This is a genomic window from Rummeliibacillus sp. NPDC094406 (assembly GCF_044763875.1).
Classification (GTDB): Bacteria; Bacillota; Bacilli; order Bacillales_A; family Planococcaceae; genus Rummeliibacillus.
This window is the reverse complement of the sequence record NZ_JBIWGZ010000005.1, coordinates 1-115,343: the sequence shown is the minus strand read 5'-3', so window position 1 is coordinate 115,343 and position 115,343 is coordinate 1. Positions and strand designations below refer to the sequence as shown.

General features: G+C 36.5%; 98 protein-coding genes, 1 rRNA gene and 1 riboswitch (1 of these 100 running past the window's edge). Of the genes, 90 read left to right on the top strand and 9 right to left on the bottom strand.

Translation table 11 applies throughout. The annotated features are described in order from the left end of the window. The 3 genes from icmF to ACIQ4I_RS14325 form a co-directional block, all read left to right on the top strand. Nucleotides 1–2,145, top strand: partial view of a fused isobutyryl-CoA mutase/GTPase IcmF gene (gene icmF, locus ACIQ4I_RS14335; protein ID WP_403097056.1) — the 3' portion only. Its footprint begins 1,104 nt before the window's first position; the window shows 2,145 of its 3,249 coding nt (coding positions 1,105–3,249); the start codon falls outside the window, past its left edge; the stop codon is at nucleotides 2,143–2,145. 754 nt (nucleotides 2,146–2,899) lie between these two features. Continuing rightward, nucleotides 2,900–3,460 carry a DNA-directed RNA polymerase subunit delta gene (gene rpoE, locus ACIQ4I_RS14330; RefSeq protein ID WP_403097054.1) on the top strand — a complete coding sequence of 187 codons (561 nt, stop codon included), beginning with the start codon at nucleotides 2,900–2,902 and terminating at the stop codon, nucleotides 3,458–3,460. Nucleotides 3,461–3,627: 167 nt separating this feature from the next. Further along, entirely contained in the window at nucleotides 3,628–5,220 is a 1,593-nt protein-coding gene (locus tag ACIQ4I_RS14325) for a CTP synthase (RefSeq protein WP_403097052.1), read from the top strand. Between the two features lie 255 nt (nucleotides 5,221–5,475). On the opposite strand, the gene ACIQ4I_RS14320 is transcribed toward ACIQ4I_RS14325, so the two are convergent. After that, on the bottom strand, nucleotides 5,476–5,994 hold the full coding sequence (locus ACIQ4I_RS14320) for a DUF2529 family protein (protein WP_403097049.1): 519 nt from the start codon (nucleotides 5,992–5,994) through the stop codon (nucleotides 5,476–5,478). Between the two features lie 144 nt (nucleotides 5,995–6,138). On the opposite strand from ACIQ4I_RS14320, the gene ACIQ4I_RS14315 reads away from it, so the two are divergent. The 40 genes from ACIQ4I_RS14315 to ACIQ4I_RS14120 all read left to right on the top strand — a co-directional run bounded on the left by ACIQ4I_RS14315 (nucleotide 6,139) and on the right by ACIQ4I_RS14120 (nucleotide 42,292). Next, nucleotides 6,139–6,498 carry a response regulator gene (locus tag ACIQ4I_RS14315; protein ID WP_403097046.1) on the top strand — a complete coding sequence of 120 codons (360 nt, stop codon included), beginning with the start codon at nucleotides 6,139–6,141 and terminating at the stop codon, nucleotides 6,496–6,498. A gap of 97 nt (nucleotides 6,499–6,595) precedes the next feature. After that, complete coding sequence (locus tag ACIQ4I_RS14310) at nucleotides 6,596–7,450, top strand: class II fructose-bisphosphate aldolase (protein ID WP_403097044.1); 855 nt, start codon at nucleotides 6,596–6,598, stop codon at nucleotides 7,448–7,450. A gap of 89 nt (nucleotides 7,451–7,539) precedes the next feature. Continuing rightward, nucleotides 7,540–8,187, top strand: coding sequence for a fructose-6-phosphate aldolase (fsa, locus tag ACIQ4I_RS14305; RefSeq protein WP_403097042.1), 648 nt, complete (start codon nucleotides 7,540–7,542; stop codon nucleotides 8,185–8,187). Between the two features lie 14 nt (nucleotides 8,188–8,201). Further along, nucleotides 8,202–9,494 carry a UDP-N-acetylglucosamine 1-carboxyvinyltransferase gene (locus ACIQ4I_RS14300; RefSeq protein WP_403097039.1) on the top strand — a complete coding sequence of 431 codons (1,293 nt, stop codon included), beginning with the start codon at nucleotides 8,202–8,204 and terminating at the stop codon, nucleotides 9,492–9,494. Nucleotides 9,495–9,588: 94 nt separating this feature from the next. Continuing rightward, complete coding sequence (glpX, locus tag ACIQ4I_RS14295) at nucleotides 9,589–10,557, top strand: class II fructose-bisphosphatase (RefSeq protein WP_403097037.1); 969 nt, start codon at nucleotides 9,589–9,591, stop codon at nucleotides 10,555–10,557. 135 nt (nucleotides 10,558–10,692) lie between these two features. Then, nucleotides 10,693–11,976, top strand: coding sequence for a transcription termination factor Rho (gene rho / locus ACIQ4I_RS14290; protein ID WP_403097034.1), 1,284 nt, complete (start codon nucleotides 10,693–10,695; stop codon nucleotides 11,974–11,976). A gap of 226 nt (nucleotides 11,977–12,202) precedes the next feature. Next, nucleotides 12,203–12,403: a 50S ribosomal protein L31 gene (gene rpmE / locus ACIQ4I_RS14285; RefSeq protein WP_403097031.1), complete on the top strand. Its 201-nt coding sequence runs from the start codon at nucleotides 12,203–12,205 to the stop codon at nucleotides 12,401–12,403. 211 nt (nucleotides 12,404–12,614) lie between these two features. Next, on the top strand, nucleotides 12,615–13,211 hold the full coding sequence (locus tag ACIQ4I_RS14280) for a thymidine kinase (protein ID WP_397537037.1): 597 nt from the start codon (nucleotides 12,615–12,617) through the stop codon (nucleotides 13,209–13,211). A 591-nt stretch (nucleotides 13,212–13,802) separates the two neighbouring features. Then, a complete protein-coding gene (gene prfA, locus ACIQ4I_RS14275; protein ID WP_397537038.1) occupies nucleotides 13,803–14,882 on the top strand; it encodes a peptide chain release factor 1 in 1,080 nt (359 codons plus the stop codon). Next, nucleotides 14,866–15,732: a peptide chain release factor N(5)-glutamine methyltransferase gene (prmC, locus tag ACIQ4I_RS14270; protein ID WP_403097028.1), complete on the top strand. Its 867-nt coding sequence runs from the start codon at nucleotides 14,866–14,868 to the stop codon at nucleotides 15,730–15,732. Before prfA ends, prmC begins: the two co-directional genes overlap by 17 nt. 45 nt (nucleotides 15,733–15,777) lie before the next feature. Beyond that, nucleotides 15,778–16,395: a stage II sporulation protein R gene (locus ACIQ4I_RS14265; protein ID WP_403097025.1), complete on the top strand. Its 618-nt coding sequence runs from the start codon at nucleotides 15,778–15,780 to the stop codon at nucleotides 16,393–16,395. Nucleotides 16,396–16,496: 101 nt separating this feature from the next. Next, nucleotides 16,497–17,537 carry an L-threonylcarbamoyladenylate synthase gene (locus ACIQ4I_RS14260; RefSeq protein WP_403097022.1) on the top strand — a complete coding sequence of 347 codons (1,041 nt, stop codon included), beginning with the start codon at nucleotides 16,497–16,499 and terminating at the stop codon, nucleotides 17,535–17,537. A 154-nt stretch (nucleotides 17,538–17,691) separates the two neighbouring features. After that, on the top strand, nucleotides 17,692–18,189 hold the full coding sequence (locus ACIQ4I_RS14255) for a manganese efflux pump (RefSeq protein ID WP_403097020.1): 498 nt from the start codon (nucleotides 17,692–17,694) through the stop codon (nucleotides 18,187–18,189). A gap of 55 nt (nucleotides 18,190–18,244) precedes the next feature. Next, entirely contained in the window at nucleotides 18,245–18,685 is a 441-nt protein-coding gene (locus ACIQ4I_RS14250; RefSeq protein WP_403097017.1) for a low molecular weight protein arginine phosphatase, read from the top strand. A gap of 2 nt (nucleotides 18,686–18,687) precedes the next feature. After that, a complete protein-coding gene (locus ACIQ4I_RS14245; protein ID WP_403097015.1) occupies nucleotides 18,688–19,980 on the top strand; it encodes a methyl-accepting chemotaxis protein in 1,293 nt (430 codons plus the stop codon). A 308-nt stretch (nucleotides 19,981–20,288) separates the two neighbouring features. Then, nucleotides 20,289–20,732, top strand: coding sequence for a ribose 5-phosphate isomerase B (gene rpiB, locus ACIQ4I_RS14240; RefSeq protein ID WP_397537046.1), 444 nt, complete (start codon nucleotides 20,289–20,291; stop codon nucleotides 20,730–20,732). Between the two features lie 24 nt (nucleotides 20,733–20,756). Next, nucleotides 20,757–21,305, top strand: coding sequence for a TIGR01440 family protein (locus tag ACIQ4I_RS14235; RefSeq protein ID WP_403097013.1), 549 nt, complete (start codon nucleotides 20,757–20,759; stop codon nucleotides 21,303–21,305). A gap of 20 nt (nucleotides 21,306–21,325) precedes the next feature. Beyond that, nucleotides 21,326–22,588, top strand: coding sequence for a serine hydroxymethyltransferase (glyA, locus tag ACIQ4I_RS14230; protein WP_403097010.1), 1,263 nt, complete (start codon nucleotides 21,326–21,328; stop codon nucleotides 22,586–22,588). Between the two features lie 938 nt (nucleotides 22,589–23,526). Next, nucleotides 23,527–24,156, top strand: a complete 630-nt coding sequence (gene upp, locus ACIQ4I_RS14225) for a uracil phosphoribosyltransferase (RefSeq protein WP_403097007.1) — start codon at nucleotides 23,527–23,529, stop codon at nucleotides 24,154–24,156. Nucleotides 24,157–24,181: 25 nt separating this feature from the next. Next, complete coding sequence (gene wecB / locus ACIQ4I_RS14220; protein WP_403097004.1) at nucleotides 24,182–25,300, top strand: non-hydrolyzing UDP-N-acetylglucosamine 2-epimerase; 1,119 nt, start codon at nucleotides 24,182–24,184, stop codon at nucleotides 25,298–25,300. Between the two features lie 654 nt (nucleotides 25,301–25,954). Beyond that, nucleotides 25,955–26,326, top strand: coding sequence for an ATP synthase subunit I (locus ACIQ4I_RS14215; protein WP_403097002.1), 372 nt, complete (start codon nucleotides 25,955–25,957; stop codon nucleotides 26,324–26,326). Between the two features lie 28 nt (nucleotides 26,327–26,354). Further along, a complete protein-coding gene (gene atpB / locus ACIQ4I_RS14210) occupies nucleotides 26,355–27,068 on the top strand; it encodes a F0F1 ATP synthase subunit A (RefSeq protein WP_403097000.1) in 714 nt (237 codons plus the stop codon). 78 nt (nucleotides 27,069–27,146) lie between these two features. Next, complete coding sequence (atpE, locus tag ACIQ4I_RS14205) at nucleotides 27,147–27,359, top strand: F0F1 ATP synthase subunit C (RefSeq protein ID WP_397537053.1); 213 nt, start codon at nucleotides 27,147–27,149, stop codon at nucleotides 27,357–27,359. Between the two features lie 171 nt (nucleotides 27,360–27,530). Then, complete coding sequence (gene atpF / locus ACIQ4I_RS14200; RefSeq protein ID WP_403096998.1) at nucleotides 27,531–28,055, top strand: F0F1 ATP synthase subunit B; 525 nt, start codon at nucleotides 27,531–27,533, stop codon at nucleotides 28,053–28,055. Further along, on the top strand, nucleotides 28,052–28,588 hold the full coding sequence (locus tag ACIQ4I_RS14195; protein ID WP_403096996.1) for a F0F1 ATP synthase subunit delta: 537 nt from the start codon (nucleotides 28,052–28,054) through the stop codon (nucleotides 28,586–28,588). The genes atpF and ACIQ4I_RS14195 overlap by 4 nt, the downstream gene beginning before the upstream one ends. A gap of 28 nt (nucleotides 28,589–28,616) precedes the next feature. Beyond that, nucleotides 28,617–30,137, top strand: coding sequence for a F0F1 ATP synthase subunit alpha (gene atpA / locus ACIQ4I_RS14190; RefSeq protein ID WP_403096994.1), 1,521 nt, complete (start codon nucleotides 28,617–28,619; stop codon nucleotides 30,135–30,137). 53 nt (nucleotides 30,138–30,190) lie between these two features. Then, nucleotides 30,191–31,051: an ATP synthase F1 subunit gamma gene (gene atpG / locus ACIQ4I_RS14185; protein ID WP_403096993.1), complete on the top strand. Its 861-nt coding sequence runs from the start codon at nucleotides 30,191–30,193 to the stop codon at nucleotides 31,049–31,051. A 50-nt stretch (nucleotides 31,052–31,101) separates the two neighbouring features. Beyond that, complete coding sequence (gene atpD / locus ACIQ4I_RS14180; protein WP_403096990.1) at nucleotides 31,102–32,517, top strand: F0F1 ATP synthase subunit beta; 1,416 nt, start codon at nucleotides 31,102–31,104, stop codon at nucleotides 32,515–32,517. Nucleotides 32,518–32,541: 24 nt separating this feature from the next. After that, nucleotides 32,542–32,949 carry a F0F1 ATP synthase subunit epsilon gene (locus ACIQ4I_RS14175; RefSeq protein ID WP_403096988.1) on the top strand — a complete coding sequence of 136 codons (408 nt, stop codon included), beginning with the start codon at nucleotides 32,542–32,544 and terminating at the stop codon, nucleotides 32,947–32,949. Between the two features lie 74 nt (nucleotides 32,950–33,023). Continuing rightward, nucleotides 33,024–33,269, top strand: coding sequence for a DUF1146 family protein (locus tag ACIQ4I_RS14170; RefSeq protein ID WP_403096986.1), 246 nt, complete (start codon nucleotides 33,024–33,026; stop codon nucleotides 33,267–33,269). A 472-nt stretch (nucleotides 33,270–33,741) separates the two neighbouring features. Continuing rightward, nucleotides 33,742–35,043 carry a UDP-N-acetylglucosamine 1-carboxyvinyltransferase gene (gene murA / locus ACIQ4I_RS14165; RefSeq protein ID WP_403096984.1) on the top strand — a complete coding sequence of 434 codons (1,302 nt, stop codon included), beginning with the start codon at nucleotides 33,742–33,744 and terminating at the stop codon, nucleotides 35,041–35,043. Nucleotides 35,044–35,192: 149 nt separating this feature from the next. Beyond that, nucleotides 35,193–36,200 carry a stage II sporulation protein D gene (gene spoIID / locus ACIQ4I_RS14160; protein ID WP_403096982.1) on the top strand — a complete coding sequence of 336 codons (1,008 nt, stop codon included), beginning with the start codon at nucleotides 35,193–35,195 and terminating at the stop codon, nucleotides 36,198–36,200. A 10-nt stretch (nucleotides 36,201–36,210) separates the two neighbouring features. Then, nucleotides 36,211–36,873 carry a peptidoglycan DD-metalloendopeptidase family protein gene (locus ACIQ4I_RS14155; RefSeq protein WP_403096979.1) on the top strand — a complete coding sequence of 221 codons (663 nt, stop codon included), beginning with the start codon at nucleotides 36,211–36,213 and terminating at the stop codon, nucleotides 36,871–36,873. Between the two features lie 83 nt (nucleotides 36,874–36,956). Beyond that, complete coding sequence (locus ACIQ4I_RS14150) at nucleotides 36,957–37,238, top strand: sporulation transcriptional regulator SpoIIID (protein WP_403096976.1); 282 nt, start codon at nucleotides 36,957–36,959, stop codon at nucleotides 37,236–37,238. Between the two features lie 257 nt (nucleotides 37,239–37,495). Continuing rightward, nucleotides 37,496–38,494 (top strand): rod shape-determining protein, encoded by a 999-nt coding sequence (gene mreB / locus ACIQ4I_RS14145; protein WP_403096974.1) that lies wholly within the window; start codon nucleotides 37,496–37,498, stop codon nucleotides 38,492–38,494. Nucleotides 38,495–38,947: 453 nt separating this feature from the next. After that, a complete protein-coding gene (locus ACIQ4I_RS14140; RefSeq protein WP_403096972.1) occupies nucleotides 38,948–39,787 on the top strand; it encodes a flagellar hook-basal body protein in 840 nt (279 codons plus the stop codon). A gap of 265 nt (nucleotides 39,788–40,052) precedes the next feature. After that, nucleotides 40,053–40,892, top strand: a complete 840-nt coding sequence (locus tag ACIQ4I_RS14135; protein WP_403096970.1) for a flagellar hook-basal body protein — start codon at nucleotides 40,053–40,055, stop codon at nucleotides 40,890–40,892. Nucleotides 40,893–40,919: 27 nt separating this feature from the next. Further along, the gene (locus ACIQ4I_RS14130; RefSeq protein WP_403096968.1) at nucleotides 40,920–41,219 is read left to right on the top strand and encodes a DNA-directed RNA polymerase subunit beta; all 300 of its coding nucleotides are present in this window, start codon (nucleotides 40,920–40,922) and stop codon (nucleotides 41,217–41,219) included. A gap of 33 nt (nucleotides 41,220–41,252) precedes the next feature. After that, nucleotides 41,253–41,699: a 3-hydroxyacyl-ACP dehydratase FabZ gene (gene fabZ, locus ACIQ4I_RS14125; protein ID WP_403096967.1), complete on the top strand. Its 447-nt coding sequence runs from the start codon at nucleotides 41,253–41,255 to the stop codon at nucleotides 41,697–41,699. Nucleotides 41,700–41,908: 209 nt separating this feature from the next. Then, on the top strand, nucleotides 41,909–42,292 hold the full coding sequence (locus tag ACIQ4I_RS14120; RefSeq protein WP_403096965.1) for a hypothetical protein: 384 nt from the start codon (nucleotides 41,909–41,911) through the stop codon (nucleotides 42,290–42,292). Nucleotides 42,293–42,346: 54 nt separating this feature from the next. On the opposite strand, the gene ACIQ4I_RS14115 is transcribed toward ACIQ4I_RS14120, so the two are convergent. Beyond that, nucleotides 42,347–42,799: a YwpF family protein gene (locus ACIQ4I_RS14115; protein WP_403096963.1), complete on the bottom strand. Its 453-nt coding sequence runs from the start codon at nucleotides 42,797–42,799 to the stop codon at nucleotides 42,347–42,349. Between the two features lie 250 nt (nucleotides 42,800–43,049). On the opposite strand from ACIQ4I_RS14115, the gene ACIQ4I_RS14110 reads away from it, so the two are divergent. After that, the gene (locus ACIQ4I_RS14110; protein ID WP_403096961.1) at nucleotides 43,050–43,514 is read left to right on the top strand and encodes a single-stranded DNA-binding protein; all 465 of its coding nucleotides are present in this window, start codon (nucleotides 43,050–43,052) and stop codon (nucleotides 43,512–43,514) included. A gap of 840 nt (nucleotides 43,515–44,354) precedes the next feature. On the opposite strand, the gene ACIQ4I_RS14105 is transcribed toward ACIQ4I_RS14110, so the two are convergent. Then, nucleotides 44,355–47,129 (bottom strand): DEAD/DEAH box helicase, encoded by a 2,775-nt coding sequence (locus ACIQ4I_RS14105; RefSeq protein ID WP_403096959.1) that lies wholly within the window; start codon nucleotides 47,127–47,129, stop codon nucleotides 44,355–44,357. Continuing rightward, on the bottom strand, nucleotides 47,126–48,697 hold the full coding sequence (locus ACIQ4I_RS14100) for a hypothetical protein (protein ID WP_403096957.1): 1,572 nt from the start codon (nucleotides 48,695–48,697) through the stop codon (nucleotides 47,126–47,128). The genes ACIQ4I_RS14105 and ACIQ4I_RS14100 overlap by 4 nt, the downstream gene beginning before the upstream one ends. A gap of 229 nt (nucleotides 48,698–48,926) precedes the next feature. On the opposite strand from ACIQ4I_RS14100, the gene ACIQ4I_RS14095 reads away from it, so the two are divergent. The 9 genes from ACIQ4I_RS14095 to ACIQ4I_RS14055 all read left to right on the top strand — a co-directional run bounded on the left by ACIQ4I_RS14095 (nucleotide 48,927) and on the right by ACIQ4I_RS14055 (nucleotide 61,188). Beyond that, nucleotides 48,927–49,394, top strand: a complete 468-nt coding sequence (locus ACIQ4I_RS14095; protein ID WP_403096956.1) for an IDEAL domain-containing protein — start codon at nucleotides 48,927–48,929, stop codon at nucleotides 49,392–49,394. 1,348 nt (nucleotides 49,395–50,742) lie between these two features. Next, entirely contained in the window at nucleotides 50,743–55,164 is a 4,422-nt protein-coding gene (locus ACIQ4I_RS14090) for a S8 family serine peptidase (protein ID WP_403096953.1), read from the top strand. Nucleotides 55,165–55,354: 190 nt separating this feature from the next. Continuing rightward, nucleotides 55,355–56,110 (top strand): hypothetical protein, encoded by a 756-nt coding sequence (locus ACIQ4I_RS14085; RefSeq protein ID WP_403096950.1) that lies wholly within the window; start codon nucleotides 55,355–55,357, stop codon nucleotides 56,108–56,110. A gap of 346 nt (nucleotides 56,111–56,456) precedes the next feature. Beyond that, nucleotides 56,457–56,566, top strand: a riboswitch (TPP riboswitch). A gap of 127 nt (nucleotides 56,567–56,693) precedes the next feature. Further along, entirely contained in the window at nucleotides 56,694–57,689 is a 996-nt protein-coding gene (locus ACIQ4I_RS14080) for an ABC transporter substrate-binding protein (protein WP_403096947.1), read from the top strand. 12 nt (nucleotides 57,690–57,701) lie between these two features. Further along, complete coding sequence (locus tag ACIQ4I_RS14075; RefSeq protein WP_403096944.1) at nucleotides 57,702–57,992, top strand: thiamine-binding protein; 291 nt, start codon at nucleotides 57,702–57,704, stop codon at nucleotides 57,990–57,992. Next, entirely contained in the window at nucleotides 57,993–58,745 is a 753-nt protein-coding gene (locus tag ACIQ4I_RS14070; protein WP_403096942.1) for an ABC transporter permease, read from the top strand. A 7-nt stretch (nucleotides 58,746–58,752) separates the two neighbouring features. Further along, nucleotides 58,753–59,499, top strand: a complete 747-nt coding sequence (locus ACIQ4I_RS14065; RefSeq protein ID WP_403096939.1) for an ABC transporter ATP-binding protein — start codon at nucleotides 58,753–58,755, stop codon at nucleotides 59,497–59,499. 2 nt (nucleotides 59,500–59,501) lie between these two features. Continuing rightward, nucleotides 59,502–60,269, top strand: coding sequence for a TatD family hydrolase (locus tag ACIQ4I_RS14060; RefSeq protein ID WP_403096936.1), 768 nt, complete (start codon nucleotides 59,502–59,504; stop codon nucleotides 60,267–60,269). Between the two features lie 223 nt (nucleotides 60,270–60,492). Next, nucleotides 60,493–61,188, top strand: a complete 696-nt coding sequence (locus ACIQ4I_RS14055; protein WP_403096935.1) for a YqjF family protein — start codon at nucleotides 60,493–60,495, stop codon at nucleotides 61,186–61,188. Between the two features lie 51 nt (nucleotides 61,189–61,239). Here the strand turns inward: ACIQ4I_RS14055 and ACIQ4I_RS14050 are convergent, their stop codons facing one another. Continuing rightward, a complete protein-coding gene (locus ACIQ4I_RS14050; protein ID WP_403097419.1) occupies nucleotides 61,240–61,875 on the bottom strand; it encodes a hypothetical protein in 636 nt (211 codons plus the stop codon). Nucleotides 61,876–62,206: 331 nt separating this feature from the next. Next, nucleotides 62,207–62,419 (bottom strand): sporulation histidine kinase inhibitor Sda, encoded by a 213-nt coding sequence (gene sda, locus ACIQ4I_RS14045; protein WP_403096932.1) that lies wholly within the window; start codon nucleotides 62,417–62,419, stop codon nucleotides 62,207–62,209. A 958-nt stretch (nucleotides 62,420–63,377) separates the two neighbouring features. Here sda and ACIQ4I_RS14040 point away from each other — a divergent pair. The 7 genes from ACIQ4I_RS14040 (at nucleotide 63,378) to ACIQ4I_RS14010 (ending at nucleotide 72,285) form a co-directional block, all read left to right on the top strand. Beyond that, nucleotides 63,378–64,091, top strand: coding sequence for an IspD/TarI family cytidylyltransferase (locus ACIQ4I_RS14040; protein ID WP_403096929.1), 714 nt, complete (start codon nucleotides 63,378–63,380; stop codon nucleotides 64,089–64,091). Further along, nucleotides 64,088–65,113 carry a ribitol-5-phosphate dehydrogenase gene (locus ACIQ4I_RS14035; protein WP_403096926.1) on the top strand — a complete coding sequence of 342 codons (1,026 nt, stop codon included), beginning with the start codon at nucleotides 64,088–64,090 and terminating at the stop codon, nucleotides 65,111–65,113. Before ACIQ4I_RS14040 ends, ACIQ4I_RS14035 begins: the two co-directional genes overlap by 4 nt. Nucleotides 65,114–65,115: 2 nt before the next feature. Further along, a complete protein-coding gene (locus tag ACIQ4I_RS14030; protein WP_403096925.1) occupies nucleotides 65,116–66,264 on the top strand; it encodes a CDP-glycerol glycerophosphotransferase family protein in 1,149 nt (382 codons plus the stop codon). Between the two features lie 655 nt (nucleotides 66,265–66,919). After that, nucleotides 66,920–68,080 (top strand): aminotransferase class I/II-fold pyridoxal phosphate-dependent enzyme, encoded by a 1,161-nt coding sequence (locus tag ACIQ4I_RS14025; protein ID WP_403096922.1) that lies wholly within the window; start codon nucleotides 66,920–66,922, stop codon nucleotides 68,078–68,080. Nucleotides 68,081–68,308: 228 nt separating this feature from the next. Next, nucleotides 68,309–69,379 (top strand): glycosyltransferase family 2 protein, encoded by a 1,071-nt coding sequence (locus ACIQ4I_RS14020; protein ID WP_403096920.1) that lies wholly within the window; start codon nucleotides 68,309–68,311, stop codon nucleotides 69,377–69,379. A 314-nt stretch (nucleotides 69,380–69,693) separates the two neighbouring features. Then, complete coding sequence (locus ACIQ4I_RS14015; protein ID WP_403096917.1) at nucleotides 69,694–70,872, top strand: CDP-glycerol glycerophosphotransferase family protein; 1,179 nt, start codon at nucleotides 69,694–69,696, stop codon at nucleotides 70,870–70,872. 18 nt (nucleotides 70,873–70,890) lie between these two features. Next, a complete protein-coding gene (locus tag ACIQ4I_RS14010) occupies nucleotides 70,891–72,285 on the top strand; it encodes a polysaccharide pyruvyl transferase family protein (RefSeq protein ID WP_403096914.1) in 1,395 nt (464 codons plus the stop codon). 82 nt (nucleotides 72,286–72,367) lie between these two features. On the opposite strand, the gene tagD is transcribed toward ACIQ4I_RS14010, so the two are convergent. Continuing rightward, nucleotides 72,368–72,757 carry a glycerol-3-phosphate cytidylyltransferase gene (gene tagD / locus ACIQ4I_RS14005; RefSeq protein WP_403096911.1) on the bottom strand — a complete coding sequence of 130 codons (390 nt, stop codon included), beginning with the start codon at nucleotides 72,755–72,757 and terminating at the stop codon, nucleotides 72,368–72,370. A gap of 82 nt (nucleotides 72,758–72,839) precedes the next feature. Then, complete coding sequence (locus ACIQ4I_RS14000; RefSeq protein WP_403096908.1) at nucleotides 72,840–73,997, bottom strand: CDP-glycerol glycerophosphotransferase family protein; 1,158 nt, start codon at nucleotides 73,995–73,997, stop codon at nucleotides 72,840–72,842. 1,030 nt (nucleotides 73,998–75,027) lie between these two features. On the opposite strand from ACIQ4I_RS14000, the gene ACIQ4I_RS13995 reads away from it, so the two are divergent. The 4 genes from ACIQ4I_RS13995 to ACIQ4I_RS13980 all read left to right on the top strand — a co-directional run bounded on the left by ACIQ4I_RS13995 (nucleotide 75,028) and on the right by ACIQ4I_RS13980 (nucleotide 80,705). After that, nucleotides 75,028–75,837 (top strand): ABC transporter permease, encoded by an 810-nt coding sequence (locus tag ACIQ4I_RS13995; protein ID WP_403096905.1) that lies wholly within the window; start codon nucleotides 75,028–75,030, stop codon nucleotides 75,835–75,837. A 23-nt stretch (nucleotides 75,838–75,860) separates the two neighbouring features. Beyond that, entirely contained in the window at nucleotides 75,861–76,658 is a 798-nt protein-coding gene (gene tagH, locus ACIQ4I_RS13990; protein ID WP_403096902.1) for a teichoic acids export ABC transporter ATP-binding subunit TagH, read from the top strand. A gap of 173 nt (nucleotides 76,659–76,831) precedes the next feature. Then, on the top strand, nucleotides 76,832–78,379 hold the full coding sequence (locus tag ACIQ4I_RS13985) for a glycosyltransferase (protein ID WP_403096899.1): 1,548 nt from the start codon (nucleotides 76,832–76,834) through the stop codon (nucleotides 78,377–78,379). Nucleotides 78,380–79,127: 748 nt separating this feature from the next. Continuing rightward, entirely contained in the window at nucleotides 79,128–80,705 is a 1,578-nt protein-coding gene (locus ACIQ4I_RS13980; RefSeq protein ID WP_403096896.1) for a glucosaminidase domain-containing protein, read from the top strand. Between the two features lie 160 nt (nucleotides 80,706–80,865). On the opposite strand, the gene ACIQ4I_RS13975 is transcribed toward ACIQ4I_RS13980, so the two are convergent. Next, nucleotides 80,866–81,237, bottom strand: a complete 372-nt coding sequence (locus ACIQ4I_RS13975; RefSeq protein ID WP_403096893.1) for a winged helix-turn-helix transcriptional regulator — start codon at nucleotides 81,235–81,237, stop codon at nucleotides 80,866–80,868. Nucleotides 81,238–81,457: 220 nt separating this feature from the next. Here ACIQ4I_RS13975 and ACIQ4I_RS13970 point away from each other — a divergent pair, with 220 nt between their 5' ends. The 26 genes from ACIQ4I_RS13970 to ACIQ4I_RS13845 all read left to right on the top strand — a co-directional run. Then, entirely contained in the window at nucleotides 81,458–82,291 is an 834-nt protein-coding gene (locus tag ACIQ4I_RS13970; protein WP_403096890.1) for an aldo/keto reductase, read from the top strand. 10 nt (nucleotides 82,292–82,301) lie between these two features. After that, complete coding sequence (locus ACIQ4I_RS13965) at nucleotides 82,302–83,489, top strand: MFS transporter (RefSeq protein ID WP_403096887.1); 1,188 nt, start codon at nucleotides 82,302–82,304, stop codon at nucleotides 83,487–83,489. Nucleotides 83,490–83,826: 337 nt separating this feature from the next. Next, a complete protein-coding gene (locus tag ACIQ4I_RS13960) occupies nucleotides 83,827–84,240 on the top strand; it encodes a BlaI/MecI/CopY family transcriptional regulator (protein WP_397537103.1) in 414 nt (137 codons plus the stop codon). Nucleotides 84,241–84,243: 3 nt separating this feature from the next. Beyond that, nucleotides 84,244–85,092 carry a M56 family metallopeptidase gene (locus tag ACIQ4I_RS13955; protein WP_403096884.1) on the top strand — a complete coding sequence of 283 codons (849 nt, stop codon included), beginning with the start codon at nucleotides 84,244–84,246 and terminating at the stop codon, nucleotides 85,090–85,092. A gap of 50 nt (nucleotides 85,093–85,142) precedes the next feature. Continuing rightward, nucleotides 85,143–85,787, top strand: a complete 645-nt coding sequence (locus tag ACIQ4I_RS13950; RefSeq protein WP_403096881.1) for a DsbA family protein — start codon at nucleotides 85,143–85,145, stop codon at nucleotides 85,785–85,787. Then, on the top strand, nucleotides 85,780–86,181 hold the full coding sequence (locus ACIQ4I_RS13945; protein WP_403097417.1) for a disulfide oxidoreductase: 402 nt from the start codon (nucleotides 85,780–85,782) through the stop codon (nucleotides 86,179–86,181). The genes ACIQ4I_RS13950 and ACIQ4I_RS13945 overlap by 8 nt, the downstream gene beginning before the upstream one ends. A gap of 34 nt (nucleotides 86,182–86,215) precedes the next feature. After that, on the top strand, nucleotides 86,216–86,752 hold the full coding sequence (gene resA, locus ACIQ4I_RS13940) for a thiol-disulfide oxidoreductase ResA (RefSeq protein WP_403096878.1): 537 nt from the start codon (nucleotides 86,216–86,218) through the stop codon (nucleotides 86,750–86,752). A 706-nt stretch (nucleotides 86,753–87,458) separates the two neighbouring features. Then, nucleotides 87,459–90,155: a glucosaminidase domain-containing protein gene (locus ACIQ4I_RS13935; protein ID WP_403096875.1), complete on the top strand. Its 2,697-nt coding sequence runs from the start codon at nucleotides 87,459–87,461 to the stop codon at nucleotides 90,153–90,155. A gap of 763 nt (nucleotides 90,156–90,918) precedes the next feature. Further along, nucleotides 90,919–91,347: a VanZ family protein gene (locus ACIQ4I_RS13930; RefSeq protein WP_403096872.1), complete on the top strand. Its 429-nt coding sequence runs from the start codon at nucleotides 90,919–90,921 to the stop codon at nucleotides 91,345–91,347. A 422-nt stretch (nucleotides 91,348–91,769) separates the two neighbouring features. Continuing rightward, on the top strand, nucleotides 91,770–93,599 hold the full coding sequence (locus ACIQ4I_RS13925; RefSeq protein ID WP_403096869.1) for a polysaccharide biosynthesis protein: 1,830 nt from the start codon (nucleotides 91,770–91,772) through the stop codon (nucleotides 93,597–93,599). Between the two features lie 213 nt (nucleotides 93,600–93,812). After that, a complete protein-coding gene (locus ACIQ4I_RS13920) occupies nucleotides 93,813–94,013 on the top strand; it encodes a YwzD family small protein (RefSeq protein WP_403096866.1) in 201 nt (66 codons plus the stop codon). A 499-nt stretch (nucleotides 94,014–94,512) separates the two neighbouring features. Then, the gene (locus ACIQ4I_RS13915; RefSeq protein ID WP_403096863.1) at nucleotides 94,513–94,935 is read left to right on the top strand and encodes a hypothetical protein; all 423 of its coding nucleotides are present in this window, start codon (nucleotides 94,513–94,515) and stop codon (nucleotides 94,933–94,935) included. Nucleotides 94,936–95,034: 99 nt separating this feature from the next. Further along, on the top strand, nucleotides 95,035–96,069 hold the full coding sequence (gene galE, locus ACIQ4I_RS13910; protein ID WP_403096860.1) for a UDP-glucose 4-epimerase GalE: 1,035 nt from the start codon (nucleotides 95,035–95,037) through the stop codon (nucleotides 96,067–96,069). A 908-nt stretch (nucleotides 96,070–96,977) separates the two neighbouring features. After that, nucleotides 96,978–100,319 (top strand): S-layer homology domain-containing protein, encoded by a 3,342-nt coding sequence (locus ACIQ4I_RS13905; RefSeq protein WP_403096858.1) that lies wholly within the window; start codon nucleotides 96,978–96,980, stop codon nucleotides 100,317–100,319. A gap of 201 nt (nucleotides 100,320–100,520) precedes the next feature. Beyond that, a complete protein-coding gene (locus ACIQ4I_RS13900) occupies nucleotides 100,521–100,979 on the top strand; it encodes a JAB domain-containing protein (protein WP_403096855.1) in 459 nt (152 codons plus the stop codon). Between the two features lie 32 nt (nucleotides 100,980–101,011). Further along, nucleotides 101,012–101,308, top strand: coding sequence for a hypothetical protein (locus ACIQ4I_RS13895; protein ID WP_403096853.1), 297 nt, complete (start codon nucleotides 101,012–101,014; stop codon nucleotides 101,306–101,308). 400 nt (nucleotides 101,309–101,708) lie between these two features. Beyond that, nucleotides 101,709–102,587, top strand: a complete 879-nt coding sequence (locus tag ACIQ4I_RS13890; protein WP_403096851.1) for a tyrosine-type recombinase/integrase — start codon at nucleotides 101,709–101,711, stop codon at nucleotides 102,585–102,587. 216 nt (nucleotides 102,588–102,803) lie between these two features. Next, entirely contained in the window at nucleotides 102,804–103,001 is a 198-nt protein-coding gene (locus tag ACIQ4I_RS13885) for a hypothetical protein (RefSeq protein WP_403096848.1), read from the top strand. Between the two features lie 273 nt (nucleotides 103,002–103,274). Further along, a complete protein-coding gene (locus tag ACIQ4I_RS13880) occupies nucleotides 103,275–104,306 on the top strand; it encodes a hypothetical protein (protein WP_403096845.1) in 1,032 nt (343 codons plus the stop codon). Between the two features lie 232 nt (nucleotides 104,307–104,538). Next, nucleotides 104,539–105,042, top strand: a complete 504-nt coding sequence (locus ACIQ4I_RS13875) for a hypothetical protein (RefSeq protein WP_403096843.1) — start codon at nucleotides 104,539–104,541, stop codon at nucleotides 105,040–105,042. A 262-nt stretch (nucleotides 105,043–105,304) separates the two neighbouring features. After that, nucleotides 105,305–105,937 (top strand): hypothetical protein, encoded by a 633-nt coding sequence (locus ACIQ4I_RS13870; protein WP_403096840.1) that lies wholly within the window; start codon nucleotides 105,305–105,307, stop codon nucleotides 105,935–105,937. 89 nt (nucleotides 105,938–106,026) lie between these two features. Next, on the top strand, nucleotides 106,027–108,582 hold the full coding sequence (locus ACIQ4I_RS13865) for a hypothetical protein (RefSeq protein WP_403096838.1): 2,556 nt from the start codon (nucleotides 106,027–106,029) through the stop codon (nucleotides 108,580–108,582). Between the two features lie 184 nt (nucleotides 108,583–108,766). Beyond that, nucleotides 108,767–109,639: a tyrosine-type recombinase/integrase gene (locus ACIQ4I_RS13860; RefSeq protein ID WP_403096835.1), complete on the top strand. Its 873-nt coding sequence runs from the start codon at nucleotides 108,767–108,769 to the stop codon at nucleotides 109,637–109,639. A gap of 18 nt (nucleotides 109,640–109,657) precedes the next feature. Next, nucleotides 109,658–110,431: a hypothetical protein gene (locus tag ACIQ4I_RS13855; RefSeq protein WP_403096832.1), complete on the top strand. Its 774-nt coding sequence runs from the start codon at nucleotides 109,658–109,660 to the stop codon at nucleotides 110,429–110,431. Nucleotides 110,432–110,677: 246 nt separating this feature from the next. Further along, nucleotides 110,678–113,719, top strand: a complete 3,042-nt coding sequence (locus tag ACIQ4I_RS13850; RefSeq protein ID WP_403096829.1) for an S-layer homology domain-containing protein — start codon at nucleotides 110,678–110,680, stop codon at nucleotides 113,717–113,719. 1,329 nt (nucleotides 113,720–115,048) lie between these two features. Then, nucleotides 115,049–115,343: ribosomal RNA gene (locus ACIQ4I_RS13845) — 16S ribosomal RNA — on the top strand; the annotation flags it as partial.

Sequence of the window (115,343 nt, the reverse complement as noted above, 5' to 3'; positions counted from 1 at the left end):
CATCAGGACCTTGATACTATGCCTGTTTTTGGAACAATCGCGAGCCAATTCAATGACAAAGGAACGAACTCCTTATTCGCAGCATTAATTAAAACAATTAACGAAAAATGTGACTATGATTGGCAAACATCCTACGAGCAATTTGTTAAAACACAAAAGCAAAATGTCATTATACCAAATGAACGTCGCTACTATTTACGAGAAATTTCAGAAACAGTTCGTGGATATCATAAAAAATCTGATCAACAAGTGGAACTAGCAAGAAAACTATTCCAATTAGAAGGTTCACTTAAGTTGGTACAAGAGAAATCACCAGAAGATGCACTTGTACAATCATTACAGCAACTAATTGATGGCGTAAAAGATCAACTAACAAAACAATCAAAACAGATTTTAGAGAATTGGCAGACGCTAAAAGAAAGTTACAGTGGCGACGAACTCATAACAAAAGTACGAGATAAAGAAATTCGTACATTATTAACAACTACAAGCTTATCTGGATTGAAGATTCCAAAGGTTGTATTACCGAAATTTGTGGATTACGGAGAAATTCTTCGTTGGGTTTATGCAGAAAATGTGCCGGGCTCATTCCCTTATACGGCAGGTGTGTTCCCGTTCAAACGACAAGGTGAAGATCCAAAACGTCAATTTGCTGGCGAAGGTACGCCGGAACGTACAAATCGTCGCTTCCACTATTTATCAAAAGATGACGATGCAAAACGTTTATCAACGGCATTTGACTCCGTGACATTATATGGAGAAGATCCCGATGAGCGACCGGATATCTACGGTAAAGTAGGTGAATCTGGTGTTAGTATTTGCACACTAGAAGATATGAAGAAACTCTATGCAGGATTTGATTTATGTGCAGCATCCACATCTGTTTCGATGACAATCAATGGACCTGCTCCAATTATTTTAGCTATGTTTATGAATACGGCAATTGATCAACAAGTGCAGTTACGTGAACAAGAGCTTGGTCGTAATTTAACAATAGAAGAATTTACTGAAACAAGATCGCAAACATTAAACGTAGTCCGTGGTACAGTGCAAGCAGATATTTTAAAAGAGGACCAAGGACAAAATACATGTATCTTCTCAACTGAATTTGCACTTCGTATGATGGGAGATATCCAGCAATATTTTATAGATGAAAAAGTTCGCAATTATTATTCTGTTTCAATCTCTGGCTATCATATTGCAGAAGCAGGAGCTAACCCGATTTCACAACTCGCTTTCACATTAGCAAATGGCTTTACGTATGTTGAATATTATTTGAGTCGTGGTATGAATATCGATGACTTTGCACCAAATCTTTCATTTTTCTTCTCAAATGGACTTGATCCGGAATATAGCGTAATTGGTAGAGTGGCACGCCGTATTTGGGCAGTGGCAATGCGTGATTTATATGGAGCAAATGACCGTAGCCAAAAATTAAAATATCATATCCAAACATCAGGAAGAAGTTTACACGCACAAGAAATCGACTTCAATGATATCCGCACAACATTGCAAGCATTGATGGCATTACATGATAACTGTAACTCGTTGCATACAAACGCTTATGATGAAGCAATTACAACACCAACTGAAGAATCTGTTCGTCGCGCAATGGCCATTCAAATGATTATTACGAAAGAACATGGTTTAACCAAAAATGAAAACCCATTACAAGGCTCATTTATCATTGAAGAATTAACAGAACTTGTGGAAAAAGCGGTACTTGCTGAGTTTGATCGAATGAATGACAGAGGTGGCGTATTAGGGGCAATGGAAACTCAGTATCAACGAGGTAAAATCCAAGAAGAGTCCATGTATTATGAATCATTGAAGCATTCAGGTGAACTACCGATTATTGGGGTGAATACTTACTTGAATCCAAATCCACCATCAGAAGAGGCAATCAACAGTATGGAGATCGCACGGGCATCAAAAGAAGAGAAAGATGCACAAATTCAAAATTTGCGTAACTTCCAACAACAACACGGGGGAGAAGCAGCAATCGCACTACAAAGCCTAAGAGAAACGGCCAAACAAGGTGGCAATATCTTTGAAGAACTCATGCAAACTGTAAAAGTAGCAAGTCTCGGCCAAATCACTAATGCACTGTACGAAGTTGGCGGACAATATAGAAGGAATATGTAACGAGTTTAGCTACAACAAGAACTTCCTTGCTTAGTTGAAGGCATCAAGTTTTCAACTAAGCGAGGCTTGCAGATGATTCCATGAGTGGTGCCAATCATCGGTTAAGTGAACCAAAAAAGTGAGTGGAGCTAACCAACTTCCAAGTAGTGCCAATAAAATATAACATCTCCTTAGTAGTACAAGACAGGAGTCAAGTAGTATCAATGAAACAATAAATAGCAACAATCAATACCAAATCCTTGAGTAGATTAAGTAAAATTAGTCCATACTAAGATATAATATGTATAAAAGAATCAACCTTCAATATCAAAAAGCTAAAAAATCCATTCCTTCAATAGTCATTATTTAGTTTTCATGTGCTCCCACTTTACGAATAAGCAATTGAGGAGTATGCTTATTCAACAGAGTAAATAAGAAAATATGAGTTTTCAATTTAATTGATATAATTATGAAGTGTCTAGTCAATAGATTAGACCTTCTTTTTCGCTTTTAAAGTAATACTGATTAGACTATTTTGAAGGAGTGAAGGTACAGTGAAAATCGTGATCCACTTCATGATTATTATATTGTGCTTAGTACTGACTTATTATATATATGATAAACAATTAGGAGCGATTTCATTCCTTCTTCTTGCAATATATTTGTTTGTATACGGGTTTTATCGTTTGCAAATCGAAAAAAAGAAGAATTGATTGTAGCGAAAATTAAGTATAATTGTTTATAATGGATATTATGTTTATGAAGAAGAAAGGACGTGCACGAATTGAACCTTCGTGAGTTAAATCAAGAACAGTTAATAGAGGAATCATTAATCAACTTAGCATACGCTATCTTAGAAGAAAAACACCAACCATTGGCATTTGCTGAAATTATGCAAGCTATTCAAGACCTAGGTGCTCGTACAGATGAAGAAATGAAAGCTGCAGCTATCCAATTCTATACAGACATCAATATTGATGGTCGTTTTATCGTATTAGGAGAAAATCGCTGGGGAATCCGCGAATGGTATGCGATCGATCAAGTTGAAGAAGAAACTGCACCAACTGTTAAAGTACGTAAGAAGAAAGCAAAAGCTGCACTTGTTGATGAAGATCTTGAAGAAGATGATGAAATCGAATTTGAAGAAGACTTCGATGAATTTGTCGATGATGACGAAGAAATTGATGGCGAAGAAGACTTCGATTCTGCTGATATCGATGAAATTGATGATGATGATTTAGATGAAGAAATCGAAATCGAAGATGAAGAATTTGAAATCGATGACGATGATGAAGAACTAGATGATGAAGAATTAGAAGACAAAGAAAAAGAATAACATCTTGACAACTTAGGTAATATCATATACCCTTTTACTTGGGCTCCTTAAATAAGGAGAATGGCCGTATAAGTAATACGCTCCCCCTGCAATTTATTTGCGGGAGGAGCGTTTTTTGTATTTTTTATAAGTGTTTTAGAAACACTACCATCAAGGAGGAATTTGCATTGACCAAATATATTTTTGTAACTGGCGGCGTAGTTTCATCACTCGGCAAAGGTATTACAGCAGCATCACTAGGACGTTTATTAAAGAATCGTGGATTAGAAGTAACAATCCAAAAATTCGATCCATATATCAACATTGACCCAGGAACAATGAGCCCATATCAACATGGCGAAGTATTCGTAACGGATGATGGTGCAGAAACAGACTTAGACCTTGGACACTATGAACGTTTTATCGATATCAACCTAGGCAAACATTCAACAGTTACTTCAGGTAAAGTGTACTCGACTGTATTGAAAAAAGAACGTCGTGGTGACTACAATGGGGGAACAGTGCAAGTAATTCCACACATCACAAACGAAATTAAAGATCGTATTCAACGCGCTGGTCGTGAAACTAATGCAGATATCGTGATCACTGAAGTTGGTGGTACAGTAGGTGACATTGAATCATTACCATTCCTTGAAGCAATTCGCCAAATGAAACGTGATTTAGGAAATGAAAATGTACTTTATTTACACTGTACATTAATTCCTTATATTGCAGCAGCAGGTGAGTTAAAAACAAAACCAACTCAACACTCTGTAAAAGAATTACGCTCTTTAGGTATCCAACCAAACATTCTTGTTGTACGTACAGATCGCCCAGTACCTCAAGAAATGAAAGAAAAATTAGCGTTATTCTGCGACGTTAAACCACATGAAGTAATTGAATGCGTAGACGCAGATCATTTATATGAAATTCCTTTAGCTCTACAAGCTCAAGACTTAGATGATATTGTACTTGACCACTTCGGAATTCAAGCTCCAGAAGCTGATATGGAAGATTGGAAAGCTCTTGTAGATAAAGTGAAAAATCTTAAGAAATCAACAAAAATTGCGCTTGTTGGTAAATATGTAGAATTACAAGATGCTTATATTTCTGTTGTTGAAGCACTTAAACATGCTGGTTATGTATTTGACACTGATATTGAAGTAAATGCAATCAACGCTGAACACGTTACTTCTGAAAATGTAAAAGAATTACTTGGAGATGCCGATGGTATCCTAGTACCAGGTGGTTTCGGTGACCGTGGCGTTGAGGGTAAAATCCTTGCTACTCAATATGCTCGCGAAAACAACGTACCATTCTTAGGTATTTGCCTAGGTATGCAACTTGCAACTATTGAATTTGCACGTAACGTACTTGGTCTTGAGGGTGCACATTCTACAGAATTAAGTCCAGATACAAAATACCCAATCATCGACTTACTTCCGGAACAAAAAGACGTTGAAGATCTAGGTGGTACACTTCGTCTTGGTTTATATCCATGTAAATTAAAAGACAATTCTATTGCAGCAAAAATCTATGATGATGAGTTAGTATATGAACGTCACCGCCACCGTTATGAATTTAATAACGAATACCGTGAAGCAATGGAAGCAGAAGGACTAGTCTTCTCAGGTACTTCACCAGATGGACGCTTAGTTGAAATTATCGAATTACCAGAGAATAAATTCTTCGTGGCATCTCAATTCCACCCAGAATTCACATCTCGTCCAAATCGTCCACAACCATTATTCCGTGACTTTATAGGCGCATCGGTAAAATAAAAAACGCATGAAAAAACCAGGCCCTAAAGGAGCCTGGTTTTTTCTATATAACAGCCACTATCTACAGTCTTAAAATCAAAATACACTCCTAAAAAGAGATACTCGCAAATTGCTTATTTACATAAATTGACTAGAACAAGTAAGGAAGAGAGTATTTTAAATATGACTTTTATCATGAACTGAGTATACCTGAATTAAGATATTTTGATGTCCAACATTTAACAGAGAACTCCAAAAAGAAGGGGTTCATCTATACTATAAACCTGATAGCATTTCATCATAGGACATTTTAATTGCTTCGTAGATAAATAATGCTGCTATCGTATGTGGTAATACAATACGTTCGCCTAACTCATTTGGTAACAAACCTTTATTAATACCTAATGAAATATAAGTGTATGCCAAATCAGCCATTTCACCTGCGTCTTCCACCTTTTCACCTGCAACGACAGCAAAAGGAATAAAATTATCATATAAAGTATGTGCTAATGCCAAAGCATCTGAATGATTGGCATGACGAGTGAAAATACATACACGATCTAAATCTACAATTTCCACATCTTTTGTCCAAGGACGTAATTTTTTATAAGGCTCAGCCGCATTTAAAGCGTTGATCTCAATTGCTTGTAATTCATCAAAGCAAGCAAAGTAAACCACGCCATCTCCGACACCAGCTTGAGCTAGTAAGCGTGCAGATTCTTCTATTGCTTCTTCTTGATTAGTAGCAACTCGCTGAAGTAATCCACCAACTTGAGTAGATAACATTTTTAACATTCTATTCACCTCATGAAGTTAATTATAGAGATGGATGATTTTAATTGCAAAATTGGAAAATGTAGATTTTTTGTACTTCATGCAGGAGAAAAAAAGGTAGACACGAATACTATATATGTATGGCACAATAAGGAGTAGAGTATAGTGAAAAAAATATTAATCGTCGATGATCAACAAGGCATACTATTACTGCTAAATGAAGTCTTTAAAAATGAGGGTTATGAAACATTTTTAGCTTCAAATGGAACAGAGGCACTTCAATATATAGAAAACACTGGGTTGGATTGTGTTTTACTAGATATGAAGATTCCGGGTATGAACGGATTAGAAATTTTAAAACATATTAAAAAACTATTTTCATCACTACCGGTGGTCATGATGACAGGTAATAGTGATATGGACGTAATTAGCAATGCAAAGGAACTTGGAGCGAATCATTTTTTCACGAAGCCATTTGATATCTTTGAGGTAAGGGATACGATTAACAAATTATTGAAAGAATAAGTATAGACGGTGGTCAATACTTATTCTTTTTGTTATTATGATAGTGATATTATTCAATTTAATAATACCATCCTACATCCTAAAGGAGGATTTACTAATGGCTTTGGTTTCAATGAAAGAAATGTTAATTACAGCAAAAGAAAATGGATATGCTGTTGGTCAATTCAACATTAATAACCTTGAATGGACTCAAGCAATTCTACAAGCAGCAGAAGAAGAAAAATCACCAGTAATTCTAGGTGTATCTGAAGGCGCTGGAAAATATATGGGCGGCTTTGTAGCTGTAGTTCAAATGGTTAAAGGGCTAATGGAAAGTTACAAGACAACTGTACCAGTAGCAATTCACTTAGATCACGGTTCTAGCTTCGAAAAATGTAAAGAAGCAGTAGATGCAGGTTTCACATCTGTAATGATCGACGCTTCTCACCATCCTTTCGAAGAAAACATTGAAATCACTTCAAAAGTTGTAGCATACGCACATGATCATGGCGTATCAGTTGAAGCAGAACTTGGTACAGTAGGCGGTGATGAGGATGGCGTTATTGGTGGTATCATGTATGCCGATCCAGAAGAATGCCGTAAAATGGTTGAAGCAACTTCAATTGATTGCTTAGCACCAGCACTTGGCTCAGTTCATGGTCCATACCACGGTGAACCAAACTTAGGCTTCAAAGAAATGGAAGAAATCTCAGGACTAGCTGGGCTTCCATTAGTACTACATGGTGGTACTGGTATACCTACAAAAGATATTCAACGTTCTATTTCTTTAGGAACTGCGAAAATTAATGTAAACACTGAAAATCAAATCGCTGCTACAAAAGTGATTCGTGAATTCTTGGACAATGATAAACAAGCTTATGATCCACGTAAATTCTTAGGACCAGCTCGTGAAGCGATTAAAGCAACTGTTATTGGCAAAATGCGCGAATTCGGTAGCTCTCAACAAGCTTAAGCATATATTTTAGTAGAGAGAAATGGGAGAAGATATCGATTGTGAAGTCGGATCTTCTCCATTTTTCCATCATTCAGGAGGAATATAAATTGAAATTTTTCATCGATACAGCAAATTTTGAAGAAATTAAAGAAGCACACGCATGGGGGATTATCTCTGGTGTTACAACAAACCCATCTTTAGTAGCGAAAGAAAAAAACGTTTCATTCCATGATCGTTTAAAAGAAATTGCTGACTTAGTAGATGGCTCAGTTAGCGGGGAAGTAATTTCATTAGATGCTGAAGGTATGATTAAAGAAGGTCACGAACTAGCTAAAATTGCACCAAATATCACAGTGAAATTACCAATGACACCAGCAGGTTTGACAGCATGTTCAACACTTTCTAAAGAAGGTATCAAAACGAACGTAACACTAATCTTCAGTGCAAACCAAGCATTACTTGCAGCACGTGCAGGCGCAACTTATGTTTCTCCATTCTTAGGCCGCTTAGACGACATCGGTCAAGAGGGTACAGAATTAGTACGCGAAATTGCTGAAATCTTTGCAATTCATGAACTTCCAACTCAAATCATTGCTGCTTCAATTCGTCATCCACAACATATTACAGAAGCTGCTCTTGCAGGTGCACACGTTGCAACTACACCATTTAAAGTATTAAAACAATTATTTAATCATCCGTTGACTGATAAAGGGATTGAAGGTTTCATGAAAGATTGGGCAAATAAAGATAAATAAATAAGGAGATTCAAATGGACGTATATAAAATTGCAGGAGAAAAACATTTAAAAGGCACGATTAAAGTTAGTGGCGCTAAAAACAGTGCAGTTGCTCTAATACCAGCTTCTATTTTGGCTAATTCTCCTGTAACTATTGAAGGATTACCAGAAATTTTAGATGTATGGACGTTGAAGGCCTTACTTGAAGAAATTGGCGGAGAAGTTGAATTTATAGACGGTCACATGGTAATTGATCCTCGTCCAATGATTGATATGCCATTACCAAATGGTAATGTCAAAAAACTACGTGCTTCATATTACTTAATGGGTGCTATGCTAGGTCGTTTTAAAAAAGCAGTAATTGGCCTACCAGGAGGATGTCATTTAGGACCACGCCCAATTGACCAACATATCAAAGGATTTGAAGCTTTAGGTGCACAAGTTACAAATGAGCACGGAGCTATTTATCTACGTGCAGAAGAACTACATGGTGCCAAAATTTACTTAGATGTGAGTAGCGTAGGTGCTACGATTAATATTATGCTTGCAGCTGTGCTAGCAAAAGGTAAAACAGTAATTGAAAATGCAGCAAAAGAACCTGAGATTATTGATGTTGCTACATTATTAACGAATATGGGTGCAAAGATCAAAGGCGCAGGTACGAATGTTATTCGTATCGAAGGTGTAGAAGAATTGCATGGTACTAATCATACAATCATTCCAGATCGTATCGAAGCAGGAACATATATGATTATGGCTGCTGCAGTAGGTGATGGTGTGATTATTGATAATGTAATTCCACTACATTTAGAAGCGGTAACAGCAAAATTACGTGAAATGGGCGTAAAGGTAATCGAAGAGGAAGAACGAATTATCATTCCGAAAACAGATGCTTTGAAATCAGTTGATATTAAAACATTGGTATACCCAGGATTTCCAACAGATTTACAACAACCATTTACTGTTCTATTAACACAAGCAAATGGTTCTTCTATAGTTACAGATACAGTTTATTCTGCTCGTTTCAAACATATCGATGAAATTATCAGAATGAATGCAAATGCAAAAGTAGAAGGACGTTCAGCTATTATTACAGGTCCGAGCAAGTTAGAGGCTGCTACAGTTACTGCAACAGATTTACGTGCAGGAGCTGCTTTAATTATTGCTGGATTACTTGCTAAAGGTGAAACAGAAATTCACGATATCTATCACATCGAGCGTGGTTATAGCGATATTATCGCTAAATTACAAGCTTTAGGTGCAGATATTTACAGAGAAACAATCGAACCAGACTCCAAAAACAGTGTGACCAATAGATCAAACTGAAAAAAATCCGCAGACAAAGTTCTGTGTGCTATAATAGGTTTAGTTTGAAACGATTCCAGTCAAAAAGACAGGAAAACGGGAGGAACAGTAAAAAATGAAACGCAGTTTATCAATGGAAGTAGTACGTGTAACAGAAGCGGCAGCAATCGCCTCAGCAAGATGGATGGGCCGTGGATTAAAAATGGAAGCAGATGACGCAGCAACTACAGCAATGCGCCAAGTATTTGATTCAATTCCAATGGATGCAGTTGTTGTAATTGGCGAAGGCGAAATGGATGAAGCGCCAATGCTTTACATCGGTGAAAAACTTGGCTCTGATCCAGAAGGCCCTCAAGTTGACATCGCAGTTGATCCACTAGAAGGTACTAACATCGTAGCAGCAGGAAGTGGTAATGCTTTAACAGTATTAGCAATTGCCGATCGCGGTAACTTACTCCATGCACCTGATATGTATATGGAAAAAATCGCAGTTGGTCCAGAAGCAGCAGGTAAAATCGATATTGAAGCATCTGTTATTGACAATTTACGTGCAGTAGCAAAAGCAAAAAATAAAAATATCGAAGACGTTGTGGCCACATTATTAAATCGTGAACGTCACCAACCAATCGTTGATCAAATTCGTGCAGCTGGTGCTCGTATTAAATTCATCTCAGATGGTGACGTAGCAGCAGCTATAAACACTGCATTTGATGAAACAGGTGTTGATATCCTATTTGGTACAGGTGGTGCACCAGAAGGCGTAATCGCAGCTGTAGCACTAAAATGTCTTGGGGGAGAATTCCAAGGTAGACTTATTCCTTCAAATGATGAAGAATTAGAACGTTGCCATAAAATGGGCATCGAAGTCAATACAGTGTTGAAAATGGATGATTTAGTTAAAGGTGATGACGCAATCTTTGCTGCAACTGGAGTAACAGACGGCGAACTATTGAAAGGTGTCCAATTTAAAGGTGGTCACTGTACAACCGAATCAGTCGTAATGCGTGCAAAATCAGGAACTGTTCGTTTTATCGAAGGCAGACATAGTTTGACTAAAAAACCAAAACTATTTATGCAAGACTAAACTTCAATTTTTACTTGCCCGGCATCAGCCGGGCTTCTTCTTAATGTTCATTCCATTCAAAAACTCGTAAAACTCACATACCATATTTCGAATTATTTTTCTTAACAATATTATATTAAGAGTGGTGTTATGCCTATGACGACAATGACAATTTCTCAACTAGAAGATATGAAATTAAAGGACTTGTATGCGCTTGCGCGAGAATACAAAATTTCATATTATGGAAAGTTGACTAAAAAAGAATTAATTTTTGCAATTCTAAAATCACGTGCTGAAAGTGAAGGCTACTTCTTCATGGAAGGTGTTTTAGAAATTATCCAACAAGAGGGCTTTGGTTTCTTGCGCCCTATCAACTATTCACCAAGTTCAGAAGATATCTATATTTCAGCATCCCAAATTCGCCGTTTTAGCCTTAGAAATGGTGATAAAGTAACGGGAAAAGTCCGCCCACCGAAAGAAAATGAACGCTACTACGGTCTTTTGCATGTGGAAGCAGTAAATGGTGAAGATCCTGAGATAGCGAAAGAACGCGTGCATTTTCCAGCGCTTACGCCACTATATCCAGATCGACATGTCAAACTAGAAACAACACCTACAAAACTATCCACACGTATTATGGATTTAGTTGCACCAGTTGGTTTCGGACAACGAGGTTTAATCGTAGCACCACCAAAAGCAGGTAAAACATTACTTTTAAAAGAGATCGCCAATGCAATTACAGAGAAATATCCTGAATCTGAATTAATCGTTCTATTAATCGATGAACGACCAGAAGAAGTAACGGATATTGAGCGTTCAGTAAAAGCAGATGTTGTTAGTTCGACGTTCGATGAATTACCAGAAAATCATGTAAAAGTAGCAGAGCTTGTTTTAGAGCGAGCAATGCGACTTGTAGAGCATAAACGCGATGTTATTATTCTGATGGATTCGATTACAAGACTTGCACGTGCATATAATCTAGTAATCCCTCCAAGTGGACGTACATTATCAGGTGGTATTGATCCAGCGGCATTCCATAGACCGAAACGCTTCTTTGGTGCTGCACGAAATATTGAAGAAGGCGGTAGCTTGACGATTTTAGCAACAGCTCTTATTGATACTGGATCACGTATGGACGAGGTAATCTATGAAGAATTCAAAGGTACTGGTAACTTAGAACTACATCTAGATCGTAGTCTAGCAGAACGTCGTATTTTCCCAGCAATCGATATTCGACGTTCAGGTACTCGTAAAGAAGAATTGTTAATTCCAAAAGAACAACTTGATAAACTTTGGGCAATTCGCAAAACATTCTCAGACTCACCAGATTTTGCAGAACGCTTCCTAAAAAAATTGCGTAATACAAAAACGAACGAAGAATTCTTTGAAACATTGAATACAGATATGAAAGCTGCACGAAATGGTAAAGGCTTAATTTAAGTGAAATCCCACATACATTAGTATTAATGCATTTATAATAAAATATTTTTATAAGAAATGGCGATATTTTAATATTAAGTAGTTGCACCTTTTTAGGATTCTTGTTATACTACGGATAATGCATTTCATACGCGTTGCATATGCGACAAACTAATCTGGGTCGTGTAAGGCAACAGTTCGATAATACTCTGTTCCAGATGGTTCAGGGCGAGAGGAGATACCAAACATGAAACCAGGAATTCACCCAGAATACAAAGAAGCTACAGTAACTTGCTCTTGTGGTAATTCTTTCAAAACAGGTTCAGTTAAAGGAGACATCGTTGTTGAATTTTGCAGCGATTGCCACCCATTCTATACTGGCCGTCAAAAATTCGCGTCTGCTGATGGACGTGTGGATCGTTTCAACAAAAAATACGGTCTTAAATAATTTATCTAGAACACAAAAATACCTGCCTAGCAATTCATTGCAAGGCAGGTATTTTTCTTGCGACAAAAAGTATTTTCGTGTAGTATAGAGCTCGTTGTTTTAAATAATAAATACATCACACATAACATATTATTTACCGAAAAAAAAGAGCGGAAATCAAGTATTTTTTTCGGTATGATGATGGATATACGTTTCGAAAGGAGTCTAGTCAATGTACGTTATGACTCAAAATGGCTGGATTGAAGTAATCTGTGGCAGTATGTTTTCAGGAAAGTCCGAAGAATTGATTCGACGTGTGCGCAGAGCACAATTTGCAAAACAAAAGATTGCCGTTTTTAAGCCGAAAATTGATAATCGATATAGCGAAGAAGCAGTTGTTAGTCACAATGGTGCAACGGTAATTGCCCATCCAATTGAAAAGTCTACTGAAATGTGGAATTATCTTACAGATGATTTTGATGTTGTTGCAATTGATGAAGCACAATTCTTTGAAGAAGATATTATTGAAACCGTTCAGAAGTTGGCTAATCACGGCTATCGTGTAATACTAGCTGGACTTGATCAAGATTTCAAAGGTGTTCCGTTTGGTCCAATGCCAGAATTAATGGCGATTGCTGAGCAAGTGACAAAACTACAAGCTGTTTGTAGTGTTTGTGGTTCACCAGCAAGTAGAACACAAAGACTGATTAATGGACAACCTGCAAAAGCTGATGATCCTGTTATTCTGGTAGGGGCTGCAGAAGCTTATGAACCTCGTTGCCGCCATCACCATGCAGTACCAACAGGTCAAACAAATATGGCTGAGTAATGCAAAGAAAGAGGAGTGGCAAATTGCTACCCCTCTTTTATCTTATATCAGGTGAGTAGTACAAATGAAGTTTTGTGTAGTGCTAAACAAAAGCCGAGCGGAGCTAATAGAACCTTGAGTATGCGTTTAACTAGAGTATTAAAATCCAAAATTGAATTAGTTGCTTTATATTGCTATACATAAAAAGACTCAAAATATCAAGAAAAACACAAAATAGCAGTCTTGATGTTCTAAAAGAGTAGCGATAGCAACTTTTTTTCATTATACTATTTAAGGAGCATATAAAAGTGGAAGTGGCTTATCCAGAATAGATAAGCTATTGCAAATCCAAATCGAAAGCGTCTTTCGTCTTGCTAGGGACTGTTTAGAGATGGATATCCTTAAAGTCGCCACGTCCAGTTGCAAATGTTTTCTGGGGGGGAATAGTAACCTCAGGAACAACGGCTATCAGGTTCACCTAATGTGAATACACGAGGCTCTATTCTCCTTAGCTGGATAGAAATAAATAAGAATTTATGTATTAACACGTGACAGCACATATAAGAAATACAAATTAATAAATTGATTAAAGAAAGGTACAGGTGAAAAATAATGTTTGATCGCCTACAAGCTGTTGAAGATCGTTATGATAAACTAAACGAACTTCTAAGCGATCCAGATGTCGTATCTGACTCAAAAAAATTAGCAAAGTATTCAAAGGAACAATCTGATATTCAAGAAACTGTAGAAGTGTATCGTGAATACAAATCAGCAAAAGAACAATTAGCAGATGCAAAAGAAATGCTAGAAGATAAATTAGATGCAGAAATGAAAGAAATGGTGAAGGAAGAAGTTAACGGTTTAGAAAAACAAATCGTAAATTTCGAAGAACGCCTTCGTATTTTATTAATTCCAAAAGATCCGAACGATAGCAAAAACGTTATTATGGAAATTCGTGGTGCTGCTGGCGGTGATGAAGCTGCACTATTCGCAAACTCACTATTCCGTATGTATAGCAAATATGCTGAAACACAAGGCTGGAAGATTGAAATCATGAACGCAAACCCAACAGAACTTGGTGGATATAAAGAAATCGTCTTTTTGATTAACGGTCAAGGTGCTTATTCTAAATTCAAATTTGAAAGTGGTGCACACCGTGTACAACGTGTACCGGAAACTGAATCACAGGGACGTGTTCATACATCAACATCAACTGTTGTTGTTATGCCAGAAGCTGAAGAAGTGGAATTAGATCTTCAAGAAAAAGATATTCGCGTAGATATTTATCACGCATCAGGTGCTGGTGGTCAGCACGTCAACAAAACAGCATCTGCAGTTCGTATGACACATATTCCAACAGGTATCGTTGTTGCCATGCAAGATGAACGTTCTCAATTGAAAAACCGTGAAAAAGCGATGAAAGTCCTTCGTGCTCGTGTTTATGATAAATTACAACAAGATGCACAAAGCGAATACGATGCAGAACGTAAATCAGCAGTAGGTACTGGGGATCGTTCAGAACGTATCCGTACTTACAACTATCCACAAAACCGAGTGACAGATCACCGCATTGGTTTAACAATTCAAAAACTCGACCAAATTATTGAAGGTAAACTAGATGACGTTATCGATGCTTTGATCTTAGAAGAACAAGCCAAAAAATTGGATGCATTAAATGACACAACAATTTAATTTTGTTTATGAGGCCCTGAATGGGGCTTCTTCTTTTTTAAGGGATAATGGTCGAGAAGAAGTAGCTGCAAGATTGCTATTACAACATGTATTAAAAAAATCGTACACGGATTTACTAACAAGCATGCGTGATGAAATTACGGAAGAAGATTGTGAAGATTTTTGGAAAATGCTTGAATCTCACGCAAAAGGGATGCCAATTCAGTATATTATAGGTGAGGAAGAATTTTATGGTCGGCCGTTTAAGGTTAATGAATCTGTTCTAATTCCTAGACCTGAAACAGAGGAACTAATCGTAGAAGCTGCGAAGCGTATAAAGCGTATTTTTGGAGACAAGCCTACTATTCAACTAGCGGATATTGGTACTGGAAGTGGTGCAATTGCGATCACGATGAAAAAGGAAATACCAAGTTTAAATGTAACAGCAACAGATATTTCAATAGATGCTTTAAACGTAGCTATGAAGAATGCAGAGACGCTGGAGGCAACTATTCATTTTGAAGAGGGAGATTTAACGGCGCCAATTGAACAGCAGAAATGGCAAGTCGTACTTTCCAATCCTCCATACATTGCATACGATGAGGCAAAAGAAATGTCAGAAGTGGTGCTTGATCATGAACCTCACACAGCACTTTTTGCAGAAGAAGAGGGACTAGCACTTTATAAAAGACTAGCAAAGAATCTACCAAACTTAATGACGAAACCTAGTTTTATAGGTGTGGAAATAGGTTATGCACAGGGGTCAGCAGTTGCTACATTGTTTAAAGAAAGTTTTCCACAGGCGAAAATTGATATTTTACAAGATATAAACGGAAAAAATCGTATGGTTTTTTGTGAATTAGGTGAATAAATAGTAATCTCTTTGTCCATGATAGAGTCATGGAGGGGATACAATATGATAGAAGATTATAACGCTATTAAACAACCGCAAGAATTATCTTACTACACTATTAAACAACCAAAAAAACAATCACAAGTGAATATACTTTTACAATTTATAACTTCGCTTTTACTTATACAATTGGTACTTCTTATTATACAAGGCTTTTTAACTCAGCAATATAGCACAGAACTAGAGCAGCCAAGATTTCGCATCATTGCCAATAGTAATTCTGCATCGGACCAACAATATAAACATCAGTTAGTGGAAAAGATTAAACCGATTTTAGAAAAGGCCGTACAACAAAATTCATCCACAGAACTGAACTTATCAACAATTGAAAATCAAATTAAAAATAAGTTATCCCCAGAAATGGGGAATGAACAGATAAAAATCACAACAACGAATGCATTATTTCCACCAAAACGCGATGATTACAAAATGTATGCACAAGATAAGTATCAAGCAATTGTCGTGACAATTGGTGCTGGTAAGGGAGATAATTGGTGGTGCGGCTTATTTCCAAAGGTTTGCTATCGTGATGAAGAATCAAAGGAAAAAGTAGAAGAGGAAGAAGAAGAAAAGCCGAAATTTTTTATTATCGAATGGTTTAAGAGCTTTTTTGAAGATTAGAGTTACCCACAATATTTGGTAAATTGTCCACATTATTCACAATGTTATCAACAAATTGTGTATAACTTTCTGAAAACTCTTATATATAGGGAGGAAATGACATGGAAACACAACGTCTCATTGTGGATAACAATGTGGATTCCGAAAAAAGTTATTCACAAGCTGTGAATTTGTTAACTAGTGGAGAGCTAGTTGCTTTTCCAACAGAAACAGTTTATGGACTAGGTGCCGTAGCTACAAATGAAACAGCAGTCAAAAAAATCTATTCTGCAAAAGGAAGACCATCAGATAATCCGCTTATTGTCCATATTGGTACTTTCGATGAACTTGAAAATTATGTGGATAATATTTCATATAAAGCAAGAAAATGTATGGATGCGTTTTGGCCAGGTCCTTTAACGATGATTTTCAAAGCAAAACCAAATGTATTAGCAGCTAGTGTAACAGCAGGTCTTGATACAGTTGGTATTCGCATGCCTAATCATCCAGTTGCATTGAAACTTTTACAAAAGCTAGGAAAACCTGTAGCTGCTCCAAGTGCCAACCGTAGTGGGAAGCCTAGTCCAACAGAAGGCGTTCATGTTGAACAAGATTTAGCAGGTAAAATCCCTATGATCTTAGATGGAGGAGCAACTGGTATCGGTGTAGAATCAACCGTCATTGATCTTACATTAGAAACTCCTGTCATTTTAAGACCGGGCGCTATTACAAAGGAAATGTTTGAAAGTGTAATTGGCCAAGTTAAGCAACCAACTCATATCGAGCAAAAGGCAGGTGCACCTCGCGCTCCAGGGATGAAATATACACATTATGCACCAAATGCACCTGTATATTTAATAGAACAAGATGAACAACAAGTTTTAGAGGCTATTAAAGAATTGCAACAACAAGGTCATAAAGTAGCGTTGCTTGCACCACAAAGTTTTGAACATCTGAATTCAGATTGGTTCTTTACATTTGGAGACTCTAAACAAGATATGGCGGCAAATCTTTTCCATGCATTGCGCGCATGTGATTTGACAGCTGCAGATATTGTATTAGCAACTGTTACTTCAACAGACGGTGTAGGTGCAGCTATTATGAATCGCCTAGAAAAATCAGCAGGTAGCAAATGGTATATAAAAGATTTTCAAAAGCAATAGAATGATTTTTATTGATGGCTAAATAGCACATTTATTTCAAAGCTTCTTTATGAATAATCATAAAGGGGCTTTTTAATTTACGATATATAAACGGTATAACTAATGAACTTCGATACATAGGATAAAAGAGATTCCTAAAGGACGGAGGGAAATTGTGCCAGAAATTCTTGCCGCTATTATCACAGCGATTGATGTTTTGACGATTTATTTACTGTTGCCACAAATGAAATATCGCTTTTGGCTTTCTTTATGGACAGGTGCTCTTCATATGATTTTTCCCTTCATTGGTTTCCATGTAGGTGAATGGTTAGCTACATATATATCAAACATCGCTCAAAATATTTCAGGTTTATTATTAAGTATGATTGGCGTACATCTATTATTAGCAGCGAAAGACAGTAAGCCTGCACAAATCCCAGTAATAATATTAGCCGTTACCACAAGTTTAGATACCTTTTCAGTCAGTGTATCTTTTGGTATGCTTCAATTACAAGAAACATTACTCATTTGTAGTATGGGAGCATTTGCATTTCTATTTTCATATATAGCATTAGTATTAAACAAAAAAATCCCAATAAGAATAGGAACTTACTTACAAATAATTGCTGGGATTTCATTACTTTTGATGGGTGTTTTTTCATTTAATTTATAAAAAAATAGAACATTTTAACTGTATTTTAATATATAATGAAGGGTGAAGGTGCACGATGAATATTTATTTTGTATGTACAGGAAATACATGTAGAAGTCCAATGGCAGAGGCCATATTAAAATCAAGAAATATACAAAATGTTGAAGTGAAATCTGCTGGGGTATACGCTATGCCTGGAAGTCCTATGTCACAGAACACAAAGTCAGTCTTAAAAGAACAGCGCATTAACTATGATCATACTGCGCAAACAGTTAACCTAGAAGATCTAAAATGGGCAAATTTAATATTAACAATGACCAATGGGCATAAGGAAGCGCTTTTACAAGGATTTCCTCAAGTAGCAGATAAAACGTTCACATTTAAAGAATATGTAACTGAAAATAATGATCTGGATGTATTTGATCCGTTTGGAGGAGATATGTCAACATATCGTGGCACTTTCCAAGAACTTAGTAGATTAATGGATGCACTTGAAAAGAACTTATTGGAGGAATAACCATGGCAAAAAAAAGTGAGCGACATTCTTTTGGTTTAAAAAAGAAACTCATTCTATTTGTAACGATATTAGCAGTGATTACATATAGCGTAAGTTTCTTCTTTATCGAGTATTTGCAACCTCAATTTTTCCCGAATATAAAGAAAACAGTTTTTGAAATAATTACATATGTACTAGGAGTTATATGGTCCGGTATATTAGCGGGTGTCTTTAGTTCTTTATTGGTAAAACCATTACAAAAGCTTGAAAATGTTGCAATCGAAGCTGCTGAAGGCAAAATCAGCAAAGATATAGAAATGCCGAATAGCTCAGATGAAATTCGTTCACTATCAGAAGCTTTCCAAACAATGCTTGTGAGTCTACGTCAAATGGTTTCAAGTATTAATCAAAACTTCCAAACAACGAACACTACCGTCCTAAATCTATCAGAAGAAACAGGACAAGCATCAAAACAGACAGAATCAATCGCTGAAACAATATCGAATATTTCTGAAGGTGCTTCGAGTTCAGCTATCGCCATACAAGAAACGGCGGAAGCGCTAGAGGATGTACGCTCGTTAGCAGAAGAAGTAAATCAACGTGCTATGACGTCATCTAATCAATCAGCACAAATGATGTCAGGGTTAAAACACACAACAAATGCAATTAACCAACTAGTTGAAGGTATTGAAAAAATTGCATCGGGCAATCAATTAGCACTTCAAGATATACACCAACTTGAACAAAATGCATTAAAAGTAGAACAAATAATTCAACTTGTCGGTGATATTGCAGAACAAACCAACCTACTCGCTCTAAACGCTTCTATAGAAGCAGCGAGAGCAGGAGAACACGGTAAAGGTTTTGCTGTCGTAGCCGAAGAGGTTCGCAAACTTGCAGATGAAAGTGCCGAAGCTGTAAAGGGCATTACACAACTGATCCAAACCATCCAACTAGATGTTCAAACAGTTGTTGGTAAAATGACGGAACAAGTTGATTTTGCAGAAGGTGAAGTAGCTCGTATTTCTGAAACAACATCAGCAGTCGATGATATGGCCGAAATGGTTAGCAATATGGCAGACTCGATTGTAGAAATCTCTGAATTTGTTGGTAAGCAATTGCATAACATCGAAAAAACAGCTCATCAATCTCAAGAAGTAGCGGCAATAGCAGAACAAACTTCTGCAGGTGCACTAGAAGTTCAAAGTGCAACCGATGAACAGGTTCGGTCAATTGAACAAATCGACCAACTATCACAAATGTTAAAGAAACAATCCGAAGAACTATACCAAATGATTCAACAATTTGAACGCTAGGTAAAAGAGTGTGGAGATCTATTCTCCACACTTTTTTAGTGCGTAAACATCATTTCAATCAATATAAGTCTCTTTTCTCTCTCTCTTTAACATCCATACAACGAAAAACATTAAAACGCGAATTAATAAAACAAATAAACGGAAATATATTCGTGTTTTTTGGTGTTTTGAGCCTAAATTTGGCTTCAGAATTACAAATTATTCGTATTTTTGAAACTTCCCTATCGCAATTAAGTGAAAAATATGTCATTATACATATAGAAGTGGTACACTGATGATGAATAGAACAATTGAAAAGAGGGAAACCATTGAAAATTGCAATTTCATCAGATCATGGCGGTAACAACTTACGAAAAGAAATTATAGCTTTATTGGAAGAACTAGGTATTAGCTATGAAGACTTCGGTCCAAAATCATCTGATTCAGTAGATTACCCAGACTATGCACTACCAGTTGCAAATGGAGTTGCTAGTGGCGAATTTGACCGTGGCATATTAATTTGCGGTACAGGTATTGGTATGTCTATTACTGCAAATAAAGTAAAAGGTATCCGTTGTGCATTAGTACATGATGTATTCAGTGCAAAAGCAACACGTTGTCACAATAACTCAAATGTGATAGCAATGGGGGAACGAGTAATCGGTCCTGGATTAGCACGTGAAATTGTTCAAACTTGGCTATCAACTGATTTTGAAGGTGGACGTCATGAACGTCGTATCAGCAAAATCACAGCTTTAGAAGAACAAGAATAATAATCAGATTTGAGGTCTTAAGAGATGAACTTAAAACAAATTGAAGAACAGCTACAAACGCTGCTATCAGAATTTGAACAACAAGTTACCTTTCGAAATGGCCAAATATTTGTCGTAGGTTGCTCAACTTCAGAAGTAAAAGGCGAAAAAATTGGCACAGCAGGTGGCTTAGAAATTGCAGAAGCATTATATAAGCCTTTAAAAGCTTTTGCTGATAAACATGAAATATATTTAGCGTTTCAAGGTTGCGAACATTTAAATCGCGCCTTAACAATAGAAAGAGCTGTAGCAGAGCAATATCGACTAGAGCCTGTCTCTGTTATTCCAGTTCGAACTGCTGGCGGCTCGATGTCTACTTATGCGTATAGTCAATTCAATGATCCAGTAGTAGTAGAAGAAATTGTAGCGCATGCAGGCATTGACATAGGTCAAACATTGATTGGTATGCATTTGAAGAAAGTGGCAGTTCCTGTCCGTACTTCAATCTCACATATTGGAGATGCAGTCGTGACAGTTGCGAAAACTCGTCCTAAATTAATAGGCGGCGAGAGAGCTATATATAACAAAGAGTGAAAATAGGGGGAATAGGTGTAATGGAAAATCTTGCAGCACAAGAAAAGTCAATCATAGCGTCACAAGACAAAGCGGTATTTGAAGCAATGGAAAAAGAATTTGCTCGTCAACAATCAAATATTGAGTTAATCGCATCCGAAAATATCGTTTCTGAAGCGGTAATGGAAGCTCAAGGCTCTGTATTAACTAACAAATATGCTGAAGGCTATCCTGGCAAACGTTACTATGGTGGTTGCGAGCATGTGGACGTTGTGGAAAATATTGCACGTGATCGTCTAAAAGAAATCTTTGGTGCTGAATATGCAAACGTTCAACCACACTCTGGTGCACAAGCAAATATGGCTGTGTACTTCACAATTTTAGAACCAGGCGATACTGTTTTAGGTATGAACCTATCTCATGGTGGGCACTTAACACATGGTAGCCCAGTAAACTTCTCTGGTGTTCAATATAACTTTGTGGAATATGGTGTAACAGAAGATACCAACGTAATCGATTACGAAGATGTTCGCCAAAAAGCAATTGATCACAAACCAAAACTAATCGTTGCTGGTGCATCTGCTTATCCCCGTAAAATTGATTTTGCTAAATTCCGCGAAATCGCTGATGAAGTAGGCGCTTATTTCATGGTGGATATGGCACATATTGCTGGTCTTGTAGCTGCAGGTGAACATCCAAATCCTGTACCATATGCAGACTTTGTGACTTCAACTACTCACAAAACATTACGTGGTCCACGTGGTGGTCTTATTCTTTGTAAAGAAGAATGGGGTAAGAAAATTGACAAATCCATCTTCCCTGGTATTCAAGGTGGTCCATTGATGCATGTAATCGCAGGTAAAGCTGTTGCATTTGGTGAAGCACAACAACCTGAATTCAAAGAATACATCAGGCAAGTTGTAAAAAATGCAAAAGTTTTCGGCGAAGCATTACAAGCAGAAGGTATTAAACTTGTATCAGGTGGTACAGATAACCACCTATTACTTTTAGATGTACGTTCTCTAGGTCTAACTGGTAAAGTTGCTGAAAAACTATTAGATGATGTGAATATTACTGCAAATAAAAATACTATTCCATTTGATCCAGAAAGTCCATTTGTCACTTCAGGTGTTCGCGTTGGTACACCAGCCATTACTTCTCGTGGCTTTAAAGAAGAAGACATGAAAGAAGTTGCTTCAATTATCTCTTCTGTATTGAAAAATCCAGAAGATGAAGTAGTAAAACAAGATGCGATTAAACGAGTGAAAGTTTTAACAGATAATCACCCAATCTATTCAAAATAATTCCGAATGACCAGCTACCTTTGTATTATTGCAAAGGTAGCTTTTTTTGTAATTTATTAGTTCAAGCGTGTTGGTTAGGATAAAATAGGAAGAATATTCTTCTGTAATCATACTTTCAAGGTGCTTGTGTCTCGTTGGTTATTGATTGTAGCGGAGGATTGCTCGACTCCCGCGGGAAAAGCGTGGGAGTCGAGACCCTGCACGTAGCGGGTATTGGTTGATCAACTGGTTTTTTGATGGATAAAAATGGATAATAAACACACATGATATTTGTTTATAGTAATCTCAAGTAATATCAAATTGAACCAAAACATTAAAATAGAAATTATAGAATATATCGGATTAGAAGACTTTAATGATGCGGGATATCATCATTAAGGATCGAAAGTTATCCGAAGTTTAAATGATTGAAATCGAATGTTATGTGAGGCAATGTAGCCATTATAAGAATTCTTTTACTTGGTTATTAATTAGCTTTTTAACCTTATCAGAAATGGATTCTTTTTTTATTGTTTTATTTAGGTTGTATGCCTATTGAAAGTGCATATATAAGGTAGAATCCTCTCGACTCCTGCGGGAAAACGAGCCAATCGAGACCCCGGACTGAGCGAAGCGAGGGAGGAGGCTCGATGGTTCGTCCGCGGAAAGCGAGAGGATTCTACCGGATTTCAAGTAAATAATTGATAGTATGGGGTTTTCACTATATTTATGCAAAGTAAAGGACGCTTAAAGCTGACTGTATGAATAGGATATTGCAAAGAGTTTAATAAATAAAGGTTGCATATAGGTAACCTGAAACTTTAGCTATTTACCAATGGAGTAAGCAAACAAATTATGAAGCGAATTAAGGTAATTATAAAAAAGCAAAATCAAATTACATAAGTCTGTTTTTTTTCTGTTATAATAAGCAAGATAATATTAAATAGGGAGAGATTACCTTGGGTAAAGTATACGTATTCGACCATCCATTAATTCAACACAAACTAACATATATTCGTGATATAAGCACTGGTACAAAAGAATTTCGCGAACTAGTAGACGAAGTAGCAACACTTATGGCATTTGAAATCACTCGTGATTTACCAACTGAAGAAATCGAAATTGAAACACCTGTTACAAAAACAAAAACGAAAGTATTAAGTGGTAAGAAGATTGCAATTGTGCCAATTCTTCGTGCTGGTTTAGGTATGGTAGATGGGGTATTAAAATTAATCCCAGCTGCAAAAGTAGCTCATATTGGCTTATACCGTGATCCAGAAACATTAAAACCAGTAGAATATTATGCAAAATTCCCAGCAGATTTAGAAGAACGTGACTTTATCATTGTTGACCCAATGCTAGCAACTGGTGGCTCGGCAATTGAAGCTATTAACTCACTTAAAAAACGTGGTGCAAAGAATATTAAATTCATGTGCTTAATTGCTGCTCCAGAAGGTGTAAAAGCAATTCAAGAACAACATCCTGATATCGATATTTTCATTGCAGCTTTAGACGAAAAACTAAATGATCACGGTTATATTGTTCCAGGTCTTGGCGATGCTGGTGACCGTTTATTTGGAACAAAATAATACAATCTTAGGTGGTGCGTAGAAATTGTCTGAAAAGTGGAAAGTAATGACGGTTTTCGGAACTCGACCTGAAGCTATTAAAATGGCTCCGCTTGTATTAGAACTTAAAAAGCATCCAGAGGAAATTGAAACAATTGTTACAGTAACAGCTCAACATCGACAAATGTTAGATCAAGTACTCGAAACATTTCAAATCACACCTGATTTTGATTTGAACATTATGAAGAATCGTCAAACACTAATCGATGTTACTACAAGAGGACTTGAAGGTTTAGATGCTGTCATAAAAGAAGCAAAACCTGATATTATTCTTGTTCATGGTGATACGACGACCACATTTGTAGCAAGCTTAGCTGCATTTTACAATCAAATTGCCATTGGACATGTAGAAGCTGGATTACGAACTGGTAATAAGTATTCTCCTTATCCAGAAGAAATGAACCGTCAGCTTACAGGGATAATGGCAGATATTCATTTTGCACCAACTGAACAAGCTAAACAAAATCTGCTTCTTGAAAATAAGGTGGAGAAGAGTATCTTCGTCACTGGTAATACGGCAATAGATGCATTGCAAACTACTGTTAGTGATAATTATGAACATCCTGTTTTAAACCAAATTGGTCAAGATCGAATGATTTTACTAACAGCACATCGACGCGAAAACTTAGGTGATCCAATGCGCCATATGTTTAGCGCTATTAAACGTTTATTAGCAGAATTCGACGATATCCAAGTTGTCTATCCAGTACATTTGAATCCAGTTGTACGTGAAATTGCAGGTGAAATTTTTGGCGAAGAAACAAAGGTTCATTTAATCGAGCCTCTTGAAGTATTTGACTTCCATAATTTCGCTTCAAGATCCTATATGATTTTGACAGATTCAGGTGGTGTACAAGAAGAAGCGCCTTCACTCGGAAAACCTGTACTTGTCTTGCGAGACACGACAGAAAGACCAGAAGGCATTGAAGCGGGTACATTGAAATTAGCAGGTACGAATGAGGACACGATTTATAAACTTGCTAAAGAATTACTAGAAGATGAAAAGGCTTACGAGAAAATGGCACATGCCTCCAATCCATATGGCGATGGACATGCTTCTGAAAGAATCGTAGAATCTTTACTTGCATTTCTACCAACAATATAAAGTGAAACTTCCGTCAGTGGGGGGCTTCATCCCTCACCGATGGTTAGTTGAACCAATCGGGCTTTTACGGGCAGTTATCCCCAACCTAATTTCTTTGTTTCTCTCTCAATCTTGAGATGGAGGTATTACTGCCCATTAATGCGGGATAAAATCAAAAAACTACTTTACAAATTCTATTAAGAGAAAATGTAGAGTAGTTTTTTTATGTGTTTTAGGCGGAAATGTGTCAATTGCGAAATTTCTGTTCAAAATTTGTCTACAATTTGACAAAATAGTACCACTTGTGAACTTTTTCACTCTAAGCAATTGACATGAAATATTCACTATTGTATGCTTACAAAGGGTAAGAATGATAAGGGTTTCATGGCTCAAAATTATCATGGAAACTCTTTAGATACCAAGTTTCTACTAATTTCGCAGTGAATAATATTTCGTGTGAAATTTTAGCAGTTTTTGTACGTCTATTCGATGTCCATATGAGACGGTGGTTTATCATTAAAGCTTATCTCTCACCATTTGGATCCGATTCAACTCAAATGTGAGTTTAAACGGCTTCCGCCCCACGTGTAGTGTTATACTGCTTATCCGACATCCATTCGGTGGTCAGCTACTACTTCCATCATTGGAAAATAAGATTCAGGAGATTAAAGACCAATGCTAGAATTGCATCAGATTTTTGCAAGGCAGAAGAAAGTTCTATTTTTTTTGCTCGCATTTTTTGTGTTAGGCTGGGGATTTACGTCATTTAAAACTGTATTTGCTGGTCTCGCAGTAGGTGTGCTTTGTGGTCATTATAACTTTTGGATTCTCGTCCGAAGATTGGAACGTTTTGATCAAGCATTAAGTGAAGGGAAAAAAGCACCATCTATGGGAACGGGCTTTCGCTTTGCATCCGGTATTGCTGCTGTAGCAGTAGCAATTACTTGGCCAGAATATTTTCACTTAGTGAGTGTTGTCATAGGGCTAATGATTCCGTACGTTCTGCTTTTAGTAGACAGGATTGTATTTCATGTAAAAAACCAATAAGCACATTTGAAAGTGAGGTGAATGCACAGTGCAACATGAAAATCCGCATTTTGAGTTTTTGGGCTTAGGATTTAACCCGGCAACTATTCTAGTATTGCTGGTTACAGCTGTTATTGTTTTCTTAATTGCTTTCATTTCAACTAGAAATATGAAGTTAAAACCAACAGGGATGCAAAATTTTATGGAGTGGGTAATGGACTTCGTAAAAGGAATCATCGGGAACAATATGGATTGGAAAACAGGTGGTAGATTCCATGTACTTGGAATTACACTCATCATGTTCATATTCGTTGCGAACATGCTTGGTCTTCCGTTATCTGTTGTAGTGGATGGGGAATTATGGTGGAAATCACCAACAGCTGATCCTACTATTACAATGACTCTTGCCGTTATGATTTTAGTATTAACTAACTATTACGGTGTAAAACAACGTGGTTTCAAAAAATATATCGGTGGATTTGGACAACCAATGGCGTTTTTATTCCCGATTAAAATCATCGAAGAGTTTGCAAATACATTAACTTTAGGTCTACGACTATATGGTAATATTTTTGCAGGTGAAATTCTTTTAGGTTTACTAGCAGGTTTAGGTACTAAGTGGGCTGGATTGGGATTCATAGCAGCGTTTGTTCCAGCTTTATTATGGCAAGGATTCTCGATCTTTGTTGGGTCAATCCAAGCATTTATTTTCGTTATGTTAACAATGGTTTACATGTCTCACAAAGTGAGCGATGACCATTAAGTATAAATTTGTCTAGTATATTATGCCAGACAACAAACAACCAAACAAAATTACAATTTCTAAGGAGGAAAATTTCAAATGGGTTTAATAGCAGCAGCAATCGCAGTTGGTTTAGGTGCACTGGGTGCAGGTATTGGTAACGGTCTTATCGTAGGTCGTACTGTAGAAGGGATCGCGCGTCAACCAGAATTAAAAGGTCTTTTACAAACAACTATGTTCGTAGGGGTAGCATTAGTCGAAGCCCTTCCAATCATCGCAGTAGTTATTGCGTTCATCGTAATGAACAAATAATCGTCTTAATTGTTTTATGAAAATGGCGAAGAAAATTTCATCTAAGGAATCCTTCGCCATTCCTTTATGCCTTTAAAATTTAGGGGCATAATTCCTTTAGAATTTATATCTTACTAAGATTCCAATCATAAATGATTTGAACTCTAAGCTCTTGAAGGGAGTGAAACAATCGTGTATTTAGACTACCTAACACTAGGTGAAGCAGCTCACGCTGGAGTAAACTGGGGAGATATCCTTGTTACTTTAATAGTTTTCATCATCCTAATGGCTCTTTTGAAAAAGTTCGCATGGGGTCCTTTGATGGGAATTATGCAACAACGTGAAGAACAAGTTGCTAGTGACTTAGACGCAGCTGAACAAAGCCGTCAAGAAACTAAACAATTATTAGAAGAACAACGTAGCCTTCTTAAAGAAGCTCGTGTTGAAGCGCAAGCGATTGTTGAAAACGCTAAGAAACAAGCTGATCTTCAAAAAGAAGAGATTGTTTCAGCAGCTCGTAACGAAGCTGTACGTTTACAAGAATCTGCTAAACGTGATATCGAGACTGAAAAAGAAAAAGCAATTGCCGCTGTTCGCGAAGAAGTGGTTTCACTATCTATCCTTGCAGCTTCTAAAGTGCTTAACAAAGAAGTTTCAGAAGAAGATAATCGTACTTTAATTGAAGAAACGATTGCGAAGGCAGGGGAAACTCGATGAGTCAATCGACTGCAGCGAATCGCTATGCTAAGGCATTGTTTCAATTAGCACAAGAACATAATCTTCTAAATGAAGTAACAGAAGATTTACGTGAAGTAAAAATCGCTTTTGGTGAAAATGGTAATTTATTCCAATTACTTGATTCTCCAAAAATCGAAACTGACAAAAAGAAAGAAATGCTTTCTGAGTTATTTGCTTCTGTACAACCAATTATCGTGAACGCTTTAAAACTTTTAGTTGATAAAAAACGTATTCACGAAGTGGTAAGTGTAATTGATGCGTTCGTAGCTCAAGCTAACGATGCTCAAGGTGTTGCAGATGCAGTTGTATTCTCAACTCGTACACTTGCTGAAGAAGAAAAACAACGCATTTCTACTGCATTTGCTCAAAAAGTAGGAAAAAATGCGCTTCATATTACAAACGAAATCGATGCATCACTACTTGGTGGTATTCGAGTTCAAATAGGAAACCAAATTTACGATAACTCTGTCGCAACAAAACTTGCTGGCTTAAAACGTGAATTAATCGGTTAATCCAATAATCATTTGAGAGGTGACAAACGTGGGCATCAAAGCTGAAGAAATCAGTGGACTTATTAAAAAACAGATGGAAAATTACCAATCTGAAATGCAAGTTAGCGAAGTTGGTACAATCATCACTGTTGGTGATGGTATCGCTCGTGCTCACGGCCTGAACAACGTCATGGCTGGAGAATTATTAGAATTCTCTACTGGTGTTCTTGGTATGGCTCAAAACCTAGAAGAAAATAACGTCGGTATCGTTATCCTAGGCCCAGCTAAAGGCATCAAAGAAGGCGATGAAGTTCGTCGTACAGGTCGTATTATGGAAGTACCAGTTGGTGAAGAACTAATTGGTCGTGTTGTAAACCCACTAGGTTTACCAGTTGATGGACTAGGTCCAATCAATACTACTAAAACTCGTCCTATCGAAAGTCCTGCTTTCGGTGTAATGGCTCGTAAATCAGTTGACGAACCACTACAAACAGGTATTAAAGCAATCGATGCTTTAGTTCCAATCGGTCGTGGTCAACGTGAATTAATCATTGGTGACCGTCAAACAGGTAAAACATCTGTTGCAGTCGATACAATCTTAAACCAAGCTGACCAAAATGTAACATGTATCTATGTTGCAATCGGTCAAAAAGAATCAACTGTACGTAGTTTAGTTGAAACTTTACGTAAAAACGGTGCTTTAGAATACACAATCGTTATTACTGCAGCTGCATCTTCTCCAGCTCCATTACTATACTTAGCTCCTTACGCTGGTGTATCAATGGGTGAAGAATTAATGCTTCAAGGTAAAGACGTATTAATCGTATATGATGATCTTTCTAAACAAGCAGCTGCTTATCGTGAACTTTCATTATTATTACGTCGTCCTCCAGGTCGTGAAGCTTACCCTGGTGATGTATTCTACCTACACAGTCGTTTACTTGAACGTGCTGCTAAATTGAACGAATCTTACGGTGGCGGTTCAATTACTGCTCTTCCATTCGTTGAAACTCAAGCAGGTGATATCGGTGCTTACATTCCAACAAACGTAATCTCAATCACTGATGGACAAATCTTCTTACAATCAGATTTATTCAACTCAGGTGTTCGTCCAGCAATCAACCCTGGTCTTTCAGTATCTCGTGTTGGTGGTTCTGCACAAATTAAAGCAATGAAAAAAGTTGCCGGTACACTACGTCTTGACTTAGCTGCTTACCGTGAACTTGAAGCATTCGCTGCATTCGGTTCTGACCTTGATGCTGCTACTAAAGCAAAACTTGAACGTGGTAAACGTACTGTAGAAGTGCTTAAACAAGATCTTAACAAGCCAATTAAAGTTGAAAAACAAGTTGTAATTCTTTATGCATTGACTAAAGGATTCTTAGATGATATCCCAGTTCAAGACATCGTTCGTTTCGAACTAGAATTATATGCTTGGTTAGATGCTAACGACGAAAAAGGCGCCGGCGTTTTAAATCAAATTCGCACTACTAAAGGCCTTCCATCTGATGAAGATATGGCTTCAACACTCAATGCATTCAAAAAAACTTTCGCAGCTTCAGCTGAGTAAGATTGCATAGTTTTGTGAATTTTAAAATAAAACGGTAAGGTGGTGAAATACCAGTGGCATCATTACGCGAAGTAAAACAACGTATTAAATCTACAACTAGTACTAGTAAAATTACGAACGCAATGCAGCTCGTGTCATCTTCGAAAATGGCACGTGCAGAAGCTAACGCTAAAGCATACGTTCCTTATATGAGTAAAATTCAAGATGTTGTTGCAGCAATCGCAGCAGGGACTCCAGACGGTGCACATCCGATGTTAATCTCTCGTCCTGTAAAAAAATCTGCTTACCTAGTAATCGCTTCTGATCGTGGTTTAGCAGGTGCATACAATTCTAATGTTATTCGTACAGCACTAGACGCAATAGCAAGTCGCAACCAAACAAAAGACGACGTCGTTATTTTTGCAGTTGGTCGTGTCGTTCGTGATTTCTTTAAAAAACAAGGCTATAACGTAGTTGATGAAGAAGTTGGTTTACCTGACCAACCTTCATTTGCAGATATTAAACAAATTGCTCGTAAAGCTGTTGGTATGTTCACAGACGGTACTTATGATGAACTTTATATGTACTATAGTCACTTTATCAGTGCAATTTCTAACGAACCAACGGAGAAAAAAGTACTTCCAGTTACTGATATTACTCCGACAAGCGCTACAACTGCTTCTTATGAATTCGAGCCATCAGGCGAAGAAATTCTAGAAGTATTGTTACCACAATATGCGGAAAGCTTGATTTATGGTGCGTTACTAGATGGTAAAGCGAGTGAACATGCTGCGCGTATGACAGCAATGAAGAGCGCTACAGATAACGCTCATGACTTAATTAATGATTTAACAATTCTGTATAACCGTGCACGTCAAGCGGCTATTACACAAGAAATTACCGAAATCGTTGGTGGAGCTGCGGCCTTAGAATAGGCCTCTCCCTAACCTTTCCGTAATTAGTTTGATAGGAGGGAAATACAAGTATGAACACAGGACACGTTCTTCAAGTAATGGGTCCAGTTGTCGATGTACAGTTCGATAACAACACATTACCAGAAATCAACAACGCGCTAACTGTAGAAATCAAACGTCCTAAAGAAGACGCTGTAACACTTACTTTAGAAGTAGCTCTTCACTTGGGCGATAACGCTGTTCGTACCATCGCAATGTCATCAACAGATGGCTTACAACGTGGCGCAGTAGTAACTGACAAAGGTGCTGCAATCTCAGTACCAGTTGGTGAAGTAACATTAGGTCGTGTATTCAACGTATTAGGTGATACAATCGACTTAGCAGATCCAATCCCAGCAGAAGCTCGCCGTGATCCAATTCACCGTGAAGCTCCTACTTTCGAAGAACTTTCAACAAATGTTGAAGTACTTGAAACTGGTATTAAAGTAGTAGACTTATTAGCACCATATATCAAAGGTGGTAAAGTCGGCCTATTCGGTGGTGCCGGTGTAGGTAAAACCGTTTTAATCCAAGAATTAATCAACAACATCGCTCAAGGACACGGTGGTATTTCCGTATTCTCTGGTGTAGGTGAACGTACTCGTGAAGGTAACGACCTATTCTATGAAATGAGCGATTCAGGCGTTATTGCAAAAACAGCAATGGTATTTGGTCAAATGAATGAGCCACCAGGTGCTCGTATGCGTGTAGCATTATCTGGTCTTACAATGGCTGAATACTTCCGTGATGAAATGGGACAAGACGTTCTATTATTCATCGATAACATTTTCCGTTTCACTCAAGCAGGTTCTGAAGTATCTGCGTTACTAGGTCGTATGCCTTCTGCCGTAGGTTACCAACCAACACTTGCTACTGAAATGGGTAAATTACAAGAACGTATTACTTCAACAAACAAAGGTTCTGTAACATCTATCCAAGCGGTATACGTACCAGCCGATGACTATACTGACCCGGCTCCAGCTACAACATTCGCTCACTTAGACGCTACAACTAACCTTGAACGTAAACTTTCTGAAATGGGTATTTACCCAGCTGTTGATCCATTGGCTTCAACTTCTCGTGCTTTATCACCTGAAATCGTTGGTAAAGAACACTACGATGTTGCTCGTCATGTACAAGCTACATTACAACGCTACAACGAATTACAAGATATCATCGCTATCTTAGGTATGGATGAATTATCTGATGAAGATAAATTGGTTGTAGGACGTGCTCGTCGTGTCCAATTCTACTTATCACAAAACTTCCACGTTGCTGAACAATTTACTGGTCAAAAAGGTTCTTATGTTCATGTGAAAGATACAGTACGTGGCTTCAAAGAAATTCTTGAAGGTAAATACGATAAATTACCAGAAGATGCATTCCGTCTTGTAGGTACAATCGAAGAAGTTATTGCTAAAGCAAAAGAAATGGGCGTAGAACTTTAATACTAAGGACTAGGAGGAAAAAATATGAAGACAACTGTAGTCAACATTGTCACTCCTGACGGTCCAGTATACGATTCAGAAGTTAGCATGGTTATTGTAAAAACTGTAACTGGTGAAATGGGTATTCTGCCTGGTCATATTCCAACAGTTGCTCCTTTAACAGTAAGCGCTGTTCGTCTTAAAAAAGACAACAACAAAACTGATATAGTTACAGTAAGTGGTGGCTTTGTTGAAATTCGTTCTGACAAAGTTACAATCTTAACTCCTTCAGCAGAACGAGCTGATTCAATCGATCTTGCTCGTGCAAAAGAAGCTGTTAAACGTGCTGAACAAAGACTTCAAAATAAGCAAGATGACATTGATTTCAAACGTGCTGAATTGTCATTAAAACGCGCGATGAATCGTATCAACGTTAAAGAGGGTAACATCTAAGTAATAGGTTAATTTTAAAGCGAGCAGAATTATATTTCTGCTCGCTTTTTTAAAAGTGAAAATGGGGGAAAAGAATGGATTCTGTATCATCTTTAATTGGACAAAACGCATTAATCGGTATTATCTCTCATATTTTCTTTATAGGAATAACGTTTTACGCTTTACAGTCATTAAAGTATGAAAAGGTTTTTAAGAAAAACCATGTTTTTCAAATTCAACTTTTATTTATTTTATTGAGTATTGCAATTGGATCAACGGTGTCAAATTTCTTTATTACATTTTCAACATGGTCAAGACAATTACCATTTTTATTTAATTAAATGTATTCTGTATGCAAAAGAAATAATGGCACAAACTTATTGTACAAATGTTAGTATATTGTTCAGCATTTAAGCACGATTTATATTACAATAGAGATATGTGCTTTTAGTTATTTCTTAAATCATATGCATTAAATTTCTACATTATTTCTTTTGCATATAGAGTAACCATTACCCAGGAAATAATTTGTTGAAACTTGTTTAATTTCCTCAAAGTTTGGGTACCTATGATGGCGTATAGAAATGGAAATTTTATAACACATTTCTAGCATTTTGACGTAATATAGTATTACTATAGTTATTTATTCGTAGAAAACTAAAATAGTGTAATGGGTTCTTGTCAACATCATGAAAAAAAGGTATTATGTAAGTTGCTTTGTTACTAATTATTGGCATTGAATGGATAAATACATGAATTTTATGGACTGAAATATAAAAGATTTAATTTAGAATAAGTTCGGAGGGACATATTGTGGAGAAAATTGTTGTAAAAGGCGGCAAGGTTTTACACGGAAACGTAAAAGTAGAAGGAGCAAAAAATGCAGTTCTACCAGTTCTTGCAGCATCATTATTAGCGTCTGAAGGAAAAAATACAATAAAAAATGTGCCGAACTTGGCAGATGTATATACGATTGATGAGGTGTTAAAAAGTTTAAATGTACATTTAACATTCTCCGCTGAAGAAAATATTGTGGAAATTGATGCATCTGGCCAACTATCATCTGAAGCACAATTTGAATATGTACGTAAAATGCGTGCATCCATTTTAGTAATGGGGCCACTTTTAGCACGAAATGGTTATGCACGTGTTGCCATGCCTGGTGGGTGTGCAATTGGCTCTAGACCAATTGACCAACATTTAAAAGGCTTTGAGTTAATGGGAGCGAAAATTTCTACAGGCCATGGTTATGTAGAAGCATCAACTGAAGGTCGATTGAAAGGTGCTAAAATTTATCTGGATTTCCCAAGTGTTGGAGCTACAGAAAACATTCTTACAGGTGCTGCTCTTGCAGAAGGTACGACAATTATAGAAAATGCTGCAAAAGAACCTGAAATCGTGGATTTAGCAAACTTCATTAACGAAATGGGCGGTAAAGTTGTTGGTGCAGGAACTGATACCATTCGTGTTGAAGGTGTTGAGAAATTATATGGCACAACACATTCAATTATTCCAGATCGAATTGAAGCTGGGACATTTATGGTTGCAGCGGCAATTACAGGTGGAAATGTCTTAATTGAAAATGCTGTACCTGAGCATATGACAGCTCTTATTGCTAAAATGCGTGAAATGGGTGTTGAGATCGAAGAAGAAGAAGATGCAGGCTTACGTATTCGTGCAACGCATCCTTTAAAAGCAGTAGACGTTAAAACAATGCCACATCCCGGATTCCCAACTGATATGCAATCTCAAATGATGTCTTTAATGCTTGTAGCTCAGGGTGCAAGTGTGATAACAGAGACAGTGTTTGAAAATCGTTTTATGCATGTGGAAGAGTTTCGACGCATGAATGCCAATGCAAAAATCGATGGACGCTCTGTAATTATTGATGGCCCTTGCAAATTGCAAGGTGCAGAAGTCGCTGCAACTGATTTACGTGCAGCAGCTGCACTAATTCTTGCTGGATTAGTTTCAGAGGGAATTACACGCGTTTCTGAACTTAAACATCTAGACAGAGGATATGTCAATTTCCATAATAAATTAGCAGCTTTAGGTGCTGATATCGAACGTATCTCTTCTGAAGAAGTATTTGAAAAAGAGCTTCAAACAAACTAATGATAAATAATTTTTAATTTTTATTATAAATTTAACCCATTACATACTTATGTATGCAGTGGGTTTTTATTTACAAAAATTTTTAAAGTTTATAAAAAAGGACTGTTCCTATAAAGCATAAACATCGATTTCCTTACATATTCTTGAATATGAAAAAAATACATCTCTATATTCTACTTATTATTGTCGTCTTATTCACATTGCCAACATTTGTCACGAAGTACAAGGAATCAAAAGTAGTGCCCACTTCAAATACCGCAGTAAAACAGACACAGGAAAAAAAGTCAGAGGATGAAGAATGTAATATTCAAATTTCAATCCAAGGAGAAAACAAAGAGTATCCGCTTGAAGAGTATATTGTTGGGGTTGTCGCTGCTGAAATGCCCGCTTCCTTCGATTTAGAAGCTCTTAAAGCACAATCTATTGCTTCACGTACATTCGCCTTAAAACGTACAAATTTTGGCGAAAATACCATAGAGCCAAATGTTTCGGCTCAAGCCTTTGCGGACGAGGAACGAAGAAAAAAAGACTGGGGTATAAACTTTAAGAAAAATGAAAAGAAAATTCGTAAAGCTGTACAAGCAACAAAAGGACAAGTATTAGTCTATAAAGATGAACTTATCACAGCTATGTTCTTTTCAACAAGTAATGGACAAACTGAAAGTGCAAAAAGCTATAGTGGACAATCAATCCCATATTTACAATCTGTCTCTGTTCCATCGAATGAAAAAAAATCTCCAAGATATCACACGAGCTACAGCTTTACGTTACAACAGTGGAATGCAGTATTTAATCAACAATGGACAAAAGCACAAATACAAAATGTTAAAATCTATCGTAATAATTCAGGACGAGTTGAAACAATTAAAACAGGAGACTTTCAATGGTCAGGTAGAGAGGTACGAGAAAAACTTCAACTAGCATCTACAGATTTCAATATTATATGGAATGATAAAAAGAAAATAATACAAGTAAATGCAACAGGATATGGTCATGGTGTAGGAATGAGCCAATACGGTGCAACGGCGCTCGCAGAAAAGGGGGCTAATGCGAAAGAGATCTTACAACATTTCTATCAACACGTAAAAATAGAAAAACTAAAAAAATCTTCTTCTCTATGTTTAAACTCTCAAGCTATTGACAACAATAGCAAATGAGGTGATGAAAATGAGAGAGGAAAATAAACAAAAACCTACTCCACAAAAATCAAATGTTACAAAACAACGCTGGTTCTGGCCAGTAATTTACGCAAGCTTTTCAATTCTTTTAGTTGCAGGTGTTTGGGGATACTCGGCATTTACGAACTCTCCTAAAGAGACAGGTACTAGTAATTTAACAGCTACTAATGGTCCAAGCAGTCCGTCTGTTGAAACAAACGCAACTCCAGAATCATTGAAGTATCCATTTAAAGAAGCACTCTTAAAAGATGCAAAAGTATTACAGGACTATTATGATGTTGAAGCGAGTGAAGAATCTAGAGAAGGTGCATTACTCGTATTCAACCAAACCTTCACTACAAGTGATGGCATTGCCATTGCAGTAAAAGGTGAAAGTTTCGATGTTCTTGCTGCGCTTAGTGGAACAGTTGAAGAAGTAAAGAATGATCCATTCGTTGGGAATGAGATAACTATATCTCATTCTAATGGTATGACAACAAAATACAGTTCTGTTGGTGAAATTACTGTTAAAAAAGGGGATAAAGTAGACCAAGGTCAAAAACTTGGAAAAGCTATCTCAAATGAATTTAATCCAACAGCTGGTACACATCTTTATTTTGAAGTAATGCAAGAAGGTAAGCACATTAATCCAAAAAGTTTACTTGCTTTTTAGATAATTCCATCCTCTAGGTTCTAAGTAAGCGGTTTTAGACATAAGGTGAAGAAACGTTCGTACATTGTGGAAAGGAAGAGAATGTGCACGAACATATTCGAAACCGATGTCTAAAACTTGGTTTTATGCTTAAAGAATCGCAACAAACTGTGAGAGCCTTAGCACAAAAAACAGGTTATTCTAAGAGTACCATTCATAAGGATCTCACTGAGAGGTTAACTCAGGTAAACGAGGAATTAGCGAAAGAGGTAAGCGAAATTTTAGCTTATCACAAATCCATCCGTCATATTCGAGGTGGAGAAGCAACGCGACAGAAATGGTTAACACGCAATGCAGAAAAAAAGACACCTTCGCATTATGATTAGCGAGGGTGTCTTTTTCTATCTTTTATTTTAAAAGAATGAATTGAAAGATTAATAACTCAAATCCTTAGTTTAAAGGAGCGAATAATAAGGAATAATAATGATAAAAGTATTGTGTATAAAGTCATGGTTAATGACCTAATTTACCTAGGTATCGTTGAAATAATTAGATGTAATTAACTCGTTGCTATGTTAAAATATTCTAGATACATATATATATTTTATAACGATTATCGAGATATGAGGAAAGGGGAAACAACATGTTTTCTAAAGATATAGGAATCGATTTAGGAACAGCGAATGTACTTATTCATTTAAAGGGCAAAGGCATCGTATTAAACGAGCCATCCGTTGTTGCGATCGACAAAAATACGAAGAAAGTATTAGCCGTTGGTGAAGAAGCACGCAAAATGGTCGGTAGAACACCAGGTAATATTATTGCTATTCGTCCATTAAAAGATGGCGTAATCGCTGATTTTGACGTAACAGAATCAATGTTAAGCTATTTTATCAATAAGTTAAATATATCAGGTTTTATGTCTAAGCCTCGAATTTTGATTTGTTGTCCTACAAATATTACAAGTGTTGAACAAAAAGCGATTCGTGAAGCAGCCGAAAAATCAGGCGGTCGCAATGTATACTTAGAAGAAGAACCAAAAGTAGCAGCAATTGGTGCGGGTATGGATATTTTCCAACCAAGCGGTAATATGGTGATTGATATCGGTGGTGGAACAACCGATGTTGCGGTACTTTCAATGGGCGATATCGTAACATCTGAATCCATTAAAGTTGCTGGAGATGTTTTTGATAATGACATCCTCCAATATATAAAAAAAGAGTACAAGCTATTAATTGGGGAACGTACTTCTGAAAATATTAAAATTACAATTGGTACAGTATATCCTGAAGGCAGAGATGAGAGAATGGAAATTCGTGGTCGTGATCTAGTATCAGGTCTACCAAGAACAATCGAAATTCATTCTCACGAAATTGAAAAAGCATTACATGAATCCGTTGCTTTAATCGTACAATCTGCTAAAAACGTACTTGAAAAAACACCACCAGAGCTATCTGCAGATATTATTGATCGTGGAGTAATGGTTACAGGTGGCGGTGCGTTATTACATGGCTTAGATCACTTATTAACAGAAGAACTAAAAGTACCTGTATTTATCGCAGAAAATCCAATCAACTGTGTAGCTGAAGGAACTGGCATCATGCTAGAAAATATCGATAGAGTACCAAAACGTCGGAAATAATAGCCGAAATAAAATAAGTGAATTAATTTCATAATGCAATATTCAATTTTGTTGATTGTGAAGTGAAAGACGGCGAGTCCTCGAAAATGCATTCGCATTTCCTTCGTGCGATGTAAATTCAATGAAGTTCATTCAAATTCCTACGGGAAAAGCTTGAGCTGAAAGCACCGCAGGAAGAAATTCTTATGTTAAAAAGAATTTCTTGCGACGAAGCTAGCGAAGCGATAGCCAAGCCCGTGGAAAGCGCCGGCTGTAGCGGAACATCCAAATCTGAATATTGAAAAGTTAATGTGTTGAAGTGTTCGTAAAACCGAAAACGGATTTATGAAATTGATTCAAGTAATAAAAATTTTGAGAAATACTTTTTGTAACCAATTCTCCATTTGTCTAAAAATTAATAAAAAGTTACTTTATCAAAAACTAATTACATTTTTTATTGAAAGGGTGAAATCGATGTTTCGTGGATTTTATACAGTTGCTTCGGGCATGATTACTGAACAACGACGCACAGAACTTTTATCAAACAATATTGCAAATGCAAATACACCAGGATATAAAGCAGATCAATCGACGATTCGCTCATTTCCAGAAATGCTAATGTCGCGTATTACAAAAAGTGGTTCTTCAGATGTTCAAAATGGTTTTGAAGGTAGTTCAGCAAATCAAATAGGAACACTTGGCACAGGTGTTTACATGCAAGAAACTTTACCTGACTATTCACAAGGTCAAATTACGGAAACTGAGTTACCCACAGATATTGCCTTAGTAGATGGCAATTTGCCGATCAATAAGGGAACGGGAAAACCAGGAGCTGTCTTCTATCGTCTGCAAAATCCTACTGGTGGAGAAGCCTACACTCGTAATGGAAACTTTACATTAGATGCAGCAGGAAACTTAGTGAATGCCCAAGGATTTTATGTTCTTTCAGATCAAGGTAAGAAAATCACATTACAAAGTGATGATTTCCAACTTACTGAAGATGGCGCTATTATGGAGAATGGTAAACAAGTGGCACGTTTAGGTGTATCTTACTCAGCACAACCAGATACACTAGCTAAACGTGATACGGGCTTATATTACACAAGTGATGGTAAAGACCTACCATCTGCTTACAATGTAAACAACGTTAGCTTTTCTATGAAACAAGGTTATATCGAACGTTCAAATGTCGACGCAGCTCGTACAATGACAGATATGATGACAGCTTACAGAGCCTTTGAAGCTAATCAAAAAATACTTCAAGCATACGACAAAAGCATGGACAAGGCTGTAAATGAAATTGGAAGAGTATAATTTCTTTCAGTAGAAGTCTACCACCTCTTTAGGCGGTGAGATGAATATAGATGTTTACGTTAAGTGGTGTCCAAACACTCGCTGAAAACCTTTGGCAGATGTCATAGATTTTGAAAAGGTAAAAAAAGGAAGACTAGTACATCACATCCATGTGACTAAGTCTAACTGACTTGCTTTACCCAGGCCAAAATAAAACAGAATCGGACGCAATTATGCCGAGATGTAATTGATTTAGGTATTTTTGGATACTTAGGAGGTATACTAGATGATACGAACCATGATTTCTGCAGCAAATACGATGTCTCAACTTCAAGATCAGATAGATATTATAAGTAATAACATGGCGAATAGTAATACACATGGCTACAAAACAAAAGAGGCGAAGTTCAACGAATTACTCTATCAACAATTTGAAAATGATAAACAAGACAAAGTAAAACGTCAATCGCCAGTTGGTATACGCATTGGTGTTGGAGCACGTCTAGCACAGGCACAAACAAACTGGAAACAAGGTAGCATTCAACAAACGAATCGCTCACTGGATTTCACATTCAACAAACCAAAACAGTACTTTAATATCTTAATGCCAGATGGTAAAAACGGCACAAAAACTGTGTATACACGTCAAGGGGACTTCTACCTTTCACCTATGAAAAACGGCAATACAATGCTAGTGAATACAGATGGATATCCAGTTGCAGATGCCAATGGTAATGCCATTTTATTAAAAGATGGTGCAAAAGACTTTTCAGTGACAGCAGACGGAACATTAAATGTTAAGTATAATGATAATACAAGCGCAAAAATTGAAATGGGTGTTACTGAGATCCAAAAGCCGCAACTAATGGAACATATATCAGATACGTACATTGGTTTACCTAAAAATTTCAACCAACTTGGTGTAGCACAAGGTGCAGTTTTACAAAACTTACAAGGTACAAACAGAAACCAAGTGGCTATGCAAAATGGTGGGCTTGAATTATCAAATGTTGATATTTCAAAAGAAATGACAGATCTTATTAGCACACAGCGTTCATATCAATTTAATGCGAGAACAATAACTTTAGCCGATCAAATGATGGGACTAGTTAACGGTATAAGATAAGTAATTGTTAGTAGAGGAGAACAAGTAATGACAAATAATTCAACTAATCAGAGAACTGATAACCCGACTCCGCAGCCAACTACTCGTAAGGAAGCAAAACAAAATAGAGAAGCAGCAAATGATCGCGTAGAGAGAAAGTGGAATTCTACAGGTGCATTTTCAATCGGGCTCAGAATCATCATTGTTGTTGTTTTACTTGTCGTTGCAGCAATCGCAGGCTCAATGATTGGGTACGGCGTAATCGGTGATGGAAATCCGCTTGGAGTTCTAAATCCATCAACATGGAGTCATGTATTGGATATTATGAATGGAGTACAATCCGAATAGGGTTTTCACACATTTACAATAGGGGGATATAGTATGTTAACTGTAGATCAAATTCAACAAATATTACCACATCGTTATCCATTTCTTTTAGTGGATCGTATTACAGAAGTAGAAGAAGGGAAACGTGCTGTAGGCATAAAAAACGTCTCCATTAACGAACCGTTCTTCACGGGTCATTTTCCAGGCTACCCTGTAATGCCAGGTGTGCTAATTATTGAAGCAATGGCACAAGTAGGCGGTGTAGCGCTGCTAAAATCCGAAAAATTCAAAGGTCACTTAGCTTTTCTAACAGGTGTTGATAATGCTCGCTTTAAACGTCAAGTCATCCCTGGTGACCAACTTAAAATCGAAGTTGAATTCACAAAACTTCGTGGCGTAATGGGCAAAGGACACGGAAAAGTAACAGTAGACGGCGAACTTGTCAGCGAAGCAGATATTTTATTTGCTATTGGACCAAACCAAAAAAGCGAAGACGAATAAGTAGTATAAATGAATAAGGCACTCCAAATCACTACGATAGGAGTGCTTTTTTTGTTGTCTTATTACTCAAAGTTATTATCTCCACATTCATAAAAATCAAACGAAATCATTTTTTAAATCAAAGGATAGATTCACTTTTTCAGTACATCCTACTTTTAAATCGCACACAGTGTGATGGTTAAATTAATGGTGGAAGGAGGAAAATAAAAATGTGGAAGCAGTCAGCTGCGATCTTACTTTTTTCAGCACTTGTATTAGTTGGGTGTAATACCAATAAGGCAATTGAACCAACTCGTACTGAAACACCGATGGAGGACGTGAATAGAAACGTCAATACTGGTGTAACTGACGATGGTATTACAAATGATGGTGTTAATAATGCCGTTAATAATGGTGTTACGGATGTTGAAAGAGGAGTAAATAAAGGCATTAATGCTGTAGAACGTGGCGTAAACAATGCTACAGGAGCCGTTGAAGAAGGTATCAATAATATTACGCCAGGAACTAGCAAACAAACCACTGATAACACAGTCATAGATAATACTGCAGGAAACGGTCACTATATTCCTCACGATAGAGACGACAATAAATAATAATACTCGGCATATCCTTTAGGGTATGCCGTTTTTTAATTGCTGAGCTTGAAGTTAGAAAGAATTATTTTGATTAGCAGAATTTTTTAAGCGAGGTCTAGTACGCATATCTACTTTAAACTTTTCAAGCAAAGCATTACCAGTTAATCCTTCTTCAACAAGCTCTAAAAGCAATTGTTCAGCATACTGTCGGCGACCAGAATTTAATGTGCCTTTTAATAATACTGAAACATAATTCTCTTCAGGCATCTGTACAATATCTTGCACAACGACTCGGAAAGAAGCAGGCTCATTATCTGGATAAGAAATCACAGCACGGACAGTTAATATCGTATCCGTACCTAAATAAGGAGCAAAATCTGATGCATATTGTCGATCCATATACATTTCTAAAATCCAGGATTTGTGGCTGTTCTCTTGATTAATAATAATTCCATCTGTAAGCGGATATGATGTTAATTGTTCATCTTTCAATAATTCCAACGACAACATTTTGAATGTTTTCACGGAAATTTATCACCTATCTTTCGACGATTTTCGTACGGTAATTATAACATTAAAAAATCAGCTAAAAAAATATTTCGCATGATTTTTAAAAAATAAGAAAATGCACAGTGACGCTATTTGTACAAAATTGAGTGTTTTCAAAATTGAATTTCGTACATACAAACAAGCTTAAAACCTTCATTTCGCTGTTTTGCATAAAATTTGGAATCCCATTATGATATGGATAATTCAAATGGGAGGAGGTGAAGGATTGAATCAAGTTGCTCTTGTAGGGAGGATTACAAAAGATCCTGAATTACGACAACTTTCAGAAGGGAGAGTACAAACAAATTTTATCATTGCAATCAATAGGAATTTTAAAAACGCAAATGGCGACATAGATGCAGATTTTGTATCATGTTCTGTTTGGGGCAAACTCGCCACAAATGTGGTGAAATATTGTGGTAAAGGCTCATTAATTGGGGTTGGTGGCCGACTGCAATCAAGATCCTATGAACGTGAAGACGGAAAAAGAGTTTATGTTGTTGAAGTGGTTGCAGATGAAGTACGTTTCTTAGCTCTAAAAGAGCGCGAAGAAAAAACGTTCCAAAGACAAACAAATCAATCAGAAAAAATGAATCCGCCAATTGCTCAAACAGCGTTAGGGCAAACGCAAGCAGTACCAACAGGCTTTGTACTACCGAAAGAAGAAACAGAAGGATTACCAATGGTATAATTTCTTTCAGCAGTTGAAAGAAGTTAAAGTCTCAGGTTTTTGTTACAGATTTTGGGGGTAATTAATTCAAAATCCTGACGCAATTAGGCCGAGACTTAGTTGATAACAGCAGTCCTATTGGAAAGACCGCACCAATAGGTTTGATGAATTGATCCAAATAAAATCAACCAAACGATCATCCATTGGAACAATTCAAAATAGCTGTATAAATATGATTCGTTGTGTACAGCATACATAACGAAGAAAACAATTAAATAGTTAAGGTTGTTAAATTGTAAAAGAGAATAGAAATTTGTGGGGAATTTCTATACGAAGTTTGAAGAGCGTTTTTAAAAATGTCAATGGGGAAGACAGCGGATGAAGTCATCGTAGCATGGCTTTATCTGTACATATAGGCGTCCATTATATAGTGGCGCTCACAGAATAAAAAAATAGATAAAGAGTTTCCTTATAAGTCCTTAAAAATAGTTGAAGAGATTAAATTAGCACCCCCGTCTTCACGTTTAGCAGGGGTGCTTAGCAGAAAAATAGTAGATTATTTTTCAATTCAAGTAAGAAGGCAGTTCAATAGTGAGTTATTTAGTTACTTTTGGACAGTCCCTGAAAAAGTCGAAATGCATAAAAATTAATAATAAAATTTAGTGATACAATTTTTGTTGAAGTGGAGTCAGCGAAGACTCCTGCGGGAAAGCGAGCCAGAGAGACCCCACAGCGTAGCGAGGAGGCTCGTCGGTTCGCCCGCGGAAAGCGAAGCTGATTCCACTTCATGTTATAGCAGATTTGTACTATAAAAATTAAAGGTAAAATCAAACCAACATATCTGATCCATATCTTTAAATACTAAAAACTAAATGACAGTAAATCCATAATTTCTTCGTCTTTTAATTCAGTGATCCATTGGCTAGATTGTATTAGGTCTTCAGACAATGCTTGTTTTTCAGTAAGTAATGTATCAATTTTCTCTTCTACGGTACCGGTTGTGATGAACTTATGAACATGTACAAATTGTGTTTGACCAATTCGATACGCACGGTCTGTAGCTTGGTTTTCTACAGCTGGATTCCACCAACGATCAGCATGAAGAACATGATTTGCTGCTGTTAAATTCAGGCCAGTACCTCCTGCTTTTAAAGACAGGATGAAAATCGGAAACTCTCCTTTTTGGAAAGACTCCACGAAATAGTCACGCTGTTGCTTTGGCATACTACCTGTTAAAAATGGCACATCAATATCATATAGCTCAGATAGGCAGTGTTGTAATAGATGCCCCATGCCAATATATTGAGTGAAGATTAAGCATTGCTCCTGATTATTCGCAATATCAGCAGCAAGTGTCACGATACGATCTAGCTTTTCAGAACGACTTAACATATCTTCAGCATTTTCAAATGGTTCCTTCAAATAAAGGGCAGGGTGATTACATAGTTGTTTTAACTTACTAAGCATTTTTAAAATCAGACCTTTTCGCTCAAAGCCAGATAATGTCTCTAGTTTATGCATTGTTTCTTGGATAAAGCTTTCATATAAAACAGCTTGTTCCTCTGTAAGCGGGCAATATTCGCGTTGCTCCAGTTTATCGGGAAGATTGAGCATAAGCGCAGGATCTTGCTTCGTACGACGCAATAAGAAAGGTTGAATCTTCTTACGTAGACGGTTCTTATGATTTTCTGATTCATCACGTTCAATTGGTGCGATAAATTCTTCTTGGAAACGAGAGAAACTACCAAGATAGCCTCTATAGCTAAAGTCAAAAATTGCCCATAACTCAGATAAACGATTTTCTACAGGTGTACCGGTTAACGCAATATGATGCCCGCCATGTAGTTTACGAATCGCTTTCGATTGTTTCGTATGCATGTTTTTAATATTTTGTGCTTCATCAAGTGTAATATTTGCCCAATTGCGATTTTCAAGCATTTCCACATCTTGCGTAATGGTTCCATAAGTAGACAACATAACTTGAGGTTTTTCCTTATCAATGTAAGCATCAAAAGCTGAATCTTTTAAACGATTAGAACCATAGTGTAGATAAACTTTTAAAGACGGGGCAAAACGTTCTAATTCTTTTTGCCAGTTACCAAGTACAGATGTTGGGCAGATGATTAAAGTTGGTTGTGCATCTGTTTTTTGATCATAAACATGTAGTAAATAAGAAATCAGCTGAACTGTTTTCCCAAGCCCCATATCGTCGGCAAGACAAGCTCCAAAGTTTTGTTCACGCATAAAGACAAGCCATTCAAAGCCCTCTTGTTGATAAGGGCGCAAAGTTGCTTGTAAGCGATCAGAAACTTGTACAGGGGGCATTCCTTTTTTATCGACCAATTTTTGTACATAATCACGCAATGATTTTTGCATCTCAAATTGGAAGAATGGATCATCACGATTTTCGCCATCCTCTTCTTCGTCAGGGATAATTAGTTCTTCCGGCAACTCTTGGAATAATAAATCACGAACGGTCCAATTTTCATTTTCTGCTTTATCCATTAATTTGCGAATTTCTTGCATCCATGCAGCATCTACACGTACCCATTCCGTACCTGCACGGATAAATTCACGATTATCATTGACCATTTTTTGGAATTCATCAATAGAAATATCTTGTCCATTTAAAGAAAGCTTCCAGTCGAATGTCAAAATTTCTTGGAGACCTGCTGCAGATTTATAATTTGATGCTGTACCTGCACTAGCACGAACTTTTATGCGAGAATCTTTTAAATCCTTGAGCCATGCAGGAAGGACAATTTCAAAGCCAAGCGCTTGCAAACGCGCAAAATCTGCACGCAAAAATTCACGTACATCCGGATCTTTTAAATGCATTGAAAGGAAGTTATTTGAATCGATATTTTGCATATAATCTTGTGTATGCAATAATTCAACCATTTGTTGTTGTAAATTTTTAATACCAGTGGAATGATTCTTCCATTTATCTGGTAATGCGTGTTCAACTTGCAGTGCACGTTTTCGCATAGGCGGAGCCCAAAAGTTTACGCTTTTCTTATTTCGGATTACTGTTTCAAGAATCCATTCATCGCTATCTTCTGCTGGTTCCCGAAGACGTAGTCCAACGTAAATTTCATCATCTACTGTTTTTGATTTAATTGGCCATCCACCATTGCGGAAGAAAGGTAGTAATGAAGGAAGATCACTAATTGTTAAGCCTGCTTCAATTAACTTTTGTGTTAATGCCATTTGCAAAAGTTTTTCTGTTTGATTATCGATTGGTAAGTCTAGCGTAAAAGCATCTTTACCAACAGTAATATCATTCCATAAATCTTCACTATACCAATATGTAGAAGCATTTGAAGCAGCTTCTAGCCAATGGCTTGAATTTTCATCTATTCCCACATAAGTAATAAATGGATGCTTTTGATCTTTTGAAAACAACTCGACCATTTCAAGTGGAGTTAGGGAAATATGGTGAGACGAATGATTTGCCGTTAAACCATAAAAAGCTGGCTCATATTGAAAGAAGAGAAATGAGAGCCACTCATTCACAAGCATGGGTTCGCCATTTGGCTCATGCGCTTGCAAAGAAAAGGATTGTCCCGTTTCAGTTTCGATATCAAGTAGGATTGACTTCAAAAAGGTATCGGGTACTTTTGCATTGATTGTCATAGCTTCAAGTTTCCTTTCTCAATTTCTTCTTGTAATGCACGAAGACGTTTATATTGTTGCCGAGTTTGATCGACATAATTATTCCAAAATTCATTTTTCCCACTCTTTTTAGCAGCCATCTTCATTTTTTTCCAAACACGTACAGCTTGTTTATAATGCTGTCGTGATTTTTGATTGAGTTCGGACATAGCAAGTGCATGATATAACGGTAAAAGGGCATCCGGTTTTTCTTCTAATACGTTTTTTAATCCACAAAGCTCTAAATAGGCGAGTGAAGAAGGGAAGCGATGGTGAAGGGCAGTCCATTCCATATAACGCCCTCTTTCTATTAAAAACAGTGAATAAGGTTGCATGCCATACATACCGGAGGATGAAAATAAAACTTCCGCTTCCTCGTCATTAAGATCGATTTTCGAACATAGTTTATTGAAAGCGCTCACAAAGGCTGAACGATATCGAGTGGATAGCCATGTGTTGATAAAAGAATCTAAACAAGGTAGCATTGCACGGATAATCATTGAAAGAGCTTTGTCATCTTCGTTTCGATCTGCAAAATGCGCCAAATCGATCCAAATTAACATATCTGGGTCATTGATATCAGCTAACTCTTGTTCAAGTTCATCATATTTTTTCAGCATAATAAAAAACATGGATTCAATGCTTGCAATTTTAACATCATCAGCAATATGACGATCATTTTTGATTGAAGCTAATTCTGATTCACGGCGAGACTTTTCATTGAACATTGATTCCCAGAAAAATGTGTAAATGTATAAACGTTGTTCAAAATATCCATTTTGGTGCAAAAGAAAATAATTAACCATTTTTTGCAATGTATCATAAAAAGGATCTGTCGCAAAAAGACGTGATTTCGAAGAGGTTAATCGAATATGTTCTTTCACTTTCTCGGCTTCATGTTCGATAAAATTATTGAAATAGGTCTTATAAGATTCCGTTGTCGGCTTTAAATGCTTCCATGTATGAGATAGTAGCGCTAAATGAGTAAATAGTTTATACAAACTTTGCCATTCACGCTCAAGAGGTGTGTGTTGGAAAATTTGTCTTTCCATATCTGCGAAAATGCTTTCAACTAGATATGGATTTAACACAGGTTGATTGTATAAATTGGTTTTATAGACATTTTGCACAAGACGCAACCATGCTTCTGGTGAGCGCTCATCTTTCATCAAATTCAACTGCGTAGCCTTTTTCGAACGAAAACCTTCAAGCCATGTAGCTAAAGAATCAATATATTGATATAGAACAAACAAAGCCGCCAGCTTATGACGGCACCAATGTTCTTTTGGGCAATCACAAGAAAGATTGCCAGCATTTATATGAAATGTAACATTCGTAGGAGTCGCATCTTGTACAACAAACGAAATGACATTCCGTTCTTCACTATAAGCACTAATTTTCACATAGTTGTGACGAGCTAAAAATGCAGCACGCCGTACCAACTCTTCATCTTCAGGATTTGAAGCATGAAGATCTAAACCAATTTGAGCCATTTGATTACGAATAAAATCTTCGTAACTTTTGGCGATATCAGAAATATTCGTATTCATAACATTCGCTCCTGCAAAAAAAACTTTCCTTTCATTATAAAACTTTTTGATACCTTCCGTAAATGTAAAAGGAAATATTTCGCTAGAAAGCCTTTTTACATTGAGCTAATTTGATGAATATTGGGGAAGAGTTCAGAAAAGGCGACAAATATTTTTGTGTCAATAAACGGTATTTCGTGATATTATATTAATAATCAGAATATTCCTTCAAAAAGAGGAGGGGGCTTTAATGTTAGAAGTGAAAAGAATGGAACCATTCTACACGAAACGAGATGGTGGGCGACTTAAAATGGTTTTTGCCTATCAATACTTCTCCATTATAAAGGACGAAGAACTATTCCATTTCATCCCTGTAGAAGGAAAAGAAATTGTGATAAATCTATCATCATTACAAATTGAAAACTTATCTGAAGTGTTTGTATTCCAAAAAGGCAGCCGTTTTATCCGCCTACCATTATATCAATTGCTCCTAGTTTCAAATATTCATGATCATCTTGAACTCATACTAGACGAACTTGAATTGAAACGAGGCGAAAAGTTATTGAGTGCACCTTCAGAAATCGATGTACTGATTGAAGAATTAGAAGATTGGAATCGCTTACGCCTAATCGATCACGCATTAGCTGCACGTGACGAAGATTTATTCTACAAACTAGCAAAAGAGTTGAAACCTACGGAGGACCCACAAGTTGAATAAGCAATACCTATAGGAAGCACCTACTCATCTCGAATATGATTAGGTGCTTTCGGTGTATCCATAACCAAAACGATATAGAACAATCATGACACCTTCTCAGAAATTCCATATAAGACAATAAAAATAATATGCGCAGTACCAAGCAATTTATCACTAAAAATAAAAAAATATGACTAAATACACAGGATGAATGAGTAAATACACATTAATACCATTGTATTCATAATCAGGAGTCTAATTACCCCAGAAAAACGCAAACAACACGATCAGCACTAATGCAATACAACTCCCATAAATCCAAATCACTGCATCAAAAAAGTCCAATCCTATTCGCTTCCAGAGTCCTCTCATCGCCACCCTCCCATCATCTCATATTCAACTTTACCCAAAGATATGCAGAGCTAAACCTTTTTGATCATAAATTTAGCTAATATATAGGACGCTTCTTAACAATCATCCTTTAAGCCTTTACTCAATCAGTGGCTTATTATTTTTTATTCCCCCAACATAAAACGCCCCCCCTTTAACAAGCGAACAAATTCTCGCAACAAAGCCCAAGAACTATCTTTAACTAATCTCCACACCTCTAAAATCCCAGTCTCAAATTCAAATTCAAAACAAAAATGAACTAGAGTATTTTTGGAATTGAATAGATACGAATTCCCATGAAAATATATGAATAGATAATTATTCCTATTAATGTGAAAATTAGTAATATCCAAATTGACCTATACACATCTGAAGTGTTGTCATTGCCTTTTTTCTTATGGATTCATAGGATATTTTTCCATTCAACCTAATAAATATGAAGTTTAGATAATAAGAGCGGTAATTTTAATTCAATCTGTTTACTTGAAAAAGAGAAATCTATGTTAGTTCTATTGACCTTATTCACAAAAGATAAATTCAATAGACAAATTACCTCCTTTTTCATTTTATGGGTGTAAATATGCATTTTTTAACAAATGGAAAAGAGGGCAATTTTAACATTAATTTTTCATGTTCCTCATAATCCTACTAATATCAAGGGTTCTGGCTATATTAATATATTTTGCAAAAAATTTTATAATGCATTTTTAAATACTAAAGTCCTTGGTATTATTAGGAAATAACGATTAATTTGAAAAGAGCAAAAAATTTTCGACACAATGTAGCAAAATTTTCAATTTCGCTAATTTATAGTAATTATTACAACTAGAGATTTTCTTTAGCACTTTTGATTCTGTTGCCAAATGTCATTTTGGGAAAGGGGGAAAGGTGTTTTTCTTTGGACTTATTTAGTTTATCTAAAAATTGCTAGCTGCAAGCAAAGTAGTAACATCTAAAAAATGAAGAGGGAGGAATGTAAATGAGAAAGAAAGAAGGCTCTGTCAAAGCATTTAGTATTGCGACATCTGCACTTATGGCGATTTCACTGATTTCTCCGAATATCGCAGGAGCAAAAGCAAATGATCTCCACCAATCTTTCAGAGATTCTAGCCAAAATGCAATTGTTGTGAAGGACAAAGTGAGTAGTAGTCTACTTGAAGATTTTAAAAATGACGAAAAATTAACTTTCTTAATCAAATTCAAAGAAAAGGCATCTGCAAATAAAGTCGCAGCAGAAGCTAGAAAAAGTGCAGAGAAGGACAAGTTATCTGCACAGCAAACGAAATTTGTTCAGCGCTCTGCAGTGGTATCAGATTTAAAGGTAACATCTCTTGAATCACAGGAATCCGTAAAACAATACCTCGAAAAAGAAGAGGATGAAGGCAATGCAAAAGACATTGAATCATACTTTATCGTAAATGGAATGGCCGTTACAGCTACTAAAGAAGTGGCTGAAAAGGTTGCAACCTTTGATGAAGTAGAAAAAGTTTTGCCTAATGAAACCCGTCAACTCTATACGACAAAGACAAGTACTGTAGATGAATCAAAAATAAAAACGGTTGTTGAACCTAAAGCTCCATCTGCTACGGATAGCAAAGCAAAAAATGCAGTTGAGGAAAAGGCCAAAACTTCAAGTATCGAATGGAATGTTGAAAGAGTGAAAGCTCCAGAAGTTTGGGGTATGGGGATTGATGGAACTGGAACCGTTGTCGCAAGTATTGATACAGGTGTTCAATGGGATCACCCAGCATTAAAGGCAAAATATCGTGGCTATAATGCATCGACTGGACAAGTATCGAATGATTTCAACTGGTATGATGCAACATCAGCAGGACGAGCTACACCATATGATGATATTGGGCATGGAACACATGTAACAGGAACGATGGTTGGGAGCGAAGCAAATGGATCTAACCAAATTGGTGTTGCTCCTGGTGCAAAATTCATTTCTGTTAAAGCATTTACCTCAAACGGTGGAACAGATGCTGACCTTTTAGAAGCAGCTCAATGGATTCTAGCACCAACAGATTCAAACGGTAACGCACGAGTAGATATGGCACCTGATATTGTCAACAATTCATGGGGAGGCGGTCCAGGACTTGACGAATGGTACCGTGATGTCGTTCGAAACTGGCGTGCAGCTGAAATTTTCCCAGAGTTTTCAGCAGGGAACACAACATTAACAAATCCAGGTGGTGCGGGATCTGTTGCAGCACCAGCAAATTATCCTGAAAGCTTTGCAACAGGCGCCATTGATATTAACAATAAAGTAGCGAGTTTCTCTCTTCGTGGCCCATCACCATACAATGAGACTAAACCTGACATTTCTGCACCTGGTGTCAACATTCGTTCATCAGTACCGGGGAGTGCTTATGAAGGTGGATGGAATGGGACATCCATGGCGGGGCCTGCAGTTTCTGGTGTAGCAGCACTTCTTCGTCAAGTGAATGCAAATTTAACTGTTAATGAGATGGAACAAATTCTTATCAATACAGCAACACCTTTAACAGACTCACAATATCCGCAAACACCAAATCATGGCTATGGTTATGGATTAGTGGATGCTTATCAAGCTGTATCGTCTATCGCTTCAGGTCTTGGAACTCTTCAAGGTCAAGTGACAAAACAAGGCGATGACAACGAAGCACCAGTGCTAAAACATACAGCTCCAAAAGAAACGTATGCTGGTATGGATTTAGATCTAACAGCTTCAGTATCAGATAACATCAGTGTTTCATCTGTTGTACTAAAATACAAAGATGAAAATGGAGAATGGAAAAGCATTACAGCAAATCGCAAATCGGGTGATTATAAATCAGGAGAGTTTGGTGTAACGGTTCCTGGTGCACGTATCCCAGTTGGCGACTTCAAATACAAATGGGTGATCAATGATTTCGGTAATAATGAGGTTGTGAGTGATGAATACACTGTAAAAGTGAAACCAGGCGTTACAGTTGGATATTCTGAAAACTTCGAATCACAACCAATTGGCTGGTATTCCTTTGGTAATGAAAACAGCTGGGAATGGGGTAAACCAACTTCTGGTCCAGGAAAAGCTGCATCTGGCGAAAAAGTATATGCAACAAACTTAGCAGGAAATTATGCGAGTAATATGAATGCAACATTGGTGATGCCTCCAATCGATCTGCCAGCAGGTCACGCTTACTTGCAATTTAAACAATGGTATAACTTCGAAAAAGCTTCTTCTGGAAGAGCTTATGATTATGGTAATGTCTTTGTATCGACAAACCGAGTAGATTGGACACAACTATATACAGTTTCAGGTGCATCCAATGGTTGGCTAAATGCTGAAGTTGACCTATCTGCTTATGCAGGTCAACGAATCTATATTGGCTTCAATGCATTCTCAGATTCTAGTGTTGTCAAAGAAGGATGGTATATTGATGACGTAGTATTAGCGAATGCTTCTCAAACAGGCAAAGTATCAAAAGAAAAAGATAAAAACAATACGAACAGCAATAATGGAAATACAGGAAAAGGTCAGGATAAAGATGCTAAAAAAGATTCTATTGATCCTAAAACAATTAAACCTGTATTACCTGTAAAAGAAAAAGCACCTATTGAAGAAGCAATTGTGAATCCAACACTTCTACCATTGGGTGCCCAAGTAAATGTACTAGAATCGAACCGTTCCGTTTACTCAGATCCCGCTAACGGATCATACTCACTAAAACATAGTTCAGGTACATTTACTGTAAAAGCTGAAGCATATGGATTCACATCAAAACAACAAGCAGTGAAAATTGAAGCAGACAAAGCAACAACTGCAAACTTCACATTACAAGAAATCGCCCAAAATACAGTGAGTGGTAAAATCACTGATGAATCTACAGGTGAAGCAGTAGCAGGTGCAACTATCTTACTTGAAGAAGATGCGAACATTACACCTGTTACGACGGATGCAGAAGGTAACTACTCTTTAACTGCATATCAAGGGGACTACACATTGAAAATAGTTGCTCGTGGTTATCATAGCCAAGAAGTAGCGATTACAATCGGTGGACAAGCAAGTACAAAGAATATTATTTTAAAACCATTTTACACTTACCCAGGTGGAGAAATAGGTTATGATGACGGTACAGCAGAAAATGCACGTGCATTCAATGCTGCTGGCAATGCTTGGGCTGTGAAAATGTCTCTTCCTGAAGGAAAAGAACAAGGTATTGTTACAGATGGTGTGTTCAGATTCTGGGATACAACATGGCCAAGTCCAGGTGGAACAGCCTTTGCTGTTGAAGTATGGGATGCAACTGGTGCTGATGGATCTCCTGGTAAAAAACTTGCAGGGCCTTTTAATGCAACAGCCCTACGTAATGGCCAGTGGACAGTTGTTGACTTAAGTGAAAACAATATTACTGTCAACGGAGACTTCTACATGGTATATCGCCAAACAAATGCAAATCCAAATGCTCCTGGACTTGCAACAGATGAAGATGGCAAAAATGCTGGAAGAAGTTATCAAAGCGTTTCAGGAGCATGGTCAAAATCACCAGTGGCTGAAGGTAACTATATGATTCGTGCTCGTGTCAGCTATGAAGTGAACGCGCCAGTAATCACTTCACCAGTAGCTGGTAATGTAACTAGTGAATCATCCATTCAAGTTGAAGGGAAAGCTTCACCAACGACTGAAATCACATTAAAACAAAATGGCAAAGAAGCAGGTAAAACGGTTGTTGGAGCGGATGGTAAATTCACTATTCCAGCTAAATTAGTAGAAGGAGCTAACACATTCTCAGTAGTTTCGAAACTAAATGGAAAAGTAACAGGTGAATCTGAATCTGTTAAGGTGATCCTAGATACAATAAACCCTACCCTAACAATTGATAGTCCACAAGATGGTGCTAAAACAAACCGTGAGACTACTACAGTTGAAGGAACAATTGCTGACGAAAACCTTGATTGGGTAAAAGTAAATGGCAAAGACGCAAAAGTTACGAACGGTAAATACTCTCTTCGTATACTTTTAGATGAAGGTGTAAATGAAATCAAAGTAGTAGCTCAAGATAAAGCGAAAAACAAAGTGACGAAAAAAGTAACTGTAACTGCAGATTATACAGCACCAGTTATTGAAAACTTAACGCCAACAAATGATATGACGTTATCAACTGGTAAGACAGTTAAAATTGTATTTGACAGCGAGCCAGACTTAAAAACATCCTTCTTCATTCATATGCCATTAACAAACGTTAACGATACTGCACAAAACGCAACAGAACTGCCTATGTCTGAAGAATCAGCAGGACATTATGTTGGTTACTGGACTGTACCGGATGGAACTGTAGCAGATGGAGCAGTCATCGAAGTAAAAGCAGTCGATAGCTTCCAAAATGAAACACTCCAAAAGGCTGCAGGTAAACTTTATATTAATCTTCCAAAATAATAAAAGAAGCCTCTGATCTTAACGATCAGAGGCTTTTTTATCTCAATTCTAAATGAGGCAAAATTCAATCCAACTATGGAAGATCACCTATATTACTAAAAATTCCATGAAACTAGGTAAACTGCCTATCACACCTAACTATCTCCCATTTCAATTTATGCATACACTACTATGAAAGGGTGGATAGATTATGAATGAATTTGAACATTTGCTGGAAAGCATATTGCCACCATCAGCCACTATTTTGAAATTGCAAAATGCAAACAACAGACCAGCCATTTTATTGGCAGATATAGATGGAGATCGGTTAAAGGAATTAATTGTTGCCTATAAATATCAAGGTGAAAATTATCTTATACTATTAAAAAAATCGTATAATATTTGGTATCCAATGGCAGAAATAAAAGGTAAAGGATATGCAATTACGGATTTAATGGCTGTTCCACTAACTCCTCTAGGTGTAAATTCATTAGTCATTGGCTGGCAAGTAGAAAGTATCTGGTCACAACTGGTTTTATTACAATGGAAAATGTATAACTTCGTTAATTTACTTACAAATTACGTATATTATAGTAAGTTGTTTGTGGAAGATATGCCTGGAAAATACGGGAAAGATGGACAGTTTGAATTAGCGATTTGGACTCATGATATTGGAGATGCCTATATGGTTGATGTTTATCGGTATCAGGGATCAGGACTTACGATAGCAGAAGATGTTTATCCTTATTATTTCAAAAAGGTTGCTTCTTATAACAAAAAAATATTGCAGAAATACGATATCTCGTATTATTGGTACTATTTAGCCGAAGCTCTCCTAAATTCAGAAGAATATAATCATGCACTTACTTCAATTGATAAGGCATTAACTTTTACAAATCCATATCCATCAAAAGATAAAATGTTAGAATTAAGGAATGAAATATTAAGCAAACTGAGGCAAAACTAAAATTTTATATATTAGTTATAAAACTCCTACCGTCTCACCCTTTTCCTCGGAAACACAACGAAATTCTTATCTAAACTTAGATAATCTATTCATTAATTTCTCCAAATGGAAGATTTAAAATATGTAATATGCGAATACAATTCAATAAAGCGCAAATAAAATGTGCGAATGAGCGAGTAAATCGTAACAGAGCGTGAATATTTCTTGAAAACGTGAGTAAACCTAAAACCTGAAGAGTGACACCAATACCTTTAGCAGACCTCTTCTAATATAAAACACTTAATATTATGCCATTCCCCAATTTCCGAAAATTTTTGTTATAATGAATGTGAAAAGTTCATATGTATGAAGAATGTAGGGGGGCTGGTGATGCCAGCTGAGAATGTATCCGATAGATACTGACCCTTAGAACCTGAACTGGTTAACACCAGCGGAGGGAACATCAGCTAAAGATAATAATAGGGTTATCAAATGACTATCTTTTAGAATGTATGTTAACGTCCGGAATGGTTCCGGACGTTTTTTCTTTTTCTCTTTTCTTTACATAGAACTTGTTAAAATAACAGAGATTGGAGCAAATAAGATGAAAAAGTTATATGTGTTCCTGTTAGTGGCGATACTCGCTTTAGCAGGATGTCAGTCAAAGGATAAGAAGGAAAATGCAGCAGGCTCGAAGAAAGAGCTAAAAAAAGTAACAGTTGTCTTAGATTGGACACCTAATACGAACCACACTGGATTATATGTTGCAAAAGAAAAAGGATACTTTAAAGAACAGGGTTTAGATGTAGACATTATTCAACCAGGCGAGACAGGAGCAGACCAACTCGTTGCATCTGGCAAGGCTGATTTTGGAGTTAGCTATCAAGAAGGAATTACACAAGCACGAGTACAAGGGGTTCCTCTTGTATCCATCGCAGCGATTATTCAGCACAATACATCTGGTTTCGCATCACCAATCGCGAAGAACATTAAATCGCCAAAAGACTTTGAAGGAAAAACTTACGGTGGATGGGGTTCACCAGTGGAAAAAGCCGTAATCGATTCATTGATGAAAACCGAAAATGCAGACGTGAAGAAGGTTGATATCATCAATGCAGGAGATGCAGACTACTTTACAATGGTCAAAAAAGATGTAGACTTTGCGTGGATTTACTATGGATGGACAGGTATAGAAGCTGAACTTCGCGGAGAAAAATTGAACATGATGTATTTAACAGATTACAGTAAAAAATTGGATTATTACACTCCAGTATTAGCGACTAATGAAAAAATGATTCAAAATGATCCGGAAACAGTGAAAGCTTTTGTTAAAGCGGCTTCTCAAGGTTATCAATATGCCATTAAAAATCCAGATAAAGCGGCAGATATCTTAATCAAAGCAGCACCAGATTTAGACAAAAAACTTGTGAAGAAAAGTCAAGAGTGGCTTGCTGATAAATATCAAGATGATGCTAAACAATGGGGAGAGCAAAAACTTGAAGTTTGGGAAAACTATGCAAATTGGATGAGTGACAATAAATTATTAGAAGGCAAATTCGATGCTAAAAAAGCATTCACAAATGAATTTTTACCACAGTAGGAGGAAATGAAAATGGCTAATTCTTTAATCAGTGTTCAAATTATACCAAAAACAGAAAAATATGAAGATGTGATTCCTTTTGTAGATGCTGCGATTAAAGTGATCGATGAATCAGGGATAAAATATGAAGTGCATCCTCTTGAAACAACGATGGAAGGCGAAATGTCAGAGTTGATGAATATCATTACTAAGATGAATGAAAAAATGGTTGAACTAGGATGTGTCAATGTCATTACACAAGTGAAAATTCTTTACCAACCATCGGGTATTACAATGGATACCTTAACGGAGAAATACCGATAAATGAAATGGTTACGAAACAATGGAGGGGCGATTGTTCTCCTCCTCTTTCTTTTAGGTCTATGGGAAATTATTGTACGAATCACTGACACACCTGCATGGCTTTTACCAGCACCATCACAAATTTTTTCAGAAGGATTTAAGGTGATTCCTAGCTTTTCGGTTGATATTTTGGCAACAACAAAATTGTCTCTATTAGGGCTGATTATTGGGAGTGCAGTAGGTTTCGCAATAGCAGTAATTCTACATATATTACCGGTTGTGCAAAAGGTAACGTACCCATTACTTATTCTGTCACAAAACATTCCAATCATTGTTTTGGCACCATTGTTAATCATTTGGTTTGGATTTGGCATTATGCCAAAACTTATTGTAATTGGGCTTGTATGCTTCTTTCCAATCGTTGTAGCAGCTTTAGATGGCCTCAAAAACACGCCACCTGAGCTAAAATACTATATGCAGATGGCAGGGGCATCTAAAACGCAAATGTTTTGGAAATTAGAATTACCTAATGCTCTTCCATCTTTATTTTCAGGGCTTAAAATTTCAGCAACTTACAGTGTCATGGGGGCAGTTATTTCAGAGTGGTTAGGTGCGAAAGAGGGAATCGGCGTGTATATGACGCTATCCCAAGCATCCTTCCGCACAGATCATGTATTTGTAGCCATCTTTACTATCATGCTTTTAAGCGTACTCCTATTTGGCCTCATTCGTATACTTGAAAAGTTATTCATAAAAGGCAAGCTAGAGAGGTAGAAAAAAATTGTTATTAACTATTGAACATGTCAAGAAGCAGTTTGCTGAAACAGAAGTCTTAAGAGATATCTCAATACATGTAGAAGAAGGGGAATTTGTTGCACTTCTTGGTCCATCTGGAAGCGGCAAAAGTACACTCTTTAACTTAATCGGAGGAATCATCGAACCAGATGAAGGCACCATTTCTTTGAATAATAAAATTATTCATGGAGAGCGGGGATTAATCGGTTATATGCCACAACAGCCTTCATTGTTTCCATGGAGAACAGTTCTTGAGAATGTGGTACTTGTCCAAGAATTATCAGGAAAGCCTAACATCCAAGAGGCGAAAGAATGGCTAAAAAAAGTAGGACTTGAAGAATTTGAAAACGCCTATCCCATTGAACTTTCAGGTGGGATGAAACAACGTGTCGCTTTTATCAGAGCCATGTTGAGTAAACAAAATCTATTATGCCTTGATGAACCATTTTCTGCATTAGACGAGTTCACAAGAATTAATATGCAAAAATGGCTTCTATCTGTTTGGGAAGAGAATCGTAAATCTATATTATTTGTCACACACAGTATTGAAGAAGCACTGTTTTTGGCAGATCGAATTTATATTTTAACGAAGCGACCAACGATGGTGAAAGAAGAAATCATAGTACCTTTTAAGAGACCAAGAGATGAGAGCCTCTTTAATAATGAAGAATTCTTTCATATGAAGCAGGAAATTTTTAACCTATTAAAAGATGAATTAGATGAGGGATTGTAAAAATGATCATCGATGCACATATTCACTTTGACCAATACAATATAGATCAGCAAGAGTTAATGTTAAAAGAATTGCACCTAAATGAGGTATCACATGTCATTGCTGTTTCGACGGGTTTACAATCATGTAAAGACAATTTGGCTTTATCAAATAAAGACCAGCGCATTTTGCCCGCTTTCGGCTTCCATCCAGAACAGTCATTATCAGATGAAGTGCAAGAAAAGCAGCTGTTCCAATGGATTAAAGAAAACAATGAGAATATGATTGCTATAGGGGAAGTAGGGTTACCTTATTATTTAAATAAAGAAAAAGGTATCAATTATCAACCGTATATTGACTTACTCGAAAAATTCATTGTTTTAGCAGCAGAGCTCAAAAAACCTATCGTTTTACATGCAGTCTATGAAGATGCCAAAATGGCTTGTGACTTATTAGAAAAACATCAAGTATCTGCCGCACATTTTCACTGGTTCAAAGGAGATAAACAAACTGTAGATCGAATGATTGCTAATGGATACTTTATTTCCATTACGCCGGACGTTCTATATGAAAAAGAAATCCAAAGTCTTGTTCAACACTATCCACTTGAACAAATGATGGTAGAAACAGATGGACCTTGGCCATTTGAAGGACCTTTCGATAGACAAATGACCCACCCCAAAATGATTAAAGCTAGTATTGAAAAAATAGCACAAATAAAGCAGCAACCTATTGAACAAGTAGGTAGTGTGCTCTATGAAAACACGAAAAGGTTTTATAACATAGACTAATTTTATATAGAAAGAACTCCTCTAGATCACTTGATTTGGAGGAGTTTTTTTATATGGGGAATCACTCGCGTTCTCCCCAAATTTACTCGCGCATTTCCGAATTATATCCGCGAGTAATACTATTTGCGTCTCCATAGCCAATAACTGAATGATTGCCACCTGTTTGAACCCACCCAACTTAGTAAATACTGAATTCAATTGGCTTTTTAAGAGGAGGCATAGGATGAGTAAGCTACCTTGGGTGGTGACGCAAGAATGGCATGATGTGTATTTTCTTCATTGGCCGATTGCACCAGAGGATATACGGCAATATGTTCCGTTAGAACTGGAGATTGATACATTTGAGAATAGAGCTTGGCTGGGAATTGTATTTTTTGAAATGAAGAAATTAAGAACAAGATTTATGCCACCAATTCCGAGCATAAACACCTTTTTAGAGCTAAACGTACGAACATATGTGAAATATAAGGGGAAATCAGGGGTATATTTTTTTAGTTTAGATGTCAATAACAGGGTCGTTGCTCATCTTGCAAAAGTTGGGGATTTCTTGCCTTTTCGTTATGCGAATATGACTTCGAAGATAGATCAAAATGTAGTAACTTTTCAAAATAGAAGTGAGCATACAGGACAGGATCCAGAGGTATTGATTGCATCTGTTGAGGCAAAACTTGAACCCACCCTGAGAACACCATTAGAATACTGGCTAACAGAACGCCATCATTTATGGACGAAAGTAATGGGGAAACTTATACGACAATATAATGGTCACTCACCTTGGATCTTGCAACGAGTACATTGTACTGTTCATGAAAACTCGATGGCGCCATTTCTTATGTGTAATGTCCAAGAAACTCACCCAATAGCGCACTTTTCAACATACAAAAAAGCTTTCCTTTACTTACCGGTAAAAGAAAGCTAAATAATATCTAGCATATTTAAACAGCAACTTCGCTCATCAAAACTTCATCAATCAACAAGACCTGTAAAAGAGTGGATAAAATTGCTTGATGATTCCTTCTGCGATCATGTCGGACATTTGCATTGCTTCCATTACAATCTGGTCAAATACAGCAATATCTTCTTTATATTTTTTCTGAATCATATTGACGGCTTCTTGTTTCGTCAAGCTTAAGTGGGTATAGAACATTTTTTGAACTTCCGATTTACTTAGATAAGGATTAATACTGGTTAAGAACAAAATAATGTCGTCTCCATTTTTATACCATTCTTTCTCTTTTGCAGCTGCTGTCGCTGTATCACCTTTGACAGCAGCTGTTACCAGTTCTGCCGCGATTGTTAGGTGGTCATGGATAAGTGAGGCATATCGATCTGCAATTTGATCGCCGTAAAACGGTCGGAGAGAATTTCCTAAGTCTGTCGCATTTCTTAAAAGACGTTCCACAACAAATTGTGCATTTGGTAAGTTAAATACGATACTCGTAATAACTAATCGGGTCCAATTGACATGCTCCATCCAGAGGAGGCGATTCATATTTAAAAAATCGACTTCAGCCTTACATCTACAGCGGTTATCATAAATGGATGGTGGTTGTTGAAGGGAAAAATGAACAGGAGCAGTGTATTGAGAGTATGGTTGCCCATACATCTGCCCTAAAGAATATGAGGTATTGCCGCTTGAATAAGGATACAAATTTACATCCCCCTTCTAATTAATAAGATGATTACCAATGTGGGAAATACGCCTATAAATTAGAATATGCTGACTCTCTCGATATGGATAAAAAAGTCGTACGCCGGAAACTCATTCAAGAATAAGCAGAATGCAAAATAAATACATACAAAAATAATAAAATCCCTAATAAGTTGTTAATAACCATATGAAATAACAAAAGGAAAAAAATCTATCTCTTTATGGAAGATAAACAAAAAAATTTTAATCATTTATCATCAAATCATTTTCACAATCAGAGAAGGTATCAGGCAAGGTTAAAATATTCATTGACTACATTAGAATCTATTGATAAAGAGCTGATTGTTGATATGCTTTCTACTTTGGATTCGGATATCAACTTTACCACGATACGACGAAGAATTTCGTCTTCTAACAAACGTATAAAGTCAAAATTCAAATTATTAGTTTTCGCGTCACTGTATGCCTTGATTAATAGTTTATCTGATAGTGTTTCCATTGATTATCTCACCTCCAAGTAAATAAAAGATTTTGTTCTAATATATGAAACGCAAGAATATATTAATAGTTGCTAAGTTGTACACTTAATTTATCAAATTGTTTAATACAAGACAACCAGCCACTTATCCACAAGAAACCGTGGATAAATTGTGATTAACCTGTGTGGATAAATGCTAAAGTGTAAATAAAATGGTGTGTATAATGTGTATAAACTTATCCACAGTTTCCTAGATTGTGGAAATTTGTCGAAAAGTTTTTATGGAAATATCGCTTTTATTTGTAATTTCGAGTTGAATCTTCTATGGAATCAGAATAAATCGATTTACTGCTTGGGGAATAACTCGGAGTTTTTCCGTTAATGGTATTAATATAAATAGAAAATTGCAACAGATTGAGGTGCGTTAATACGAATACATGTTTTGAGTCGAAATCAAGGGCTTAAGATGGGGATTTAGAAGATAGCTTTATATGTTTTTTGAACATACATAGTCGCTCTATCATTTGAATTTTGAAATTATCGTGAATCAGTTGTTCACCTTTTTTTCGAGATGAATAACCAAATCTGAATATGGAAAAGTAGATAGGTTGATATGTTCGTATTTAAAAATCGAAATGAATTGATGAAATTGATTCAATAGATAAATAAATTTCCCAATACACCATCTTCTGTTCAAAAATGAACCATTTCAAAACAATACCGTCTATTCTATAGAAGAATCTCATTTAAACACAAATGTATATTATAGAGGAAAAGAATAATATTACGTATAAAGGTTGATCAATGATAGCGATTACTTTAGAAAGGCTAATGTAAGTAGAACATACATTGGAAATATGCTAAAATAAATGGCGATACGACAAAGAATTGGGAAATAATAAGCTTTGACATATCCAAGATTCAAAGCAGAGAATTACAAATAAATGATTGAACATTATTTTAGAAGAGGTGCTAATACATGATATATGCTGGTATTTTAGCAGGCGGTAAGGGTACACGTATGGGAAATGTCCCAATGCCTAAACAATTTTTACATTTAAACGATAAACCTATTATTGTTCATACAATTGAAAAATTTATACTAAACAAACGTATTGATTTGATTATCGTTGCAACCCCAAAAGAATGGGTTCGTCATACAAAGGATACCATAGAAAAGTATGGATTAAATCTTCCTATAGTAAAAGTAATTGAAGGTGGAGCCGATCGTAACGGTACAATTATGAATATCATTAGCAATATTGAAGGAATAGCTCCAGTTGACGATAACGATATTATTATTACGCATGATGCTGTACGTCCTTTCTTAACTCATCGAATCATTGAACAAAATATTGAAGAAGGTTTGCTTAATGATGCGGTAGATACAGTTATTAGTGCAGTCGATACAATCGTTGAATCTACAGATGGCGAATATATTTCGTCTATACCTGTGAGAAGTCATATGTATCAAGGCCAAACACCTCAAACATTTAAAATTACAAAATTAAAAGAACTATACAATACATTAACGGAAGAAGAAAAAGAAGTTTTAACTGATGCTTGTAAAATTTTCGCGATTAAAGGGCATCAAGTGAAGTTAGTACGAGGCGAAACATTTAATATTAAGGTGACAACACCATACGATTTAAGTGTTTCAAACGCAATTTTGAAAGGAAGTATGGATAAGTGATTAACCAAGTTTATCGATTAGTATCTCCAAGACAAATTGAAGTCACTTACAAAGATAGCTCTATTACAGCTGACAAAGTTGTTGTTCGTCCAACAAATTTATCAATTTGTGCAGCAGATCAACGTTATTATACAGGTACTCGTGGCGAAGAAGCCCTGAAGAAAAAGCTACCAATGGCACTTATTCATGAAGGTGTTGGAGAAGTAGCTTATGATCCGAAAGACGAATTTCCTGTAGGAACAAAAGTAGTGATGGTTCCAAACAAACCGGTTGAAGACGACCCGTATGTTGCTGAAAATTATTTAAGTACAAGTCACTTTAGATCAAGTGGTTACGATGGTTTTATGCAAGATTATATTTTCATCCGTCGAGATCGCCTTGTTGTGTTACCAGATGATATTGATATGAATGTAGCTGCCTATACAGAGCTTGTTTCAGTAGCTGTACATGCGATTAGTCGTTTTGAAGAAAAAGCTATTAATCGTAGAGGTTCATTTGGTGTTTGGGGAGATGGAAATCTAGGATTTATCACATGCCTATTCTTGAAAACACTATACCCAGGCTGTAAAGTAACAGTTTTCGGTAAAACAGATTATAAGCTAAATCATTTTTCATTCTGCGATGAAGCCATTTATATTAACGATATTCCAGAAGGGTACGAAATCGATCATGGTTTTGAATGTGCAGGTGGTAAAGGTAGTCAGTATGCCATCGATCAAATCATTGATCTGATAAAACCGGAAGGATCAATTGCATTACTAGGAGTAAGTGAATACCCGATTGAGATTAATACACGTATGGTTCTTGAAAAAGGTATTACATTAATTGGCAGTAGCCGAAGTGGTGTAGCCGATTTCCAAAGAACAGTTGATGTTTATAAGGAACATCCAGAAGTTGTTGATTATTTATCAACACTAATTGGGCAAGTAATAGAAGTTACCTCTGTTCAAGATGCATTAAATGCTTTTGAATCAGATCTTTCAAGTTCGTGGGGCAAAACCGTGATGAATTGGAAGATTTAAATATGGGTATTCTCAAAAAGATACACTATAAAATTCAGTGGGTTTATAGAGTAATCTTTCAGTATTGCTATAAGATCATGACTATATTTCGGCCGATTCAAAAAAATAAAGTTGTCATTCCTTTATATCGCCAAAAAGTACTTGAAGGCAATTTAAAGGCGGTTTATGATGAATTGAAAAAAAGTCAGCCACAGCTGGAATTTCAATTCATCATACCAAGCAATAAGACGAACCTAAAATTGTTCAAAGAAATTGCTTATATAAGTAATGCGGAGTATATATTATTAGATGACTATTATTTACCTATATACTTAATACAACCTAGAAAAGGCACAAATGTAGTGCAATTATGGCATGCTGCAGGGGCATTCAAAAAGTTTGGATATAGTACTGTTAATACCAAATTTGGCCCTAGTAGTGACTATCTAAAAGCTATTCCAGTACATTCCCATTACACACATGTATTCGTATCATCTGAGAATATGATTCCTTATTATGCAGAGGCTTTTAATATGTCGCAAAATAATATTTTCCCAATAGGTGTTCCGAGAATCGATTTTTTTACAGATGAGCAACTTGTAAAACAAACGAAGCAGAAAATCTTTAATACACTGACGTTAGAACAGCAGCATATGGTGAAAGTTTTGGTTGCTCCAACATATAGAGCGGATAGCCATTATAGGGAATCAGATATGGATATGATGGAAGAATTAATAACCATATCAAAGACAATTGCAAAAGATAAACTGATTATTTTTGTAGGGCATCCATACATTGATAAAGATAAATTTCAAAAGCTTCAGGAAACAGGTAATGTTTTCCTTGGTAATCAATTTTCTACAAATGAATGGATGTTAGTAGCAGATGCTTTTATAACAGATTATTCTTCGGCGATTTTTGAATTCGCACTTCTCCATAAGCCACTGGCTCATTATGTTCCGGATTTAGAAGAATATAAAAAAAGTCGCGGTCTATACAACGACATCGAGGTTATTTCAGACGGTACCGTTTTACAAAGCCGAAAGCAACTTTTAGAATGGATTAACCAAAGAAAAGCTGGAGAAAGTTTCGATACGAGTAAAATGATCCACTATAACTTCTCTCAAACAGAGGATATTGCGAAGGGTATTGTGGAGCAATTAATGAAATAGACGACAAGATAGACAGGAAATTTAAAAGGGAATCCGAATCCCTTTTAAGTTTTCTGTCTATTTTTTTTAGGTTCTTTATAATTATCGTAATACAAAAACTCTTATGTATAATAAAAAACGCTATGTATGTGGTCATTGTCAAAAGAGTAAGACCAAAAAAGCCCCAAAATATTGTTATTAAGCAAATGAGTCAATTTCATAATTCAAAGTTTTGTTAAAAAACACGAACATTAAATATAGACCATTGTCATATGCCATATCTATTAAAAGCATTGTCTATAGAGCGGAAGATGGCGACTCCTGCGGGAAAGCGAGACAGGTGAGACCCCGCAGGTAGCGAAGCGAACGAGGAGGCTCAACGCTCGCCCGCGGAAAGCGCCATCTGCAGCGGCATAATATGTAAATAATACGAATAAAATAGAATTCGAATTATTAAAAAGTATATTCAGAAAAATAAGCATTTATGAAATTGATTCAAATATAAAGAAATAGTGATTCATATAGGTCAAGTTGAATTAAAAGTTCATCCCGACATTTATCTTAGAACCAAAAAATAATTGAAAAAATAAGCAATAAAATATTTCATTTTTCTGATTTATGAGTATAATTATTACAATAACTAAAATTCAAATATTACGAAAGAAGGATTTTTTCCATGTCTTTATCAATGAATCCACATATGGATGAACTAGGCTTGCCTGGTATTCGTAAATTTTCAAATCAGTTAGTCAACTATCCAGATGCGATTAACCTAACCATTGGTCAACCGGATTTCCCGACACCTGAAGCAGTGAAGCAAGCGGGTATTCGAGCGATTGAGAACAATTTAACAACTTACTCATCAAATCCAGGTTTAATCGAATTACGTAAAGCAGTGGCCGCCTTCTTCGAAGAAAAATATAATTGTCACTACAAACCTGAAGATGAGATTCTAGTAACAAATGGTGCAACACAAGCGATTGATTCTGTTTTCCGTTCCATCTTGGAAGTAGGGGACGAAATCATCTTACCAGCACCAATTTATTCAGGATATGAACCAATCATTACGTATTGCGGTGCAAAATCAGTTTACTTAGACACAACAGATACAGACTTTCAGCCATCTGCTGAGCGCTTAGAAAAATTAATCACACCAAAAACAAAAGCGGTATTATTTAACTTTCCGTCGAACCCAACAGGTGCTACTATTTCACATGAACAAATGGATGCTCTTGCTGAAGTGTTAAAAAAACATGATGTCTATGTAATTTCAGATGAAATATACAGTGAAAATACATTTGTTGGAGAGCACCGCTCATTTGGTTCTTACGAAGAGTTAAAAGATAAATTATTCCTAATCCATGGTTTATCAAAATCTCATTCAATGACTGGCTGGCGTATCGGCTTCTTAATGGCAGATGCAAGATTAATAGGAGAAGTTGCGAAGATTCATTCATTCAATGCTATCTGTGCAGCACTTCCTAGCCAATATGCAGCCATTGAAGCATTAACCAATTGTAAAGATACACCACAAGAGATGAATAAGAGCTATATTAAGCGCCGCGATTATGTTTATGATCGTCTCATCCAAATGGGCATTGAAGTGAAAAAACCAAATGGTGCATTCTACATTTTCCCATCTATCAAAAAATTCGGCTTAACATCTGAAGAATTTGCACTTCGCTTGATGAAACGAAAAGAGGGAGGCGTTGGTGTCATCCCAGGTTCCGTCTTCACACCATATGGTGAAGGCTACCTACGAATTACGTATGCATATTCGGATGAAGAATTAAAAGAGGGAATGGACCGTCTAGAAGCGTTTATTCAAGCATTGTAATAGAATTATCTCAAAAGCCCCGATTCTGATGTAATGGAATCGGGGTTTTAGTTTCTCATTTAACCTACTCAAGTTCAAAACAGAAATTGCGAAGAAGATGTAAAGTGAATGACATGTCGATTAAATACGTATAAATGACTTAAGGTACATAGTATCCCTTGCATCAAATTTTAAGAAGATTATTATTAAGATGAAATGAAAAAACTGTATCCACAAGGAGGTTTTATAATGAAAGTAACTGTAGCAATCCCTGCGTATAATGTAGAAAATTATATAAACAAGTGTCTAGAATCTGTAATTCACCAATCTTTAGGACAAGAAGAATATGAAATTATTATCGTGGACGATGGTTCAGACGATAATACAAAAGCAATCATAGCATCCTATTATGAGCAATACCCGAAACTTATTAAGCCAGTTTATCGAAATGTAAATTCAGGTGGAGCAAGTATCCCTCGAAATGATGCTATGGCATTAGCGAAAGGTGAATATATATTTTTCTTAGATGCAGACGACTATTTGGCTGAAGAAACTTTGGAGAGAATGTATCATTACGGAAAACAACATAATTCAGATATTATCATTGGTAAATATGTTGGAGTGAATGGACGAAAAGTGCCGAAAGCAATTTTTGAAAATGGAAATGTACCAAATGCCGAAATTATTCAAAATAGCCTTTTCTACGCTTTGTCTGTTTTAAAAATGTTCAAGTTAGAAAAAATTAAACAACTAAGTTTAACTTTTTCTAAGGAAGCGATTGTTGCAGAGGATCAGGCTTTTACCGTCACAATGTTATGCAATACAGATCGAATCTCAGTATTAGCAGACTATGACTGTTATTTCATCACAAAACATGACAAAGGGCATTTATCAGATGTTGAACTGAATGCACCACTATATTTTGAATTGATGTCTAAAATTATCAAAACCATTTACCAAGGATCCGTTGGCGATTTGGAGTATAAACATCGCTTAGTAGGGAAATTTGTAACAAGAATGTTTAGACATGGCCAATTTCAAGACTTTTATAAAGATACAAAAGTGTCAGAAGCTGAAAAAAGAAATCTGTTATCTTTATATTCAACTTTCGTAAATTTACACGTTCCTAAACAAGCTGACCAATATGTAACCGATATTTTTAGTGAGAGATTAAAATATATTCGAGAAAATGATTTATATAAATTAACAATTGGGGAAAAACTAATTGCAATAACAAATGTTATGACAAAATTAAAAAAGGAAAATAAAGAGTTGAAAAAAGAAATAAGGATGTTGAAAAAGAAGGAATATATCAATTAAAAATTGCATGAATAATGGTGGATTTTATTAGTTTTTTGAGTAGAAACTAGTATTTTGTCGTTATATCGATGAAATTCACTGGAATGAAAACTAAAAAAACTTTATAATGGATAAAGTCATGCAACAATAGCAAGTGTAGATACATCACTTTTTATATAAGTTTTCAGTTGTTTAATGATCATTATTTTATATATGATGTTCAAGAAGGTACTATTTTTATGTCTTATGAATTGAAAAAAGTAAAATAATATTCTTTAAATGATTTAAATCGACAAAAACATACTTCCAATCTATGGTAAAAGAGGTACACAGTTTTGAATAAGCTAAACAAAGTGAAAAAAAAGTTTCGAAAAAAACTAGATAGAAAATTCAAAAAAGAAATTTTCCAAATGCTATACAAATTCTTTTGTATATTGCCTATTAATCACAATAAAATCTCTATTCTATCGGACAGTCGTACAACATTAAGTGACAATTTTAGATTCGTATATGATGAATTAGAAAAAAGACATAACTACGAATACTATTTTCTATTAAAAGGCAGTGTACAAACACGTAAACGTTATTTAGAAATTATTAAATTGGCATATAATATTGCAACTTCAAAAGTCATTATGTTAGATGACTTTTATCCAATGATCTATCCATTGAAAATCCGCAAAAATGCTGATCTAGTACAAATTTGGCATGCAGTAGGTGCATTTAAAACATTCGGCTACAGCCGCGTTGGAAAAGTTGGAGGACCAAATCCAAATTCTCTAAACCACAAAAACTATACAAAAGTTATTGTAAGTTCATCAAAAGTCGCGCCTTTCTATGCAGAAGGATTTGGTGTTTCTGTAGATAAAGTTGTTCCTACTGGAGTTCCTCGTACCGATATTTTCTTCGATGAAATCTACAAAAAAGAGAAAAAAGAGCATTTATATGCCAAACATCCAGAGTTAGAAGGAAAAAAAGTTTTCCTATACGCACCAACTTTCCGCGGTAATGGACAAACAAGTGCACATTTTCCAGCGGAGATGCTTGATTTAGATCGCGTGTACGAAAAATTGGATGATAACAGTATCTTTCTTATTAAGATGCATCCATTCGTGAAGAAAAAAGTGCATATACCTGTCGAATACCGGGATAAGATTAAAGACTATACAAAATATCCAAGTGTCAATGATTTACTGTTTATCACAGATGTCCTTATTACCGACTATTCATCTGTTTGTTTTGAATATGCATTATTAAATAAACCAATGATTTTCTATTGCTTTGATTTGGAAGAATATATTGAAACTCGTGACTTCTATATTCCATATCAAGATTTCACACCAGGTCCAATTGTTCGCACATGTGATGACATGATCGATAAAGTAATGGAACTAAAAGATGTTGAAAAAGTAGATTATAAGGCTTTTACAGATAAATTCTTTGAAAGCTTAGATGGTAAATCTACTGAGCATGTTGCTGATTTAATTGATTCTTGTATGACATCTAAATCCTAAGGAGTGTTTACAAATAACATGAAAAAATATTTAATACGATCGGGGACTACCCCTTTTCAAACTTTTAGCGCTGCAGAAATGATTGTAAACAATTCAATCGGCGGAAACGTAGGGAATTTAATTTATGCATACAGTGTATATAGAACGTTGATGACAGATGATGACGTTACATTCGTACCGGACAATTATCAGATTAATCCTAATAAAGCAGATTATATCAACGAAAACTACGATGCATATATCATCCCATTAGCCGATGCTTTCCGAAGTGATTTTATACCGTCTATGAAAAAATATACAAAGCTGATTAAAAAGCTGAAAATTCCTGTTTATGTAATCGGTGTAGGATTACGAACAAAATTTGAGCCAAAACCAGATGATAAATTTGAATTTGATGATGTTGTTCGAGATTTTATCAAGGCAGTATTAGAAAGATCATCAATGGTAGGGGTACGCGGACAAATCACTTCAGATTACCTTTCAGGATTAGGTTTCCGTGAAGGCGTAGATCATATGGCTATCGGTTGTCCATCCATGTATACATTTGGACGAGAACTAACAATTAGAGATACGATTATCACGCCAGAATCAATGGTATGTGTGAATTCTTCACGTTTATCACCTAAAAACGTGCTAGATTTCATCACAAGAAGTATGGACGAACTTCCAAATCATTACTTTATCCCGCAATGGTTAAAAGAAATGAGATTGACTTATTTAGGTTTCCCTAATATTCAAAAGATTACAGATAACAACTATCCTGGTAAAATAACAGACGATGTTTATGTCAATAATCGTGTACGATATTTCTTGAATGTTCCAACATGGTTAGATTTCTTAAGACAAGCTGACTTTTCTTTTGGAGCACGACTACATGGTAATATTACAGCGACAATTGCAGGTACACCAAGTCTATTAATTCCAAAAGATGGTCGTATGCGCGAACTAACAGAGTATCACCACTTAACACATGTTTGGGCAAAAGATATTGATGAGAATACAAATATTTTGGATCTCATTGAAAAAGTGGACTTCCATCAAGTATCGAAATACCAAGGTGCAAATTTCGATCGCTATATTGATTTCTTAAACTTAAACAATATCGATCATATTTATAAAGACGGAAATCAACCAGCACGTGTTCCATTTGACGATGCATTGGCGAAAATCGATTTGCAACCACCGCTTGAACCAATCACAAGCTGTAATATTCAAGAGGCCATTAAGCGTTTTGAAACATTAACAACACTTGAAGAAGCCAAATTGGGCAATATAGGTATAGATACATCAGGTCACCACAAAAAACTTGCTGAAAAAGATAAACAAATTAAACATTTGCAAGGTACATTGAATCGTAAATCAGTTCGTGCAGTATTGAAAGTTGCCGATATGTTTGCATCTATAAAATCATAGTTTAATAGTTTAATATAAAAAAGGCTAACGAATTCGTTAGCCTTTTTCTTTAAGTGATATTTCATTGTTGAAATCAAGAAAACTATTTTGACATTAAATCTTTTTTTATCTGTGTAGTTGAAATACCTTCTGTCCGGGGTAGGTAAATGACTTCGCAGTAGTCTTTTAGAAAATCGAATTCACCTGTCCAATCATACCCCATTACAAAAATATCAATATCATGGTCTTTGACATCTTGTACTTTTTGTTCCCAAGTTTTCTCTGGAATTACTTCATCTACATATTTGACAGCTTCTAAAATCGTTTTACGGTCTTCGTAGCTATAGTATGCTTTTTTTCCTTTTAAAGCGTTAAATTCGTCATTTGAAATGGCAACAACAAGATAATCGCCAAGTGCTTTGGCACGACGGAGAATATTGATATGTCCTACATGCAGAAGGTCGAACGTGCCATAAGTAATTACTCTTTTCATAATGTGTGCCTCCATAAATGTACTAGTGCGTATTATAGTACATCTTATACAAAAATAAAAAGTGTTCCATTATCAAAATAATTTAAAGCTTATTTAATAAATAATCCACTAATTTACTGCTTGCATGGCCATCCGAGTACTTATTCCATGAAGCAGAGAATGCTTTAATTCGCTCTATATCAAAATCCTCTTTTTGTAGAACATATACAAGCTCATCATCTGTTGATACTACGGGGCCAGGTACTAATTCATTGTAATCTGTCCAGAAACCACGTTCCATTTTATATTCTTGTAAATCATATGGATAGAATATTTGCGGTTTAGAAAGTATAGAAAATTCAAATGGAATAGATGAATAATCGCTAATGACATAATCTGTTATACATAATAGATTATTTATGGAAACATCATTTGCAACAGACACGATATTCGGATGATTATAGTTCGGCATCTTGTGTGCAACAGCAGGATGCAATTTAATCATTAGTACATAGTTTTTGCCAAGATGGTCAATTATATCCTCGAAATTCAAAGGAACACTTTGTGCCTCAAGTTGTTGATCTCGAAAAGTTGGTGCATATAAAACGACATGTTTACCTTCCACCACTGGATATTTTGCCAGTACTTCTAATCTTGCAGATTCCATGGCAACTGTATCATAAAAGAAATCAGTACGAGGAATACCTAAACGTAAAAACTGATGACTTTGCATCTCGAATGCTGCTTTGAAAATTGGGATCATTTCATCCGAACCAACTACAACTTTGTCCATACGTTTATAAACGCTTTTAAATCGACGAATAGCAACTGGTGAACGAAAAACAACACTAGGATCTTGCATACCAAATTTTTTGACTGCTCCCGCCGCATGCCATAGTTGAATACATTCGACATCTGGGCGAAAGTTGGTTACACTCAAAACCGGAAAATAGTTATCGACCAGTATGATCGGAGCTGTTGCCAAATGGTAAAGTCCTTTTATATAATCCACAAAGTTTGTAGGTTTAAATGATAATACAGCATGTAAATCAGATTTGTTAAAACTTTCCTTACATTTGCCTGTTTTTAAAACCACAACATCCTTAAAATCACGTTTTACAAGTTCTTCTACAACATATCGCGCATTATCGCCAAAATCACACAATAATACGATTTTTTTCTTTAGAGGAAATATATTAAAAATAGAAAAAATGCATTTATTTATAAATAAAAATAGTTCAATTACCCATTCTTTTCTCATTCATTCACCCAATCTAGAAATTCTCATCTACAGATTATATCATATTTCATAAAATTTTTTCTGAAAAGAAGCCAAATACAAGTCGAAATGTATCGTATTTTATCGATAATGAAAATTTTGTAACTCGTTATTTAACAAAGGAATTAGCTTAGAAAAGTAATATAGGGAAAATTATCACGTGTGTTAATTATCCAGTTTTATCCATCGTGAAATGGAGAATCAACCGATACCCGCTACGGATTGCTCGCTTTCCTGCGGGCGTGCACTGAGCCGCTTCGGGGCAACAGGATGTTGGTCACGGAGTCGTTGCCACAGGACGTGGCGTTCTTAGACTCCGTTCCTTTACCGCTACGTGCAGGGTCTCAGCTGTCACGCTTTTCCCGCGGGAGTCGAGCAATCCTCCGCTACAATTAATAAACAATAAGACACAAGCATCTTGAAAGTAAGATTACAGTAGAATATTTTTCCTATTTTATCCTACTCAACACGCTTGGAAAATTATATTTTAAATGGACAAAGTATTTTAGGAACAGGAGCAGAAGGATATATCGATATGCATCGGGTGACGAGAAAAACAAATCAGTTTTTGTGGCTTTTTTATAAAAAAAGATTCTACTTTTCCTAATTTCTATAGCCAATCACCCACGTTTCATCCCCAAAATCTATTTCTGATAACTATAAAAAATCCCAGCATCCTTTCGGAATATTTCCCATTATTATGTTATAATTATCAAGTGTTTTTCTATGGATATAAAGAAACAATTTATGTAAAATTATTACTGGAAAACGAATAATCACCTATATATGAAACATTTAATTTCCGAGTAACGTTTTATGTTAGAAGTTCAACCAATTAGGAAGTTCACCAAAAACACATTATCTAAATTCAGGAATTTTAATATTTCAATCAATAATCCATGAGTAATAGAAAAGGTTATGAAAAATCACCAAATTAGCTATACTTATAAGAAAAACAAAATTCTACTAGTTCACACCAAATTCAATATATGAAATTGAGGAAAAAATCGAAATGAGAGCACTTATAAAAATTATAAAAGAACAAGTAAATTCTTTTTATTTGATTATGCGCTTAGCAAGTTTCCAATTGCGCATTGACAATCAGAATAACTATTTGGGCTTTGCATGGGAGATTCTCAACCCAGCAATTCAAATGGCGATGTATTGGTTCGTCTTTGGTTTCGGTGTACGAGGAACCCAAGAACTAAACGGAGTGCCATATATCTTCTGGATGTTAGCTGGAATCTCGTTCTGGTTCTTTATCCAAAAAGCAATTTTAAATGGTTCCAAATCCATATACCAAAGATATTCAATGGTCGCCAAGATGGACTTTCCGCTATCGGTACTACCTAGCTACATTATTATGAGCAAATATTACGGACACCTAATATTAGTCGGCATCATCATGGTCGTCTTTTGGATTAATGGATACTATCCAAGTGTATATTACATACAGCTAATATACTTCTTGGCCATGAGTTACATTCTTGCATTTGCAATTACACTTTTAACATCTACCATAACTGTTGTAGTTCGAGATATTCAAATGATAATTCAATCACTACTACAAGCAATGTTCTTCCTATCACCAATTCTTTGGGATCGTTCAACGCATATGCCTGAATGGATTCAACACATCTTAATGTTGAACCCATTCTATTATCTAGCAAATGGCTATCGTGCGTCATTGCTATACAATGATTGGTATATCGTGTCACATTGGGAACTAACACTATACAACTGGGGGCTCATTTTATTTTTACTATTAATTGGTTCAACAGCACACTATAAGTTCAGAAACCGCTTCTCTGACTTTATCTAATAACCGTATGGAGGAGAGTATTCATGGCGGAATCAGTTATTATCAAAAATGTAACAAAAACGTATCGTATGTATAAAACTAAGGGTGAGCAGCTAGGCGATTTAATTTTCCCTGGCAAAAAGGGAAGTAACTTCAATGCTGTCGAAGACATTTCCTTTGCAGTAGAAAAAGGGGATGTCGTTGGTCTTGTTGGTATCAATGGTTCAGGGAAATCAACCCTTTCCAATATAATCGGTGGCCTTGTTCCACCAACTTCAGGCGAGGTCATCGTCAATGGCGAAGTAAATGTTATCGCTATTAACGCGGGACTTAGCAACCAACTAACAGGTATTGAAAATATAGAGTTCAAATGCTTACTCATGGGCTATAGTAAAGAAAAAATTGCCAAAGTTATGCCTGATATTATTGAATTCTCAGAGCTCGGTGACTTTATCTACCAACCCGTAAAAAAATACTCAAGCGGTATGAAATCCAAACTCGGCTTTGCCATCAGCGTCACAGCCGACCCGGATATTCTGATCATCGACGAAGCTCTTTCCGTTGGGGACCAAACCTTTGCGGACAAGTCACTTGCTAAGATGAACGAATACAAGAAACGTGGCAAAACAATTTTCTTCGTCAGCCATAACTTAAACCAAGTACGTAGCTTCTGTACGAAAATTGCTTGGATTGAAGGTGGCCATCTAAGAGAATTTGGACCGACAAACGTAGTTATGAAAAACTATTCGGATTTTATCAAAAAATATCACAAATTACCTGCATCAGAGCAAAAAGCATTCCGAGACAAGCTTGCAGATAGACGCAAACATATCAAGAAGTAACTGGATGAATAGTGAAGATTAAATACGAGAATTCAGGGTCAAGATGTACTCGAAGAAACTCGCCTGTAAAACAGGACTATCCAACTTACTTAGAAGCAAATCACGGGTTGATTCTCTATCAATCCGTGATTCACTCTTTTTTCTTACATATCACAAAAGGATGTGACTCTCTAATGAAAAGAACAATATTTATGACAGCATGGGACATGGATGTTGAAAAAGGCGGCATCAATAAAGTAATGCTTCAGCGTTCAGCTCTATTCTCAAACAAGGACTACCGTTCCGTTTTGCTTACAATGGACTTTAAGATGAACTACCATGAAATTGCATCAGAACTACGTGCTACTGGACAACTAAGTAAAGATGTAGACATCATCAATGTCAACGATTACTATCGTGAAAAATTCGCTTCAAAAGAAGTATCAAGCGAACAAAAAGAACGTTACGAACAAGCTATTAAAAAATATGAAGGCGACTACTGGGTACAGGATGCAGGCTCTTACGCTCGATATTTCATGAACGGTACCTATATCAAATATAAGCAATGGGATGATGATGGCGTCCTGAAATTCATTGACTATTTTGATGAAAATCGTGTTCGAATAAGAAAAGAAGAATTTCATCGTGATGGCTATAAAATTAGGGAAACATTGTATCATCCAGCCAACAACAAAAAGAACCAAGAACGCTACTTCACACCTGATGGTTTCTGTTTTTTAACCATGTGGTTTAATCACGAAAATGGAAAACAACAACGCATCTACTTATTCGACCCATCGCACAAAAAAGTAGAGGATTTTAATAATCGTGTAGAATTCCATAGGTACTGGCTTGAAGAACTTTGCCGCACCGAAGTAGTCAAACCAGTCGTAATCGTAGACGAAGCAGCAACAGCAGAACGTGTCATTAAGATGGATGACGACCTAGCATACAAAATCTATATGCTTCACTCAAACCATTTTGAAGAACCATATACACTCGGTAGTCCATATCGCAATGCAGTAAAACCGATTTTGGACATTATTCCGAAAGGCTACCCAGTTGTCGTTTTAACCGAACAGCAACAAATGGATTTACACAAAGAAATAGGTAACCGTGGCAACGTCCTTGTCATTCCAAACTGCGTTGAGCTACCAGTAGCAAAAGTAGAAAAAGATCCACTACTTGTTTCACTTGTAGCACGCTACACAAAAGACAAACGTATCGACCAAGCAATCGAAGCATTCCTAGAGGTAGCACGTGATGTTCCAGGTGCCAAACTCGAAATCTACGGAGCAGGCGATGAAGAAGACGAACTAAAAAAATTAATAAAAAAATTAAAAGTGCACCATAGCGTCAAACTAAAAGACTACACAAATCGCATGGACGAAGTATTTGCTAAATCAGCAGTCTCACTTGTCACTTCGAAAGCAGAAGGATTGAGCCTTGCCATGCTTGAATCATTAGCCAACCGTACGCCGGTGGTCAGCTACGAAATCAACTACGGACCAGCCCAAGTCATCAAAGACGGCGAAACTGGTTATCTCGTACCAGACGGAGACATCGAAGCACTAGCAGACCGCATCAAAAAGCTATTAGAAAACCCAGACGACGCCAAACGAATGGGCGACAACGCCTTCAACCTAATCAAAGAATCATACACACCAGAAATTTACTACGATAAATGGCGTGACCTAATCGAACAAACAATTGCTGAAGATAAACAAAAACCACTTTTATAAATAAGCAAAACCAGCCTCAGAATCAATTGAGGCTGGTTTTTGTTTAGAGATTCCACACGTGGCCGATTCGGAGAAGGTATAAAATGCTCCCATTGTCCGTGACAAGAAATCCAATCACAACCAGAATCCAAGCCGCGTAATGGAGTTAAGTAGTGCAAGAGGGAGGCCGAGTGGTGCAAGCTAACCTCTGAGTAGTGCAAGTCTGACTCTGAGTGGTGCAAGTCATTGAATGAGTGGTGCAAAAGCAGTTGAGTGGTGCAAGTTAACTTTTGAGTAGTGTAAGATTGACTCCGAGTGGTGCAAAAGCAGCTGAGTAGTGCAAGCTAGCCTCTGAGTAGTGCAAGTCTGACTCCGAGTGGTGCAAGTCACCGAGTGAGTAGTGCAAAAGCAATTGAGTAGTGCAAGCTAATTTCTGAGTAGTGCAAGTCTGACTCCGAGTAGTGCAAGTCATTGATTGAGTGGTGCAAGAGCAGTTGAGTAGTGCAAGCTAGCCTCTGAGTGGTGCAAGCGTGACTCCGAGTGATGCAAGTCATTGATTGAGTAGTGCAAAAGGAGTTGAGTAGTGCAAGTTAACCTTTGAGTAGAGCAAGTCTGACTCCGAGTAGTGCAAGTCCCATCCAGCGTAGTATTCAACTAAACACCCCCCTCCCCTCGACAACTTCCGATATAAAATGGCATCCCATGTTTAAATCACTCCCAATTTAGGTTACAATAACCATATATAACAATCCCTCGAAAGGAGAGCACAATGAATAGGACTATTAAAATAATTTGCATGATTCTAACAATCCTACTATCCACGGTCTTTATCGCACACGGACAAGCCTCTGCAGAAGAATCGAAATCTTTCGTCAAAACAGAGGTCAACGAGATTGCCCACATCAAATCTAAAACCGACAAAATCTACAAAAGCCCTGACAACAAAGATGACTTCCAATTAGCCGAAACCACCTACACCAGCAGAGCTTATTACGTCAAAAGCAAAACGACAATTAACAAAAAAACGTATTATCAACTATTCCAAGGTTCCAAAGAAATCGGCTGGGTAGCATCAGGTGACTTAAAACGCAATACACGTACACTGCTAAATACGACAAAATCCACTGTATACATAGCAGGTTCAGGACAAGCCTACAACATGCCTTGGGGTGGTACGAAAAACAAAGTCTTCACATTAAGTGATTATCGTGCGAAAGCATTTAAAATCACTCGTACCGAAACAATTGGCACAACAACATGGCACCAAGGTACACTAAACGGTAAATCAGTATGGATCTCAGCAACAGATGTAGAAACAAATCCATACATCGCACTAAACTTAAGAAAACCATCCGACATCACGGCAAATGAAATGCGCGCTTTCTTATTAAGTAAAGGGAAATTACCAAACAATATCCTTTATAAACTAGCACCAACATTCGTCACATTACAAAAAGAAGCAGGCATAAACGCACAATTTATGTTCGCACATGCCATTTTAGAAACAGGGTGGGGCAGTTCCACCATCTCACAATACAAAAACAATTATTTTGGCTATCAAGCATATGATACTTGCGCACTTACTTGTGCAAAATACTTCCCAACAGGTAAAGACGGTTTAACTGCATATGCCTACAAAATTTATCGTGATTATTTAACAACAACAGGTCCATATTATAACGGCCCTACACTGCTTGGCATGAATGTCAAATATGCAACAGACAAAGGGTGGAGTGAGAAAATCGCTAATTTGATGGCGCAAATGAAACCTTATAGCAGCTCTGATTATAATGACAAAGAAGCAAGCACTAAGGTATTCCCAGCACCTCAAGAATACGATAACGTCATTCCAGATACAAAAACTCAACCAGAGCAATATCGTGCCATGCCATCAAGCATTACAGCAAAAGTCGATGTATCAGCAGGAGCAACTGTCTATAGCCTGCCATACATTTACTCAGCACAATATGGCACCTACCAAAAGGGTAAGAACATTACACTAAAGGCGTATCATACAGACGTCCGGGATTTCAAAAATGCAAGTGGCCAACCAGTCCGCTGGTACCGCATCCAGTATAGCGGTAAACAAGCATGGGTTCGCAGCGACCAAATCGCAGTCTCAAACTTAGGCTTTACAAGCGACACTGCAAACCTAAGAGACGGCGCGGATACAAAATATACAAAAGTAGCATCAGTCAACAAAAACATGCCAATCAAATTCGTCAAAAAAGACAACAAATACGTCACTAAAAAAGATAAGAACAAAACCACTTGGTATCAAATCTACAAACCAGGCACCACCAAAAAAGTATGGATCAGTGGTTCGCTTATTCAAATGTATAACTAACAAAAACGAGATTACCTTTAATATGAGGTGATCTCTTTTTTTAGTTGGATTTAGTCATGGTCAGATAAGGAATGCAGCTGAACGTACACACGAATAGAACATCAGCAAGAGTAAACAATGGGAGACAAACTTATACACATCTTATCCAAAGTGTTGATATCTAGTTACAACGAAGTTCTACAGAGCGACCATTTTGTTGCAACACTTCTACGTGTTTTTCACCCCAGCTGCATAAAAGGTCCAACAAATCCCCTAAGCTATTGCCATAATCACTTAAACAGTACTCTACTTTTGGTGGAACTTGATTATAGACCTTACGTAGGATAATGCCATCAACTTCTAGTTCTCTCAACTGCTGTGTAAGCATTTTTTGCGTAATATCAGGAATTGCTCGTTTTAATTCGCTCGTTCGCATTTTTTGGTGACGTAGATTACATAAAATGATGGGCTTCCATTTACCACCGATAACATCCATTGTAGCTTCAACGCCGATATTATAAATACGTGTATCGGGAGGGGGATTACTTTGCATGAAATAAAACTCCTTCAGTTTTAAAAATTTTCCTCCACTTTAGCATATTTTTTTTAGTTTGTCCGTTGAACAGCACTTTCACCCTAAAAAGATAATTACGCTCATCCCTTACTAGCCACAATTATTACTTTTTGGTGCCTATAGCACTTTAAAGTACTTACTTGTTTATAAGTACCGTGAGCGTATACTTAAAAACATCAAACGAGAAGGAGACAACAAAATGAAAAATATTATGTTAAACAATTCATATAAAGTACCGCAAATGGGACTAGGAGTATTTTTAGTAGAGGACGAAAAAGTACTGACTGATGCTGTCAATTGGGCATATGAAGCAGGCTATCGCCATTTCGATACTGCGCAAATTTATAACAATGAGGCAATTTTAGGTAAAGCCCTAGCACCAAAAGAACGTTCAAGCTATTTCTTAACAACAAAAGTATGGAACAGTAACACAACTTATGAGGAAACATTAAATAGTTTTGAGGAATCGCTACAAAAATTACAAACAGATTTTGTGGATTTATTGCTTATTCACTGGCCAAGCGAAGGGTATGTTGAAAAATGGCGTGCATTAGAAACGTTATACCAACAAGGAAAAGCAAAAGCCATTGGCGTATCAAACTTTGAAATCCATCAATTACAAGCATTAATGGAAACAGCTACAATTAAACCGATGATTAATCAAATTGAAACGCATCCATACTTCCAACAGAACGAGTTACGTGAGTTCATGGAGAAAGAAGGAATTTTCCATCAATCATGGGCACCACTAGGTCAGGGATTAAAGGATTTATTTGAAGAGCCTGTTCTACAAGCTTTAGCCAACAAATATCAAAAATCTGTTCCACAAATCATTTTACGTTGGCATCTTGACCGAAACTCTATTGTTATTCCGAAATCTGTTCATAAAGAACGTTTAGAAGAAAACATTAATGTTTTTGATTTTACTTTAACCGAGAAGGAATTAGAAGAGATTGCTTCACTTGATCGTGGATTACGAGTAGGACCAAATCCAGCAGATGAAGCTTGGTTAAAGGAGACTACAGGAAAGTAAGGGAGCAACCATGAAACAAAAAAATGTCTCACCGTCATTGACGCTATTGGCTTTAGCCATCAGTGCATTTGCTATCGGTTCGACAGAATTTATTAGTGTTGGGCTTTTACCGATGATTGTTGAAACGTTTAATGTTAGCTTAGCACAAGCTGGCTTAACCGTTTCAATATATGCACTAGGCGTCACTGTAGGAGCACCACTATTAACCATTTTAACAGGTCAAATCAATCGTAAAAAACTAATGATTGGTATAATGATCACCTTTATGATAGGAAATATTTTGGCAGCAGTAGCAATCAATTTTCCAATGCTATTAGCTGGGCGAATTATTTCCGCATTAGCACATGGTATATTTATGTCCGTATCTACCGTTATAGCAGCTGAAGTCGTTGCTCCCTCAAAACGAGCGAGTGCTATCGCCATCATGTTTACAGGATTAACTGTAGCAACTGTAACAGGTGTACCACTTGGAACCTTTATCGGTCAACATATGGGATGGCATTTTTCATTTTGGTTCATTACCATAGTGGGTGGTATCGGCTTAATTGCAGATGCTTGGCTCATTCCTAAAGAATTGCCTATCCCAGGTCGCATAACTGGTAAAGGCATTTTACGAATTTTGCGCAGTAAAGAGCTAATGTTTGCGCTATTAGCCACCGCCTTCGGATATGGAGGGACCTTTGCTGCATATACCTACCTTAGCCCACTATTAGAAAAATATGTTGGCTATTCAGCTAGTGGCGTAGTAGTACTACTAATTGTCTATGGCATCATGGTAGCGATCGGGAACACTGTCGGTGGTAAACTGGCCAATCGAAATCCTCTTTCAGCGCTACTCAAAATGTTCATTGGACTATTGGGTGCATTGATCTTTTTATTCTTTACTGTTCAAAATCTTTATCTGGGCACGCTTGCAGTACTCATCATGGGCATCTTTGCATTTATGAATGTTCCTGGTCTTCAATTATATATCGTTCAGCTCGCTGAAGAAAAAACGCCATCCGATGTTCTATTGGCGTCAGCCTTAAACATTTCAGCATTTAATATTGGCATCACACTCGGTGCTTCAGTGGGTGGACAAATCACTAGTAGCGTAGGTCTACTGTATACTCCACTCGGTGGTGTAGTCATGGTTTTCCTAGCTATCTTGTTGATACTACAATTACAGCGTTGGAATAAAACGAATGCCAATCTATAAGCAAATGTGACTGGCAAGCATGCTCAAATCATAAGTATACAGATAGGCTAACAATGGTAGTACAAATCAAAATCAAGATTTGTGCTACTATTTTTTTTGAATATCAGGTTTCAAGAGTATATAAAGAGGACGTAAATTTTCGAAAGGGCAAATAAATTTTGCAAATGAGCGAATAAACTACTCCCGAAAGTGAATAAACCAACCAATCTAGCGAATAAATCCTATCTATCTCCTGACAACCTCATTTCCAAATATCTCGATTTCAAAAGAGTTATCTGTTGACGACCCTACCTTCTCACACTACAATGGGTAATGTAACAATGTGAGGTGGCCAATCATGAGAATACGTAAATTTAAAATGCACGAAAGTGGATTGAATCGCTTCTTTGGACCGCTTGAAGCCAAAATCATGGATATTTTATGGAACAGTGATGAAATGACTATTAAAGAAGTCCAACACCATCTTGAAAAAGAAAAAGCGACTAACTTTAACACGGTTATGACTGTCATGAATCGGTTAGTTGAAAAGGGAATTCTACAAAAGAGGGCAGAAGGAAGATCCTCTATGTACAAGCCCATTCAATCGAGAAATGAGTTTGTGGATACGCAGTCCAAAGAGATGACAAATGAACTGATGGATGAATTCGGCAATGTGGTTGTAAGTCATATGCTTGATGCACTTGAAGACGTAGATGATGAGTTAGTCAAAAAGCTTGAGATGAAGATTAAAGAACTGAAAAAGGATCGATAGCATATGGAAAAACGCCAATCAACGACTATGTTAATCGTGTCACTTTTCATTTCTGGAACCATTTTTGTCCAAATGGCTTTATATGCTATTGCATTTTTTGCCGGTTGGGACATGAAATTTAACCTCGTCGATGTATGTCATAGTGCCTTAAAAGCAATCGGTATGTCTTCACTTGAATATGCCCTCGACGCACTTGTAATCTATACATTACTATTCTCGTTATGGAAATTGGGATCACAATTGATTCACACGATGAATATGAAAAGAAAATTTCAGCAATATAGAGAGAACAAGCTAACAATCGAATTAAATGAGCAATACAGCACCAAAAAGGGATCCATTTTAGTTATTTCCTACCCTGTGCCACTTGCGATCACAATGGGATTTATTTCTCCTAAAATCATGGTTTCAACAGGATTGATAAATCTGTTAAATGATGAAGAATTAGATGCGGTTATTTATCATGAAATGTATCACCAAAAAAACTATGACCCGCTTAAACTATTTTTGCTATCACTCTGCGCCTCGTCCATGTCGTATATTCCGATATTAAAATGGTTCAATCAAAAGTATAGAATCATACAGGAAGTATTGGCGGATAACTTGGCGATTGAAAAACAAGCAACATCAATGCATATAGGTAGCGCATTGTTGAAAATGTTAAAAGCAGGAAAGTTAGATTCAATGCCGTTTGTTTATGCGTCTTTTGCAGATACATCTGTAAATTACAGAATTGAATATATGCTAAATCCTTTAAACGATAGTCAAATAAAGATTCCAGTGAATATAGCGTTCAAATCATTTATGATTTTTAGCTTAATCTGTATCTTTTTTATTTACGCGCTTGCGTAAATTTTTTACCTCATTACACTACATAATGTAGTTTTAAAAGGAGAAATTTTATGTCTAAGAAAATATTTTGGATTATCGGCATTTTGGCCGTATGTATTATTGCTGTTATTGTGTTAAATGGAAAAAGTGGGAAGTCATCAGCAACGATTGACTACAAGGATCAACCGTTTTTAGGTGAAAAATCTGCACCAGTTGAGATCGTTGAATTTGGTGACTATAAATGTCCACATTGCGGTGAATTCAATAAAAATGTTTTACCTTATATTGATCAGCAGTTCGTACAAACTGGGAAGGCTAAGCTTTACTTTATGAATTACGCATTTATTGCCCCTGATTCTAAAACAGCAGCGCTATTTGCAGAAACAGTTTATCAACAACTTGGTAACGAAAAGTTCTGGAAATTCCACGAGCTATTATTTGCAAATCAAACAACAAAAGATGGCAAAGAAAACTTAATGACCGAAGATTTCCTAAAAACAGTGTTAAGCAAAGTTGCAAGCAAAGATGAAACAGAAAAAGTAGCGAAAGCCTTTGAAGAAAACAAAGCAGAGGCTGCTTTTGACCAAGATATGAAAACTGCAAACAAATTGAAAGTCCAAGGAACACCGGCAATCTTCATTGGTGGTAAAGAATTCAAAGGAAAAACGATGGATGACTTCGCGAAAATGGTAGATGAGGCTGCAAATGATAAGTAAACCTTTACTATTCGCGTGGATTACATCGATTATCGCGATGGGGGGAAGCCTGTTTTTTAGTGAATATATGGGCTTCATCCCATGTACACTTTGCTGGTATCAACGAATTTTGATGTATCCACTTGTTATTTTCTTAGGCATCGCCTTTTATCATAACGACAGAAATATTTATAAATACATTCTACCGATATCAGTGATTGGTATGATTATGGCTGGTTACCACTATGCACTACAAAAAATTCCGTCCATGCATGAGTTTGCCACATGTACAAGTGGCGTACCTTGCTCTGGACAGTATATAAATTGGCTCGGCTTCATTACGATTCCATTTCTTTCATTGATAGCTTTTACAATAATTACAGTTTTGATGGTTGTACTGTGGAAGCGTAAATAATATTTCTATTCTTGAAGGAAGGACGATAAAATCTGTGAATCATAAAAAGAAAATAAGATTTTACTCACGTCTGATTATTTTGGTCGTACTGTTTGGGGCGATCGTATTTACCATTTACAATACGGCAACTAAAGAGAAAGCAGACATGTTGCAAGTAGGTGATAAGGCTCCTGATTTCGTACTGGTTGATATGAATGGGAAAAAGCATCAATTATCGGAATACAAAGGCCAAGGCGTCTTTCTCAATTTCTGGGGAACTTGGTGTAAACCTTGCGAAAGGGAATTTCCCTTGATCGACAAGCAATATCAGGCACATAAAGGTCAAGACCTACAAGTATTAGCTGTCAATATTGCTGAACCTGAGCTCTCTGTTCAAAAATATATTGACCGAAAAGGATTAACTTTCCCTGTCCTAATCGATCATACGAAATCAGTTATGAGAGCATATAATATCGATCCATTACCAACAACACTCCTCATTAACCCAGAAGGAAAAATAGAAAAAATCATCACCGGACAAATGGATGAATCTTACATCAAAGCGAACATGGAGTCGATCATGCCGAAGTAAGTGGAATTGAGTATACCAGGAATGTTGTATATACAGCATTTCTGGTTTTTATATTTACAGGGGTAAAAACCACATTATTACCCAAAACCCTTATACGCGGTAGAAATCTCTCTATTACCCAAAATTCCAACCGCGCCCAATCAGAGCAATCCAGAATCTTCTATGAAAAATCGTTAGCGAAAACCTAAATTGTTGCAAGCGCGAGTAAATTTCCAAAAGTCGCGAGTAAATCTATCAACCACGCGAGTAAATCGCTCCAAACCGCGAGTAAATGATCGAATTCCGAGAGTAAACAAAAAAACCAATTACTCAAAACCATTATCCGCGGCAAAACCGGTATACCCCCAATATTCATAGCCGCGCCAAATCAGAGCAATCCAAAATCTTCTATGAAAAATCGTTAGCGAAAACCTAAATTGTTGCAAGCGCGAGTAAATTTCCAAAAGTCGCGAGTAAATCTATCAAACACGCAAGTAAATCGCCCCAAACCGCAAGTAAACTCATCAAACACGCAAGTAAATCGCCCAAAGTCGCAAGTAAACCATCCAAACTCGCAAGTAAGTCCCCCCAACTCGCAAGTAATCACTAAACCCACCATCAAGCTATCAATATTTCAATAAAACGCCAAATTCACCTTATACAAATCACTTAAAATCATGCTATAGTTAGTAAAAATCCATCATTTTCATAGAAAGGAAGGATCAACATGTCTTCACAACAAAAGGCAACAAGAAAACTAACAACAGCAGTCATCTCAGCAGCTATGCTTGCATCAACAATATCGATGTCACTACCTGCGCTAAAAGTAGATGCAAAGACAACTGTTACTCAACCTACAAAAACAGTAAAGCAAACAGATACTAGTAAACTAGGCCAAATCAAAAGTGAAAAAGCCATTATTTATAAATCACCTAACGCAACAAAAGGAACAAAAGCAGGCATTCAGAAACTGAAGCTCACTTATTACATAAACAAAACAGCAGTATACAACAAGACAACCTATTACCAAGTGAGCAATTACAAAAGTACAACTCAACCATCAATTGGTTGGGTGAAAGCACAAGACCTCACAACTAAAACGCATATGATTACCAAAAACAGCACGACACCCAGATATATAACAGGAACTGGTAAAGGCTACACAAGACCATGGGGCGGAGAGCGCAACGTCCTCTTCACATCCCTTAACACAGACAAAGGGACACAATTTAAAACAAAAACAACTGAAAAAGTCGGTGATGAAACATGGTACAGCGGTACGCAAAATAAACAAACAATCTGGCTAAAATCTGACCAACTTACAACGAAAAAACCAACAAGTGTAGTCAAGCCGGTACTTAAATCAGTAAACAGACTTGGGCGCATCAACACCCAAATCGCCAAAGTCTATCCAGATATCAACAATCTAAAAAAGTCAGCGCAAGCAACGGAAAAGAATCTAGGTAAAACCTATTACATTACCCAACAAGCAACCATTGGCAAAGATATCTATTTCCAACTAAGCACGCACCCAACAAGCAGTACAGCTAAAATTGGGTGGATTAAAAGTTCAGATGTAAAATCGGTGACGCAATCAACAGCTCAAAAACCAACAACGCAGCAAGTACTAACAGGAACAGGAGAAGGCTACGGTATCCCATGGGGCGGCAAAAACGATATTGTAGAAAAATCACTAGAAAAAGACGGAAAATTCACAATTAACAAAGCGATTAAAGCAGGTGATGAAATCTGGTACCAAGGAACAACAACGAACAACAAAAACATCTGGGTATCTTCAGCACAAGTGAAAAACTATAAAGAACCAAGCAAACCAAAACCTGAAGAACCAACTGATCCTTCAAAACCAACAGATCCGACAAAACCGACGGATCCATCAAAACCAGATACACCGCAACAACCAGAAGCAACAGCCATTACAAAAGTCGGCACACTAAAAGATACAACAACGAAAATCTATCAAGACCTAACGGATTTAACAAAAACAATCGATGGCTCGAACTATACAAATGAAAATTTCTATGTGTACAAACAAGCAACCGTCGATAATAAAACCTACTACGAAATCAGCCGAACAGACGGTACAAAAACCAAAGCAGTAGGATGGGTAGAAAAAGGCCAGATCACCTTAACAGATATCACATCATCTACCACAACAAACCTAAAGCTTTACTTAACAGGTTTCGGCAAAGCATATAACATCTCAAGTGGAACTACAAACAACGTTGTCTATAGTTCACTAGATAAATACCGAGCAAATGCCTTCACAGCTAAGAAAACAGAAGTCATCAATAATAAAACTTATTATCAAGGCAGTATCGGTGGCAAAACAGTCTGGATCACACCAGAGCAAGTCGGGAACAACTATCTAGCAGAGAACTTAAGAAAAACATCGGATATCACACAAGACGAAATGCAAGACTATCTTATAGAGAAAAAAGGTAATGGTATCAAAACAAACAATCTATATAAAATGATTCCAGCATTTCTTAAAGTTCAAGAGAAATACGGCATCAATGCCCAATTCATGTTTGCCCATGCAATTTGGGAAACTGGGTGGGGAGGTTCATTAATCTCACAATACAAAAATAATTTCTTCGGCTATCAAGCGTATGATTCTGCACCATTTACATGTGCCTTATACTTCCCATCTGGACAAGCAGGCCTTGAATATTATGCAGATGCCATCTATAACAAATATTTAAAAGCGGGTGCCATTTATAACAACGGTGTCAACATTGCAGGAATGAATACCAAATATGCAACAGACCAAAATTGGGGTCGCAACATTTCAAGGCTTATGGAAGATATGAAACCTTATGACAGCAAATACTATGCTGCTCAGCCAATAAGCACACTGGACCCAGCACCAATAAAGACTATCTATGACCATATTATCCCAGCAGGCAAGCCACAGCCTGATACATTCTTTACATTTGATGAAGGGATCACAGCTACTGCAACACTACTAACACCGGTCTACTCGATGCCTTATGCAACAACAGCTAGACAAATTGGAACATTATCATTAGGACAACAGGTTGCTATTTTAGGACACAACAAAGATATCTGGGATTATGAAGATAGTAAAGGTAATCTAAAAGGTCGCTGGTTCCGTGTCAGCTACAATGGCAATGACCAAGCATGGATTCGAAGTGATTACTTAAACATCCAAAATTTAGCGGTCACAAACGTAGATGGATCCAACGTCCGAGACAAAGCAACATCAAAAGATTCTAATATCGTGGCAACACTTAACAAAGATAAATATCTAAAACTAGTAACAGACTCAAAAGGTACAGTCGTAATAGCAAAAGACGAAAACAACAAAACTTGGTACCAAATCTACATCCCAGACACAACCACAAAAGCCTGGATCAGCGCATCCATCGTCACGAAATTCTAAAATACCATAATAATTTACCGAAGGCCCTAACCTCAAATGAGATTAGGGCTTTTGTATTTATAAAATGAATAGGGATAATGAAGCTGAGTAGTGTCAAACACTCGCTGAGTAGTGTAAAAAAACATCCGAGTGAAGCTAATCACTCGTTGAGTAGAGCAAGTGAGAGCCTGAGTGGAGCAAGTAAACCATGGAGTAGTGCAAGCCGAGCTGAGTAGTGCAAACCAAGTCGCGAGAAGTGCAAGTTGATGTGCGAGTAGAGCAAGTGAGGGCTTGAGTGGGGCAAGTAAACCATCGAGAAGTGCAAGCTGAGATGAGTAGTGCAAACTAAGTCGCGAGAAGTGCAAGTTGATGTATGAGTAGAGCAAGTGAGAGCCTGAGTGGGGCAAGTAAACCATGGAGTGGTGCAAACCAAGTCCTGAGTAGAGCAAGTTGATGTGTGAGTAGTGCAAGTGAGAACTTGAGTGATGCAAGTGAACCATCGAGAAGTGCAAGCTGAGCTGAGTAGTGCAAACCAAGTCGTGAGTAGTGCAAAATCATCTGGTCTGTTAACTAGTGCCAATCACCCGCCAAGTAGTCCCAATCCCATCCACCCCCATCAATAAGTAATACTAAACCCTCAACAATCATATACTTCCCTTTAGCTCTTCATGGATACACAACGAATATTATTCTGTAAATCAGGATAAACTTTGTCCGTCCCTACAAACGAATCCCAATACTGAGAAGCGTTCAGCAACCAACAAATTAACTAAAGGATGTTTTTATGAGAAAAAGCTACTTTGCACTATTCATCGCCATTATATGGCTCATCGTAATCTACAATATCACAGCCTCTCCCTCCGCAACTGGATCAAATACTTTGAATATAATCCACACATCATTAGGAATAAGTGAACCAGCAGCGGAAAACCTGAATTATCTAATTCGAAAGCTAGCACATATCACTGTGTTCGGCTTTTTAGCAACTATTTTCTATTTTGTCTTTAAAAAGAACAGAGTTTTCAAGGCATGGCTTTGCACAACCCTCTACGCGGGAACAGATGAGTTTCATCAATTATTAGTAAGTGGAAGAACATCGTTAATCTCAGATGTAATGATAGATTCCTTTGGTGCCATTGCAGCTTTAACCGTACTTACCTATGCAATAAAAAGAAATAAACAAAGAAGCCAGAGAAATGTAGTAACCAATTAACACCGGCCGACTACAATCACTCATATAATTCAATACTACAAAAAATCGCCTGATCCAATAAACGGTCAGGCGATTTTTTCTGTGAATAATAATATTCATGATTCGAATGTGATAATAAAGCACTTGAATGCTCTTATTATACAAATCATTAAAATAATGAGTGACATTAACACTATCTAAAAAGTTTTTTTCTATAGGTCATTTAATCTGCAAATGGCTAAAAAAATTAAACACTTCCACCTAGTACAAAAAGAACTCACTTCATTTTGCTACTTACTTCAAGACAATTTCACTATCAACTTCAGCACAAATTCTCCAATTCCCTCGAATTAACGTATTTTTCAGTCATAGCTAATAATAAAGCACCATATAATAAATCAGCTTTATAGTAGGTTCAAATTTGAGATGAAGGAGGGTTCGAAGTGCCATACAACAAACGACTGCCGTTACTAATGCTATTAGACTCTATCATAGTTTTCTCAGCAATATTTTTTGGGTATTTTTTATTAGATCCTGTCATGAAGACTTATACAATGCCCCCGCTTTGGGTTAGTTCTATTACCTTATTAATAAGCCATCATCTATTTGCAACGATATACCGCATGTATCAAAATGCTTGGGAATATGCGAGCATTAGAGAATTGCTAGCCATTGTAAAGGCTGTTACATTCTCAATCCTAACAACCGCCATCATTCAACTAATCGTTTTCCAACATGTCAATATACGTGTACTAGCGATTACTTGGATGATGCATGTGATTTTAATCGGAGGCTCAAGATTTTCATGGAGAGTATATCGAGATCGTTTTATCTCACCAAATCCCGATAAAAAGCGCACGTTAATCGTTGGTGCTGGATCTGCAGGTACAATGGTCGTTCGACAATTATTAAAAAATATAGAAACTGACCTTTATCCAATTGCATTTGTAGACGATGACCCGACAAAAACAAAGCTACAAATGTATGGAGTAGAGGTAAAAGGGACAATTCAAGACATTCCACAACTAGTAGAAAAATTGAAAATCGAAAATATCGTGATCGCAATTCCTTCTCTCACAAAATCAGAATTAAATAGAATTTACGAGGAAAGTGCAAAAACAGAAGCAAAGACGAAGATCATGCCATCTATTGAAGACCTGGTCTCGGGGAAAATTTCAGTCAATCAATTTAGAGATGTTCAAGTGGAAGATTTATTGGGCAGGGAACCAGTGGAATTAGATATGACGAGTATATCTGGAGAAATAACAGGGAAAACCGTATTAGTGACAGGTGCTGGTGGTTCAATTGGATCTGAAATTTGCCGACAACTATGCAAATTTTATCCCAAACAGTTAATACTCTTAGGTCATGGCGAAAATAGTATTTACACAATTGATATGGAGCTAAGAAAAGCCTATCAAGATGATATTGAATTAATTCCTCTTATCGCAGATATTCAAGATCAAGGGAGAATCTTAGAAATAATGGATAAGTATTTGCCAAATGTGGTTTATCATGCAGCAGCACATAAGCATGTACCATTAATGGAATATAACCCAATCGAAGCGGTAAAGAATAACATTTTCGGAACAAAAAATGTAGCAGAAGCAGCACACACATTTGGTGTTGCTAGTTTTGTCATGGTCTCTACAGATAAAGCAGTAAATCCGCCTAATATCATGGGTGCAACAAAACGTTTTGCTGAGATGATCGTACAAAACTTAGCAAAAGAGAGCACAACAAAATTCGTAGCGGTTCGCTTTGGAAATGTCTTAGGAAGCCGCGGAAGTGTCATCCCTCTCTTTAAAAAGCAAATCGCAGCTGGAGGTCCTGTAACAGTAACCCATCCAGACATGACCAGGTATTTTATGACGATTCCAGAAGCATCTCGACTTGTGCTTCAGGCCGGGGCGTTGGCAAGGGGTGGGGAGGTATTTGTTTTAAATATGGGTGACCCCGTCAAAATTGTGGACTTGGCTCGAAATTTAATCACCCTATCAGGCTATAAAGAAGAAGAAATCGGAATAGAGTTTTCTGGGATTAGACCTGGCGAAAAGCTGTTTGAAGAGTTGTTGAATGACAATGAAGTTCAGAAGAAGCAGGTATTTCCGAAGATCTTCATCGGGAAGGCTGAGCCAATCGACAAACAAAAGCTATACAAGATGATGGAAACGCTACTAGATCAAAACACGGAAGACCTAAAAAAGACGATTATTGAAATTGCCAATACGAAGAAGGGCGGGAAGTCTAAGTATAGTAAGGCTAGTGTCTAGCTCACAATCAATGTACGCAGTTTAGTTATATCCGGTGCTAGTTCCAAAAACAATCATAAAAACTTAAACAAAGGCCCCCTAATCTAGGGGACCCTTCTTTTTTTACGAGAGTTTAACAATACGTAACGGAAGAATTAGCGAGATCCAATAATACTTGTTATGAATACCCATAGATTAAAAAATATTAGTATATATCTTGGAGGTAGGGACTGCATGAATTCCAAAGAAGAGCAAGAAGAATTTAAACAAATATTATTATACGGTTACCAAAGAGGAAATGATGATCACAAACTATCAGCTGTTACTCTTGTTAAAGAACTATCAGAAATGATGAAAGACATGATAGAAAAAGATGAGGATCAAAATAACGCCGACAAAGGGAGCATGATGAATCTTGCCGAGTTGAATGAATGACTTAAAACGTATGATACGTGGATACAATTAGATTTTCCGCGAGTAAATCATTCGAATCCGTGAGTAAAAGGACCGAATCCGCGAGTAAACTTCGACAAAACGCGAGTAAACCAAACATTATCTGCCGCAATCCTTGTTAAGGAATTATCAGAAATGATGAAAGAAACGATAGCAAAAGAGGAGAAGCAGCAAGGGAAATAGAAGGTTCCTGATAGATATCATATGGAATCGAAGAGAAAGCCTCAAAAGTAAAAAAATCACCTAGTTCACCGCCATCATGATGAGTTATACAAGCAAAATTTCAGCAGCGAACAGCGTAGTTAATCATTTCACTAGCATCAAAGACATAATTTACAAAGAACACAAATATAATTAACAAAAGAGCAAGTAAATGACCAAAATCCACAAGAAAAATACGCCTATCTGGTCTTGATCACGAATAGTCACTCATCTATGGTGTTTAGTTAATTGTAAATAAACTTTAAGGGGGCTGCTAAAGATGAAACATTTCATAGATACCCAGTTTGATCTTGCAATTTTAATAGCACTTGAAGAAATGGGAGAACCAATTAGTAAAGAGAGAATTGTTCATAAAACAAAATCATTTTGGCAAAGGTGGAAAAAACACAGTCAAAAGCAAGAAGTGACAAGAATAAGAGGACGTCTATCTGATTTGACTACAAAAGGTATTATTTTATGTAGAAAAGAAAATGGAAGAGAATACTATTACTTAAACAGAGATTATAAACCGAAGGACATCATCGGTAAGTGCATGGGCGAGTTATTTCAATATGTTCCTATATCATTTTGGAGTGATGAGGTACTTTTCGATTATGAAGAAGTAAAAGGGAATTCTCTTATTTTCACATTACAAGAGATTAGAGAAATTGTATTGAAATACGATATATCCGAGTATGTCTGAGACTAAGTAAAACATCCAGGAGCTTTTAGTTCCTATTCTTAAATATCAGGAATTGATATACAAAAATAATATGCTAAGTAAATGACAAGGAGGGTTATAGTGAATATATTAGTAACTGGAGGAGCCGGATATATAGGTTCTCATACTTGTGTTGCATTACTTAAATCCGGATATTCAGTGGTCATTGCGGATAATATGAGCAATAGTAAACTTGAAACAATCGACAAGATAAAACAAATTACATCAAAAGACGTCGTATTTTATGAAGTTGATGTAACGGATGAATCGTCAGTTGATCACATCTTCTCAGAAAATAAACTAGATGGTGTAATTCATTTTGCTGGTTTTAAAGCAGTAGGGGAATCTGTCGAAAAGCCAATAAAGTATTATTTTAATAATCTTGTGAGCACAATGATTCTTTCTAAAACCTGTCAAAGGTACGGAGTGAATCGCTTTGTTTTTAGTTCATCTGCCACCGTTTATGGAGATAACAAGGTACCGTTTGTAGAAACAATGGACCTTTTGCCAACTACGAATCCGTATGGTGAGACAAAAGCAATGAGTGAACGTATTCTAATGGATATTGCAAATGCTAATCCATCATTCACTGTTTCACTTCTTCGTTATTTCAATCCAGTAGGAGCTCATGAAAGTGGGCTAATTGGTGAAGTACCCAATGGAATCCCCAATAATCTAATGCCGTATGTAACACAAGTGGCGAAAGGTAAACGAGAAAAGTTAAACGTTTTCGGTGATGACTATCCAACTGTCGATGGTACAGGAGTTCGTGACTATATCCATGTAATGGATTTGGCAGAAGGGCATGTAGCTGCATTAAAACACTTGTCTGAAGGTGTACATATCTATAATTTAGGGACTGGCAAAGGTACAAGTGTTTTAGAATTAGTGAAAGCTTTTGAGGAAGCAAATGATATTGAAATACCATATGAAATAGGAAATCGTCGCCCTGGTGATATTGCCATTTGTTATGCAGATACTATTAAAGCGGAGAAGGAAATTGGGTGGGTTGCAAAGCGTGATATTGTTACGATGTGCAAGGATGCTTGGCGATTTGAAAAGAATTATGGAGAATTGAACATGCGGGCGAGTTTGGATCACTTTAAGGTAATATAACCTTGTCTGTAATTCAAAAACAATTGAATTAAAAATGTTGAGGAAACAAGAATTGATAGTAATCACAATTTTCATATCCATTAAAAAAACATAACTTCACTTGAAATTAGAGAATTCAGGTGGGGTTATGTTTTTTTATGCCCTTCTCATTTTTGGGTATAAGATTCGATACCTTTAAAGTAGTGTGTCTTGGGGTGGCTAACTATAGCACTAAAAAAATGCTAGACTCTGTTCAAATACGTTGCACAGATCTACACTTTTATTTTGCAAGATTTAAAGGTTTTCTAACAAAACTAGTAAAAAGGATATATGAAATAGTACGATTTTATATAATTCTATGCAGGATATTCTAAAAAACGAAATAGATATTATTACAAAAAAGGTTATTTTCGTAATACTTGTAACATTTGTGCCGAACGATTGTCTATCTACTAATTGGATCTAACAGAGTGATGGTATTTCTCTTATATTGTTGATTGATAAAAAACACATATATAAAGGAAGAAACACAAAATTTCATCTTGAAATTGATCTTTTAGTAAGTGCTTTTATGTTAATAACACTTATATGATTTTTTTTTAAAATATTACAAATGAAATTTATTGTCAAAAATAATATGTAAATTAAAATATGAAGCTATAAAATAACCTTATATACCCATTAATTAATCGTGCATTGCAATTATCCCGCTTATTTTGTAAAAATGATGTAATTTGAGATAAATTGTATAATATGTTTCTTCCTTTTATATTAAAATTATGACATAAGACTTATTATGTTGAATATTTTTACAGAAAAAAGGGTGGAAATTATCCCGTTAATAGTCGATAATTAGGCTAAGCATGGTTAGTTGATGAAAAATTTAACCAGCATAAATGCTAATCATATCCAAGGGAGGATTTCAATTCATGAAGAAATTCAAATTAGTTAAAACTGCCGCTGCCCTAGCTCTAGGTGCATCAGTAGTAACTTCTGCTGTAGTTCCAGGCGCAATGGACGCATCTGCAGCTTCTAAGTACAAGGTATCAAACGGTAAATTACTAAACGCTAAAACTGGTAAAGCAGTTAATGGTTATGTAGTTTACAAATCAAAACTTTACTACAATGGTAAATTAAAACAAGGTTACAAAACTGTTGGTACTGGTAAATCTATTAAACTTTACTACAACGGTTCTCTTAAAAAAGGTTACAAAACAGCTCGCGACAACAAATTACTTTTCTTCAACGGATCTCTTAAAAAAGGTTACTCTGCTAACGGCGAACGCCTTTACAAAGACGGTTTCCTAAACAAAGGTTACAAAGTATACGGAGATGTGGCTAAAAGCCCAGTTCTTTACTACAATGGTGAACTTAAATCAGGTTACAAAACTGCTAACAACGCAACTCTATTATTCTACAACGGTAAACTTAAATCAGGTTACAAAACAGCTAAAGGTGACACAGTTCTTTACAAAGACGGTCGCTTAACTAAAGGTTTAGTAGAATTCAACGGTAAATTCTACAACGATAGCAAACTTGCTAACGGCGAAGTAGATGGCACATTCTACAAAGACGGTAAAGCTGTAGTAGCTCTTGAAGGCGTAAAAGCTATTAACAACACAACTGTTGAAGTAACATTCAAAAACGCTCAAGTTGCTCAAGATATCAAAGCTTCTCGCTTTGCAATCGAAGGTCTTGAAGTGAAAAACGCTGCTGTAAAACAAACTAACGATAAAGTTGTATTATTAACTACTTCTGCTCAAGAAGCTGGTAAAACTTACACACTTTCAGTTGATGGCGTAAAAGCTAAATCATTCACAGCTGTTTCTACAGTTGTTCCTACTGCAGTTGAATTATCAACTCCAACATTACAAGGTGTACTTGGTAAAGAAGTAACTGTTACTTCTAAAGTAACTGTTCCAGATGGTCAATCTAAAGCTGGTATCGCTGTAACATTCAACGTTGCTGCTGATAATACATTCAACAAAGATAAAGTAATTGAAGCATTCACAGACGAAAACGGTGTTGCTAAAATTTCTTACACTCAATACAGCAAAGGTCAAGACACAGTTTATGCATACCCAACAGGTGCTGCAAATGTGAAAACGACTGTAGGTAAAGTTTACTGGGGTAACACTGAACGTTTATCTGTTATTGATGTGACAGCGGGTACTTCATTAGCTAACCAATCTAAAAAAGTTTATAAAGTAACTTCTGAAGAAAATGCTGGAAAAACTATTAACGTTACATTCAAAGAAAACGTAAATGTAACTCCTGATAAACTAGTTCGTACTGTTAAAGTTGTTGATGCTACTAACTATAGCTCATCTGATAAAGTTCCTTACCAAGTAACTACTGGTGGCTTTGAATATGTACAAATTAAACTTGATTCTAAAGGTGAAGCAACATTCACAGTACAAGGATCAAACGCAACAGTAACACCAATCGTATTTGCTGATGGTTCAACAGATGCTTACGATAAAGCTGCTGTTAATAACAAATTAGAAGCTACAGAACTTCAAGCTCAAGCTTCTTCTGTAACATTCGATAAGATCTTCTCACAAGGTCTAAAAGTTGAAGCAGTTGGTACTCAAAACGCTGCATATGACAAATCATCTACAGCATCTGATGCAGATGATGTAAATAGCGGTGGTCGTGAGTATACAGCAACAATTACTGATAAAGATGGTAAATTAGCTCCAGCTGGTACTAAAGCTTACGTAACATTCAAAAAAGGTGATGTATCTGCATACGGTGATGTTCGAGTTAACGGACAAACAGTTACTTCAGCAACTGATGAAGTGTTATTAACTGTTGGTAAAGATGGTAAAGTAACATTCAAAGTAACAGGTGCTAAAGATGCATACGTTGCTCCAACTGTATTTATCGAAAATGGTACAACTAGCGTTGAATTAGATGATGCTGATCTATCATTCACAGCTGAAAAAACTTACTTCATAGCTCCAGTTGTTAAAGATGCAACATTAACTGTTGATGATGCAGACAAAAAAGTTAAAACTAATGCTACTGCTAAATTTACTTACCAATCAGTAGATCAAAATGGATTTGATTATGCTTCAGATTATAACAGTGGTAAATACCAAGTTTCATTTGAAGTATCAGCTAAATTTGCTGATGTAACAGTAACTGGTACTGGTATTTCAACTACTACAGTTAAAGCTGGTACAACTGGTACAGTAACAGTACCTGCAAATGCTCAAGGTGAAGCTTTCATTAATGTAACTTCTGCAGACGCTGCAGATGTAACTGTTAACGCTTCAGCTTCTCAAGCAAGTCTTCCAAACAAATCTGAATCTATCGAATTTGTTAAAGACTCAACTACTATCGTGCCTGCTGATGTATTAGCTGCAATCAATGCTGCTGTAAACGAAGACGCTATTAAAACTGCATTATCTTCAGTAGATAATTATAAGAATCTATCTGCAAGCGCTAAAGATTATGTAGTAAGTAATATCTTAACAGAACGTAAAGCTAATAAAACTGTAAGCTCAGTTTATGTAGCTAAACTTATTGATGAAGCAACATCATATGCAGCTTCATTCAAAGCTTTAGATGATGCAGCAACTGCAATCGGTACTTCAGTATTACTTCCATTTGGTTCAGCTGATAACATTACAACTGTAAAAGCAGCATTAGATGGAAAAGTGGATACTAGCAAAGTAACTTTAACAGTAGCAGCTGCAGCAGCTCCAGGAACATACACAGTTAAAATTTCTGATAAAGCTGGTTTAGTTGCTGATAAAACTGTAACTGTAACTTCTTCAGTTTCTACTGACGATGTTGTAGGTAATGCAAAAACTGCAATTGGTACTACATTAACTCTTGCGTATGGTAAAACAAATAACGAAGCAGCAGTAAAAGCAGCTCTAGAAGCTAAAACTGGTGTAGATACATCAAAAGTAACTTTAAATGTAGTTGAAACTACAACTGCAGGAACATACACAGTAGTTATTACAAATAAAAATAATTCTACTGATGTTGCTCGTGTATCATTAGTAGTAACAGTAGATAATCCTGTAGCTACTGCAAAAACAGCAATCGATAAACCATTAGTATTACCAGCACTTTCAACAAATAACGAAGCAACAGTAAAAGCAGCTCTAGAAGCTACAACTGGTGTGGATACAACAAAAGTTACATTAACAGTAACTCAAACTGCAACTGCAGGAACATACACAGTTGTTATTACAAACAAAGTTGATGCAACTGACAAAGCAACTGCTGATATTTTAGTTACTGTTGCACCTTAATTAAGTTTGAGGTGCCAGTCACCTGAACAATTAAGACAATAGTCTACGAATTAAGTCCTTAATCTCTTCGGAGGTTAAGGGCTTTTTCTATATATTGCTGTATCAAACGGAAAAATAAATAGATATTATAATCATGATAAACATCTTAAGCCCTAAATCCATTCGTGGAGTTAGGGCTATTTCTACTTAGGAGGGAATATCATGAGTGAAAGTAATAAGGCAGCTAAGCGAATTGATATTGTGCATGTTGAATTAGTAAAAGAGAAATCACTATTGTACAGTAATCGGAAAGTACGATCGCCACAAGATGGTGCAGAGTTGTTTAGAGAATTTTTAGGAGAAGTAGATCGTGAACATTTTCTAGTGATGTGCTTGAATACTAAGAATGAGCCAACTCATTTGAATGTATGTCACATAGGTTCGTTGAATGCATCCATCGTACATCCGAGAGAGGTACTAAAACCTGCCATTCTATCCAACGCAGCATCTATTATGGTTTGTCATAATCACCCATCAGGAGAATGTACGCCATCACCAGAGGATATAGAAGTAACGGAGCGTCTAAAGGAAGCTAGTCAAATAATTGGTGTGCAGTTGTTAGATCATATCATTTTAGGTGATGATTGCTTCCTATCATTAAAGGAAAAAGGTCACCTTTAAAAAATGTTATTCAATGAAGGGAGTAAGAATAGATGACATATAGTTATGAGCGATTTTTAAATGGTATGGCTTTGAGGACGAAAGATCAAATCACATTAAATGATATTGGCTATGAAACGATAGAACTTTACCATGAGGAAATGGATGAACGCTTCTTTACCGAAAAAGAGTGGAGTACATTACCGGAAGTATGCATGGTAACAGCTATTAGTTATTTCACAAGTACAAATGTTGAATATCTAATGATGGATGTTTTTGACGAAACGTATAAAGAGCATTTAAAAACAATTTGGATTAAAAACGGTGAGCTTGAACCAGAGAACGATTAAACTTACGACAATACTAAGCCGAATCTTACGACAAAATTAAAATTGAAGGATGTTAAAGGGGAGAAGTCTATGTGTATCATGCACTAGGCTTATTTTTGTGAATTAAAATCTGACGACATTATTATATAACTGTCGTGAGCCATGCTTTAAAGGAGGTGAAATAAATGCTGGAGAAAATCATATTACCAGTAGTCATTGCAGTGGTAACTGAAGTTGCAAAAGAAATTGCTAAAAGTAGTGATTCAAATTATTAAGGAATAGGAGAGAAGAAATTGAAGGTGTTACCCTATTGCTTTTGCCATCAATTATGCACTACTTGCATAGTTGAAAAAATCAATAAAAGAAGGTGCCATGAATTCCAAATAAGTACTCAAGCCTCTTTTAGTTTAGTGAGACTCATATGAATGACTTAGCAAAAACTTTTGGACAATGGCTTTTTGAAGAAGGACGATCGCCCAAAACCATTGAATCATATGTTGGTGATATAAAGGGATTCCAAATATATTTAGGCGAGAAGGCAACTAATGAGCAAACCCCGCTTTCTCGCTTTTCATTTGCACATTACAAGCAACATTTGATTGACAATCATTTTGCCATCTCAACTATCAATAAGAAAATCAATAGCTTAAAGGTCTACAATGATTTTCTACAAAATAAAGGCTTGGTTGATAGCAACTATATTCAATTAAAGCGAGATCGTGTTCAAATCGCTGTAGGGAGTGAACATGTCGTTACTGCAATGTCTGAAGAAGAGGTTGAAAGATTATTATTCTATCTTGAGGATCGCACAAGAGTAAGCATTCGAAATAAATTGATTACCTATTTACTTCTTTATACAGGTGTTAGGATTTCAGAGCTTGTGAGCATAAGACTCGAAAATATTGATTTACTCACTGCAACGCTTACTGTAAGGGGCAAAGGAGGTAAAGTAAGAGAAATTAGTTTGCGACAAGACGTAATTCAATTAATTAAAGAATATCAACTAGGAGAACGAAAACAATCTCGTTTCTGTAAAAGCGAATATCTTTTGGTTAGTCAAAGAGCTGAAAAAGTGCATCGAGATGCCATTCGAAGTTGGTTAGCAAATAAATCAGATGATGTTGGAATCAAGTTACACCCTCACCTGTTTCGCCATACCTTCGCAACAAGATTACTCCGTAAAGGAGTAGATATTACAACTGTTAGTAAATTGACAGGGCACTCAACGGTTTCTATGACAGCAAAATTCTATATCCAAACAACAAGGGAAGAAAAACAAAATGCAGTAGATCGTTTGTAGTGAGAAGGAAGTCGCAAATCCTTCATCCTTTCCAGAAAAAATTTTCTCAAAAAAAGTTCTATTTGAAATTTTCTAGTGGGATAGTCCAAACTGTAAGAAGTAATAGAAAGAAAGTAGGGGAGATAAAAATCTTATACTTTGTAGATTTTAAAATAAACGTATTAATAAACAATCAATTAATCTTACAAATCTACATGTTGAAAAGGATGAAATGAAATGATAACCCCTACAATCCCTGAAGAAATGAAACAACTGCTCAAACGCCCAGTAAAGCAAGAAGATATTCGTATCACAACCTACCTTGAGGCAGAACTGTATGATGAAGTTATGCGCCTAAAACGTGCAGGTATCAGTGTCAAGAAAGTAGTTAATGAAGCTGTGGCAGATTTACTAAAGAAATACGATTTATTCTAATTAATATTAATTATTATTTATTTGTATTAATTCACCACATCTATCTCCTAACCTTCCAACTATGGAGGTTGGGGGATTTGTCCCGGATTTGTCGACAGTATCGGCAATAACGGCAGTTGTCAGTGTTGTCGATACTGTCGGTAAAAACGAGTGTAAGCAGGGCAATATTTTTTTTTGCTCTATTTTTCGAAGATGATAAACTAAATGTAATAGCGTATTTGCATGATTAACTGTTATTGTAGATACCCAACTCTTAGAAGGAAGTGAATACAAATGCTATATGAAAGGGTCAAACAGGCTCTTGAACGTGCACGAAAGAAGAATCCAGGTGCCAATTTTTACATACCATTAGAAGATTTCATTGAATATGTGACATTTCATTTGATTGCTACCAGTGAGATGAGAAACACGATGACAAGTAAGCAAATGAGCATGAGTCAATATCTTCAACAAGATAAAACATATAAGGAATTCTATGAGAGGAAAGCCTTTACAGAGGAAGCGGAATATAAAGCGTTTCATAATAAGCTTAGAAATGCGATTAATCGATTTAATTCGCTTAATCATAAAACAGAAGAGGAAGCTAACCAAAGAAAGCGATCTGAAGCTGAAACAGGTTCAAGGAAAGCGCGTTTTGAAAACACAATCACAATTCATGATTTCCAAGCTCAGAGTGAAATGCCAATCTTGATGGATATCAAGGAAGCAAAAGGTGAACAGAATACGGTTTATCAAAGAATACTAAAAAACAATTTACAAAATGTTAATTTCACCAATTATAAGTTGTTTGAAGAGTATTTGAATCAAGAAATTCAAAAGCAGAGTCTGTCAGCGGATGAAAAACAGCTTCATCAATACTTAATTGAAAAGCATTTGAAATTGCATACCCTCAAGGAAATATGTAGATGTTATGAAAGTATTGTCAAGAACACAAGCAATCAGAAGCAAATACTCGAAGTAGATTTGAAAACTCGTTTACAACTAATGTTATATGCTACATCAATGCCGATGGTACAACAGTGGCAAGCATATATTAATTTAATAACCAGACTGGAAAGTTGCAAATTTGGTAGATTTATTCAAGAAATTGATTCCATTACAAACTTTATTAAATGGATCTTAATGGAGTACTGTAATAAGCATGAAGATATCGTATTTGATGAAAGTGATATGGAATGTTTCAGAAAATATATAGACCCAAAAAGGTTTCAAAATGATTTGAGTATAAGAAAAGGCTTCTCAAGTAGTACATTTTCCATCGTGATGGAGGAAATCAAACGAGGGAATGAGCAAGTAAATGAATAATCACTTTAGAGCAAACGAAAATTTTCGTTTGCTTTTTTTCTTTTTACTATGAAATACCCGGTTTTTTTTCCAGAGGGGAAGTCTCTATCTTGTTTTATACTAGGGAACAAGATTACTGAAATGGTAATCGATTGTATTTTGTAAACAGTACAGTCAGTACAAATGATCTCGAGTGAACGACTGTCGTAACTGTTTGATGGAGAAAATAACCATAGGAACGGAGTGATTGATAATGATTCAACAAATCGAAGCAAGCAACGCAACAAAACAACGGTGGGATGTGTTAGGAGGAATTGATCCGAGTCATATCGATACAACATATTTACCAGAAGTCATTATACAAATTGGTAAACGTAGCTTAGTAGACTTACTAAATGCGAAATTAAATAACCCTCGTTTTGAAGTGAAATTCAATTTTGACAAAGTAAAACGTACTCTAATGGAAGAGAAATTTTCAGACATAGCCCTTTTCTATCATGATTTTACTATTCCAAAACCAACACGAGTACTGTCAACAACAGAAGCAATCAAAGAAGTATTCGATGTGATTCAAGTCACTGAAGGTGATACGACAATAACGTATACAGTCTACTTAGACGAAGGTCCATATGCCAATACAATAGAGGAAATTGTCTACAATATCAATCGAGTGCTTGGTCCTAGAGTTGAAACAAGAGCGAAGCAACTTATACACAACGATTATCATATGACCTTTAATATTTCGTTAGCATATTAATCTGAATTGATGAAGGACATGTTCCCTCTATGCAAGTGATTAGCGGCAACTAGTCACTTGCCTTCACAATAACATGAATACCTAACCTTGTGGTAAAAAAATAAAATCTACTATCATTTCTCAAGTATTGAGTAAGAACTAGGTTCACAAGGAACTAGTTACTTCCAAAATCCCCTTTCCCGCTTAAATACCGACAGTGCTGACAATCTCAAACTGTTGCTACTGTCAGTACTGACGGTAAAAAAGGATGATGGGATACCAAATGAATGGAGGCAAAATGAAAATGAAAATTGAAGAATTGCAACATACGAATGTACTTGCTCGACCAGAAGCCAACAAACGAACCATCCCAGATGGAGCCTACAACGGTGAAACGACAAAAGCAGAATTTCTTGAGCGTGATAGCCAATACTCTGAAGATGGCAAACGTGTAGTACTGAACATCAAAATTGAAGTGGAAGACGATGCAGAGGAAGTAATAGATCTTTACATCGCCCCTAACTATTCATGGAGTAAACAAGGCAATATGATGAAAATCCTTGAAAAGCTCGATGTATTGCCAGCTCCAGGCGAATCAATTGATCTTGATGAATTAGTTGGCATTCCTGTTCAAGTCATCGTTGAAAATGTTGAAAAAGATGGTGAGACGTACTCGAACATCGTCAGCATCAAACGAATCAAAGCCAACCAACCACAAAGAACAATCAAGAAGAAACCAATTGCTAAAAAAACTGTAGCACCAAAGCGTAGAGTAATAAAAAAACGATTGTTTGGTGAACAGTCCACATCGACTGATGAGTTTGACATTCCTTTTGATCTAGATGAGTCCATCGAAACAGATGATGACTTTGATAACGTTGATAACACATATGAACAATACGAGGATGAGGATTAATCACCATCTCGTCATAATATTCCACTCTGTAGATATGATTGCAATTTCTACAGAGTATTCCCTACAAAATACCAAAGGAGCTACTAGTCATGACAAATCTTACATCTAATGAAACAATCACACAAACAATTGAGATATTGAAACAACCAGAAGAAGTTGTTGAAATTCGTATTTTGAAAACAGATAAAGGGACAATTTCGGGTTACTTTGATGATGTTGAAAAGTTGATAATTGATGTTCAGAAATATGTTGGTAAGTACGATATCTACGTCACACTCAATCCACCAAAAGATGAGTTGCTTGCCCGTTGCAGCAACCGTCTACAAACGTATGCTAAAAACACAAGTAGCGACCAAGATATCAAAGAAATTCGTTATGTAATGATTGACATTGATCCGATTCGAACAAGCGGAATTTCGTCAACAAATGAGGAGAAGAAATCTGCTTATGAACTCATCAAGAATATTCGCAAAGACCTTTTACAAGCAGGCTTCCCAGGACCAATTGTCGCTGACAGTGGCAATGGTTATCATATGTTGCTACCAGTTGAATTAGACAATACGAAAGAAAATGTTGCAATCGTCAAAGATTTTTTAGGTACACTTGATTTTCTTTACTCGAATGACCAAGCACAAGTGGATGTGACAACCTATAATCCATCTCGTATTGTCAAACTCTATGGCACGAAGGCATGTAAAGGTGATGATACAGAAGAGCGTCCTCATCGCTGGTCGGGTTTTGTAAAAGTACCTAAAGAGCTTATGCTAACTGAAATAGAACAGCTTAAGGCATTTATTAATAAAAAGCCGAAGTTAGAGGCAACTTCAAAGTCGAAAGCTAAGGGTAAAAACAAAGGGAAACCAATTGATGTTCCTGAATTTATTGAAAAGTATGGATTAGACCTAGACTATTCTGCATCTTACGCAGGTAATGCGACAAAGTATATTTTGCGTACATGTCCTTGGAACAGTGACCATACGAATAGTGCTGCTTATATCATTCAATTTGCGGATGGCGGTGTAGCAGCTGGCTGTCTTCATAATGGGTGTAGTGGAGAGGATTGGAGAACATTACGATCATTACTAGCAGAAGATTCCCAAATATCCGATGTAGTGGAAGAAGATAAGCAAGCAGATACCATTATTAAACTCACTGAAAACTTTCAATACTTCATCAATGAATTAGAGGAGCCATTTGCGGCTGTTAAAAAAGAAAACCATTGGGAAGTCCTTGATATGAAAAGTCAGAAGTTCAAATTGTATTTAACGAAGTTATTCTTTGACAATCAACGTTCAGCTCCTGGCGCTGAAGGGTTGAATCAAGCGTTAAAAGTATTAGAGATGAAAGCCATCTTCTCTGACAGTGAACATAAGCTACAAAGACGAATTGCTGAAAATCAAGGTAGTTACTACTACGATTTATGTGATACAGAATGGCGAGTTGTACAAGTGAGTATTGATGGTTGTCGTCTTGAATCTCATCCACCTATTCTTTTCACTCGGAATAAAAACATGGAACAACAGGTTGAGCCCGATTTATCCGTTGATTCAACAAAACTAATACCACTGGTGAAGAAACATTTCCGCTTCAAAAAAGAATCAGATACAGTACTTTTTGCAACGTATCTAGTAACGTGCTTTCTCCCGCAAATTGCACATGTCATTCTTGTTTTGTTTGGCGAAAAAGGCGCAGCTAAATCAACGACTATGCGTATGGTGAAGCGTATTGTCGATCCTGCAAAACAAGATTTACTATCTATGCCGACATCAAAGTCAGATTTAGCCATTTCCCTTTCCAATAGCTATATGCCTTGCTTTGACAATCTTGATTCCCTTTCGGCTGAGAAAAGTGACATGCTATGTATGGCAGCTACTGGTGGTGCATTTACAAAACGTACACTTTATTCGGATAGTGATGAAACGATTCTTCAATTCAAACGATGCGTTGGTCTGAATGGCATCAATATTGTGGCTACTAGACCAGACTTATTAGATCGTTCAATCTTACTGGAATTAGAACGCATTCCAAAGGATGAACGAAAAACAGAACATGCCATATGGAGAGCATTCGAAGCTGACATTCCTAAATTCTTAGGGGCGATTTTCAATACAATCTCTGCAGCAATACCACTTTATGATGATATAGATCTTCAAGAAGTTGGACGTATGGCAGATTTCACTTACTGGGGCTATGCCATTGCGGATGTTCTAGGAGTAGGTGGAGAAGAATTTTTACAAGCGTATCTAAATAATCAAGATACTGCAAATGAAGAAGCACTAAGTTCTCACCCAGTTGCTGCAGCTGTCATTGCCTTTATGAAAAATCGTAGTACATGGTCAGCAAGTGTTTCTGAACTTTTGAAGGAGTTAGAAGATGTTGCAGAACGTGAACGTATTAACACCAACGTCAAAACTTGGGCGAAAGATGCTAATGTGCTCAGTAAACGTCTCAAAGAAGTGAAATCAAATCTTGAAGAAATCGGAATAACCTATGATATTCGCCATGCAGGGAACTACAAAAAAATTACATTACAGAAAAAAGGAAATGCTTCTGTAGTGAAACAAACTGGTTCCAAAAAGTTGCAGCGTCCTGTTATAGAAGAGGATTACTTGAAACTCGATGAAGAGTTTGAACACTGCAATTGATGCATTCCCATTATCTTCGTTTTTGTCGTCAGTACCTACAGTGTCGTCAGTTTTGTCGATACGGACGATACTGACGGTAGAAACGGGGCAAAAGAGGTTGGTAAAATCGAATCAGCGATGAATATAGACATATATTATTTCTTTGGAACATCAAAGAATAAAAAAACAAAAGGAGAAACAAACCATGGATATTTTAGCAGCATCAAAAGCTAGTCAAAAACAACTGGAACAAACCAACACAAGCAAAGAGACCCAACGTAGCTATCGATACCAGCAACAAGAATTCGCGAAGTATATGAATGAGCGTTACAATGCTCCTATTATGCTGATTGATATTACACTTGATGATGCTGAAGCATACTTTCACTATCTCCAACATGAGCGAGGGTGGACAGTTGCTAGTGTCAATATCTCCATCAGTGCTGTTCGTAAACTGTTCCACTTTGCAGAGCGTAAAGGATGGATACAAAACAACATCATGTTACACATCGACACACTGAAAAAGCAAACGGTAGAACGGGATTTTCTCACTGAAATTGAGATGAAGAAACTGATATTGGCGATTGAACATCCGCTGATTCAGCTAGTGGTGCGTACATTAGCCTACTCAGGACTTCGCATCAGTGAATGCTTGAACCTTACCCTTACAGATGTTGATTTTGACAAAAACGTCATTCGTGTCATCAATGGAAAAGGTGGGAAGAATCGTATTGTTCCTCTTGCAGAGAATCTTGCTGAAGAATTACTACTTTACCGCGACACGAAACGTCCAAAGGTAAAGTCAGAAAAGTTCTTCGCGCTTAAGAAAACAGGTAGTATCTCTGACAAATACATCAATCGTGTGCTAAAAGTGGCTACTAAAAAGGCGGGTATCGACAAAAAAGTAAGTTGTCACACTCTTCGCCACAGCTTCGCTTCCTCACTTATCCGTCATGGAACTGATTTGCCGACAGTGGCTAAACTGCTTGGTCATTCTGATTTCCGAACAGTGACAAGTATCTATGTCCACAAGGATCAATCGGAATTAACAAGTGCAGTTAATCAGCTATCAATCTAAAGAGGAAGTGAACAGGACATGACAGAGCAAATGGATGATACAAATGTTCTACTAGATGAACGCGTTCAGGAAATATTGAGAGGATTGACCCAAGGAAAAACCCGTGAGGAGTTAGCTAAGAAATTCGGTCATAAATCCTACAAGACACTCGATATGTACATGCGTAGGCGTAACTTTGAATGGGGTAGTGCCAAGGAGAACTATAAGTTAGCGATATCCAAAAAGGAAACAGCAGTTGTCGATACTAGCAAAGCCTATCGAATTATCCAGCTAATTGACCAACAAGAGGAATTGGATCTACAGCGGGTTGCCTTACTAAATGGCTTTGACAGCTACAAAGAGCTAGCTGCATACATGGGAGCCAATCACTACAGCTGGTCTAGCGAACATAGTAATTATGTGAAACAAACCGTTTTCGAAAATCAATTACTTGAGGGCAATCCCCCTAACGTATCGTCAGAACCGTCAATGTCGACACTGCCAACAATGACGATTAATACGAAGGAAGTAGGTTGGGCTGAGTATTTGCCTCTGTTGAAGATGCTAAAGAACAATGAACTACGATTGTTGAATTTGTTACAGCCATATGGAACGGGAGGGCAGATTCCACGCTACACAATTCCAGGTGTAGCCAAAACAAAGACGGTACAAATGATTCATTCATTGGATCAGATGGTAACTGACTTTGCGAAGGAAAAAAACATGACGCAACGTGATGTGTTCGAAGTAGCGCTAATTGATTTCTTCAAACGCTACGGGTACGAGAAACAAGTGGAAGTATTACTGAAATGACAAGGAAAATATGAAAGTGTAGCCTATCTGAACGGCTACACTTTTTTAGTCTTACTATATTTGTATCAGTATAAGGTTTTATCACTACAAATTATCGAGTTTCTTCCTATTATAATATTCTCTTCTATTGCTTTTCTTTTTTTGCTTTAGTATTGATATCCTATTTATTGCAACTTTTATCTTTGATTATCTATTGAGCAACAATTGGAGATGGTAGAGATCATTGGTTTTATTGGGTTTATATAAATGGGAAATTATGGTTATATTAAAGCTATTAACAACACAACTGTTGAAGTAACATTCAAAGAAGCTCAAGTTGCTCAAGATATCAAAGCTTCTCGCTTTGCAATCGAAGGTCTTGAAGTGAAAAACGCTGCTGTAAAACAAACTGACTCTAAAGTGGTTGTATTAACTACTTCTGCTCAAGAAGCTGGTAAAACTTACACACTTGCAGTTGATGGCGTAAAAGCTAAATCATTCACAGCTGTTTCTTCAGTAGTTCCTACTGCAGTTGAATTATCAACTCCATCTATCCAAGGTGTACTTGGTAAAGAAGTAACTGTTACTTCTAAAGTAACTGTTCCAGATGGTCAATCTAAAGCTGGTATCGCTGTAACATTCAACGTTGCTGCTAATAATACTTTCAACAAAGATAAAGTAATTGAAGCATTCACAGACGAAAACGGTGTTGCTAAAATTTCTTACACTCAATACAGCAAAGGTGAAGACACAGTTTATGCATACCCAACAGGTGCTGCAAATGTGAAAACAACTGTAGGTAAAGTATACTGGGGTAACACTGAACGTCTATCTGTTATTGATGTGACTGCTGGTACTACATTAGCTAACGATTCTAAAAAAGTTTATAAAGTAACTTCTGAAGAAAATAAAAATAGCTATATCAACGTTGCATTCAAAGAAAACGTTAATGTAACTCCTGATAAATTAGTACGTACAGTAAAAGTTGTTGATGCTACAGGTGATTCTTATCCATACCAAGTAACAACTGGTGGCGTACAATATGTACAAGTGAAACTTGATTCTAAAGGTGAAGCAACATTCACATTACAAGGTTCTAATGCAACTGTAACACCAATCGTATTTGCTGATGGTTCAGATGATGATTACAAAACAGCTACTAAGAATAACAAATTAGAAGCTACAGAACTTCAAGCTCAAGCTTCTTCTGTGAAATTCGATAAAATTTACTCACAAGGTCTAAAAGTTGAAGCAGTTGGTACTCAAAATGCTGCATACGACCAATCAACTAATAAAGCAGATTCAGAGTCTATTAATAGCGGTGGTCGTGAATACACAGTTACAATCACTGATAAAGATGGTAAATTAGCTCCAAAAGGTACTAAAGCTTACGTAACATTCAAAAAAGGCGATGTATCTTCATACAATGATGTTCGAATTAACGGACAACTTATTAATTCAGCAACTGATGAAGTGCTAATCACTGTTGATAAAGATGGTAAAGCAACATTCAAATTAACAGGTGCTAAAGATGCATACGCTGCTCCAACTGTATTTATTGAAAACGGTACAGATAAAACTGAATTAGATGATGCAGATTTATCATTCACAGCTGATAAAACTTTCTTCTTAGCTCCATCTGTTAAAGATGCAACTTTAGAAGCTAGCAAAGAAACTACATCTGCTGCTAACCCTGTAACATTCACTTACCAATCAGTAGATCAAAATGGTTTCCCATATGCTTCTGATTATAACAATGGTAAAGGTGGATACACAGTATCATTTGAAGTTTCTGCAACATTTGCTGATGTAACAGTAACAGGTAATGGTATTTCAACTGCTAACGATAACAATGTAGTAAAAGCTGGAACAACAAATACATTCAAAGTTATTGCTAATGCAAATGGCGAAGCAACAATTGATGTACAACCAAAAGACGGTCTAGCTGCAAACGTAACAGTTAACGCTTCAGCATCTCAAGCTAGTCTACCAAACAAATCTGCTTCAGTAGCATTTACTAAAGCTTCAGTTATCCCAGATACATTCACTGGTACAGTAACTGATATCGATCTAACAAAGAAAACTATTAAACTTGCTACTTATGATGCAGTAAGCTATGCAAAAGCTACATTTAAAAATTCTAACGGTGTTGCAATCAACCAAGCTGAATTCGAAGCTGCTATTTCTAAAAACAGCTCTAAAGTAACATACAAAAAAGATGGCGATAATGTAACATTTGAAATCGTTGCTGCAAATGCTTCTGAAGATAAAGCTCTTGTAGCTGTAAATGATGCTACAAGCAATGCAGATGCAGTAAAAGCAATTGAAGATAACAAAGCTTTATTTGCTGATTGGGATAAACTATCTGCTACTCAAAAATCAAATGTAGCAGCTGCTATTTTAGCTAACCGTGGTCCTGGATATGGCAAATTCTCTGGTGTGAAAGCTGCTTATACAACTGCATATAATAATGTAGTATCTACTGCTTTAAATACTGCTAAATTAGCGGCTGCAGCAGTAACACCAGCACAATTAAAAGCAGTACCAGGTATTGATACAACAGAATTAGAAAAATTATCAACAGCACTACCTGTAGCTCCAGCAGATTCATACCAAGTGGCTGCAACAAAAGCAATCGGTGGTACTGCTACAAACTTTGATTCAGTTGCAACATTGCAAACTGCTATTGACAATGCTGTAAAAGCACAAAATGATTTAAAAGCTAATGCTGATAAAACAGCTGTTGCTACAAGTCTTACAACTGCATTAGATTCAGCTGATGGCTCATACACTCTTGCTGGTGCAGTAAAAGCATTAGAAGACAATCAAAAGGTACTTGGATATAACCTTTATAACTTTGCTACTCTAAATCAAGCACAAAAAGAAGCTGTAGCTACTCAGTTAGATGGAGTAACTGTAGATTCAACTAAGATTGCAGCATTTAATAAATCAATTAAAGAAGCAATCGACTTTGTAACTGATGCTGAAAAACCAACAATAACAACAGCTAAATTAACAAACAACACAACATTAACATTAACTCTTAGCGAAAATGTTACACCTGGAGTAACAGCTGCTGGAGTAGTTAAATTTTTAGCTGCTGATGGAAAAACATTAAGTACAGCAGATTATACTGCTTTTACAGCAGGTGCTACTGCTAATGAAGTTGTAATTACATTAAGTGACGCTGCTGCTGATGCATTTGAAGCAGGTGCTACAATCACTGAAATTACTAATTTAGTTGTTAAAGATAATTCTGCCAAAACTAATGCTTTAGATATTACTGGATTAAATATCTTAGTAAAATAGAATAGTTTGAGGTGCTAGTCACCCAAACAATTCAGACAATAGTCTACAGATTAAGTCCTTAATCTCTTCGGAGGTTAAGGGCTTTTTCTTTATATTGCTGTATCAAACGGAAAGATAAATAGATATTATAATCATGATAAACATCTTAAGCCCTAACCCATTCGTGGAGATAGGGCTATTTCTATTTAGGAGGGAATATCATGAGCGAAAGTAATAAGGTAGCTAAACGAATTGAAATTGTGCATGTTGAATTAGTGAAGTTTCTTGTCTCAGGCACCTGAACAATTATCTTGTAAGTAAGACTTTAACTATTCTGTATATTATTAAGTAAAGGGGGATTATTCCCTTTTTGTTCTTTAGGAACAGTGTTCCAAAAGCACAATAGTTGATAAATATAAGTTTTTTAAAAATTTATGTTTAAAATTTATATCAATGTCTATAATGTTAATGTTAGTCTTTCAACTAAAGCCAAAATTTAGTTGAAAGTAAACGAGTGATTGCAGAATAGATCAGTCACCGAAATAATTTTGACACAGAATCGGTATCAGTCCTCCATACAATTCAAGTCTTTTTTTATATAGAACGATAAGAGAAAATCCCTGATTATTTTTTAGTCAGGGATTTTGTTATGTCTATGGTTTTTCTATGCAGTGTAGTTTTTTGTGTTGCTTCTTTCTTCCAACCTGATGTGTATACACATTTTGTCTTGAGGCGGTAAAATAACTGATATAGCAAACAGATATGGGATATCTATCATGGTAGTTTTCTGAAACACTCAAATTCTTTACCTTGCCTTTTAAATTATGTCAATATATAAAATAAAAGGCCAATGTGTCAATCTAAATAATAATTATATAGAAGAAAATCAAGATTACACTCGATATTCAAAAATGATAAAAGTGTATGAAGATATATAGTTTTATGGGTTCTGAAGGTTTATCGAAGTCTATCTATAGATATAGATTATAATTATAATTTGTTTGTAATTTCTTTAGTAATAGAAGATATTAATAAAATTATAAAATATAATAAAAATATATTGACGCAATAAAAATATCGTGATATATTATTTAAGTCGCTAAGAGATATAGCGAAAAAAGAAATTCAAAAATAATTAAATCAAAAAAGTTGTTGACATCGATTTCGAGATTTGATATAATAAAGAAGTCGCTGAAACAAACGACCTTGAATATGAACCTTGAAAACTGAACAAGCAAGACGTTAATCAATAAACTTTGATCACTAACTTCTGTTAGTGACAAGGACAAACAATAGATATCATCTTATAGATGATACGCTAGCAAAGCTAATGAGCTTTCAAACTTTACTTTTATGGAGAGTTTGATCCTGGCTCAGGACGAACGCTGGCGGCGTGCCTAATACATGCAAGTCGAGCGAATGAAGAGGAGCTTGCTCCTCTGATTTAGCGGCGGACGGGTGAGTAACACGTGGGCAACCTGCCCTGTAGACTGGGATAACTTCGGGAAACCGGAGCTAATACCGGATAATCCATTTTACCTCATGGTGAAATGTTGAAAGGCGCTTCGGCGTCACTACAGGATGGGCCCGCGGTGCATTAGCTAGTTGGTGGGGTAACGGCCTACCAAGGCAACGATGCATAGCC

Bases quoted from the DNA above. Each gene is read 5' to 3' on its own strand.
- ACIQ4I_RS14320 (WP_403097049.1), bottom strand. From the start codon at position 5,994: ATGTTAAAAATGTTATCTACTCAAGTTGGTGGATTACTTCAGCGAGTT.
- ACIQ4I_RS14310 (WP_403097044.1), top strand. From the start codon at position 6,596: ATGGCTTTGGTTTCAATGAAAGAAATGTTAATTACAGCAAAAGAAAAT.
- ACIQ4I_RS14300 (WP_403097039.1), top strand. From the start codon at position 8,202: ATGGACGTATATAAAATTGCAGGAGAAAAACATTTAAAAGGCACGATT.
- glpX (WP_403097037.1), top strand. From the start codon at position 9,589: ATGAAACGCAGTTTATCAATGGAAGTAGTACGTGTAACAGAAGCGGCA.
- rho (WP_403097034.1), top strand. From the start codon at position 10,693: ATGACGACAATGACAATTTCTCAACTAGAAGATATGAAATTAAAGGAC.
- rpmE (WP_403097031.1), top strand. From the start codon at position 12,203: ATGAAACCAGGAATTCACCCAGAATACAAAGAAGCTACAGTAACTTGC.
- ACIQ4I_RS14280 (WP_397537037.1), top strand. From the start codon at position 12,615: ATGTACGTTATGACTCAAAATGGCTGGATTGAAGTAATCTGTGGCAGT.
- prfA (WP_397537038.1), top strand. From the start codon at position 13,803: ATGTTTGATCGCCTACAAGCTGTTGAAGATCGTTATGATAAACTAAAC.
- prmC (WP_403097028.1), top strand. From the start codon at position 14,866: ATGACACAACAATTTAATTTTGTTTATGAGGCCCTGAATGGGGCTTCT.
- ACIQ4I_RS14265 (WP_403097025.1), top strand. From the start codon at position 15,778: ATGATAGAAGATTATAACGCTATTAAACAACCGCAAGAATTATCTTAC.
- ACIQ4I_RS14260 (WP_403097022.1), top strand. From the start codon at position 16,497: ATGGAAACACAACGTCTCATTGTGGATAACAATGTGGATTCCGAAAAA.
- ACIQ4I_RS14250 (WP_403097017.1), top strand. From the start codon at position 18,245: ATGAATATTTATTTTGTATGTACAGGAAATACATGTAGAAGTCCAATG.
- ACIQ4I_RS14245 (WP_403097015.1), top strand. From the start codon at position 18,688: ATGGCAAAAAAAAGTGAGCGACATTCTTTTGGTTTAAAAAAGAAACTC.
- ACIQ4I_RS14235 (WP_403097013.1), top strand. From the start codon at position 20,757: ATGAACTTAAAACAAATTGAAGAACAGCTACAAACGCTGCTATCAGAA.
- glyA (WP_403097010.1), top strand. From the start codon at position 21,326: ATGGAAAATCTTGCAGCACAAGAAAAGTCAATCATAGCGTCACAAGAC.
- ACIQ4I_RS14215 (WP_403097002.1), top strand. From the start codon at position 25,955: ATGCTAGAATTGCATCAGATTTTTGCAAGGCAGAAGAAAGTTCTATTT.
- atpE (WP_397537053.1), top strand. From the start codon at position 27,147: ATGGGTTTAATAGCAGCAGCAATCGCAGTTGGTTTAGGTGCACTGGGT.
- ACIQ4I_RS14195 (WP_403096996.1), top strand. From the start codon at position 28,052: ATGAGTCAATCGACTGCAGCGAATCGCTATGCTAAGGCATTGTTTCAA.
- atpD (WP_403096990.1), top strand. From the start codon at position 31,102: ATGAACACAGGACACGTTCTTCAAGTAATGGGTCCAGTTGTCGATGTA.
- ACIQ4I_RS14175 (WP_403096988.1), top strand. From the start codon at position 32,542: ATGAAGACAACTGTAGTCAACATTGTCACTCCTGACGGTCCAGTATAC.
- ACIQ4I_RS14170 (WP_403096986.1), top strand. From the start codon at position 33,024: ATGGATTCTGTATCATCTTTAATTGGACAAAACGCATTAATCGGTATT.
- spoIID (WP_403096982.1), top strand. From the start codon at position 35,193: ATGAAAAAAATACATCTCTATATTCTACTTATTATTGTCGTCTTATTC.
- ACIQ4I_RS14155 (WP_403096979.1), top strand. From the start codon at position 36,211: ATGAGAGAGGAAAATAAACAAAAACCTACTCCACAAAAATCAAATGTT.
- mreB (WP_403096974.1), top strand. From the start codon at position 37,496: ATGTTTTCTAAAGATATAGGAATCGATTTAGGAACAGCGAATGTACTT.
- ACIQ4I_RS14140 (WP_403096972.1), top strand. From the start codon at position 38,948: ATGTTTCGTGGATTTTATACAGTTGCTTCGGGCATGATTACTGAACAA.
- ACIQ4I_RS14135 (WP_403096970.1), top strand. From the start codon at position 40,053: ATGATACGAACCATGATTTCTGCAGCAAATACGATGTCTCAACTTCAA.
- ACIQ4I_RS14130 (WP_403096968.1), top strand. From the start codon at position 40,920: ATGACAAATAATTCAACTAATCAGAGAACTGATAACCCGACTCCGCAG.
- fabZ (WP_403096967.1), top strand. From the start codon at position 41,253: ATGTTAACTGTAGATCAAATTCAACAAATATTACCACATCGTTATCCA.
- ACIQ4I_RS14120 (WP_403096965.1), top strand. From the start codon at position 41,909: ATGTGGAAGCAGTCAGCTGCGATCTTACTTTTTTCAGCACTTGTATTA.
- ACIQ4I_RS14105 (WP_403096959.1), bottom strand. From the start codon at position 47,129: ATGACAATCAATGCAAAAGTACCCGATACCTTTTTGAAGTCAATCCTA.
- ACIQ4I_RS14100 (WP_403096957.1), bottom strand. From the start codon at position 48,697: ATGAATACGAATATTTCTGATATCGCCAAAAGTTACGAAGATTTTATT.
- ACIQ4I_RS14095 (WP_403096956.1), top strand. From the start codon at position 48,927: ATGTTAGAAGTGAAAAGAATGGAACCATTCTACACGAAACGAGATGGT.
- ACIQ4I_RS14090 (WP_403096953.1), top strand. From the start codon at position 50,743: ATGAGAAAGAAAGAAGGCTCTGTCAAAGCATTTAGTATTGCGACATCT.
- ACIQ4I_RS14085 (WP_403096950.1), top strand. From the start codon at position 55,355: ATGAATGAATTTGAACATTTGCTGGAAAGCATATTGCCACCATCAGCC.
- ACIQ4I_RS14080 (WP_403096947.1), top strand. From the start codon at position 56,694: ATGAAAAAGTTATATGTGTTCCTGTTAGTGGCGATACTCGCTTTAGCA.
- ACIQ4I_RS14075 (WP_403096944.1), top strand. From the start codon at position 57,702: ATGGCTAATTCTTTAATCAGTGTTCAAATTATACCAAAAACAGAAAAA.
- ACIQ4I_RS14070 (WP_403096942.1), top strand. From the start codon at position 57,993: ATGAAATGGTTACGAAACAATGGAGGGGCGATTGTTCTCCTCCTCTTT.
- ACIQ4I_RS14060 (WP_403096936.1), top strand. From the start codon at position 59,502: ATGATCATCGATGCACATATTCACTTTGACCAATACAATATAGATCAG.
- ACIQ4I_RS14055 (WP_403096935.1), top strand. From the start codon at position 60,493: ATGAGTAAGCTACCTTGGGTGGTGACGCAAGAATGGCATGATGTGTAT.
- ACIQ4I_RS14050 (WP_403097419.1), bottom strand. From the start codon at position 61,875: ATGTATGGGCAACCATACTCTCAATACACTGCTCCTGTTCATTTTTCC.
- sda (WP_403096932.1), bottom strand. From the start codon at position 62,419: ATGGAAACACTATCAGATAAACTATTAATCAAGGCATACAGTGACGCG.
- ACIQ4I_RS14040 (WP_403096929.1), top strand. From the start codon at position 63,378: ATGATATATGCTGGTATTTTAGCAGGCGGTAAGGGTACACGTATGGGA.
- ACIQ4I_RS14030 (WP_403096925.1), top strand. From the start codon at position 65,116: ATGGGTATTCTCAAAAAGATACACTATAAAATTCAGTGGGTTTATAGA.
- ACIQ4I_RS14025 (WP_403096922.1), top strand. From the start codon at position 66,920: ATGTCTTTATCAATGAATCCACATATGGATGAACTAGGCTTGCCTGGT.
- ACIQ4I_RS14020 (WP_403096920.1), top strand. From the start codon at position 68,309: ATGAAAGTAACTGTAGCAATCCCTGCGTATAATGTAGAAAATTATATA.
- ACIQ4I_RS14010 (WP_403096914.1), top strand. From the start codon at position 70,891: ATGAAAAAATATTTAATACGATCGGGGACTACCCCTTTTCAAACTTTT.
- tagD (WP_403096911.1), bottom strand. From the start codon at position 72,757: ATGAAAAGAGTAATTACTTATGGCACGTTCGACCTTCTGCATGTAGGA.
- ACIQ4I_RS14000 (WP_403096908.1), bottom strand. From the start codon at position 73,997: ATGAGAAAAGAATGGGTAATTGAACTATTTTTATTTATAAATAAATGC.
- ACIQ4I_RS13995 (WP_403096905.1), top strand. From the start codon at position 75,028: ATGAGAGCACTTATAAAAATTATAAAAGAACAAGTAAATTCTTTTTAT.
- tagH (WP_403096902.1), top strand. From the start codon at position 75,861: ATGGCGGAATCAGTTATTATCAAAAATGTAACAAAAACGTATCGTATG.
- ACIQ4I_RS13985 (WP_403096899.1), top strand. From the start codon at position 76,832: ATGAAAAGAACAATATTTATGACAGCATGGGACATGGATGTTGAAAAA.
- ACIQ4I_RS13980 (WP_403096896.1), top strand. From the start codon at position 79,128: ATGAATAGGACTATTAAAATAATTTGCATGATTCTAACAATCCTACTA.
- ACIQ4I_RS13975 (WP_403096893.1), bottom strand. From the start codon at position 81,237: ATGCAAAGTAATCCCCCTCCCGATACACGTATTTATAATATCGGCGTT.
- ACIQ4I_RS13970 (WP_403096890.1), top strand. From the start codon at position 81,458: ATGAAAAATATTATGTTAAACAATTCATATAAAGTACCGCAAATGGGA.
- ACIQ4I_RS13965 (WP_403096887.1), top strand. From the start codon at position 82,302: ATGAAACAAAAAAATGTCTCACCGTCATTGACGCTATTGGCTTTAGCC.
- ACIQ4I_RS13960 (WP_397537103.1), top strand. From the start codon at position 83,827: ATGAGAATACGTAAATTTAAAATGCACGAAAGTGGATTGAATCGCTTC.
- ACIQ4I_RS13955 (WP_403096884.1), top strand. From the start codon at position 84,244: ATGGAAAAACGCCAATCAACGACTATGTTAATCGTGTCACTTTTCATT.
- ACIQ4I_RS13950 (WP_403096881.1), top strand. From the start codon at position 85,143: ATGTCTAAGAAAATATTTTGGATTATCGGCATTTTGGCCGTATGTATT.
- ACIQ4I_RS13935 (WP_403096875.1), top strand. From the start codon at position 87,459: ATGTCTTCACAACAAAAGGCAACAAGAAAACTAACAACAGCAGTCATC.
- ACIQ4I_RS13930 (WP_403096872.1), top strand. From the start codon at position 90,919: ATGAGAAAAAGCTACTTTGCACTATTCATCGCCATTATATGGCTCATC.
- ACIQ4I_RS13920 (WP_403096866.1), top strand. From the start codon at position 93,813: ATGAATTCCAAAGAAGAGCAAGAAGAATTTAAACAAATATTATTATAC.
- ACIQ4I_RS13915 (WP_403096863.1), top strand. From the start codon at position 94,513: ATGAAACATTTCATAGATACCCAGTTTGATCTTGCAATTTTAATAGCA.
- ACIQ4I_RS13905 (WP_403096858.1), top strand. From the start codon at position 96,978: ATGAAGAAATTCAAATTAGTTAAAACTGCCGCTGCCCTAGCTCTAGGT.
- ACIQ4I_RS13900 (WP_403096855.1), top strand. From the start codon at position 100,521: ATGAGTGAAAGTAATAAGGCAGCTAAGCGAATTGATATTGTGCATGTT.
- ACIQ4I_RS13895 (WP_403096853.1), top strand. From the start codon at position 101,012: ATGACATATAGTTATGAGCGATTTTTAAATGGTATGGCTTTGAGGACG.
- ACIQ4I_RS13890 (WP_403096851.1), top strand. From the start codon at position 101,709: ATGAATGACTTAGCAAAAACTTTTGGACAATGGCTTTTTGAAGAAGGA.
- ACIQ4I_RS13885 (WP_403096848.1), top strand. From the start codon at position 102,804: ATGATAACCCCTACAATCCCTGAAGAAATGAAACAACTGCTCAAACGC.
- ACIQ4I_RS13880 (WP_403096845.1), top strand. From the start codon at position 103,275: ATGCTATATGAAAGGGTCAAACAGGCTCTTGAACGTGCACGAAAGAAG.
- ACIQ4I_RS13875 (WP_403096843.1), top strand. From the start codon at position 104,539: ATGATTCAACAAATCGAAGCAAGCAACGCAACAAAACAACGGTGGGAT.
- ACIQ4I_RS13870 (WP_403096840.1), top strand. From the start codon at position 105,305: ATGAATGGAGGCAAAATGAAAATGAAAATTGAAGAATTGCAACATACG.
- ACIQ4I_RS13865 (WP_403096838.1), top strand. From the start codon at position 106,027: ATGACAAATCTTACATCTAATGAAACAATCACACAAACAATTGAGATA.
- ACIQ4I_RS13860 (WP_403096835.1), top strand. From the start codon at position 108,767: ATGGATATTTTAGCAGCATCAAAAGCTAGTCAAAAACAACTGGAACAA.
- ACIQ4I_RS13855 (WP_403096832.1), top strand. From the start codon at position 109,658: ATGACAGAGCAAATGGATGATACAAATGTTCTACTAGATGAACGCGTT.
- ACIQ4I_RS13850 (WP_403096829.1), top strand. From the start codon at position 110,678: ATGGGAAATTATGGTTATATTAAAGCTATTAACAACACAACTGTTGAA.